Source organism: Microvirga ossetica, from assembly GCF_002741015.1.
GTDB classification, from domain to species: domain Bacteria; phylum Pseudomonadota; class Alphaproteobacteria; order Rhizobiales; family Beijerinckiaceae; genus Microvirga; species Microvirga ossetica.
Genome location: NZ_CP016616.1, coordinates 2072827 through 2185731, shown reverse-complemented (window position 1 = coordinate 2185731; position 112905 = coordinate 2072827). Strand labels below are relative to the sequence as shown.

At 63.1% G+C, this 112905-nt stretch carries 113 protein-coding genes, 1 tRNA gene, 1 other RNA gene and 4 pseudogenes (2 of these 119 cut by a window edge); 77 read left to right on the top strand and 42 right to left on the bottom strand.

All coding sequences use genetic code 11. The features are described 5' to 3' along the window. The 9 genes from BB934_RS10330 to BB934_RS10290 all read left to right on the top strand — a co-directional run. Positions 1-24: the 3' end of an ABC transporter substrate-binding protein gene (locus tag BB934_RS10330; protein ID WP_099509549.1), read on the top strand. The gene continues 1371 nt to the left of window position 1, outside the view; 24 of the gene's 1395 nt are visible here — the last part of the coding sequence; the start codon falls outside the window, past its left edge; its stop codon occupies positions 22-24. Beyond that, complete coding sequence (locus tag BB934_RS10325) at positions 21-971, top strand: carbohydrate ABC transporter permease (RefSeq protein WP_157934116.1); 951 nt, start codon at positions 21-23, stop codon at positions 969-971. Before BB934_RS10330 ends, BB934_RS10325 begins: the two co-directional genes overlap by 4 nt. Beyond that, entirely contained in the window at positions 968-1807 is an 840-nt protein-coding gene (locus tag BB934_RS10320; RefSeq protein WP_099509547.1) for a carbohydrate ABC transporter permease, read from the top strand. Before BB934_RS10325 ends, BB934_RS10320 begins: the two co-directional genes overlap by 4 nt. Next, a complete protein-coding gene (locus BB934_RS10315) occupies positions 1804-2856 on the top strand; it encodes an ABC transporter ATP-binding protein (RefSeq protein ID WP_237050242.1) in 1053 nt (350 codons plus the stop codon). The genes BB934_RS10320 and BB934_RS10315 overlap by 4 nt, the downstream gene beginning before the upstream one ends. Positions 2857-2890: 34 nt before the next feature. Further along, the gene (locus tag BB934_RS10310) at positions 2891-3640 is read left to right on the top strand and encodes a GntR family transcriptional regulator (protein ID WP_099509546.1); all 750 of its coding nucleotides are present in this window, start codon (positions 2891-2893) and stop codon (positions 3638-3640) included. A gap of 45 nt (positions 3641-3685) precedes the next feature. Then, entirely contained in the window at positions 3686-5320 is a 1635-nt protein-coding gene (locus BB934_RS10305; RefSeq protein ID WP_237050241.1) for an arylsulfatase, read from the top strand. A gap of 116 nt (positions 5321-5436) precedes the next feature. After that, positions 5437-6393 carry a formylglycine-generating enzyme family protein gene (locus BB934_RS10300; RefSeq protein WP_173909439.1) on the top strand — a complete coding sequence of 319 codons (957 nt, stop codon included), beginning with the start codon at positions 5437-5439 and terminating at the stop codon, positions 6391-6393. Between the two features lie 16 nt (positions 6394-6409). Then, positions 6410-7339, top strand: coding sequence for a sulfite exporter TauE/SafE family protein (locus BB934_RS10295; RefSeq protein ID WP_099509544.1), 930 nt, complete (start codon positions 6410-6412; stop codon positions 7337-7339). Next, positions 7336-8100, top strand: coding sequence for a TIGR02186 family protein (locus BB934_RS10290; RefSeq protein ID WP_099509116.1), 765 nt, complete (start codon positions 7336-7338; stop codon positions 8098-8100). Before BB934_RS10295 ends, BB934_RS10290 begins: the two co-directional genes overlap by 4 nt. A 182-nt stretch (positions 8101-8282) precedes the next feature. On the opposite strand, the gene BB934_RS10285 is transcribed toward BB934_RS10290, so the two are convergent. The 5 genes from BB934_RS10285 to BB934_RS10265 are packed head-to-tail and all read right to left on the bottom strand — an operon-like array spanning position 8283 to position 15969. Beyond that, the gene (locus BB934_RS10285; protein WP_237050240.1) at positions 8283-11126 is read right to left on the bottom strand and encodes a glycoside hydrolase family 2 protein; all 2844 of its coding nucleotides are present in this window, start codon (positions 11124-11126) and stop codon (positions 8283-8285) included. Between the two features lie 45 nt (positions 11127-11171). Further along, on the bottom strand, positions 11172-12656 hold the full coding sequence (locus tag BB934_RS10280; RefSeq protein ID WP_210422143.1) for a sulfatase family protein: 1485 nt from the start codon (positions 12654-12656) through the stop codon (positions 11172-11174). Between the two features lie 14 nt (positions 12657-12670). Further along, complete coding sequence (locus tag BB934_RS10275; RefSeq protein ID WP_099509542.1) at positions 12671-13522, bottom strand: carbohydrate ABC transporter permease; 852 nt, start codon at positions 13520-13522, stop codon at positions 12671-12673. Next, complete coding sequence (locus tag BB934_RS10270; protein WP_099509541.1) at positions 13519-14493, bottom strand: carbohydrate ABC transporter permease; 975 nt, start codon at positions 14491-14493, stop codon at positions 13519-13521. The genes BB934_RS10275 and BB934_RS10270 overlap by 4 nt, the downstream gene beginning before the upstream one ends. Before the next feature lie 9 nt (positions 14494-14502). Beyond that, positions 14503-15969 (bottom strand): ABC transporter substrate-binding protein, encoded by a 1467-nt coding sequence (locus tag BB934_RS10265; RefSeq protein WP_099509540.1) that lies wholly within the window; start codon positions 15967-15969, stop codon positions 14503-14505. A gap of 126 nt (positions 15970-16095) precedes the next feature. Between BB934_RS10265 and BB934_RS10260 the strand changes: the two genes are divergently transcribed. Then, positions 16096-17148, top strand: coding sequence for a LacI family DNA-binding transcriptional regulator (locus tag BB934_RS10260; protein ID WP_210422142.1), 1053 nt, complete (start codon positions 16096-16098; stop codon positions 17146-17148). A 57-nt stretch (positions 17149-17205) separates the two neighbouring features. On the opposite strand, the gene BB934_RS10255 is transcribed toward BB934_RS10260, so the two are convergent. Beyond that, complete coding sequence (locus tag BB934_RS10255) at positions 17206-19074, bottom strand: TRAP transporter large permease (RefSeq protein WP_099509539.1); 1869 nt, start codon at positions 19072-19074, stop codon at positions 17206-17208. Positions 19075-19134: 60 nt separating this feature from the next. Further along, a complete protein-coding gene (locus BB934_RS10250) occupies positions 19135-20187 on the bottom strand; it encodes a LacI family DNA-binding transcriptional regulator (protein WP_099509538.1) in 1053 nt (350 codons plus the stop codon). Positions 20188-20293: 106 nt separating this feature from the next. Here BB934_RS10250 and BB934_RS10245 point away from each other — a divergent pair, with 106 nt between their 5' ends. The 4 genes from BB934_RS10245 (at position 20294) to BB934_RS10230 (ending at position 24517) form a co-directional block, all read left to right on the top strand. Next, positions 20294-21310, top strand: a complete 1017-nt coding sequence (locus BB934_RS10245; protein ID WP_099509537.1) for a TRAP transporter substrate-binding protein — start codon at positions 20294-20296, stop codon at positions 21308-21310. 94 nt (positions 21311-21404) lie between these two features. Then, complete coding sequence (locus BB934_RS10240) at positions 21405-21944, top strand: VOC family protein (protein ID WP_099509536.1); 540 nt, start codon at positions 21405-21407, stop codon at positions 21942-21944. An 8-nt stretch (positions 21945-21952) separates the two neighbouring features. Beyond that, complete coding sequence (locus tag BB934_RS10235) at positions 21953-23218, top strand: ribulose-bisphosphate carboxylase large subunit family protein (RefSeq protein ID WP_099509535.1); 1266 nt, start codon at positions 21953-21955, stop codon at positions 23216-23218. 15 nt (positions 23219-23233) lie between these two features. Continuing rightward, entirely contained in the window at positions 23234-24517 is a 1284-nt protein-coding gene (locus BB934_RS10230) for a four-carbon acid sugar kinase family protein (RefSeq protein ID WP_237050239.1), read from the top strand. 7 nt (positions 24518-24524) lie between these two features. On the opposite strand, the gene BB934_RS10225 is transcribed toward BB934_RS10230, so the two are convergent. Continuing rightward, positions 24525-25580, bottom strand: coding sequence for a LacI family DNA-binding transcriptional regulator (locus BB934_RS10225; protein WP_237050238.1), 1056 nt, complete (start codon positions 25578-25580; stop codon positions 24525-24527). A gap of 278 nt (positions 25581-25858) precedes the next feature. On the opposite strand from BB934_RS10225, the gene BB934_RS10220 reads away from it, so the two are divergent. The 11 genes from BB934_RS10220 to BB934_RS10170 all read left to right on the top strand — a co-directional run bounded on the left by BB934_RS10220 (position 25859) and on the right by BB934_RS10170 (position 38624). Then, on the top strand, positions 25859-26932 hold the full coding sequence (locus tag BB934_RS10220) for an ABC transporter ATP-binding protein (protein WP_099509533.1): 1074 nt from the start codon (positions 25859-25861) through the stop codon (positions 26930-26932). A 65-nt stretch (positions 26933-26997) separates the two neighbouring features. Then, positions 26998-28254, top strand: a complete 1257-nt coding sequence (locus BB934_RS10215; protein ID WP_099509532.1) for an ABC transporter substrate-binding protein — start codon at positions 26998-27000, stop codon at positions 28252-28254. A gap of 75 nt (positions 28255-28329) precedes the next feature. Further along, the gene (locus tag BB934_RS10210) at positions 28330-29268 is read left to right on the top strand and encodes a carbohydrate ABC transporter permease (protein ID WP_099512725.1); all 939 of its coding nucleotides are present in this window, start codon (positions 28330-28332) and stop codon (positions 29266-29268) included. 5 nt (positions 29269-29273) lie between these two features. Continuing rightward, positions 29274-30125: a carbohydrate ABC transporter permease gene (locus BB934_RS10205; RefSeq protein ID WP_099509531.1), complete on the top strand. Its 852-nt coding sequence runs from the start codon at positions 29274-29276 to the stop codon at positions 30123-30125. A gap of 11 nt (positions 30126-30136) precedes the next feature. Further along, positions 30137-31870 carry an L-arabinonate dehydratase gene (araD, locus tag BB934_RS10200; RefSeq protein WP_099509530.1) on the top strand — a complete coding sequence of 578 codons (1734 nt, stop codon included), beginning with the start codon at positions 30137-30139 and terminating at the stop codon, positions 31868-31870. Between the two features lie 9 nt (positions 31871-31879). Beyond that, positions 31880-32686, top strand: coding sequence for an HpcH/HpaI aldolase family protein (locus BB934_RS10195; protein WP_099509529.1), 807 nt, complete (start codon positions 31880-31882; stop codon positions 32684-32686). Between the two features lie 11 nt (positions 32687-32697). Next, positions 32698-33579, top strand: coding sequence for an SMP-30/gluconolactonase/LRE family protein (locus BB934_RS10190; RefSeq protein WP_099509528.1), 882 nt, complete (start codon positions 32698-32700; stop codon positions 33577-33579). 12 nt (positions 33580-33591) lie between these two features. Beyond that, entirely contained in the window at positions 33592-34353 is a 762-nt protein-coding gene (locus BB934_RS10185) for an SDR family NAD(P)-dependent oxidoreductase (RefSeq protein WP_099509527.1), read from the top strand. Between the two features lie 9 nt (positions 34354-34362). Beyond that, positions 34363-36366, top strand: coding sequence for an alpha-glucosidase (locus BB934_RS10180; RefSeq protein ID WP_099509526.1), 2004 nt, complete (start codon positions 34363-34365; stop codon positions 36364-36366). A gap of 3 nt (positions 36367-36369) precedes the next feature. Next, complete coding sequence (locus BB934_RS10175; RefSeq protein WP_099509525.1) at positions 36370-37140, top strand: sulfite exporter TauE/SafE family protein; 771 nt, start codon at positions 36370-36372, stop codon at positions 37138-37140. Next, positions 37137-38624, top strand: a complete 1488-nt coding sequence (locus tag BB934_RS10170; RefSeq protein WP_099509524.1) for an NAD-dependent succinate-semialdehyde dehydrogenase — start codon at positions 37137-37139, stop codon at positions 38622-38624. Before BB934_RS10175 ends, BB934_RS10170 begins: the two co-directional genes overlap by 4 nt. Before the next feature lie 18 nt (positions 38625-38642). Here BB934_RS10170 and BB934_RS10165 read toward each other — a convergent pair whose 3' ends face one another. Continuing rightward, a complete protein-coding gene (locus BB934_RS10165) occupies positions 38643-39137 on the bottom strand; it encodes a nuclear transport factor 2 family protein (RefSeq protein ID WP_099509523.1) in 495 nt (164 codons plus the stop codon). A 118-nt stretch (positions 39138-39255) separates the two neighbouring features. On the opposite strand from BB934_RS10165, the gene BB934_RS10160 reads away from it, so the two are divergent. Next, positions 39256-40032 carry an SDR family oxidoreductase gene (locus BB934_RS10160; protein WP_099509522.1) on the top strand — a complete coding sequence of 259 codons (777 nt, stop codon included), beginning with the start codon at positions 39256-39258 and terminating at the stop codon, positions 40030-40032. Between the two features lie 30 nt (positions 40033-40062). Here the strand turns inward: BB934_RS10160 and BB934_RS10155 are convergent, their stop codons facing one another. The 3 genes from BB934_RS10155 to BB934_RS10145 form a co-directional block, all read right to left on the bottom strand. After that, positions 40063-41055 (bottom strand): PP2C family serine/threonine-protein phosphatase, encoded by a 993-nt coding sequence (locus tag BB934_RS10155; RefSeq protein ID WP_099509521.1) that lies wholly within the window; start codon positions 41053-41055, stop codon positions 40063-40065. Positions 41056-41087: 32 nt separating this feature from the next. Continuing rightward, on the bottom strand, positions 41088-41882 hold the full coding sequence (locus BB934_RS10150) for a DeoR/GlpR family DNA-binding transcription regulator (RefSeq protein WP_099509520.1): 795 nt from the start codon (positions 41880-41882) through the stop codon (positions 41088-41090). A gap of 63 nt (positions 41883-41945) precedes the next feature. After that, positions 41946-42920, bottom strand: a complete 975-nt coding sequence (locus tag BB934_RS10145; RefSeq protein ID WP_099509519.1) for an extracellular solute-binding protein — start codon at positions 42918-42920, stop codon at positions 41946-41948. A 127-nt stretch (positions 42921-43047) separates the two neighbouring features. Between BB934_RS10145 and BB934_RS10140 the strand changes: the two genes are divergently transcribed. From BB934_RS10140 to BB934_RS10100, 9 genes are all read left to right on the top strand, one after another. Then, complete coding sequence (locus BB934_RS10140) at positions 43048-44103, top strand: ABC transporter ATP-binding protein (RefSeq protein ID WP_099509518.1); 1056 nt, start codon at positions 43048-43050, stop codon at positions 44101-44103. Then, positions 44103-45740 (top strand): ABC transporter permease, encoded by a 1638-nt coding sequence (locus tag BB934_RS10135; RefSeq protein WP_099509517.1) that lies wholly within the window; start codon positions 44103-44105, stop codon positions 45738-45740. The genes BB934_RS10140 and BB934_RS10135 overlap by 1 nt, the downstream gene beginning before the upstream one ends. Positions 45741-45748: 8 nt before the next feature. Further along, a complete protein-coding gene (locus tag BB934_RS10130; protein ID WP_099509516.1) occupies positions 45749-46498 on the top strand; it encodes a glucosamine-6-phosphate deaminase in 750 nt (249 codons plus the stop codon). A 7-nt stretch (positions 46499-46505) separates the two neighbouring features. Continuing rightward, on the top strand, positions 46506-47540 hold the full coding sequence (locus BB934_RS10125; protein WP_099509515.1) for an N-acetylglucosamine-6-phosphate deacetylase: 1035 nt from the start codon (positions 46506-46508) through the stop codon (positions 47538-47540). Positions 47541-47544: 4 nt separating this feature from the next. After that, the gene (locus BB934_RS10120) at positions 47545-48678 is read left to right on the top strand and encodes an amidohydrolase/deacetylase family metallohydrolase (protein WP_099509514.1); all 1134 of its coding nucleotides are present in this window, start codon (positions 47545-47547) and stop codon (positions 48676-48678) included. A 242-nt stretch (positions 48679-48920) separates the two neighbouring features. Continuing rightward, positions 48921-49709, top strand: coding sequence for a class I SAM-dependent methyltransferase (locus BB934_RS10115; RefSeq protein ID WP_099509513.1), 789 nt, complete (start codon positions 48921-48923; stop codon positions 49707-49709). Between the two features lie 68 nt (positions 49710-49777). Next, positions 49778-50938, top strand: coding sequence for an ABC transporter substrate-binding protein (locus BB934_RS10110; protein ID WP_157934115.1), 1161 nt, complete (start codon positions 49778-49780; stop codon positions 50936-50938). Between the two features lie 52 nt (positions 50939-50990). Further along, positions 50991-52052 (top strand): FecCD family ABC transporter permease, encoded by a 1062-nt coding sequence (locus BB934_RS10105; RefSeq protein WP_099509511.1) that lies wholly within the window; start codon positions 50991-50993, stop codon positions 52050-52052. After that, the gene (locus tag BB934_RS10100) at positions 52049-52825 is read left to right on the top strand and encodes an ABC transporter ATP-binding protein (RefSeq protein ID WP_099509510.1); all 777 of its coding nucleotides are present in this window, start codon (positions 52049-52051) and stop codon (positions 52823-52825) included. The genes BB934_RS10105 and BB934_RS10100 overlap by 4 nt, the downstream gene beginning before the upstream one ends. Positions 52826-52957: 132 nt before the next feature. Here BB934_RS10100 and BB934_RS10095 read toward each other — a convergent pair whose 3' ends face one another. Continuing rightward, the gene (locus tag BB934_RS10095) at positions 52958-53818 is read right to left on the bottom strand and encodes an HTD2 family dehydratase (protein WP_099509509.1); all 861 of its coding nucleotides are present in this window, start codon (positions 53816-53818) and stop codon (positions 52958-52960) included. Positions 53819-54012: 194 nt separating this feature from the next. Next, positions 54013-54219, bottom strand: coding sequence for a CoA transferase (locus BB934_RS10090; RefSeq protein ID WP_157934114.1), 207 nt, complete (start codon positions 54217-54219; stop codon positions 54013-54015). Here BB934_RS10090 and BB934_RS10085 point away from each other — a divergent pair. After that, a complete protein-coding gene (locus tag BB934_RS10085) occupies positions 54209-54826 on the top strand; it encodes a CGNR zinc finger domain-containing protein (protein ID WP_099509507.1) in 618 nt (205 codons plus the stop codon). The genes BB934_RS10090 and BB934_RS10085 overlap by 11 nt on opposite strands. A gap of 265 nt (positions 54827-55091) precedes the next feature. Here BB934_RS10085 and BB934_RS10080 read toward each other — a convergent pair whose 3' ends face one another. Beyond that, positions 55092-55793, bottom strand: a complete 702-nt coding sequence (locus BB934_RS10080) for a FadR/GntR family transcriptional regulator (protein ID WP_099509506.1) — start codon at positions 55791-55793, stop codon at positions 55092-55094. 175 nt (positions 55794-55968) lie between these two features. Between BB934_RS10080 and BB934_RS10075 the strand changes: the two genes are divergently transcribed. The 7 genes from BB934_RS10075 to BB934_RS10045 all read left to right on the top strand — a co-directional run bounded on the left by BB934_RS10075 (position 55969) and on the right by BB934_RS10045 (position 61524). Then, on the top strand, positions 55969-56964 hold the full coding sequence (locus tag BB934_RS10075; RefSeq protein ID WP_099509505.1) for an ABC transporter substrate-binding protein: 996 nt from the start codon (positions 55969-55971) through the stop codon (positions 56962-56964). A 9-nt stretch (positions 56965-56973) separates the two neighbouring features. Next, on the top strand, positions 56974-57807 hold the full coding sequence (locus BB934_RS10070; RefSeq protein WP_099509504.1) for an ABC transporter permease: 834 nt from the start codon (positions 56974-56976) through the stop codon (positions 57805-57807). A 1-nt stretch (position 57808) separates the two neighbouring features. Next, a complete protein-coding gene (locus BB934_RS10065; protein WP_099509503.1) occupies positions 57809-58609 on the top strand; it encodes an ABC transporter ATP-binding protein in 801 nt (266 codons plus the stop codon). A gap of 11 nt (positions 58610-58620) precedes the next feature. After that, complete coding sequence (locus tag BB934_RS10060; RefSeq protein WP_099509502.1) at positions 58621-59373, top strand: ABC transporter permease; 753 nt, start codon at positions 58621-58623, stop codon at positions 59371-59373. After that, complete coding sequence (locus tag BB934_RS10055; RefSeq protein ID WP_099512724.1) at positions 59373-60077, top strand: fumarylacetoacetate hydrolase family protein; 705 nt, start codon at positions 59373-59375, stop codon at positions 60075-60077. Before BB934_RS10060 ends, BB934_RS10055 begins: the two co-directional genes overlap by 1 nt. Before the next feature lie 242 nt (positions 60078-60319). After that, positions 60320-60703, top strand: a transfer-messenger RNA (tmRNA) gene (gene ssrA, locus BB934_RS10050). Positions 60704-60783: 80 nt separating this feature from the next. Beyond that, on the top strand, positions 60784-61524 hold the full coding sequence (locus tag BB934_RS10045; protein WP_099509501.1) for a hypothetical protein: 741 nt from the start codon (positions 60784-60786) through the stop codon (positions 61522-61524). Positions 61525-61597: 73 nt separating this feature from the next. On the opposite strand, the gene BB934_RS10040 is transcribed toward BB934_RS10045, so the two are convergent. The 7 genes from BB934_RS10040 to BB934_RS47000 all read right to left on the bottom strand — a co-directional run bounded on the left by BB934_RS10040 (position 61598) and on the right by BB934_RS47000 (position 64638). Next, entirely contained in the window at positions 61598-62317 is a 720-nt protein-coding gene (locus BB934_RS10040) for a lysophospholipid acyltransferase family protein (RefSeq protein WP_237050237.1), read from the bottom strand. Between the two features lie 175 nt (positions 62318-62492). After that, positions 62493-62795 carry a 30S ribosomal protein S21 gene (gene rpsU / locus BB934_RS10035; RefSeq protein ID WP_099509499.1) on the bottom strand — a complete coding sequence of 101 codons (303 nt, stop codon included), beginning with the start codon at positions 62793-62795 and terminating at the stop codon, positions 62493-62495. A gap of 83 nt (positions 62796-62878) precedes the next feature. Next, positions 62879-63073, bottom strand: a complete 195-nt coding sequence (locus tag BB934_RS10030; RefSeq protein ID WP_099509498.1) for a hypothetical protein — start codon at positions 63071-63073, stop codon at positions 62879-62881. 42 nt (positions 63074-63115) lie between these two features. Continuing rightward, a complete protein-coding gene (locus BB934_RS10025; RefSeq protein WP_099509497.1) occupies positions 63116-63463 on the bottom strand; it encodes a DUF6481 family protein in 348 nt (115 codons plus the stop codon). 46 nt (positions 63464-63509) lie between these two features. Then, positions 63510-63707: a hypothetical protein gene (locus BB934_RS10020; RefSeq protein WP_099509496.1), complete on the bottom strand. Its 198-nt coding sequence runs from the start codon at positions 63705-63707 to the stop codon at positions 63510-63512. A 113-nt stretch (positions 63708-63820) separates the two neighbouring features. Further along, the gene (locus BB934_RS10015; protein ID WP_099509495.1) at positions 63821-64030 is read right to left on the bottom strand and encodes a cold-shock protein; all 210 of its coding nucleotides are present in this window, start codon (positions 64028-64030) and stop codon (positions 63821-63823) included. Positions 64031-64494: 464 nt separating this feature from the next. Then, positions 64495-64638, bottom strand: coding sequence for a hypothetical protein (locus BB934_RS47000; protein WP_157934113.1), 144 nt, complete (start codon positions 64636-64638; stop codon positions 64495-64497). Positions 64639-64828: 190 nt separating this feature from the next. Here BB934_RS47000 and BB934_RS10005 point away from each other — a divergent pair, with 190 nt between their 5' ends. The 7 genes from BB934_RS10005 to BB934_RS09975 all read left to right on the top strand — a co-directional run bounded on the left by BB934_RS10005 (position 64829) and on the right by BB934_RS09975 (position 72495). Continuing rightward, positions 64829-66496, top strand: coding sequence for a TIGR04028 family ABC transporter substrate-binding protein (locus tag BB934_RS10005; RefSeq protein ID WP_099509493.1), 1668 nt, complete (start codon positions 64829-64831; stop codon positions 66494-66496). Between the two features lie 87 nt (positions 66497-66583). Continuing rightward, positions 66584-67528 carry an ABC transporter permease gene (locus tag BB934_RS10000; protein WP_099512723.1) on the top strand — a complete coding sequence of 315 codons (945 nt, stop codon included), beginning with the start codon at positions 66584-66586 and terminating at the stop codon, positions 67526-67528. After that, positions 67525-68436, top strand: coding sequence for an ABC transporter permease (locus tag BB934_RS09995; RefSeq protein WP_099509492.1), 912 nt, complete (start codon positions 67525-67527; stop codon positions 68434-68436). Before BB934_RS10000 ends, BB934_RS09995 begins: the two co-directional genes overlap by 4 nt. After that, on the top strand, positions 68433-70097 hold the full coding sequence (locus BB934_RS09990; protein WP_099509491.1) for a dipeptide ABC transporter ATP-binding protein: 1665 nt from the start codon (positions 68433-68435) through the stop codon (positions 70095-70097). The genes BB934_RS09995 and BB934_RS09990 overlap by 4 nt, the downstream gene beginning before the upstream one ends. Before the next feature lie 27 nt (positions 70098-70124). Next, on the top strand, positions 70125-71171 hold the full coding sequence (locus tag BB934_RS09985) for a putative FMN-dependent luciferase-like monooxygenase (protein WP_099509490.1): 1047 nt from the start codon (positions 70125-70127) through the stop codon (positions 71169-71171). A 35-nt stretch (positions 71172-71206) separates the two neighbouring features. Then, positions 71207-71872, top strand: a complete 666-nt coding sequence (locus BB934_RS09980) for a CMD domain protein (protein WP_099509489.1) — start codon at positions 71207-71209, stop codon at positions 71870-71872. A 14-nt stretch (positions 71873-71886) separates the two neighbouring features. Beyond that, positions 71887-72495, top strand: a complete 609-nt coding sequence (locus BB934_RS09975) for an alkylhydroperoxidase domain protein (RefSeq protein WP_099509488.1) — start codon at positions 71887-71889, stop codon at positions 72493-72495. A gap of 464 nt (positions 72496-72959) precedes the next feature. On the opposite strand, the gene BB934_RS09970 is transcribed toward BB934_RS09975, so the two are convergent. The 12 genes from BB934_RS09970 to BB934_RS09915 all read right to left on the bottom strand — a co-directional run bounded on the left by BB934_RS09970 (position 72960) and on the right by BB934_RS09915 (position 84434). Further along, positions 72960-74174 carry an IS91 family transposase gene (locus tag BB934_RS09970; protein WP_099509487.1) on the bottom strand — a complete coding sequence of 405 codons (1215 nt, stop codon included), beginning with the start codon at positions 74172-74174 and terminating at the stop codon, positions 72960-72962. A 12-nt stretch (positions 74175-74186) separates the two neighbouring features. Continuing rightward, on the bottom strand, positions 74187-75062 hold the full coding sequence (locus BB934_RS09965) for a tyrosine-type recombinase/integrase (protein WP_099509486.1): 876 nt from the start codon (positions 75060-75062) through the stop codon (positions 74187-74189). A 291-nt stretch (positions 75063-75353) separates the two neighbouring features. Next, positions 75354-76745, bottom strand: coding sequence for an adenylate/guanylate cyclase domain-containing protein (locus tag BB934_RS09960; protein WP_099509485.1), 1392 nt, complete (start codon positions 76743-76745; stop codon positions 75354-75356). A gap of 163 nt (positions 76746-76908) precedes the next feature. Continuing rightward, positions 76909-77304 carry a (R)-mandelonitrile lyase gene (locus BB934_RS09955; RefSeq protein ID WP_099509484.1) on the bottom strand — a complete coding sequence of 132 codons (396 nt, stop codon included), beginning with the start codon at positions 77302-77304 and terminating at the stop codon, positions 76909-76911. A 126-nt stretch (positions 77305-77430) separates the two neighbouring features. Continuing rightward, positions 77431-78258 (bottom strand): SDR family oxidoreductase, encoded by an 828-nt coding sequence (locus BB934_RS09950; protein WP_099509483.1) that lies wholly within the window; start codon positions 78256-78258, stop codon positions 77431-77433. A gap of 94 nt (positions 78259-78352) precedes the next feature. Then, positions 78353-79297 carry an alpha/beta hydrolase gene (locus tag BB934_RS09945; RefSeq protein WP_099512722.1) on the bottom strand — a complete coding sequence of 315 codons (945 nt, stop codon included), beginning with the start codon at positions 79295-79297 and terminating at the stop codon, positions 78353-78355. A gap of 97 nt (positions 79298-79394) precedes the next feature. Beyond that, positions 79395-80159, bottom strand: coding sequence for a DUF4405 domain-containing protein (locus BB934_RS09940; protein ID WP_237050307.1), 765 nt, complete (start codon positions 80157-80159; stop codon positions 79395-79397). Between the two features lie 25 nt (positions 80160-80184). Continuing rightward, positions 80185-80613 carry a cytochrome P460 family protein gene (locus BB934_RS09935; RefSeq protein WP_237050306.1) on the bottom strand — a complete coding sequence of 143 codons (429 nt, stop codon included), beginning with the start codon at positions 80611-80613 and terminating at the stop codon, positions 80185-80187. A gap of 149 nt (positions 80614-80762) precedes the next feature. After that, complete coding sequence (locus BB934_RS09930) at positions 80763-81944, bottom strand: aldo/keto reductase (RefSeq protein ID WP_099509480.1); 1182 nt, start codon at positions 81942-81944, stop codon at positions 80763-80765. 145 nt (positions 81945-82089) lie between these two features. Then, positions 82090-82524: an FMN-binding protein gene (locus tag BB934_RS09925; protein WP_237050236.1), complete on the bottom strand. Its 435-nt coding sequence runs from the start codon at positions 82522-82524 to the stop codon at positions 82090-82092. Positions 82525-82540: 16 nt separating this feature from the next. Beyond that, positions 82541-83419: an FAD:protein FMN transferase gene (locus BB934_RS09920; protein WP_173909437.1), complete on the bottom strand. Its 879-nt coding sequence runs from the start codon at positions 83417-83419 to the stop codon at positions 82541-82543. Positions 83420-83438: 19 nt separating this feature from the next. Beyond that, on the bottom strand, positions 83439-84434 hold the full coding sequence (locus tag BB934_RS09915; protein WP_099509479.1) for an aldo/keto reductase: 996 nt from the start codon (positions 84432-84434) through the stop codon (positions 83439-83441). A 128-nt stretch (positions 84435-84562) separates the two neighbouring features. On the opposite strand from BB934_RS09915, the gene BB934_RS09910 reads away from it, so the two are divergent. The 3 genes and pseudogenes from BB934_RS09910 to BB934_RS09900 all read left to right on the top strand — a co-directional run bounded on the left by BB934_RS09910 (position 84563) and on the right by BB934_RS09900 (position 87046). Beyond that, the gene (locus BB934_RS09910; protein ID WP_099509478.1) at positions 84563-85453 is read left to right on the top strand and encodes a LysR family transcriptional regulator; all 891 of its coding nucleotides are present in this window, start codon (positions 84563-84565) and stop codon (positions 85451-85453) included. A 125-nt stretch (positions 85454-85578) separates the two neighbouring features. Beyond that, positions 85579-85922, top strand: a pseudogene (locus BB934_RS09905) (VOC family protein). Positions 85923-86102: 180 nt separating this feature from the next. Further along, positions 86103-87046 (top strand): IS630 family transposase gene (locus BB934_RS09900; protein WP_099509477.1). Its coding sequence is split into 2 segments (ribosomal slippage): positions 86103-86439 and positions 86439-87046, totalling 945 coding nucleotides; the frame shifts between segments, so codons are not numbered across the junction. A 121-nt stretch (positions 87047-87167) separates the two neighbouring features. Here BB934_RS09900 and BB934_RS09895 read toward each other — a convergent pair. Continuing rightward, positions 87168-87989 (bottom strand): annotated as a pseudogene (locus tag BB934_RS09895) (IS701 family transposase); the annotation flags it as partial. Between the two features lie 104 nt (positions 87990-88093). Between BB934_RS09895 and BB934_RS09890 the strand changes: the two are divergent. Then, the gene (locus BB934_RS09890) at positions 88094-89161 is read left to right on the top strand and encodes an IS110 family RNA-guided transposase (protein ID WP_099509475.1); all 1068 of its coding nucleotides are present in this window, start codon (positions 88094-88096) and stop codon (positions 89159-89161) included. A gap of 317 nt (positions 89162-89478) precedes the next feature. On the opposite strand, the pseudogene BB934_RS09885 reads toward BB934_RS09890, so the two are convergent. The 4 genes and pseudogenes from BB934_RS09885 to BB934_RS09870 form a co-directional block, all read right to left on the bottom strand. Continuing rightward, positions 89479-89871 (bottom strand): annotated as a pseudogene (locus BB934_RS09885) (IS701 family transposase); the annotation flags it as partial. 663 nt (positions 89872-90534) lie between these two features. Continuing rightward, positions 90535-91492 (bottom strand): annotated as a pseudogene (locus BB934_RS09880) (IS630 family transposase). Positions 91493-91552: 60 nt separating this feature from the next. After that, complete coding sequence (locus BB934_RS50885) at positions 91553-91765, bottom strand: DUF6538 domain-containing protein (RefSeq protein ID WP_418294749.1); 213 nt, start codon at positions 91763-91765, stop codon at positions 91553-91555. A 174-nt stretch (positions 91766-91939) separates the two neighbouring features. Further along, a tRNA-Ser gene (locus tag BB934_RS09870) sits at positions 91940-92029 on the bottom strand. Positions 92030-92290: 261 nt separating this feature from the next. Here BB934_RS09870 and rplU point away from each other — a divergent pair. The 12 genes from rplU to BB934_RS09810 all read left to right on the top strand — a co-directional run bounded on the left by rplU (position 92291) and on the right by BB934_RS09810 (position 102697). Further along, positions 92291-92683: a 50S ribosomal protein L21 gene (gene rplU / locus BB934_RS09865; protein ID WP_099509473.1), complete on the top strand. Its 393-nt coding sequence runs from the start codon at positions 92291-92293 to the stop codon at positions 92681-92683. 35 nt (positions 92684-92718) lie between these two features. Further along, positions 92719-92985, top strand: coding sequence for a 50S ribosomal protein L27 (gene rpmA / locus BB934_RS09860; RefSeq protein WP_036355650.1), 267 nt, complete (start codon positions 92719-92721; stop codon positions 92983-92985). A 179-nt stretch (positions 92986-93164) separates the two neighbouring features. Continuing rightward, a complete protein-coding gene (locus BB934_RS09855; RefSeq protein ID WP_099509472.1) occupies positions 93165-93815 on the top strand; it encodes a GNAT family N-acetyltransferase in 651 nt (216 codons plus the stop codon). A 152-nt stretch (positions 93816-93967) separates the two neighbouring features. Then, positions 93968-95002, top strand: coding sequence for a GTPase ObgE (obgE, locus tag BB934_RS09850; RefSeq protein ID WP_099509471.1), 1035 nt, complete (start codon positions 93968-93970; stop codon positions 95000-95002). Continuing rightward, complete coding sequence (gene proB, locus BB934_RS09845) at positions 94999-96117, top strand: glutamate 5-kinase (RefSeq protein WP_099509470.1); 1119 nt, start codon at positions 94999-95001, stop codon at positions 96115-96117. Before obgE ends, proB begins: the two co-directional genes overlap by 4 nt. A gap of 150 nt (positions 96118-96267) precedes the next feature. Then, positions 96268-97554, top strand: a complete 1287-nt coding sequence (locus tag BB934_RS09840; protein ID WP_099509469.1) for a glutamate-5-semialdehyde dehydrogenase — start codon at positions 96268-96270, stop codon at positions 97552-97554. Next, positions 97551-98207, top strand: coding sequence for a nicotinate-nucleotide adenylyltransferase (locus tag BB934_RS09835; RefSeq protein ID WP_099509468.1), 657 nt, complete (start codon positions 97551-97553; stop codon positions 98205-98207). Before BB934_RS09840 ends, BB934_RS09835 begins: the two co-directional genes overlap by 4 nt. A gap of 182 nt (positions 98208-98389) precedes the next feature. Further along, entirely contained in the window at positions 98390-98686 is a 297-nt protein-coding gene (gene rsfS / locus BB934_RS09830) for a ribosome silencing factor (RefSeq protein WP_036355921.1), read from the top strand. Between the two features lie 73 nt (positions 98687-98759). Continuing rightward, complete coding sequence (gene rlmH, locus BB934_RS09825) at positions 98760-99254, top strand: 23S rRNA (pseudouridine(1915)-N(3))-methyltransferase RlmH (protein ID WP_099509466.1); 495 nt, start codon at positions 98760-98762, stop codon at positions 99252-99254. A gap of 3 nt (positions 99255-99257) precedes the next feature. Continuing rightward, positions 99258-100610, top strand: coding sequence for a murein hydrolase activator EnvC family protein (locus BB934_RS09820; RefSeq protein ID WP_099509465.1), 1353 nt, complete (start codon positions 99258-99260; stop codon positions 100608-100610). Continuing rightward, a complete protein-coding gene (locus BB934_RS09815; protein ID WP_099509464.1) occupies positions 100610-101926 on the top strand; it encodes a S41 family peptidase in 1317 nt (438 codons plus the stop codon). Before BB934_RS09820 ends, BB934_RS09815 begins: the two co-directional genes overlap by 1 nt. 222 nt (positions 101927-102148) lie before the next feature. After that, positions 102149-102697 carry an RNA pyrophosphohydrolase gene (locus BB934_RS09810; protein WP_099509463.1) on the top strand — a complete coding sequence of 183 codons (549 nt, stop codon included), beginning with the start codon at positions 102149-102151 and terminating at the stop codon, positions 102695-102697. A 164-nt stretch (positions 102698-102861) separates the two neighbouring features. Here the strand turns inward: BB934_RS09810 and BB934_RS09805 are convergent, their stop codons facing one another. Further along, a complete protein-coding gene (locus BB934_RS09805) occupies positions 102862-103056 on the bottom strand; it encodes a hypothetical protein (RefSeq protein WP_099509462.1) in 195 nt (64 codons plus the stop codon). Positions 103057-103604: 548 nt separating this feature from the next. Here BB934_RS09805 and BB934_RS09800 point away from each other — a divergent pair. Then, complete coding sequence (locus tag BB934_RS09800) at positions 103605-104822, top strand: tyrosine-type recombinase/integrase (protein WP_099509461.1); 1218 nt, start codon at positions 103605-103607, stop codon at positions 104820-104822. A gap of 95 nt (positions 104823-104917) precedes the next feature. Here the strand turns inward: BB934_RS09800 and BB934_RS09795 are convergent, their stop codons facing one another. Then, positions 104918-105400: a TraY domain-containing protein gene (locus BB934_RS09795; protein ID WP_157934111.1), complete on the bottom strand. Its 483-nt coding sequence runs from the start codon at positions 105398-105400 to the stop codon at positions 104918-104920. A 53-nt stretch (positions 105401-105453) separates the two neighbouring features. Between BB934_RS09795 and BB934_RS09790 the strand changes: the two genes are divergently transcribed. The 8 genes from BB934_RS09790 (at position 105454) to BB934_RS09755 (ending at position 110755) form a co-directional block, all read left to right on the top strand. Then, positions 105454-105657: a helix-turn-helix domain-containing protein gene (locus BB934_RS09790; RefSeq protein WP_237050235.1), complete on the top strand. Its 204-nt coding sequence runs from the start codon at positions 105454-105456 to the stop codon at positions 105655-105657. A 2-nt stretch (positions 105658-105659) separates the two neighbouring features. After that, the gene (locus tag BB934_RS09785; RefSeq protein ID WP_099509458.1) at positions 105660-105887 is read left to right on the top strand and encodes a helix-turn-helix transcriptional regulator; all 228 of its coding nucleotides are present in this window, start codon (positions 105660-105662) and stop codon (positions 105885-105887) included. A gap of 268 nt (positions 105888-106155) precedes the next feature. Further along, positions 106156-106722: a hypothetical protein gene (locus BB934_RS09780; RefSeq protein ID WP_099509457.1), complete on the top strand. Its 567-nt coding sequence runs from the start codon at positions 106156-106158 to the stop codon at positions 106720-106722. Beyond that, positions 106723-108510, top strand: coding sequence for a DUF927 domain-containing protein (locus BB934_RS09775; protein ID WP_099509456.1), 1788 nt, complete (start codon positions 106723-106725; stop codon positions 108508-108510). It begins immediately after the preceding gene. A 251-nt stretch (positions 108511-108761) separates the two neighbouring features. Further along, the gene (locus BB934_RS09770) at positions 108762-109025 is read left to right on the top strand and encodes a hypothetical protein (protein WP_099509455.1); all 264 of its coding nucleotides are present in this window, start codon (positions 108762-108764) and stop codon (positions 109023-109025) included. An 81-nt stretch (positions 109026-109106) separates the two neighbouring features. Further along, on the top strand, positions 109107-109943 hold the full coding sequence (locus tag BB934_RS46995) for a hypothetical protein (RefSeq protein ID WP_157934110.1): 837 nt from the start codon (positions 109107-109109) through the stop codon (positions 109941-109943). After that, a complete protein-coding gene (locus BB934_RS50450; RefSeq protein WP_099512719.1) occupies positions 109834-110100 on the top strand; it encodes an HGGxSTG domain-containing protein in 267 nt (88 codons plus the stop codon). The genes BB934_RS46995 and BB934_RS50450 overlap by 110 nt, the downstream gene beginning before the upstream one ends. Before the next feature lie 433 nt (positions 110101-110533). Beyond that, a complete protein-coding gene (locus BB934_RS09755; RefSeq protein ID WP_099509453.1) occupies positions 110534-110755 on the top strand; it encodes a hypothetical protein in 222 nt (73 codons plus the stop codon). 91 nt (positions 110756-110846) lie between these two features. Here the strand turns inward: BB934_RS09755 and BB934_RS09750 are convergent, their stop codons facing one another. Beyond that, positions 110847-110990: a hypothetical protein gene (locus BB934_RS09750; RefSeq protein ID WP_237050234.1), complete on the bottom strand. Its 144-nt coding sequence runs from the start codon at positions 110988-110990 to the stop codon at positions 110847-110849. Between the two features lie 326 nt (positions 110991-111316). On the opposite strand from BB934_RS09750, the gene istA reads away from it, so the two are divergent. Further along, entirely contained in the window at positions 111317-112855 is a 1539-nt protein-coding gene (gene istA / locus BB934_RS09740; protein ID WP_099509451.1) for an IS21 family transposase, read from the top strand. An 18-nt stretch (positions 112856-112873) separates the two neighbouring features. After that, positions 112874-112905, top strand: the beginning of a protein-coding gene (istB, locus tag BB934_RS09735) for an IS21-like element helper ATPase IstB (protein WP_099509450.1). 730 nt of this gene lie beyond the right edge of the window; only the first 32 of its 762 coding nucleotides appear in the window; it begins with the start codon at positions 112874-112876; the stop codon falls past the right edge of the window.

The following is a 112905-nucleotide window of genomic DNA, read 5'->3' as shown; positions in this document are numbered from 1 at the left end:
GTCGAGCCGATGATGCGTGGATGACGATGACGAAGTCGCTTGCTGCAGAACCGGCCGCTCTCGGCCGCGTGATGTCGCCATCCGGCACGAATTACAGCAAGGCTCTGGCCGTTCGGGAGCGCCGTTTTGCGACGGCGCTCCTGGCGCCGGCCTTCCTGGCGCTCATGGCGACCACGACCTTTCCGCTGCTCTACCTGATCTGGACCAGCGTCCACCGCATGGATCTCGCCATGCCGTTCGCCGACGGGTTCATCGGCTTCGCCAATTACCGCGAGCTTCTGCAGGATAGCCGCTTCTGGGCTTCGCTCGCTGTCAGCCTGATCTATACGGGAACGACGGTCGTTCTGCAGGTCGTCATCGGCTTGGCCCTGGCGCTGCTCGTGATGGGAATGAAGCGAGGGCAGGGGCTCTTTCGCATCATCGCCATCCTGCCGGTGGTGCTGTCCCCGGCGGTGGTCGGCATGGTCTGGCGGACCTTCATGCTGGCGCCCGAATTCGGCATCGTCGATTACTTCGCCATCATGGCAGGCCTCGGAAGCCAGAACTGGCTCGGCGATCCGACGTTGGCGCTCGTCTCGGTCGTCGTGATCCACACGTGGCAGTGGACGCCCTTCGCCTTCATGGTGCTGCTTGCCAGCCTCGCCGCGCTGCCGGACGACCTCTATGAGGCGGCACGCATCGACCGCGCCAGCGCGTGGCAGCGGTTCAAGCGCATCACCCTTCCGCTGCTTCGTCCCGCCATCGTGATGGTGATCATCATGCGCACCATGGTGGCGCTCACGGCCTTCGCCGCCATCTTCACCGTGACCGGGGGAGGGCCCGGAACGGCGACCGAGATCCTCAATCTCTACGCCTACCGCAAATCCTTCACGGAGCTGTCCATCGGCTACGGCTCGGCTCTCGCCGTCGCTCTTCTGATCGTGACGGTGCTGATCTCCGCGGTGCTCTTTGCCGTCAGGAGGGCCCGATGATCGGCAGGAAGTTCCGCATCGCCGCGATCATCGGCATCTCCCTGGTCTTTCTCCTGGCCTGGGTCTTCCCGATCGTCTGGAGCGTCATGAACTCCCTGAAGACCGAGCAGGACGTTCTGGCCTATCCGCCGAAATTCCTGTTCGCGCCGACGCTCGACGCCTATCGCGACGTGCTGTTCGGCTCAGGCTCCATCCTTCCGAACCTGTTGAGCAGCTTCATCATCTCCATCGGCACGACCATCGTGACGATGATCATGGCCGTGCCTGCCGCCTATGCGCTCGCGAGGCTGCGCGTGCGGGGCAAGAGATTCGCCGGGTTCTACGTGCTCGCAACGCAGATGCTGCCGCCCGTCGGCATCATCATCCCGTACTTCCTGATCCTGAGGAACATCGGCTGGATGGACACCTACCAGGGCATCATCCTGATCTACCTGTCCTTCTCGCTTCCCTTCGCGATCTGGCTCCTCGTCTCGTATTTCGAGGACATCCCCTTCGAGATGGAGGAGGCCGCCTATATCGACGGTGCAAGCCGCTGGAAGACCCTGTGGCGCATCATCATCCCGCAGGTGCGTGGCGGCATCGCGGTCACCGTCGTGTTCGTGTTCCTGAACGCCTGGAACGAGTTCCTGTTCGCGGTCGTCCTGAGCGGCAACACCGTCCGTCCGGTGACCATCGCGATGTTCAACTTCGTCTCCGTCGAGCAGACTCTCTGGACGAAGCTCGCGGCCGTCTCCGTCCTGGCGATGCTGCCTGTGATCGTCCTCGGCATCGTCGCACAAAAGCACATCGTCAAAGGTCTCACGGTCGGTGCCGTGAAGGGAGGAGGGCGCCGATGAGCATGCGCGGACAGGTTCATTTCGACCGCATCGTCAAGATGCACGGCAATTTCAGCGCTCTCAAAGGGATCGACTTCACGATCCAGCCGGGTGAGTTCTTCGCCCTGCTCGGACCATCGGGTTCCGGAAAGAGCACGACCTTGCGCATCCTCGCGGGGCTCGACATGCCGACCTCCGGCACCGTCGTGATCGACGGCAAGGACGTCACGGCGCTCGACGCCAAGGATCGCGACGTCGCCATGGTGTTTCAGAGCTACGCCCTCTATCCGCATATGACCGTGTTCCAGAACATCGCCTTCCCGCTGGAAATGGCGAAGGTCGGCAAGGCGGAGATCGAGCCCGCGGTGCGGGAGGCGGCGCGCAAGGTCAAGATCGATCACCTCCTCGACCGCAAGCCCGGGCAGCTCTCCGGTGGGCAGCAACAGCGCTGCGCCCTGGCGCGGGCCATCGTCCGCAAGGCGCGTCTCTTTCTCCTCGACGAGCCGCTGTCGAATCTCGATGCCAAGCTGAGACTGGAAACCCGGATTGAGCTCAAGAAGCTGCAGCGCTCGCTCGGCGTAACGGCGGTCTACGTCACCCACGACCAGGAAGAGGCCATGACGCTGGCGGATCGCATGGCTGTTTTCATGGAAGGGCAGATCCAGCAGATCGGCCGTCCCTCGGAGGTGTTCGCGAAGCCGAATTCGGTCGACGTTGCAGCCTTCATCGGTTCTCCACCGATGAACCTGATCGAAGGGCGCTATGCGGACGGCTCTGTGGAGATTAAGGGCCACCGCCTCAAAACATCCCACCAGATCGCCGGATCGCGCGACGTGATCGTCGGTATCCGCCCCGGAGCCGTACGGCTCGAGGCCGGAGGTCTTCCGGCCGTGGTCGATCTCATCGAAGATCTGGGCGATACGGCAGTGCTCGATCTCAGCCTGAGCGGAGCGACGGTTCGTGCCCGCATCAGCGACGGGGCCGTTCCGAGGGAAGGGGAGTCCGTGTTCGTGACCGCTCGCCCCGACGACATTCATCTTTTCGACGCCGCAACACGCAAGCGTCTGTGACACCGGAGAAGGTTCGCCCTGGCGGACGAGGATCATGAGAAAGCAAGTCGCACATCAGCCGCCGCAGGATGACAAGGATCCGCTTCACGTTCAGGTCCGTGAGGCGATCCGCCGTCGGGTCCGGGACGGCGACCTCGTCAACGAGAGCGGCCGCCTCATGACGGAGGCGGAGCTCGTCAAGCATTTCGGCGTGAGCCGCGTCACCATCAGAAACGCCATTAAGCCGCTCGTGGACGAGGGCATGTTCGAGCGCGGCAGAGGGCGCGGCACCTTCCTGCGCTCGAACCAGCCCGAGAACTGGATGGGTCGCCTGATGGGGTTCTCGGAAACCATCAAGGATGCCGGCTATGAGCCCGGCGCCCGCATTTTGCATCAGGGGATGACGAACCGGCACGACGAAACGGTCCGGGAGCTTCTTCGGGAGCGGGCCGTCTGGGAGCTGAAGCGCATACGGCTGGCGGACGATACGCCCATCGCGATCGAGCATGCCTTCTACCCTCCCGATATCGGTCTGGAGCTGGAGAAGCGCGATCTGACCTCCATCGTCATGTACCGCGTATTCGAAGGCGACCTCGGCATCGAGATCAAGAATGCGATGCAGACGGTCAGCGCCACGTCGGCCGATCGCCTCACCGCGGAACTGCTCGGCGTGGCGAAGGGAAGTCCACTTCTCTCCATGGAACGTCTCACCATGGCTTCTGACGATCGGCCGCTAGAGCTCCTGCGCTCCGTCTATCTTCCCGATTATTTCCGGTTTTCCATCAATCTGTCACGACGCTTCTGATCGACTATCGGGCAGCGCTGCAGCAACGACCATGAAAGGTGTCCAATGAGCAAACCCGGCACGATGCAGGCAAGCCCCAACATCCTGTTGATCCTCAACGACGACATGGGCTTCTCGGATATCGGCTGCTATGGCGGCGAGATCGATACACCCAATCTCGACCGGCTGGCCCGGAACGGCCTGCGCTATTCGCAGTTCTACAATACTGCGCGCTGCTCGCCCTCGCGCGCGTCGCTTCTGACCGGCCTTCACCCGCATCAGACCGGAATCGGCATTCTCACCTACAGCACCGGGCCCGAGGGCTATGCCGGCAATCTGAACCGCAACTGCGTGACCATCGCCGAAGTGCTCAAGCGCAAGAACTACAAGAGCTATCTGAGCGGCAAGTGGCACGTCGCCAGCAATCTCACGGAACCGACGGATGCCTGGCCTCTGCAGCGCGGCTTCGACGAGTTCTTCGGCACCATCATCGGGGCGGGAAGCTTCTATCATCCCAACACGCTGACGCGCGGGAACGAGAACGTGGAGCACGAGGCCGAGCAGGATCCGGAATTCTTCTACACCGATGCGATCAGCGACCAGGCGGCGGATTTCATTCGCGCGCACAAGAAGAACCACCCCGGGGCGCCGTTCTTCCAATATGTCGCGTACACGGCGCCGCACTGGCCGCTGCATGCCCATGAGGAGGATATCGCCAAGTACAAGGGCCGCTTCGATGCCGGCTGGGACAAGCTGCGCGAGGAGCGCCTGGAGCGCCTTGTAAAGAGCGGCATCATTCATCCGTCCTGGAAGCTCACCGACCGCGATCCCTCGCAGCCGGCCTGGACCGAGGCCGAGCATCGCCAATGGCTGCTGCGCTGCATGGAGGTCTATGCCGCGCAGATCGACCGGATGGACCAGGGCATCGGACGTATTCTTGCCGCTCTGGAAGAGACGGGACAGCTCGACAACACGCTCGTCATCTTCCTCTCCGACAACGGCGCCTGCGCCGAGGACATCCCGGGGGGCGTCACGGCGAAGGAGCTGGTCGATCAGCTGATGATCGCGAAAGCCACGACCCGCAAGGGCGAGCCGGTCCGCTTCGGCAATTATCCGGACATCATGCCCGGAGCCGAGGATACCTATCAGAGCTATGGGACCGCCTGGGCCAATTTGTCCAACACGCCGTTCCGGCTCTACAAGCACTGGATCCACGAGGGTGGCATCGCGACACCGCTGATCATGCATTGGCCGGAGGGCATCGAGGAGGCCGGCGCCCTGCGCCATCATCCGGGACAGCTCACCGACATCATGGCGACCATCCTCGACGTGACCCAGGCCGAGTATCCGCAAACCTATCAGGGCAATGCGATTCTTCCCTGCGAGGGCGAAAGCCTCGTGCCGTCCTTCCAGTCCGATGAAACCTCGCGCGGTCCCCTGTTCTGGGAGCATGAAGGCAACGCGGCCGTGCGCGTCGGCCAGTGGAAGCTCGTGCGAAAGTTTCCCGGCCCCTGGGAGCTTTACGACATGGAAGCCGACCGCACCGAGATGAACGACCTCGCGGCGCAGCATCCCGACAAGGTTCGCGAGATGAAGGACCTCTATGCCGCGTGGACCGAACGCTGCGGCGTCATCCCGCGCGAGACGATCCTCGAATACATGGCGCTGCAGGAGGGAACGGCCTTCTGGGAGGATAAATAGGCGGCGCGCGCGCGTGCAGTTCGCCAATGACTCACAGGGCAGGGACGGGACAGGGCAACCTGTCCCTGCACCGTTTTCCGAAGCGGCCTATCATGGCCGAGATGTTGGACGGTTCGATGACGAAGAGGAGTGGCGGCTGCTGCGGCGTCTCCCGTGAGGATGCGCAGGCATCGGATGGCGGCGTTCAAGCTCAGATGCTGCGCGGCAAGACAGCACCGAAGATCCGCTGGAGCCATCTCGACGGTGGTGAGTTCACGATGGGCACCTCAGGGGACGAGGGGTTCGCGGCCGATGGCGAGGGACCCGCGCGTCGCGTTCGGCTCAGCCCCTTTTCCATTTCGATCTATGCCGTGACCAACAGGCAGTTCGGCGCGTTCGGGCGCGACACGGACTATGCCACGGAGGCCGAGCGCTTCAACTGGTCCTACGTGTTCCATGCCCTCGTGCCCGAAGAGCTGAAAAGCCGCGTCGTGAAAGTGCCGGCGCAGACGCCGTGGTGGCTGCCGATCACCCATGCCTACTGGGCGCAGCCGGAAGGTCCCGGCAGCACGATCCTCGACCGCCTCGATCATCCGGTCGTCCATGTCTCCTGGCACGATGCGAAGGCCTACTGCGCCTGGTCGCGCACCCGGCTGCCCACGGAGGCGGAATGGGAGTTTGCCGCAAGAGGAGGGTTGGAGAACGCGCTTTATCCCTGGGGCGACGAGCTCACGCCGGGCGGGACGCATCGCTGCAATATCTGGCAGGGCCAGTTCCCCGTAGCGAACACCCTGGAGGATGGATATCTCGGAACCGCGCCGGTCGATGCCTATGAACCGAACGGCTATGGCCTCCACAACATGGCCGGCAATGTCTGGGAATGGTGCGAGGACGGCTTCTCGCCGAACTATCACCAGGAAACGTCCGAGATGAACCCGATCTATCGCGGTGAGACCGACAGCAGGTCCATGCGCGGTGGATCGTTCCTCTGCCATGAATCCTATTGCAACCGGTATCGCGTCGCCGCGCGGAATTCCAACGCGGCCGACAGCTCAGCGAGCAATATCGGCTTTCGCGTCGTTCAATCCTCATGATGATCCGTATCGTCCCGTGACCTATTACCTCCCCATTGCCGAGATGCCGGTGAGTGTCTTGCTGATCCTAGGGATGGGTGCGGCGGTTGGGTTCATCTCGGGGCTGTTCGGCATCGGCGGCGGGTTTTTGATGACGCCGCTCTTGATCTTCCTCGGCATCCCGCCGGCGGTCGCGGTCGCCACCCAGTCGGCCCAGATCGTCGCCTCCTCCACCACCAGCGTGCTTGGCGCCATCCGCCGCGACGCCCTCGACCACAAGCTCGGCGCCATCCTGGTCGCCGGCGGCCTCGTCGGCTCGGCGCTCGGCGTCTGGTTCTTCGCCGCCGCCCGCCGCGCCGGCCAGCTCGACCTCGTCATCGTCGTCTCCTACGTCACCCTGTTCACCGTCGTCGGCAGCCTGATGCTGAAAGAGAGCATCCGCGAGTTCTGGCACCGGCGCAAAGGCGGCGCCTTGCGCCTGCGCCGGCGCGCCGGCGAGCATGCGCCCTATCTCGGCTGGCCTCTGCGCATGCGCTTCTACCGCTCCAAGCTCTATGTCAGCGTCATCCCGATCCTCGCGCTCTCGCTCTTCATCGGCTTTGCCGGCGCGCTGCTCGGCATCGGCGGCGGCTTCATCGTCGTGCCGGCCCTGCTCTACGTCTTCCGCGTGCCCACCAACGTGGTCGTCGGCACCTCGCAGTTCCAGATCGTCTGCACCACCCTCGTCGCCCTGATCCTGCATGCGGTCACCAACCAGGCCGTCGACATGGTGCTCGCCATCCTGCTCATCGTCGGCGGCGTCTTCGGGGCCCAGTTCGGCGCCCGCATGGGCCGCCATCTCAGGGCCGAGCTGTTCCGCTTCCTGCTCGCCATCCTGCTGCTCGCGGTCGGCCTGCGCTTCGGCCTCGAGCTGGTGCTCAAGCCGGCCGAGCCGTTCTCGATCTCCGTGCAGGAGGCGCGCCAGTGAGGGCGATCGGCCTCCTGCTGCTGCTGCTGTGCGGCCTGAGCCCGGCCCGGGCCGAGAGCCTGATCACCTCGCTGTCGAACCACCGGGTGCTGATCAACTCGAACTACACCGGCACCCAGATCGCGGTGTTCGGCGCCATCGAGCGCGATGCCCAGACGGTGGCGCGCGCCACGGCTTATGACGTGGTGGTCACCGTGCGCGGCCCGCGCCAGTTCCTGACCGTGCGCGAGAAGGAGCGCCTCGGGCCGATCTGGATCAACCAGGACCAGCAGAAGTTCCCGACCGCGCCGGCCTATCTCAACGTGCTCTCCTCGCGCCCGATCGAGGAGATCACCTCAGAGCAGCTGCAGGCGCGCCAGAAGGTGGGGTTGAGCGCCATCGTCAACGCGCCCGACTTCACCCTCGATCGCGGCGGCGGCGCCGACCGGCCCTTCCGCGAGGCGCTCGCCCGGCTGAAAGCCCAGGAGGGGCTCTATCTCCAGGACGAGCGCGGCGTGACCTTCCTGACGCCCGACATCTTCCGCGCCAGCATCAGCCTGCCGGCGACCGCGCCGCCGGGCAACTACGAGGTCGACGTGACGCTGTTTGCCGACACCGTGATCCTGGCGCGCACGCAGACGCATTTCGAACTGGTCAAGACCGGCTTCGAGGAGCAGGTCGGCGTCATCGCCCGCGACTGGTCGCTCGCATACGGCCTCGCCACCGCCGCCATCGCCCTCTTCTGCGGATGGCTCGCAAGCGCTATCTTCAGACGGGATTAAGGCACTAAGTCCGTTTCCCGTGTCATTCCCGGCCGGAGCGCAGCGGAGGGGAAGGGAATCCATAGCGGAGAGCGTGGGAGCGGATCCCCGTCCCGGTCCTGCGGACCGCCGGGGATGACAACGGGGAGCGTTTCCAACCGAGATCACCGGCACAAGGCCGGTGATGACGAAAGTGTTGGTCCTCATCGTTCCATCGCGAGTGTGAAGAGAGCATGCGTGAGGTGAGACGCCACCGGATCGAAGCCGGGCTCGTCGGCGGTCAGGCGGAACGTGCTCATCACCATCTTGCCTTTGCCGAAGGGGCGCTCCCCGATCAGAGCGGCGGGCTTGTGGCCCCAGCCGACGAAGACGCCGGCATGAACCCGCGATTCGTACTCCCAGGGGCGAAACCCCGTCAGCACATGATGCGGAACCACCCGTTCGAACGAGAGGTCGAGCAGCGGCCCGCCCGGGAACGCGGCAAAGGCCCGGTGGCGGCGCAGCCAGTTGAAGCTCGTGATCCAGTCTCCGCGCCACATGGTGCCGTTGCGCTGCTGGATGCCGATGGTCGGGAAGCGCCGGTCGATATCGGACAGGCCCGTGCCCGATGCGCGCCGGCGCGATCGGTTCACGCTGCCGCCGTCGGCGACCGGATCGGCTTCATCGTGAAAATAGGGCGGATGCGCCGGCGGTTCGTCGCGGCGAAGGTATTTCTGATCGGGATCGTCGCCCGCCAGCATCAGATAGCGGGCGCCCTGGCGGATCGCCTCGACATCCTCCGCATCGACGGACCGGACGACCACGACCTCCGCATTCTCGCGTCCGGAGGCGCGGGCATAGCCGAGCGCTTCGAAGCGGTGCAGAAGATCCTCGTGCGGAGACCAGACCCGCAGGGAGCAATCCACGCTCAACCGCGGATAAACCGAGACATCGAGATCGTTGCGCGCCAGCTCCGCGCCCGAGGCGTCGCGAATGCGAAAGACGAAGCGGAGTTGCGTTGACGCTGAGACTGCCGGAAGCGGGATGCTGATGGAATCCAGCGTCTGCACCGCCATCGCATCGGCTGTGGAGACGGCAATGCGCCCCCGCTCGGGACGGCCTTCGACGGACCATTCGAGTGTCGCGCCTGAGGTGAGACTTGCCATGCCCACGGCCACCGACGGGAAAACCGTGATCGTCTCGCCGCCCCAATACGCCCACCTGTCTACCTTGGGAAGGATGACGATGTCGGTGTTGATCTCGGCAAAGCGCTCGTGGAAGCCGCGCAGGTTGCGGCGCATGTCCATGAGACCGTTCGCTTCCCAATGCACGTCCGTGAATTCGGTCAGCACGTAGCCGCTGATCGAGCCGTGCGAGCGCATGGATTCGATCTGGTATTTCAGATTGGCGAACTGGTGCCATTGCGTGGCGTCGATAAAGCGCTCGAAGGTGCCGAAGACGCGGTCGAAGCGCAGCACGGCGAAGCGCTGCCTCAATCCATGCGGGTAGGCCGAGCCGTCGCCCCAGATCTGGCCCGTTTCCATCCACCACGGCTCCGAGCCGTCCTCGTTCGTCAACCTGTCGGGATGGGGCAGGCCCCAGACGCCGAACTCGGAGACGACGAGCGGCTCCTCGCCGGTCTGCTCGCTGTCGCCATGCGGGCTGTACGTCCAGGCGGCAGCGCCGGCGAACTCCTTCGTCAATTCGTCCCATTCCGCCCGGCGTTCGGGCAGGCAGCGGTAATAGTGATAGTCGTTGATGTCGCTCTTGACGTGGAAGTTCGGCTGGCATGGCGAATTGTCGACAACGAGGCGCGTCGGGTCGAGAGATTTCATCCAGGCATACATCCTGGAGAGCCAGCGCCGGTGATCCTGGTCCTCCGGCAGCTCGGTGCCCCAATCCTCGTTGATGATCGTCCAGGCGATGATCGAGGGATGATTGAAGTCGCGGGCGAGGATGCCTTCGAGGGTCTCCCTGGCGCGACGCTCGGCGGAGGGCGTGAAATAGGCGAAGTTCGGCAATTCGGTCCAGATGAGCATGCCGAGGCGATCGGCGACCTCGTAATAGCTCGGATCGGGCACCTTGATGTGGATGCGAAGGCAGTTGAGTCCGAGCTGCTTTGCCTTCAGGAGCTGATCCTCGAGAAATTCCAGCGAGGGCGGCGTGCAGATGCCGTCGGGGTAATAATCCTGATCCAGGGCGCCGCGAAGATAGAGCGGCTTGCCATTGAGCAGCAGGCGGCCGTGCTTCGCCTCGATGGTGCGGAAGCCGAACGTGTCGCTCCAACGATCCACCGTGACGCCGTCGCGCACGAGGCGCAGGGTCAGCCGGTAGAGATGGGGCTCATCGGGTGACCACAGGTCCGGATTCTCGACCCGCAACGCGATCTCCGTCGAATCCGGCGTGCTCGGAGCGGCAGCCTGCTCGGCGACGATGGTGCCGGACGGGCCTTCGATCTCGGCGACGATCCGATCCGCAGTCTCGGCGGCGATCCGCACGAGCCCATGCACATTGCCGGTTTTCGGATCGGCTGTGATGCGGCAAGTCTGGATGTGCTGCACGGCGCGGGCTTCCAGGCGGACCGATTGCCAGATGCCGCCGATGGGGCCGTACCAGCTCTGCTTGCCGTGCGGGACTTCGTGAAAGGGAGCGTCCGGATAGACGTCGGCCTCGCTCGACGGCAGGACGACCCGGACCGTGAGCTCATGCTCGCCGGCGAGGCCGGAGCCGAGATCGAACTCGAACGGCAGGTAGCCACCTTCATGCGTGCCGACGAGACGGCCGTCGCAATGCACCTCGGCGAGATGGTTGACCGCTCCGAAACAGAGGAAAACGCGCTTGGAAGCCCATTCCGCCGGAACCGAGAAACGTTTGCGGTAAAGCGCCGTGCCGCTCGCATGCCGCAGATCGTCGAAGAGCGCCTGCCAGGGCGCCGGCACGCGGGCGATGCGCCAGTCGCCTTCGCCCTCGACCTGGAAGTCCCAGGCGCCGTCGAGCGACAGGAGCGGACGCTGTCCGGCGATGGCGTCGGCCATCGGGGCCAGAGAATGGTCTTTGGCGAGTGTCATGAAGAATTTCCGTTCCGAGTGCGTGAGATGAAGATCGGCGGGCGCCTACCAGGGTGAGCGGCGCAGGGGCAGGGGGTCGACCGTCCAGGCCATCCGGTCGCAAAGCTTCTGCAGCATGTCGAGCTTCACCGGCGCATGAGTTTCGTCGTTCCAGAGATTGATCGTCTCCGTGGGATCCGCTTCCAGATCGTAAAGCTCCCCGAGCGGCTCGCCGTGGAACGCGACGAGCTTGTACCGCTCCGTCCTGACCATCGTCGCCTGCGGCGCGGGTCCTTTGTGCCAGGGCATGGCGTTGTAGTACTCGCAATAGACGTCGTTTCGTGTCCCGCGCGGATCCGGCGAGACATCGTGGCTCGAGATCAGTGGCCAGAGGGAGCGGCCCTGCATGCCGGGATGGCGTTCGATGCCTGCCGCATCCAGGAGCGTGGGCGCGATGTCGGTCAGTTCGGTGAGCGAATCGATGCACTCGCCTTGCCGAAGGAGGTTCTTCGGCCCGGCGATGATGAGCGGGACGTGGACCGCGGGTTCGTAGAAATAGGGACCCTTCAGGTAGATGCCGTGATCTCCCAGCATCTCGCCGTGATCGGACATGAAGATCACGATCGTATTGTCGATCTGGCCCGTGCGCTCGAGCGAGTCGATCATTCGTCCGACTTGGTCGTCGATCAGGTCGCACATGGCCCAATAGGCGGCGGTGACGAGCCTGTGATCCTTATCCTTCATCTTGTCGAACGGGTAGCCGGCGTTGCCGCCATAAGCCTTCTCGTGATCGATAGTCTGATAGGCCGGCTTCCCGTCAAGCTCGCCCGGCACATAGGCGGGCACCGGAATTTCGTCGAGCCGATCGAGATAAGGCTGCAGATATTCGAGCGGCGGGTCGAAGGGGTGATGCGGGTCGTAGAAATTGACGGAAAAGAGCCAGGGGCGCTTTCCGCCGGCATTGGCCTCGATGAAGGTCACGGCCTTGCGCGCGCACCAAGTGGTGTGGTGATGCTCCGCCGACGGCCCGATCTCCACATGTCCAGAACCGCCGAAGGGCTTGGGATCGTAGGCGGCGCCCTGTTCCAGCAGCCAGAGATTGTACTCGTTGGTCGGCCAGTTGTGGTTCGTCTTCTGCTTCGAATAGGCGATGGCCGGATGGTGCGACCAGTGGAACTCCGCATAGCCGTCATCGATGCGCCGTTCCATGCCGGGTGTCACGGTGGGATGGCAGGCGGACAGATGCAGCTTTCCCGACAGGCCGCAGATATAGCCGGCATCTGCGAGAAGCTTCGTGACGAGCACTTCGTCCTCGGGAATGTCCTGCCCGTTCTGGCGCGTGCGCGTCGTGCGGGGATAGCGGCCTGTCAGGATGCTGGCGCGACTCGGGGTGCAGACGGGACTCTGGCAGAAGGCCTGCTCGAACAGGATGCCGCGGGCCGCAAGACGGTCCAGATTCGGCGTGCGCACGAAGGAATTGCCGTAGCAGCCCAGCGTGTCCCAGCGCTGCTGGTCGGTGCAGATCCACAGGATGTTGGGTTGTGTCATCATCTTTTCCAGCTTTGTCAGGTCTTCACCGCGCCGGCGAAGCCCTCGACGAGATAGCGTTGAGCGAAGAAGAAAAGCGTCACCACCGGCAGAAGGGACAGCGTAGCTGCCGCAGCCATGCCGGGCCAGTCGGTCTCGTTCGTGCCGACGAAGGCCAGCATTCCCACTGCCAGGGTCCGCAGTTCCGGCGAGCCGAAGGTGAACACGAGCGGGATGAGGAAGCTGTTCCAGGCGAACAGGAATGTGAGCACCGATACCGTTGCCGTGACGGGACCTGCGAGCGGCAGCATGATCTTGAAGAACACCGTGAAGAAGCTTGCTCCATCGATCAGGGCAGCTTCTTCCAGTTCCTTCGGGACGCGCTGGAAATAGCCGGCATAGAGCAGGATGCCGGCCGCCTGGCCACTGCCCGCAAGGGCCAGGATGATGCCCCAGCGGCTGCCGAGCAGACCGAGATCCTGCGTCAGATCGACGATGGGGATGATCGTCATTCCGGCCGGAATGACGAAGGTCGCGCCGAGAATGCCGATGATAAGACGCCGGCCGTAGAAATCGTAGCGGCCAAGGACGTAGCCGGACAGGGCGCAATGAAGCACGACGAGCACGACCGTGCCGACCGTCACCAGGATGGTGTTGAGCATGTAATGCGCGAACCCTGCCGTGGACCAGGCGCGCACATAGTTTTCCCACTGCGCCTTGTCCGGGATCAGGTTCAGCCCCTTGCTGAAGATCTCGAGCGGTTCCTTGAGCGAGGCCGAGAGCAGCCAGAGGAATGGATAGACCCAGAGCAGGCAGAGCAGGGCCAAAAGCGCGGCGGTCAGGATGGCGCCCCAGCGCAAGCGCACAGACCTCCGTTCCGAAGCGATCATCGCGCTTCTCCCGCCCGGCGGCGCAGGTGCCATCTGACGATCATCTGCAAAGCGGCCAGGAGAACGATGCAGGCGCCGAAGAACAGAGCCGCAGCGGAGGCGTATCCCAGGCGCGGGATATTCGCTGCAAAGGCCTGCCGATAGACGAAGATGTCGATCACCTCGGTGGCGTAGAACGGGCCGCCGCCGGTAAGGGTGAGCAGGAGATCGAACACGTTTGTGGCCTCGACCGCGGTGAGCAGCGTGATGATGATCAGGAACGGCACGAGCAGTGGTATCGTCACATAGCGAAACTGCTCGACACGCCCGGCGCCGTCGATGCTGGCCGCTTCATAGAGATCCTTCGGAATGGTCTGCAGGGCGGCGAGCCAGTAGATGAGGGTGACGCCGAGCCACTTCCACACCCAAATCGCAACCGCGCTGTAGAGCGCGAGGCTTGCCTGCCCGAGAAAATTCACCGGACGGTCGAGAAGTCCCGAGTCGAGAAGCGCCACGTTGATCGGCCCGCCGGTCGGATCGAGCACGAACCGCATCACGACGCCGACGATGGCGCCCGTGGTCACGACGGGGAGAAACAGCGCCGTGCGCATGATCCTGACGAAGGGCAGGCGCGGATCGTTCAACGCGACGGCCAGCACCAGTGCCAGCCCGACGCGCAGGGGCACCGCGAGAACGAGAAACATCAGCGTGTTGGCAAAAGCATTCCAGAACTGCGGATCGCTTGCGAGTTCGCTGTAATTGGCAAAGCCGATGAAGACGCCGTCGCTGTCGAAGCCGTTCCAGTCGAGAAGCGAATAGCGGATGCTCGCGAGGATCGGCCAGATCGTATAGGCGGAATAGAGAATGACGGTCGGCAGGAGAAAGAGATAGAGCCAGCGGCTCTGCCAAAGGGTTCTGGCAATATCCCTGGCGGATCCGTCGCCTTTCCGAGCCCCGGCCGAAGCCGGGGCTGCTGCGTGTCCAAAGGCCATCGGATGGCCTCAGGCTTTGTAGTGGCTGGCCGTATAGTCTTCCCCCTGCTTCCAATTGGGGAAAACCCAGTCGTCGAGGCTGACCTGCACACCCTTGTCCTTGACCACCTTGATGGCGCGGTCCCGTTCCGCCGTGAGCTTGTCGGCATATTGCTGCAAGGTCGCTTTCACGTTCGAAACGGCACCGCCCATGGCACCCTGGACAATCTCGCCGACGCCCGGCGTCACCGGCTTCATCTCGGCATAGACCTGGGCCACGTTCGGGTTCTTGATCAGCGGCTCCGGCGCGAGGCGAACGACCTTCTTGAAGCCTTCGACCACCGTCTTGTAGGTCGGGTGCACATTGGCGCGATCGACCGCGCTCAGGTCGAGCGGCGGCTGATCCATGCGCTCGGCAAGGCCGACGTAATAGGCGTCGGTCGTGAACAGCTGCAGGATCTTGGTGGCGATTGCCGGATCCTCGCACTGGCTCGAGATCCAGAACTCGCCGCTCGGCGGCGTATGATAGGTGAAAGCCGGCTGGCCTGTCGAAGGCAGCGGGATCGAGGCGGCGCCCAGCGTATCGAGCACCTGGGCGAAGCTGCCTTTGACCACGCCGCTGTTCCACGGGCCGTCGAGGAACATGCCGGCTTCTCCAGCAGCCCACCGGGCGCGGCCCTGCCGGGCGTCAAGGGAAGACGAGGCCGGATGAAGGCTGCCGTCGCGCTGGAAGGAGAGAAGAAACTCGACCGCCTGGACGAACGGCTCCGAGCCGAAGGGATAGGCACCGGTCCGCCAATCGAAGCGCCCGGGTGCGCCGGCGACCTGTGCCAGGTCGAGCACGTGGTTCGCCATGCGGTTGGTGAATTGCAGCGGCAGGATGAGGCCGTATGTCCGTCCCTTGGTCATGGCCTGAGCGACCTTGCGCATCTCGTCCCAGGTCTTCGGGCCGGCTGCGGGATCGATGCCGGCCTGCTCCATGAAGGGCTTCGTCCACCACAGGCTGGTCTCGTGCTGGCGGAAGCTGAAGATGGGGAAGCTGTAGGCCTTGCCGTTGAAGACGGTCATGCCTTCCAGCAGGGCCTCCTTTAGAAACGGCGTATCCGCGTTGAAGCCGGCGTCGAGCGGGGAGAACCATCCGGCCTTCGCAAGCTGGTTGGTGACGCTCAGATCGGAGGTGAGGATGGAGTGGATGTCGGGCGCGCGCTTGCTGCGGAAGGCAAGCTGCAGGGCCTGCATCATGTCCGCCGGGTTCATCTGGGTGTAGGCGATTTTCACGCCCGGGTTCTTGGCGGAGAACTCCTCCCAGATCTTTTGATGCAGAGGCACGAGCGGAGCGAACTGGTCCCACCACTCGATGGTCTTGGCGGCCTGCGCGAAGGCGGGACCCCCTGAGGCGCCGATGGCTCCGGCAGCAATAGCTGCGCCGACGAACCCGCGGCGGGTGAGGTCCGGCCTGAGAGCGGCCGGTGAAATTGGCTTCAGGTCTTCGGTCATCGGCGTTCCTCCAGATTGCGGTTCCCGAACGGAGCCGCTAATGTGTTTTAGTTATTTTTTTAGCAGAATATGTGTGGCGCTCGAACCTGGCAAGGGCGAAAGTGAATATTGTTAAGGTGGGGACGAATGGCGCGCCGGACGGATAAAACGCTGCAGCGGGTGGACAGGCGCCCGACCATGGCGGATGTGGCGAAATCGGCAGGCGTCTCGCAGGCAACCGTCTCCCTTGTCATGAACGGCGTCGGGGATGTCCGCATATCCGCGTCCACACGGCTTCGCGTGCTCGCCGCGGCGGACGAGCTCGGTTACCGCATCGGCAGGCGTGTCGTCTCGGGCAGCTCGCTGCGCTCGATCATCATGCTGCTCGACGAAGTGTCGACGAATCCTCTCGCTGCGGCCGACATCCTCGGAGCGCGCGAGGTTGCCTGGCAGAACGAGTGCATCCTCACAGTCATCACCACGCGAGGAGACCCGGCGATCGAGGAGGCTGCGCTCGACCTTTTGCTCGCTCAGCCCACGGCCGGGGTCATCTATGCGGCGACTGCGACGCGGCAGGTCAATCCGCCCGAGCGCCTGCGCGCCATTCCGACGGTTCTGCTGAACTGCCGCACGGCGGACGGCCGAATGCCTGCCGTGCTGCCGGGCCATGCCGACGGGGCACGTACGGCGACCGAGGCGCTGCTGGAGGCAGGGCACCGTCGCATCGCCTTCATCAACGGCGAGGCGTATATGCTGGCGTCACGCGAGCGCTTACGCGGCTATCGCGAGGCCCTTGCGGCATGGAGCGTGCCCTTCGACGCGACGCTGGTCAGGCCGGGCAACTGGCTGCTCAGCGATGCCTTCGATCAGACGCGGTCGCTCATGGCGCTCGATGTGCCGCCGACGGCGATCTTCTGTGCGAGCGACCGCATGGCGCTCGGCGCCTATGAGGCTCTCAGGGAACTCGGCATGCGCATCCCCGAGGATGTCTCGGTCGTTGGGTATGACGACGATTCCTTCGCGCGCTATCTGCCGCCGCCCCTCACCACGGTTCTCGTGCCGCACGAGGAAATGGGCCGCTGGGCGGTCGAGCATCTGCTGTCGCTCACCGAGGCAAGCGCTCCCGGGAAGAAGCATAGGCCCGTCATGCTGGAATGCCCGCTCGTGGAGCGCAACTCCATTGGGACGATCCGGGGCTGATGAACGGGCTCTATGCCGCTGCCCTGCGGCAGCGGCACGTGGTTCCTTCGACAAGGCTCAGAGATAGGCGATCGACAGCGCCGGGATCATCGCGATGACGAGAAGGCCGACGAAGAGCGCGCCGATATAGGGCCAGATCGCGCCCATGGCTTCGTCCGGCGAGACGTTGCCGATCTTGCAGGCGATATAGAACCCGATGCCGATGGGCGGGGCCATCAGGCCCACATTCATGGCGGTCACGACGACCATGGAATAATGGATGTCGTTGATGCCGACGCTCTTGGCGATCGGGAACATGATCGGCGCCATCAGCACGATGGCCGGCAACCCCTCGAGGACGCAGCCGAGCACCATGAAGACGGCGATCGTCACCAGCATGTAGGTGACCCAGCCGCCGGGCAGGTCGGTGACCAGCGCGGCCATCTTGAAGGCGAAGCCGGTCTGCGTCAGCGCCCAGGCCATGGCCGAGGCCGTGCCGAGGATGATCAGGATCGCGCCCGAGAGAGCCGCCGTCTCGACGAGCATGTCGTAGATCTTGCCGGGGCGGATGCCGCCATAGAGCACCATGCCGATGATCATCGCGTAGAGCACGGCGATGGTCGACACCTCCGTTGCCGTCGCGACACCGCCGCCGACCGCGCTCCGGATCAGGAAGGGCAGCACGAGCGCCGGGGCCGCGACTGCCAGCGCCTTGCCGACGGCTCGCAGGGGAGCCCGCCGGATGCCGTCCATCACCTCGCCGCGCGCCTTCCAGCGCGCAAGAAGGGCGAGGCCGACGAGCAGCACCATGGCGATGACGAAGCCGCTCGTGAACAGTCCAGCGATGGAGACGCCCGCGACCGAGCCGAGAACGATCAGCACGATGGAGGGCGGCACCGTATCGGCCATGGCGGCACCGGTGGCGAGGAGCGCGATCATCTCCTTCGGCTTGTGGCCGCGCCGCTTCATCTCCGGAAACAGCGCCGGTGCGACGGTGGCCATGTCCGACACCTTGGAGCCGGAAATGCCGGAGACGAGAAAGAGCGAGCCGAGCAGCACATAGGACATGCCGGCCCTCACGTGCCCGATCAGTGATGCGAGGAACTCGACGATGGCTCTTCCCATGCCGGTGGCATCGAGAATGCAGCCCAGGAGCACGAAGATCGGAACCGACAGGAGGATGAGGCTCGACATGCCCTCGTCGATGCGCCCGATCATCACCATGGTCGGCACGGAGCTGGTAAAGGTCAGGAAGGTGAGCGCGCCGAGGCCGAAGCAGAAGGCAATCGGAACGCCGATGGCGAGGAAGAACGCGACCAAGCCGACGAGGAAGATGAGGATGTTGATGTGGCCGAGCGCGGGCAGAGACGGGGAGACGAGCCACAGCAGCGCGCCGGCGCCTGCGATCACGACCGCCGCTGCGCCGATTTCGGAAGGCTTGGCGGCGCGCAGCGTTTCCCTGAGTGCCAGCAGCGCCATCAGGCCGATGCCGACCGGGAGGGCGGCCACGCGCCAGCTCATGGGAATGTTGAGCGCCGCCGAGGTGATGTAGGATTCCTCGATCACGTACTCGCTGGCGGGCCACAGCATGCCGATGAGAAAGACCGCAACGAGCAGCGGCCCCAACGCACCGAAGAAGCCGCGCAGCCTCTCCGGAAACATGTTCAGGAACAGGGTCAGCCGAAGGTGCTCGTTGCGGTCGATGGCGATGACCGCGCCGAGCATGGCGAGCCAGAGGAAGCAAAAGGCCGCCGCCTCATCGATCCAGACGATGGGGAGCGACAGCACATAGCGCGAGGTCACGCCCATCAGGAGCAGGCCGATGATCACCACAAGAATCACGGAGGCGATCATCTCGATGGGCTTGAGGAAAGCCGACCCGCTCTTGAGGCCGGTCGGCATGTCCTCGATTTCGCCGACGGCGATGCTCTCAGTTGCCATGGTCATTGTCTCCTCCGTCTTTGACCGTCTCTGGTGCTTTTGTTCTTCGTTGATGAATCCTCGCCGTCAGGGCAGGTTTTCCCTGAAGACGACCTCGACCCGCATGGGATCGGGCGGGCTGAGCTTGTGGCCCTCACGCAGGTCGCGAAACAGGGCGGCACATTTGGCGATGGTGTCTTCGGCGCTCTGGGTGATGACGGCGTCCATCGTGCCGTCGAGAAGAAATTCGCGGGTGTCGCTGGTCAACCCATGGCCGACGAAGACCACATTCTTCTCGCGCCGTGCGTCCTTGAGCGCGCGGCCGATGCCGGAGGCGCCACCGCCGATGTTGTAGATCCCGTCCAGATCCGGATGATGGGACAGGAGCGCCCGCATCTGCCGGTAATTGAGCGCCTCGTCGTCATGGCCTTCGCGCAGGCCCACCACTTCGATATCGGGGTAAAGCTCCTGCAGGATGTCGAGAAATCCCATCTCGCGCTCGCCATGGGCGCGGTAGCTGAGGCTGCCCGCGATCATGGCGACCTTCGCAGGGCGCTTGCCGATGAAGCGCGCGAGAAGATAGCCCGCCATGCGCCCGGCGGCTCGGTTGTCGAGGCCGAAATAGGCGGTGCGCGTCGGGCTTGCCACGTCGGAGATCAGGGTCGCCACCGGCGTTCCGGCCGCGGTGATGCGGTTGACGGCCTCGCGCACCACGGGATGCTCGATGGCCATGAAGGCGATGCCGTCCGCATGCTTGGCATGACGGTGCAAGGTCTTCGCGAGCAGATCGGGATTGAAGCTGTCGATATACTCGACAATGGGTTTGATCGAGAAGCGCTCCAGCTGCGGCGCCATCTCGTTGATCATGCGGCCGAGCATGGTGATGTAGCGGTTCGTGCCCTGGGGAAGGATGAACGAGATCTGCGCGAGCGGGCGCACGTCCCGGATCCGCTCGTCGCTCTCATCGACATAGCCGAGCTCAGCCGCGGCCTTCATGACACGCTTGACCATTGCCGCCTTCACGCCCTGCCGGCCGTTGAGAACACGGTCGACGGTGGCGGTCGAGACGTCGGCAAGCCGCGCGATGTCCACGATGGTGGCGCGCCGGCTGAGGGGAGAGTGATCGACCAGGATGCTCATAGAATTACATCAAAAACCATCAAAATTTTGATTTGACCCCATCATTGATATGACTGATTTTTTCATTCGGAAAGAGCAAAACCATCTTTTCGGGAGAAATTACGCCATGACCATCAGCCGCAGGACGCTTCTCAAGGGCATCGGAGCTGCTCCGGCCGCCGTCAGCCTCTTCTCGATCCCGCGCTACGCCCACGCCGCCGAGATCACCCTGCGCTACGGCAACAACCTGCCCCTCAGCCATCCGCTCAACATCCGCGCCAAGGAAGCCGCCGACCGGATCGCGAAGGAGACCAACGGTCGCGTCGAGATGCTGATCTTCCCCGCCAACCAGCTCGGCGGCGACACGGACATGCTCTCCCAGGTGCGCAACGGTGCGCTGACCTTCTTCACGCCCTCCGCCCTGGTGATCGCGACCCTCGTGCCGGTGGCGGCGATCAACGCCGTGGGCTTCGCGTTCAAGGATTACAATCAGGTCTGGGCTGCGATGGACGGGCCCGTCGGCGCGTTCGTGCGCAAGGCGATCGCCGATTCCCGGCTGCATGCGCTCGAGACCATGTGGGACAACGGCTTCCGCCAGATGACGACGAGCGGCGCGCCGATCCAGAGTGCCGATTCGATGAAGGGCCTGAAGATCCGCGTTCCGGTGAGCCCGATCAGCATCTCAATGTTCTCCGGCCTCGGCGCCGCGCCCGCGAGCCTGCAGTTCAGCGAGGTCTATACCGCGCTCCAGACCAAGGTAGTCGATGCGCAGGAGAACCCGCTGCCGATCATCCAGGTCGCCAAGCTCTACGAGGTGCAGTCGTCCTGCGCGCTCACGAACCACATCTGGGACGGCTACTGGTTCATCACCAACGGCCGCCAGTGGTCGAGCATGCCGGCGGACGTGCAGGAGATCGTCTCGCGGGCCATCAACGAGGCAGGCCTGAAGCAGCGCGAAGACATCAAGACGCTCAACGAATCGGTGCAGACCGATCTTCAGAGCAAGGGACTGGCGTTCAACCAGTGCGATACGGACAGCTTCCGCGCGAAACTGCGCGAAGCCGGCTTCTACAAGGATTGGAAGCAGAAGTTCGGTCCCGAGGCCTGGGGCCATCTCGAGAGCGTCGTCGGAACGCTCGCCTGACGAATGTCGCAGGATCCGAAGGCGTTCATCGGATCTCCCTCTTCCTCGGGCGCGGTTCGAGAAGCCGCGCCCTCATCAAAGCTGCAGGTAGGATATGAGCCGGTTTCTCGGAGAGATCAGGCAGGTGGGCTATGTTGTCGACGACATCGAGGCCGCCATGGATCATTGGTCGCGCGTTCTCGGCGTCGGCCCGTTCTTCTACAAGGAGCAGGTGCCGATCGAGAACTACATGTACCGGGGCGAGAGCTATCGGCCGCACAATTCCGTGGCTTTGGCCAATTCCGGTCCGCTCCAGGTCGAGCTCATCCAGACCCGCAACGATACGCCCTCCATGTACCGCGACTTCAAGCAGGCCGGCCATCGCGGCCTGCAGCATGTCGCCTACTGGACCGAGACTTACGATGCCGACCTGGAACGGCTGATGAAGCAGGGCTTCGTTCCGGTGATGAGTGGCGAGGTCGGCGAGCGTGGTCGCTTCGTCTATTTCGACACCGAATATCACCCGGGCGCCGTGATCGAGCTGTCGGAGGTCGCCGGGCCGAAAGGCAAGATGTTCCAGCTGATCAGGGAGGCCTCGGAAGGCTGGGACGGGCGCGACCCCGTCCGCCCCTTCCCCGATCTCACCCAACTCTGAGGCCCGTCATGTCGGACGTGCATTACGAGGCGACATATCTGGTCGAAACGCCTCTGCCGCTGGAAAAGGTGGCCGAGGTCATGGCCGGCGAGCAATCCTGCGGAACCTTCACCCGCGTCGAAGGCGAGACCGACGAGTTGCGCGAGCGGGCCCGCGCGACTGTCGTCGCAATCCGAGACCTGGGCGAGGTTGCGCAGCCTTCCGTCCGCAGCGCTTGGCTCGACCGCAAGAGCCTGTCGGCCCCCTCGCGCCGCGGCGAGGTAACGTTGCGCTTTCCGGTGGCGAATGTCGGTGTCAATCTGTCGACGCTTGCCGCGACCGTGGCCGGCAATCTCTTCGATCTCGGCGAGGTGACAGGCCTTCGGCTCGAATCCCTGAAGCTGCCCGGCGCCTATAGGAAGGCCTATGCGCTGCCGAGGCAGGGCATCGCAGGAACGCGCCGCCTGACCGGCGTTGCGCAGGGCGCGCTTGTCGGCTCGATCATCAAGCCGAATGTCGGTCTCCGTGTGGAGGAGATCGCATCGCTGGTCGAGCGCCTGTGCGACGCCGGGCTCGATTTCATCAAGGACGACGAAATCGCCGCCAATCCGGTCCACGCGCCCCTGTCCGCCCGCATTCCCGCCGTCATGGCCGCCGTGCGCCGGCACCGGGATCGGACCGGCAAGCATGTCATGGTGGCCTTCAACATCACCGATGAGACGGATGCCATGCGCCGGCATGCGGATCTGGTGGCGAGGGAAGGCGGTCGCTGTGTCATGACCAGCCTGAACTGGTGCGGGTTCTCCGCCATCGAGACCCTGCGGCGCAGCACCGATCTGGTGATTCACGGTCACCGCAACGGCTACGGCGCGTTCTCGCGTCATCCCGCTCTCGGCATCGGATTTCAGGCCTATCAGACGCTCTGGCGCCTCGCCGGTGCCGATCACATGCACGTACATGGCCTCGGAGGAAAATTCGCGCAGGCCGACAAAGAGGTGGTGGAGAGCGCAAAGGATTGCCTGACGGCGCTCTGCGATGCGGATGACCGGATCATGCCAGCCTTCTCGTCCGGTCAATGGGCCGGAACGGTGGAGCAGACCTATCGCGCCGTGAACACGTCAGACCTTCTCTTCATGGCGGGCGGCGGGATCATGGCTCATCCCGGCGGGCCGGCGGAAGGCGTTGCCAGCATTCGCGAGGCCTGGCGCGCCGTGGAGGCGGGCGAAAGCGTGGACAGCGCCCGCACGAAACATCGTGCGCTCGCGGACGCGTACAGCTTCTTCGCGAAGCGCTAGAGGATGGAGGCTGCCGTGACGCCGTCCTATGGATGGTACGGAGACGACTTCACCGGAGCGACGGACACGCTCGCGACGCTGGCGCGGCGCGGCCGCCGTGCCTTTCTCTTCATGCGCGTGCCGGAACCGCAGCAACTGGCGCAGGCCGGTGACTTGGAAGCCGTGGGGATCGCGGGCGCGGCGCGCGCGATGTCTCCGGACGAGATGAAGATCGAACTCGCGCCGGTCGGTGCGTTCTTTCGCGATCTCGGCATCCGCATCCTGCACTACAAATGCTGCTCGACCTTCGACAGCGCGCCGGAGCGCGGAAACATCGCGGTGGCGGCCGAAGCCTTGCATGAATACGTGGCGCACGAAACCGTTGCCATCGTCGGCGGCCAGCCTTCGCTCGGTCGCTACTGCGCCTTTTCCAATCTGTTCGCGTCCTTCGGCGCCGGCGGCGATGTCTTCCGGCTCGACCGTCACCCGACCATGAGCCGGCATCCGGCAACGCCGATGAACGAGGCCGATCTCCGACGCCATCTCGCCGCTCTCGGCATGCAGGATATCGGGGCGATTCACTGGCCGCTGCTAGCCGGCGATTCGGAAGCCGTTGCCGCGCAATGGCAGCGCCTGTCGAAGACGGCGCCCGCAGTGCTGCTCGATGCGCTCGATCCGCAGCACGTGGATGCCATCGGCCGCCTGCTCCGGTGCGAGAGCCGGCGCTCCCTTCTGGCGGTCGGGCCAAGCAGCGTCGCGCAGGCGTTCTTCGAAGAGAGGGAGCCGGTAATCAACCCGCCCCTTGCTCTCGTGGACGGGCCTGTGCTGGCATTCGCGGGAAGCCTCTCGCCGACGACGAGGGTGCAGCTAGCAGCGGCGCGATCCTACAAACGCCTCGCCGTCGATCCTGTGAGCCTTCTGTCGAGCGCCGATGCGCGCGAACGAATCGTTGCAAAGACTGTCGCCATGCTGGCCCATGGCGAGCACGTCATGCTTTCCACGGTGCCCGAGGCGGGCGATGCGCCTCACGCTGAGGCCCCCGATCTCGCGGAGGTCAGTGCTGTACTCGTCGACACTATCCTGCGGCGTCATCCGGTGCGGCGATTGGCTATTGCCGGCGGTGACACGTCGAGCCGGATCGTCGGCCGTCTCGGCTATTGGGGGCTCGGCTATCACAGTCAGATCAGCAACGGCGTCGCCATCAGCCTGGCGCGCAGCGACGATGCATCGAGAGATGGAATGCTCGTGATGCTCAAGGGCGGCCAGATGGGCCATGAGCAGCTGTTCGAGAGCTTTCTGAAGACCGGCGCGTCGCGATGAGCAAGCTCTAGGTGCTCCGCCGCTCGATCAGGACGTGTCCCGTGTCAATGATGCGCGCGTTACCTTCAGGCCGCTCGCCCTGAATGCTGCTGAGGATGAGCCGGGCGACCTCCCTCCCGATCAGGTCGCCGGAGGGGCGTATGGTTGTCAGGGATGGAATGCACGAGGCGCTGAAGTCGAGATCGCCGAAGCCCACCACCGCGATGTCGTGCGGGACGGCGATGCCTCGACGCTGGCATTCGAAGAGGGCGCCCAAAGCGATCAGATCGTTCGAGCAGGCGATGCCGTCGAGTTTCGGAATCTGCTGAAGGGCCCGGTTCAGCAGCAGCGACCCGGCCTCGACCGTCGCGGCACCTGGATGATTGATGATCTCGCACGACAAAATCTCTCCCCTGCGAGCCGTCTCGGCAAAGCCGCTCGCGCGCTTCGCGGCGCGGTGATCTTCCTGCATGCGCGCGCCGATGAAGGCGAGCGCGCGGCGATCCTTCGACAGGAGATGCCGGGCGGCCGACGCGCCCACCTGCGGGTGCGAGAACCCGACCGCCATGTCGATCGGCCGTGCGCCGAGTTCCCACATCTCGACGACGGGCACGCCGCTTGCCTGCAGGAGCTTCCGGGTCTCGGCACTGTGCGACAGGCCGGTCAGCACGACGGCAGCGGGGGCCCAGGACAGGGCCGTGCGAACCAGGGCCTCTTCCTGATCCTCGCCATATTCGCTGTGGCCGAGTAGGACCTGAAGCCCTTCCGCAGCCAGCTCCGACTGGAGGGTCGAGACGGTCTCGGCGAAGAAGGCGTTGCGGATCGAGGGCACGATGATGCTGACGACCTTGGAGGATGCTGCCGCCAATCCTCCGGCAACGAGGTTCGGAACGTAGCCCAGCGTCGAGATGGCGCGGGCGATCTCCTGCCCCGCCGCAGGGGAGACGGCGGCGGGCTTGCGCAGGTAGAGCGAGACCGTGGACGGGGATACCCGGGCGAGCTTGGCCACGTCCATCATCGTGATGCTCTGCATCTTGCGCCGCTTCCGGGTGCCGCGACGCTGCAGGCTGCTATCGGCGTCCATCGGATCCTCATTTCGTAGCGCTGCGATAAAATACTCTTATCAGTATAGGACAGCTGGTATCGTCATTAAAGTGAAAAGAGGCGTTATCTGGCTCTTATGCCCTATTATGGGCATATTTCCGGCGAATGCGGCAGGCGGCAGACATGGCTACGAGACCTCTTGCATTCAGATCATCGTAGCGCTATGATAGGTTGATTACGCCAAACTTGCCCGGTTCGCCGGAAGCCATGATCGGGTGCGCGAAGGTCGAGCGTGCCGCAAAGCAACAGGGAGGGAGCATGTCGTCAGTCAGCTTCCGTAAGCTTGAGAAGAATTACGGTGCGCTTCGGATCGTGAAGGGCATCGACCTCGAAATCGCCGACCGGGAATTCGTCGTGCTGGTCGGGCCGTCCGGCTGCGGCAAGTCGACGACCCTGCGCATGCTGGCCGGGCTGGAAAGCATCAGCGACGGAGAGATCCGCATCGGCGAGCGGGTGGTGAACAGGCTGCCGCCGCGCGAGCGCGACATCGCCATGGTGTTCCAGGATTACGCGCTTTATCCGCACAAGACCGTCTACGACAACATGGCCTTCAGCCTGAAGGTCCGAGGTGTCCCGACGCCTGAGATCAAGACCCGCATCGCCCAGGCGGCCGACATGCTGGGGATCGGGCAGCTGCTGGAGCGCAAGCCGAGCCAGCTCTCCGGCGGTCAGCGTCAGCGCGTCGCCATGGGCCGCGCCATCGTGCGCCGTCCCCAGGTCTTCCTCTTCGACGAGCCGCTCTCGAACCTCGACGCCAAGCTGCGCGGTCAGGTGCGGACCGAGATCAAGCGTCTCCACCAGGCCATCGGCACCACGATCATCTACGTGACCCACGACCAGGTGGAAGCGATGACGCTCGCCGACCGCATCGTGATCCTCAAGGGCGGCGAGATCGAGCAGGTCGGCACCCCGGACGAGGTCTACAACAATCCGGCGAGCGTCTTCGTCGGCGGCTTCATCGGTTCGCCGGCCATGAACTTCGCGCGGGGCACGATCCGCGGCGGGGCGGTGGTGTTCGATGGCGGGAGCAGCGTACCGCTTCAGAGCCACGCCATCGGACGCGCCGGTAGCCAGGACGGCCGCGATGTCATCGTCGGCATCCGCCCCGAGCATTTCGTGCCGGCAGGCGAAGGGCATGCCCTCTCCGGCCGGGTGCAGGTCGTCGAGCCGCTGGGCTCCGACACGCTCATCCATTTCGCTCTCGGCCCGTCCACGCTGACGGCGCGCGTTGCGCCCGACATGCGGCCGAGCCCCGGCGAAACCTTGTACATCGGTGTCGACCCCTCCCGGGTCCACCTCTTCGATGCGGCAACGGAACGGGCTCTCGTCTGAGAGTTCGAGATCAAACAAGGGGTGTCGGCAAGGTACCGGCATCGCCAATTCTCACGGAGGAAACGATGACCTTGAACAAGACCATGACGCTGCTTCTGGCCGGTGCGGCCATCACCCTGTCGTCATCCGCCTCCATGGCGCAGACGAATCTTCGCGTGTTCGTCTCCAGCCAGCATCGCCCGGATGTCTGGCGCAAGGCCTTCGACATGTACGAGGCCAAGAACCCCAACGTGAAGGTGACCATCGAAACGGGCGGCAACACCTCCGAGGCGCAGGCGCAATATCTCAACACCGTCATGACGGCGAAGGATTCCTCGCTCGATGTGATGATTCTCGACGTGATCCGTCCCGCACAATATGCGGCGGCCGGCTGGACGGTGCCGTTCAACGACGTGCTCGGAGACGCCAGCGCCGCTATGAAGCGCTACCTTCCGGCCTATGCCGAAGCGAACACCGTCGACGGCAAAGTCGTTGCTCTGCCCGCCTTCGCCGATGCCATGTTCCTCTATTACCGCAAGGATCTGCTTGAGAAGCACGGCGTTCAGCCGCCGCAGACCTGGGACGAGCTTGCCGCCGCCGCCAAGAAGGTCACCGCGGCCGAGAAGGATGCGAACCTTCAGGGCCTCTCCTTCCAAGGCAAGGCGATCGAGGGCGCGGTCTGCACCTTCCTCCTGCCCTACTGGAGCATGGGCAAGCAGCTCGTCTCCGACGGCAAGCTGTCCTTCGACAAGGATGCGGCCGTGAAGTCGCTGAAATTGTGGAAGGACTTCGTCGACCAGGGCGTGTCCAAGAAGAACATCGCGGAAGTCGCCACCGATGATACCCGCAAGGAGTTCCAGGCCGGCAACGTGCTGTTCGCCGTCAATTGGTCCTATGCCTGGGGTCAGTTCCAGGGAGCCGAATCCGCTGTGAAGGATAAGGTCGGCGTCGTGAAGCTTCCGGCCGTACAGGGCGGCCAGCCGGCATCCTGCCTCGGCGGCTGGGAATGGGGCGTGTCCGCCTATTCCAACAACAAGACCGAGGCGCAGAAGCTCGTGCAGTACCTGTCGAGCCCCGAGACCTCGGAGTTCATGGCGATCAACGCTTCCCTGCTTCCGCAATTCCCGGATGTCTATACGGATCAGGATGTAACCAAGGCCGTTCCGTGGTTTGCCAGCGCCCGTCCGGTGGTGGAGACCGCAAAGGCCCGGCCAGTGACGCCGCGCTACAACGAGGTGAGCGACATCATCCGCACCACGGTCAACGCAGTCCTGGCCGGTCAGTCGACGCCCGAGGAAGGCGCGACGCAGATGGAAGGTCGCCTGCGCCGCGTTCTGCGCTGATCGCACCAGTAAAACCACCGGATGGATGCCTTGGGCGTCCATCCCCCCAACGTTGCAACGGGCAGGACCATGACGATGGCAACGGCCAGCGAAACGACCTTAGTGACGGCGCATAACGAGAGCGGCACGAAGTGGTGGACGCGGTTCCTCGATCCGAGCGAGCGAACCCTGGCCGTGCTGCTTCTCCTGCCCACAGCCCTGCTGCTGTCGCTCATCATCGTCTACCCGGTCTGCCGTCTGGTCTGGACCAGCTTTCAGAACCTGTCGCTGACCTCCGGCGCGCCGGCAACCTTCGCCGGGCTTGAGAACTACGTCCTCATGCTGGAGGATCCGGTGTTCTGGGAGACGACCTGGAACACGGTGCTCATTACCGTCATCACCGTTCCCGGCGCGCTGCTTGTCGGCATGGCGCTCGCCTTGATGGCCAACCTGCCGTTCAAGACGAAGTGGCCGGTCCGTCTCTCGCTTCTGATTCCATGGGCCTTGCCTCTCGCATTTGCGGGTCTGATCTTCGCGTGGTTCTTCCATTCCGAATACGGCGTCGTGAACGACGTGCTGCGCCGTCTCGGCTTCGAGGGCGTGATCTGGTTCAACTCCGCCAATTGGGCCTTTGCCGCGATCTGCCTGACGATCGTCTGGAAGACGTCGTCCTTCATGGCGCTGATCATCCTGGCCGGCCTCCAGACCATCCCGCGCTCGCTCTACGAGGCGGCTGAGGTGGATGGGGCAGGGCGCTTCAGACAGTTCTTCGAGATCACCCTGCCACTTCTCAAGCCCTCCATCGTCGTGGCTTTGATCTTCCGCACCATCACGGCGCTGCAGACCTTCGATATTCCCTTCACCATGACGCGCGGCGGTCCGGGCACCTCCACCGCGACGCTCGCCATGTATATCCATCAGAACACCGTCGACTTCCTCGATCTGGGCTACGGCTCGGCGCTCGCCGTGGTCATGTTCGCCCTCTCCATGGGCGTGACGGCGGTCTATCTTCGCATGATACGGGCCAAGGGGTGACAGTCATGAGCCATGATATGACCGCCAATCGCTCTTTGCTCTCGGGCAAGCCGCTGCGCATCCTCATCGGCTGCATCCTGGTGGTGAACGGGATGTTCCCGGCGCTGTGGATCCTGTTCACGTCGCTCAAGACCGAAGCCGAGCTGACCGCCAAGCCGATCACCTGGCTTCCGCATGCGCCGACACTCGCGAACTATCTGCGCGCCTTCACAGACCAGCCCCTGCTGCTGTTCCTGTTCAACAGCTTCATGGTCGCAATCCTTTCGACCGCATTGACGCTTTTCATCGCCGTCCTTGCGGCCTACGCATTGGCCCGGCTCCAGATCCGTGGGCGCGACCTGATCCTGTCGGCCATCATTGCAGTCTCGACCTTCCCGCTGGTCACGCTGCTCGTGCCGCTCTTCGAGATCATGCGAGCGCTCGGTCTGCTCAACACGTGGATCGCATTGATCCTTCCCTATACGGTCCTGAGCCTCCCCGTCTGCACGCTGATCCTGGTCTCGTTCTTCGAGGGCATTCCGCGCGATCTCGAGAACTCGGCGATGATCGACGGCTGCACCCGCCTCGGTGCGCTGTTCAAGGTCGTGGTGCCGTTGTCGGCGCCGGGCGTCTTCACAGCGGGCATCCTTGCCTTCGTCAACGCCTGGGACGAGTTCCTGCTCGCGCTTTCGTTCAACTCCAACCCGATGCTGCGCACGCTTCCCGTCGGTATCACGCTCTATCAGGGCGAGTTCGCGTTCCCCTGGCCGGTGATCTCGGCGGCGCTCGTCGTCGGCATCGTGCCCGTCGCGGTCCTGATCGTGATCTTCCAGGAGCGTGTCGTATCCGGTCTGACCTCCGGCGGCATCAAGGGATAAGGATTTTCGAGATGACACGCCGACCGATCGGGGAACTGCGGAGCCAGCGCTGGTATGCCTCCGACGACATGCGCGGCTTTGCGCATCGCCAGCGCACTCAGCAGATGGGCCTGCGCCGGGAGGAGTTTCTCGGAAAGCCGGTCGTTGCGATCGTCAACACCTGGAGCGACCTGAGCCCCTGCCACTCGCATCTGCGCGACCGTGCGGAGGCTGTGAAGCGCGGCGTCTGGCAGGCAGGCGGCTATCCGGTGGAGCTGCCGGCCCTGTCGGTCGGAGAGGTGATGGTGAAGCCCACCACCATGCTCTATCGCAACTTTCTCGCGATGGAGGTGGAAGAGCTCCTGCGCTCGCACCCCATCGACGGGGCCGTGCTGCTGGGTGGCTGCGACAAGTCCACGCCAGGCCTCCTCATGGGGGCGATCAGCATGGACATTCCGGTGATCTACTGTCCGGCGGGGCCGATGTCGAACGGGCAATGGCGCGGCCAGAAGACCGGAGCCGGAACCCATACCAAGAAATACTGGGACGAGCTTCGCGCCGGCAATATCACGCAAGCCGATTGGGTCGACCTGGAAAGCCGGATGACCCGCTCCATCGGCACCTGCAACACCATGGGCACGGCATCCACGATGACGTCGATCGTCGATGCCATGGGCCTGACGCTCCCTGGCGCGTCGTCGATCCCGGCGGCCGATAGCGGCCATCCGCGAATGGCCTCGGCCTGTGGCGAGCGCATCGTGGAGATGATCTGGCAGGATTGGAAGCCGTCCCGCTTTCTCGATGCCCGCAGCTTCCGCAACGGTCTTGTTGCCTACATGGCGCTCGGGGGCTCGACCAATGCTGCCGTGCATCTGATCGCCATGGCACGCCGGGCCGGCATCGATCTGACGCTCGACGACATGTCCGACATGGCAGGCAAGGTGCCGGTCTGCGCCAATCTCTTCCCGTCCGGCGAATACCTGATGGAGGATTTCTACTTCGCAGGCGGATTGCCGGCACTGCTCAGGAAGCTGGAGCGGCATCTCGATCCGGATGCCATGACCGTGAACGGCAGGACGCTGGGCGAGAGCATCGCCGGAGCCGAGTGTTGGAACGACGATGTCATCCGGGGCGAAGACAATCCGGTCGTGCCGCTTTCGCGCGGCAAGACGCTCGCCGTTCTGCGCGGCAACCTCGCCCCGAACGGCGCGGTCATGAAATCCTCGGCAGCGAGCCCGAAATTCCTCAAGCATGTCGGGCCGGCGCTCGTCTTTGACAACCCGGCGGAGATGAACCGGACCATCGACGATCCCGATCTCGACATCACGGAGGACACGGTCATCGTGCTCCGCAATGCCGGTCCAGTCGGCGCGCCGGGCATGCCGGAATGGGGCAACCTCCCGATCCCGAAGAAGCTTCTCAAGCAGGGCGTTCGCGACATGGTGCGCATCTGCGACGGGCGCATGAGCGGAACCCATTACGGCACCTGCATCCTGCATGTCGCACCCGAGGCCGCCGTGGGCGGTCCCCTCGGTCTCCTCAAGACCGGAGACCTCGTGGAGCTCGACGTGGCGGCCGGGCGACTCGACATGAGGGTCGACGAGGCCGAGCTGGAACGCCGCCGGGCGGAATGGAAGCCGACGGCACATCTCTACAGCCGCTCTTTCGCCGCACTCTATCAGCGCCATGTCTCGCAGGCCGATGAAGGCTGCGACTTCGATTTCCTGAGCACGCCCGACCCGGTGGTCGAGCCGTCAATCTTCTAAGGGCACGCCATGATCGACATCGAGAACCGCTTCAAGACTTGGCTGAAGGGGGAGGGCCCGCGCCCGCCTCTCGGTACCTGGCTCATGGCGGCAGCGCCCGCGACGGCCGAGGCGATGGGCTACAGCGGCTTCGACTTCCTCGTGGTGGATATGGAGCATGTGCCGATCGAGGTGTCGGACCTCGCTCACATCCTGCGCGCCATCGGCTGCACGCCGGCCGATGCGGTCGTCCGTCTCGCCTGGAACGATCAGGTGCTCGTGAAGCGGGTGCTCGATGCCGGCGCCCAGACGATCATGGTCCCGTTCGTCCAGACGGCCGAGGAAGCCCGCCAAGCGGTCTCATTCGCGAAATACCCGCCTGAGGGCGTGCGAGGCGTCGCTGCCGTTCATCGCGGCTCGCGGTTCGGTCGCGCGACCGATTATTTGAAGCGCGCCAACGATCAGGTGGCGGTGATCGTCCAGCTCGAGACGCCGGAGGCGATCGAGCGGCTGCCGGAAATCGCGGCGGTTCCCGGCATCGATGCCCTGTTCGTAGGACCGGGCGATTTGGCCGCCGCCATGGGGCATATCGGCAACATCGCGCATCCCGACGTCCAGGCGCTGATCGAGAAGGCTGCTGCGCTGGCACGCGATGCCGGCAAGCCGGTCGGCATCGTCGGCCCGAATCCGGACATGGTGCGCCGCTTCATCGGTTACGGCTACAGTTACGTAGCGGTTGCGTCCGACATCGCCATGATGACGAGCCGCGCATCGGAATGGCTCGGCGCCTTGCGCGACCAGCCCGTTCCCGTGAATGCGCCGGCTGCGGCTTATTGAGGGTTCGCAAGATGCCGCTGACCGTCGCCCTCGATGTGCGCGCGCAGCTCGGCGAGTGTCCGATCTGGGATGCCGACGAGCAGGCGCTCTATTTCGTCGACATCAAGGGCATGGCGCTCCATCGCTTCCACCCTGCGACGGGCAGGCATGCCGTCATCCCTATGCCCGAAGAAATCGGATGCATCGGCTTCAGGAAAGGTGGCGGCTTCATCGCAGGTTTCCGCTCGGGTCTGTGGCTGCTCGATTCCAAAGGTGGTCGCGAGGCGAAGCTCGCGGAAAATCCCGAGGACCAGCGCACCAGCCGCTTCAACGACGGACGCGTCGATCCGGCAGGCCGCTTCCTGGCGGGCACCATCGACGAGCCGAAGGATGGCGGCAAGGCGCATCTCTACCGCTACGACCGGCGAGGTCTCGTAACGCTCGCGGGTGGTCTGCTCACCTCGAATGGCGTCGCCTTCTCGCCGGACGGGCGCACGCTCTATCATTCCGATACGCCGACCTTCACGGTGTGGCGCTATGCCTACGATCCTGAAAGCGGGGAGGCGACGGACAAGACGCTTTTCGTGCGTCTCGAGCCCACCGAAGATGACCGCGGCCGCCCCGACGGTGCCGCGGTGGATGCTGAAGGCTGCTACTGGACGGCCCTGTTCGAGGGTGGCCGTATCCAGCGCTACGCGCCGGATGGGCAGATGCTGGCGGAACATGCCGTTCCGGCCCGATGCCCCACCATGGTCTGCTTCGGCGGCTCCGACCGGAAGACGCTGTACGTGACCTCCGCCCGAACCGGTCGTTCCGAGAGCGAGCTCGCAGGCCTGCCCCATTCGGGCAGCCTCTTCGCAATGCCCGTCGATGTGCCGGGCCTGCCCGAAACCTGTTTCGATCCATCCGTTTAAGGCCATATTGCGATGTCCGACTATACAAGCGTTCGATACCGGTCTCTCGAGAACCGATCCGTCGTGATCACGGGCGGCGCGTCCGGAATCGGCGAGGAGATGGTGAAGGCTTTCGTGGCGCAGGGCGCGCGGGTGTCCTTCATCGACATCGCGACGGAAGCAGGACTTGCACTGGCGGGTGAAACCGGCGCCGCTTTTCACGCCTGCGATGTCACGGACATTCCCGCGCTCCGTGCGGTGCTGGCGACGATCGAAACCGATCGGGGCGGCGTGGACGTTCTCGTCAACAACGCCGGCAAGGACGACCGGCACGACATGACCGAGGTGGAGCCGGATTACTGGCGTCATGCTCTGGCCCTCAATCTCGACCACCAGTTCTTCGCGACGCAGGCCGTGGTCAAGGGCATGGCTGCACGAGGTGCCGGATCCGTCATCATGCTCGGCTCGATTTCCTGGATGCGCGGCCGTCCCGGCATGGTCGGATACACGACTGCGAAGGCTGCCATCAACGGCATGACCCGCACGCTGGCCCGCGAGCTCGGACCCTCCGGTATCCGGGTGAACTGCATCGTGCCGGGTGCGATCCTGACGGAGCGCCAGCAGAAGCTTTGGTTGACCCCCGAATTGAACCAGCAGTTTCTCGATCTCCAGGCGCTGAAATTCCGGCTCGACGCTAGCCATGTTGTCCGAATGGCCCTCTTCGTCGGATCCGATGAAAGCGGCGGCTGCACGGGCGCGAACTTCATGGTCGATGCCGGCCTGACCCAGAACTGAGAGTGACCCATGCCGATCCAGACGACATCCAACGGCTTTGATCTTGTTCTCGACGGGAAGCTCCTCCTGCGTCATCGCAGCGATGCGCCATGCCTCTTCGTCGGCCAGGGCGACGCGCGGATGGATATGTATCGCGGCAATTTCGACATCGAGGATTATGTCATCGAGCGCACGCCGCTTGCCCATGCGGTCGTGTCCGGCTCCGACATTGCCTTCTCCGCCGCTCCGGGGCAGCCGGTCCGGCTGGGCCTTCGGGTGTCGGGAGGCGACAGCGACCTTGCCATTGCCTTTCGGACCGAGGATGCGTCCCTCAACCGGATCTGGCTCCGCGTTCCCGCCGAGCAGGGCGAGCACGTCTGGGGCGGCGGCGAACAGATGTCGTATTTCGACATGCGAGGCCGTCGGTTCCCGCTCTGGACCTCAGAGCCTGGTGTCGGGCGCGACAAGACGACGGAGATCACCTTCAAGTCGGATGTGACCGGCAAGTCGGGCGGCGATTACTGGAACACCAACTATCCGCAGCCGACCTATCTCTCCTCTCGGCGCTATGCGCTGCATGTGGAGACCACGGCCTATTCGGCTTTCGATTTCCGGAAAGACGATTTCCACGAAGTGGAGATCTGGGCCGTCCCGGAACGGATCGAGTTCACGTCACGCCCGACCTTCGTCGCTCTCGTCGAGGCCATGTCTGAGCGCTTCGGACGCCAGCCGCCGCTGCCGGACTGGGTCTATGGCGGCGCGATCATCGGCCTGAAGGACGGGGCGAACTCGCTCGACCGTCTTGAGGCCATCATTGCGGCCGGCACGAAGGTGTCGGGCCTCTGGTGCGAGGATTGGGTCGGCCTGCGCCACACCTCCTTCGGGGCACGCCTGTTCTGGGACTGGAAGGCGAACGACGATCGCTATCCGGGGCTGCGCCAGCGCATCGCCGAGCTGGAGGATCGCGGCATCCGCTTCCTCGGCTACGTCAATCCCTACCTCGCCGTTGACGGCTCTCTGTTCCCGGAGGCGGAAGCCGCCGGCTATTTCGCGACGGACGAGAACGGCAACACCGCCCTGGTGGATTTCGGCGAGTTCGATTGCGGCGTCGTCGACTTCACCAATCCGGATGCTGCCGCATGGTTCGCCGAGCGGGTGATCGGCCAGAACATGCTCGATTTTGGCCTCTCCGGCTGGATGGCCGATTTCGGAGAATACCTGCCGATCGACGTCAAGCTAGCCAATGGAGTCGATGCGAAGCTGATGCACAATGCATGGCCGACGCTCTGGGCCGAGGTGAATGCCCGCGCGGTGGAAAGCCGGGGCAAGACGGGCGAGGCCATGTTCTTCATGCGCGCCGGCTTCACGGGCGTTCAGAAACACTGTCCCCTCCTGTGGGGCGGCGACCAGTCGGTCGATTTTACCCGCCACGACGGGCTCGTGACGGTGATCTCGGGCGCGCTCTCGTCGGGGCTCCTCGGAAACGCCTATCACCATTCGGACATCGGCGGTTATACGAGTCTCTTCGGCAATGTCCGCACGGCGGAGCTGATCATGCGCTGGGCCGAGATGGGTGCCTTCACGCCCGTCATGCGCACTCATGAGGGCAACCGTCCGCGCGATAACCTGCAGATCGATCATGACCCGCAGGTGCTTGCGCATTTCGCGCGGATGACGAGAGTTTATGTGCACCTTGTTCCCTATCTGAAATCTCTCGTGGCGGAGGCTTCCGCTCAAGGGCTCCCGGTCCAGCGGCCCCTGTTCCTCCATTTCGAGCACGATGCCCGGACCTATGCCATCCAGGACGCCTATCTCTACGGCCCCGACCTGCTTGTCGCCCCCGTCTGGCATGCCGGGAAGTCCGAATGGACGACCTATCTTCCGGAGGGTGCGGACTGGATCCATGCGTGGTCGTCTGAGACCTTTGTGGGCGGGCGCGAGGTAACGGTTCCTGCGCCGTTCGGTCAGCCGCCGGTCTTCTATCGCGCCGGCTCGGAGTTCTCGGAGCTGTTTGCCGGCCTGAGGCACCTTTAGGCGATGTCATCCGCTGAACTCATCGGCTTTCTCGTACTGGCAGGCGCTGCCGCTTATGCGCAGACGCTGACGGGCTTCGCCTTCGGCCTGATCACCATGGGCGGCGTCGGCCTGACCGGTCTGCTGCCGCTTCCGGATGCGGCGATGATCGTGAGCGTCCTGACGCTGACGAATGCGGCGCAGATGCTCCTGAAGGGCTGGCGCGATGTGGCCTGGCGCGAGTTCGGCTTTGTGATGGCCGCCAGCATCCCGATGGTCTTCGTCGGCTACTGGCTGCTGGAATGGCTTGCCGGAACGCAGGCCGATCTCCTGCGGCTGCTCCTCGGGCTCGTGATCATCGTCTCGAGCCTGCAACTGCTTCGAAGGCCCGAGCCGCTGGCGAAGCAGTCGGGCGACGGATCGTTCGTCGCCGTCGGTGCCATCGCAGGGTTGATGGGAGGCATGTTCTCGACCGCCGGTCCGCCGCTCGTCTACCATTTCTACCGCCAGCCTATGCCCATGGTGACGGTGCGCGAAACCCTCGTCACCGTCTTCGCACTCAATGCGGTCTTCCGCATCGGGCTTGTGGTTCTGTCCGGAAATCTGCCGTCGGGATCGACGCTGACCGGCCTTTTCGCCATTCCGGTTGTCATAGGCATGACCTATGCCGCGCGCCGCTGGCCGCCTTCGGTTGCAGCAACCACCATGAGGCGCATCGTCTTCGTCCTTCTCTTCCTGTCAGGCGTGTCCCTCGGAGCGCCCGCCGTCGCACATCTATTTGGAGGTCTATCATGACAGCGCAGCTGAAGTCTGTTGAGCGTCGTGTTGTTGAGTTGAAGGATCGGTCTTTGCTGGTGGACCGGGCCTATGTGGCGGGCGAGTGGATCGCGGCGGCGGACGGCCGGAGCTTTGCCGTCACCGATCCGTTCGACGGTGCGCCGATCGTCGACGTGCCGGCGCTCGATGCTTCGGCCGCCCGCCGCGCCGTCGATGCGGCGGCCGAGGTGCAGAAGGACTGGGCCAAGCGCCCGGCCAAGGAGCGCAGCCGCATCCTGAAGGCCTGGTACGACCTGATCGTCGCCAACGCCGACGATCTCGCCCTGATCCTCACCACCGAGCAGGGCAAGCCGCTGTCCGAGGCCAAGGCTGAGGTGCTCTCGAACGCGGCCTATATCGAGTGGTTTGCGGAGGAGGCCAAGCGCATCGACGGCGACGTCATCCCGGGCGCTGCCCCGAACCAGCGCATCCTCGTGCTCAAGCAGCCGGTCGGGGTCTGCGCCGCGATCACGCCCTGGAACTTTCCCAACGGCATGATCACCCGCAAGGTCGGCCCGGCGCTCGCCGCCGGCTGCACCATGGTGCTGAAACCGGCGGCGCAAACCCCGCTCTCGGCCCTGGCGCTGGCCGTGCTGGCCGAGCGCGCCGGTGTGCCGAAGGGCGCCTTCTCGGTGATCACCACCGACGATGCCAAGGCGATCGGGGCGGAGTTCTGCCACAACCCGAAGGTCGCCAAGATCACCTTCACCGGCTCGACCGGGGTCGGGCGCTGGCTGATGAAGGAGGCGGCGGACGGGATCAAGCGGCTGTCGCTCGAGCTTGGCGGCAACGCGCCGTTCATCGTGTTCGACGATGCCGATCTCGATGCGGCGGTCGACGGCGCGATGGCCTCGAAGTTCCGCAATGCCGGCCAGACCTGCGTCTGCGCCAACCGGATCTACGTCCAGGAGAGCGTGGCCGAAGCCTTTGCCGAAAAGCTTGCCGCCAAGGCCAAGGCGCTCAAGCTCGGCCGGGGCACCGAGGAAGGCGTGAGCATGGGCCCGCTGATCGACGACCGCGCCGTGGCCAAGATGGAGGAGCATGTGGCCGATGCGCTGGAAAAGGGCGGGCAGGTGCTGGTGGGCGGCCGGCGCTCGAGCCTCGGCGGCACGTTCTTCGAGCCCACCGTGATGACCGGGATCACGCAGGCCATGAAGGTGACGAAGGAGGAGACGTTTGCGCCGCTGGCGCCGATCGTGGCGTTTACGGACGAGGCCGCGGTGATCGCGATGGCGAACGACTCGGAGTTCGGGCTGGCGGCGTACTTTTATGCCCGCGACATGGCCCGGGTCTGGCGCGTGGCGGAGGCGCTCGAGAGCGGTATGGTCGGGGTGAACACGCCGGCGCTCGCCAACGAGATGGCGCCGTTCGGCGGCGTGAAGCAGTCAGGGTTGGGCCGCGAGGGCTCGAAATACGGCATCGAGGGCTTCCTCGAAATCAAATACATCAATCTCGCCATGTGAGTGATAAAGGCACACAGCTTATTTTGGGACGGCATGCCCCATGGGATTCGGCAGATAGCCTAGAAAGCCTGCGATGCGCCAGCGGTCCGCGATGCGTCGGCAGAAGTACAGCGTCTGCCAGCGCAACACGGTTGGCTCGGCCCCGACGAGCTGGATCGTGCCGTCAAATTTCTTGCGCGCCATTGCGAAGTCGTCGACGATTTCGATCTCGCGCAAGGTCGTCAGCGCGAACAGGGCCTGTTCCAGATCCTTGGGGTCGATGCGTCCGGCGAGTTCTGCGCTGCCCGCAAGCCAGGCCTCGCGATAGCGCGCGATATCGGCAAAGGTCGCGCGCCAGGAATCGGGATCGTCCGAGAACCGGCCGTCGATGCCGAAGAAGCCATCCGGCGCGAAATCTGCAAAATGTGCGTCCCAATCACCCGCGACGAAGGCACGGATGTCGCGTTGCACAAGCATGTCCCAGATCGCGCGACGGTCGGGATCGCCGGGCGGAAAAGGATTGGTGTCGGGCATCGTACAAAAGCTCCTTTAGCATCGGATCGTAGAGGTGAAATCGGCGGCATGGAACCGATCCAAAAGGCTTGTACACGGCTCCGGAGTCGCTAAACCTTGAGATCCGGGGAGGCGAGGAATGAGCGAGACAATACTTGTGACCGGTGGCGCCGGCGATATCGGCCGGGCGCTGGCCCGGCGTTTTCTGGCCGGCGGGCACAGGGTCGTGCTGCTCGACCGGGACGCAGCCGCTCTCGAAGGGGCGGCCCGAGACATCGCGGATGGAGATCGTCTCGCATGCATCACAGCCGACGTGACTGACGGTGCCTCGATCGGCGAAGCCGTCAAACAAGCGCAAGCAATCTTTGGCGCGATCGGCGTCCTCGTCAATAATGCGGGTGGTGTGACCGCGCCGACGCTCGCCTCGACCGATGAATCCGCGTGGCTGGCCGATCTCGACCTTAACCTGAATGGCGCTTGGCGCTGTGTGCGCGCCGTGCAGGAAGGCATGATGACTCGAGGCAGGGGCATCATCATCAATATCTCCTCGGCCAATGCCACTGGGATCTACGGCTACCCGGCCTACAGTGCCGCAAAGGCGGGCCTCGAGCATTTCACCCGGTTCCTGGCCGTGGAGCTCGGGCGATACGGCGTTCGGGCGAACGCCATCGCCCCCGGCAGCGTGAAGACGCAGGCTTGGAACGAGCGCGTGGCGCACGATCCCGAGATCCTCGAGCGGGTGAAACGCTGGTATCCTTTGGGCGACGTGTGCGTACCGGAGGACGTGGCGGGTCTGGCGGCCTTCCTGATCGGCCCGGACGCGCGGATGATCACCGGCGCGGTCATCGCTCTCGACGGCGGCCTCACCGCAGGCTCGACGACCATGGCCCGTGAATTCTGCGGCGCCGAATTCTGAAGCGACCTGCGTCCCCTCAGGTCGTCATGCTCAGAACCTTACGCCGAGATAGGTCCGGTCGTCGGTCCAATGGGTGGCCGTCGAGCCCTTGGGCGAGAGATAGAGCGTGACCTTCGCGGGGTCGTCCCGCTCCACCTCGCGAAACGCTTCTTCCCACGATGCGACGCCGAAATCCGCACCGGGCTTGAAGTATCCGTCCGAGAACAGCTCGATCGTTCGGACTTCTGATCGTGGAAGTCGCTCGAAATGCACGAGGGATAAGGGAACCTCGAAGCCGTCGAGTGCTGAGTAGCCGAGTATCGTGCTGGCATTGTTCTGATAGGCGCCCTGCGCATGGACGATGCCTCCGCGCACGAGCGTTTCGATGTCGCCGCGAGGCACGTGTGGAAGCGCCTCTGTGCATGCGGTGACGGTCCGCTCCTCGATCGATGCGAGGTCCTGAGGATCGAGCAACTCGGCCAGGGCCTCCAGCGGCTGGCGGGTGCCGAACCAGGTGACCCGCCGCGATGCTTTCTCCTGCACTGCCGGGTCGCTCGTACGGGCGCCGATGATCGGCCAGGCCTGCTTTCGCAAGGTCGAGGTGATCAGGTCCAGGTCCTTGTCGACCTGCAGGATCCGGCTGCCGTTGATGCGGATCCCGCTGTCGCCCACAAGGGCGATATCGATGGTTTCTTCACCAATGAGAGCGACGGTGAGGGTAGAAGAGAACCGATAGTTGACGTCGGACCGTGCGGCGTCCAGCGTGCCGTGAGCCCTATAGGCATCGGCGATAGCCTGGGTCAGGACGGGGATCAGGAGCTTCGTGTCGGTGGGTCGGTCGGGGCGGGTGAGCGCGTGTTCCAGCGCTTCCTTGACGATCATTGCCGCGTATTGGCCGGACAGCATGCCGTTGTAGCGCGTGCCGAGGCGGTCGGTGACGCCGTCGATCACCGCAAAGGCGCGTCCTGGCAGGATGACGAAGCGGTCCTCGTTCGTGTCGGGCGCAGAGGGATCCTTGGCCTCTGAGAAGGCTTCAATAAGCATGGAGCAAACTCGCTTTCGGAAATGGGGAGAGCCTACTTGACTTGAACGACGCGCGTCGCGTCGAGGATCGTCGGGTCTTTCAGCTTCGATCTGGGATCGCAGTTGGTGATGAGCACGGAGGCGTGGCACAGATGGCTGATCGCATGAGGCGCGCGGCCGCCGAACTTGTCCGCCTGCACGACGAAGATCACCTGCCGGGAGGCGGCAATCACCTCCTGGACGAAGGCGACCTCGAGGGGATCATGGGCGAGCACGGCGCCGTCCTCGTCGACGGCATTGGCGCCGAGGATCGCAAGGTCGAACTTGAAGGTGTTGCCGAGGCCACCGCCCGTCGCAGCCAGAATGGCCGTATCGTTGCGTCGAACATAGCCGCCGAAGAGGTAGAGCGTGACCATGGTGTTGAACGTGCACGCATAGGCAACGCCGAGATTGCTCGTTGCGACGATCAGGCGGGATCGGTCGCGCAGGATCTCATGAATCGAGTTGAATGTCGTGCCGAGCCCCACATAGATGGTCGAGCCCGGATGAATGAATTCGGCCAGTGGCGCCATGAGGCGGCGCTTCAGCTCCGTCTGATGGGCGTTCCTGTCCTTGTATGCGATGGCCGTAGAGCCCGGACCGGGAAGGGCGACACCGTGACTCTTTTGAATGAGGCCGCGTGATTCCAGTTCCTGCAGATCGCGCCTGATGGTCTGCGAGGTGACCCCGTGCTCCTGGGCGAGATTCATGACCGGGGTGCCACCGAGCCGTTCGATCGACTCGATGATATGCCGCCGTCGTTCCTCCGCCGGCAGTTTCGTGGCCTTCGTCGATAGGCGAGCGGACATGGTTCCGGATGGTTCTCGAGGGAGGTGCGGCCGTGCCCCTGAGGAACGCGGCCGCAACGATACTTACTGGCCGACCGCCTTGCGCCACTTGTCGAGCACCGCCTGGGTTCCGCCGAGTTCATCGATGGACTTCAGTTCGACGAGCTTGAGGCTGCTGAGCGGGGGTAGATCGCCCGGACCGGAGACGTCCGTACGGACCGACCGGCGTCCGGCTTCCTTGACGAGCAGCTCCTGCGTCTTCTTGGAGAGTGCCCAGTCGATGAACTTCTTGCCGTTCTCGGCATTGGGCGCGCCCTTCACGAGGGCAACGCCGTCCGGAGAGGCCGTCGTTCCATCGGCGAGATAGGCGATCTTCACCGGCGCGCCGCCGACCTTGTACTCGAGAGCATTGTCCTCAAGGGTCAGGCCGAGCGGAGCCTCGCCATCGGCCACATAACGCGGCACCGATCCGGAGCTGTCGGTCAGCACGAAGTTCTTTGCGATCTCACCGTACTTGTTCCAACCCTGGTCTCCGAAGACGGTCAGGACCGTCATCATCTGCTGGAACGCGGAACCGGAATTGTCCGCCCTGGCTGACGCGATTTTTGCCTTCCACTTGGGATCGGCCAGATCGGTCAGGGTTTTCGGCGTATCGGTCTCCGGCATCATGCGCGTGTTCTGCATGAGCACGTAGATCACGGCCGTGTATGGCGTCCAGGCCGGGCTCTTCACGAAGCGCGGGTCGATGCCGCCGGCTTCCTTCGATTTGTACGGCTCAAGCAGATCGGCATTCTCGGTGAGCAGGCTGCCGGTCGTGCTCCAGATCACGTCGGCTTTCGGGGCCTTGGCCTCGGCGCGGACACGCCGGGTCACCTCGCTGGAGCCGAGCTGGATCACTTCGGTCTTGATTCCGGTCTCCTTTTCGAAAACCGGGGCGAGAGCCTGCACAAGGGACGTCTTATGGGCCGTGTAGAGAACGACCTTCTCCTGGGCCGAGGCGGCGCCAGCGAACGCCGCTATCGATACGGCGGTAACCAATAGGCCTGTCAACGCTTTCATCCGTTCCTCCCGAACCACGATGACGTTAAAAACGGCTTTTGTTGTATATGCAAAGACCGTATGTTGCAAAGTAAACACTCCTGCTTATGCTGTAAAGCAGGCAAGCAAAGGGCGGCGCGGGGGGACAATGAGTTATCTAACGGTGAAGGATGCCTCGAAGCAGTTCGGCGGCTCGGTGCGCGCCCTCGACGGGGTGTCGTTCGCAGTCGAGAGGAACGAGTTCTTCACGCTTCTGGGACCGAGCGGCTGCGGGAAGACCACGCTGCTGCGGTCCATCGCCGGCTTTGCCGACCTGACGACCGGCAGCATCAGCCTTGCCGGAGCCGGGCTCGATGCTGTTCCTTCGCACAAGCGCGATATCGGCATGGTTTTTCAGGACTATGCAGTCTTCCCGCATCTGACCGTGGCCGAGAATGTCGCCTTCGGCCTCAAGGCGCGGAAGGTGCCGGCCGCTGAAACCGCTGCCCGGGTTGCCGAGGCGCTCGCCACCGTTCGGCTCGGCGCCATGGCTGCCCGCCTTCCCGCAGCCCTCTCGGGTGGGCAGCAGCAGCGCATCGGTCTTGCCCGCGCCATGGTGATCCGCCCGAAACTGCTCTTGATGGACGAGCCTCTCTCCAACCTCGATGCGAAGCTGCGTATCGACCTGCGCGACGAGATCCGAGACATCCAGAAGAGCATCGGCATTGCGGCGATCTATGTCACGCACGATCAGGAGGAGGCACTCGCGATCTCCGATCGCATCTGCGTCATGAATGCGGGCCGCATCGAGCAGATCGGGACCCCGCAGGAGATCTACGCCGATCCGAGGACGATCTTTGTCGCCTCCTTCGTCGGTACCATGAATGTGCTGCCGCGGGAGGCGGCTCCTCATCTGGGCATGTCCGACCAGGAGGCAAGTCGCGCCCACCAATGGGCGATCCGGCCCGAGCATATCCGGCTCGATCAGGGTGACACCGCTCCTGACAATGTCCGCCTTTCTGGAACGGTCGAGAAATACACCTACCTCGGACGTGAGGCGCACGTGCTTGTTCAAACGCCGGCCGGCAAAATCGTCGTGCAGCTTGCCGATCCATCGCCGGCCCTGCGCATGGCGCCTGGGAGTTCCATTTCGCTCGCCTTTCGGCGCCAGGACATTCTGAGCTTCAATGTCGATGGCTTGCGGCTCGATGGCGGGGGCAACTGATGCGGCTCAGCTTCTGGACGCTTGTCTCGGTCTTCGCCTGGGTGATCCTGATCGCTCTCCTGGTCGTGCCACTTGGATCGGTGCTCCTCTCGAGCCTCCAGGATCAGGCCGGGGATTTCACCCTGGCCAATTATGCGCGCTTCGTCGAAACGCCTCGATTCCGTACCGCTTTCGTCAACACGCTCATCGTCGGGTTCGGCGGGCTCGTCGGCTCGCTCCTGCTCGGCAGCGCCATGGCATTCTGCATGGCACGCATCGAGATTCGCGGCAGCCGTATCGTGTCGCTGCTGGCGATCCTCGCGCTCGTCTCGCCGCCCTTCATCGGGGCCTATTCCTGGATCGTGCTGTTCGGATCGGGCGGTCTCGTCCGCCAGACGCTGATGTCATGGGGAATCTTCATTCCGCCGATCTTCGGCCTATGGGGCATCCTCATCGTTTTCTCGTTCAAGTTCTACCCTTACGTCTACCTCCTTGCCTCCGGCGCGCTCGCCAACATCAACCGTTCCCTGGAGGAGGCCGCGGAAAGCCTCGGCCTCACGCCGTTCCGGCGCGTGATGAAGATCTCGTTCCCGCTGGTTCTCCCTGCAATCTCGGCCGGCGGCCTGCTGGCGCTTATCCACTCGATCGCCGATTTCGGAACGCCACGGCTCATCGGGCGCGGCTTCAATGTGCTGGCAACGGAAGCCTATACGCTTTATTCCGCCGAGGTCGGAAGCAATCTCAGCATGGCGACCACGATCAGCATCGTGCTGATCATGCTGTCGATGCTCTTCGTGTTTGCGCAGCGCTACATGTCGCGCCGGAATGTTTATCATGGCAACCTGATCAACAAGCCGGTGAAGAAGAAGCTCACCGGGTTTCGGAACGTCGCCGCCCACGTGGTCGTCTACACCATCGCGTTGATCGGGGCGATGCCCGCAATCATCGCGGCGATCTACTCGGTCCGGCGCACGAGCGGTCCGGTCTTCCACCCAGGCTTCAGCCTCGAGAGCTACCGCCGCATCCTCTACAATCTCGCGGACGTGGTGCAGAACTCGCTGATGTTCTCGTTCGCTACCGTCGCGCTCATCGTGACGATCGGAACGCTCATCGGCTGCCTCGTGGCGCGGAAGATGAGCATCAACAATTCTCTCCTCGATGCGACCCTCATGGTGCCTTACGTGATGCCCGGCATCGTGGTGGGCATCGCCTTCGTGGCAGCCTTCAATTCGCCGCCGCTCGCGCTGACGGGCACCGCGGCCGTGATCATTCTGTCGATCTTCATCCGGCGGCTTCCCTATTCCGTCCGTTCCTCGGCCTCTGCCCTGCGACAAGTGAGCCCGAGCATGGAGGAGGCGGCGATCTCGCTGGGCTATAGTCCCGCAAGGGCCTTCATGAAGGTGACCGTGCCTCTCATCCTGCCGGGCATCATCGCAGGCGGCATGTTGAGCTTCGTCACGGCCATCAACGAGTTGTCGTCGTCGCTCGTTCTCTATGTAGGCAGCACAGCCACCATGCCCGTGCGTATCTACATCGCGATCAATGACGGCGATTATGGCACCGCTGCCGCACTTTCCACCGTGCTTCTCGTGTTGAGCAGCACAGCCATCTACATCGCCTTCCGTCTCATGGGACGCGACGAGCGAGCCCTGCTTTAAGAGCCCTCATGGACATTCGAATCGAACCCGACAAGAAGACGCTTGGTGCTCGTGCCGCCGCGGAGGGCAGCGAAGCCATCCGGGCTGCGATCGCCCGGGACGGCGCTTGCACGATCATCCTCGCCACCGGCGCCAGCCAGTTCGAGATGCTCGATGCGCTCGTGGTCGAAGAGGGGATCGACTGGTCGAAGGTCACGGTCTTTCACCTTGACGAGTATGTTGGTCTGCCGATCACCCATGGGGCGAGCTTCCGCCGGTATCTTAGGGAGCGTTTCGTCGCACGCGTTCCGGCACTCGGAGATTTCGTGGCCATCGAGGGCGATGCCGCCGATCTCGGAAGCGAGGTCTCGCGGCTGAACAAGCTCATCGCAGGGCAGCGCATAGCGGTGTGCTTTGCCGGGATTGGCGAGAACTGCCATCTCGCCTTCAACGATCCGCCAGCCGATTTCGATGCCGAGGACCCCTACATCGTTGTCACGCTCGACGAAGCCTGCCGGCGGCAGCAGCTCGGCGAAGGGTGGTTCCCGACCCTTGCGGCCGTTCCGGACCATGCCATCTCCATGAGCATCCGCCAGATCCTGAAGAGCGAGCGCATAGTCCTGTGCGTGCCGGATGCCCGCAAGGCGATTGCGGTGAGAGATGCCGTCGAGGGTGCGGTCGACCCCGATCATCCGGCATCCGTGCTGCAACGGCATCCGCGCTGCACTCTCTATCTCGATCCGCCCGCGGCTACCCTCCTGTCACGCAAGACAACCTGAGGACAGGATGCGGACGAGCGGGCTCTTCGACCTTCAAGTCAACGGCTTCGCAGGCATCGACTTCAACAGCGAGGCCATCGACGCCGATGCTCTCGATCATGCTCTTGAGGCGATGCTCGCCGCCGGCGTCACGGCCTGCCTGCCGACTTTGATCACCGCTTCGGACGATGTGCTCGAAGCTCGATTCTCCGCTCTGGACCGGGCTGTCGCGCAAAGCCGGCTCGGGCCGCTGATGGTCCCGGGCTATCACCTCGAAGGGCCTTTCCTCAATTCGGGTGACGGTTATGCGGGATGCCATCCGCCCGCAGCCATGAGGCCCCCTGACGCATCCCTCATCGAGCGGCTGACCCGGCCGCTGGCACGCCCCATTCTGCTCGTGACGATCGCCCCCGAACTTGCAGGCAGCGAGGCCTTCATCCGAGTCATGGCGGCTGAGGGACGCGTCGTCGCCATCGGCCATTCGGCTGCGGGATTTGCAGCGGTGGCAGCCGCCGCCGCAGCTGGAGCATGTCTGTCGACCCATCTCGGCAATGGATTGCCCCAGTTGTTGCCGAAGCTCGACAATCCTCTTTTCGCCCAGCTGGCGGAAGACCGGTTGTCGGCGAGTTTCATCGCCGACGGCATTCATCTGCCGCCGCATGCGCTTAAAACCCTGCTCAAGGCGAAAGGGCCTGAGCGGTCGATCCTCGTCAGCGATGCGGTATCGGCCGCCGCCGCGGCTCCTGGGCTATATCCTTTCGCCGGGACGACGGTCGAGCACGCGCCGGATGGGTCGGTGCGACTGCCCGGCAGCCCGTATCTCGCCGGCTCGGCGCTTGTCCTCGATCAGGCTGTCCGCAACCTCGTTGACTGGGGACTCGCGACGGCCGACGAAGCCTTGCGTATGGCATCCGACAATCCGCGCCGCCTGATGACCGCAGCGATTGCGGCTCTGGCTGACGATCAGCCGGGCAGCGAGGTTCTATGGTCGAACGAACTGCATCCGCTCGCTGTCAAGGTCGGTGGCATTGAGCGGCACTATGAGCGCAAGAGGAGGTCCTAAGACCATGGCATTTGATCTCGTTCTCCGTGGCGGCCGCGTCATCGATCCGTCGCAATCCATCGACCGGGTGACCGACGTTGCCTTCGCGGGCGGACGCGTGGCGGCTATCGGCGACGGTCTCGCGGCGGATGCCCGTTCCGTCGAGGATGCCGCAGGGCTCATCGTTACGCCGGGCCTCATCGACTTGCATACGCATGTCTATTGGGGCGGGACATCGCTCGGAGTGGATCCGCTCATCCTTGCCCGGGGCGGGTGCACCACGCTCGCTGACACCGGCAGCGCAGGGCCGGGAAACTATCGAGGCTTCCTGGAGCATGTGATCCGTCCCTCGCCGGTGCGGATTCTCGCCTATCTCAACGTTTCCTTCGCCGGCATCTATGGCTTCTCGAAGCGGATCATGGTGGGCGAAAGCGGCGACCTGAGACTCATGGCTCCCCTCGATGCCGTGGAGGTCGCCCTCGCCAATCGGGATACGCTCGTCGGCATCAAGGTGCGGGTCGGCTTCAACGCGTCCGGGAATTCCGGGCTCGTGCCGCTCGACATCGCCCGCCAGGTCGCCGATCGGGTCGGCCTGCCGATGATGGTGCATATCGACGTGCCGCCTCCGACCCTGCCGGAGGTGCTCGCCCGCATGCGGCCGGGCGACATCCTCACGCATTGCTTCCGGCCATTTCCGAATACGCCCGCGACATCCGACGGAAAGGTGCATCCGGCGGTCACGGAGGCGCGCGAGCGCGGCATCATCTTCGATATCGGCCATGGCATGGGGTCGTTCTCGTTCGACACGGCGCGCGTCATGCTCGCCAACGGATTTCCCCCCGACTGCATCTCGAGCGATGTGCACGCTCTGTGCATCGATGGTCCGGCCTTCGATCTCGTCACCACCATGTCGAAGTTCATCTGCCTCGGCATGCCGCTCGCCGAGGTGATCCACGCGGCCACCGAGCGTCCGGCTCACGCCATGCGTCGTCCCGATCTTGGCACGTTCAAGCCCGGCAGTGCAGGCGATGCCACCTTGCTGGCGCTGGAGGAGGGACAATTCGCTTATAGGGATTCCACGAATGCCGAATTGACTGTGCGCCTGCGCCTTTCTCCGCGAGGCGTGGTGATCGGTGGCGCGATGTGGCACCGGGCCTGACACATGCGGCGTCCAGATGTGACCTTATTCCGAGCTTGATGGTTCTCCCTTTTTGTAGTCGCTCAGGAAGAGAACGCGTACTGACTCTAAATAATCAGCTGTTCTAAAGTGGAATTTTTCTAAGGTAATTGTGAATTAGAAGAGTTTTAAACTTCGATTATAGTGCAGTCGGCTTGGTTTTTCATCGTGACAACTTCGAGAGGCTCTGTTACGCAGCGGCGGTCACGACATAGAACGATTTGATGGACGACGCTGCCCTCAATTGGTCCCTCAAGGACGACATCCGCGAGTATTGGAGCAAACGCTCGGAAACGTTTGATCTCTCGCCCGGCCATGAGATCTTCAACGATGAGGAGCGAGAGGGCTGGCATGCGCTGTTCCGGCGACATCTCGGCGAGGGGGCGGGCAGGCCCGTCCTGGACCTTGCCAGTGGCACCGGCGTCATATCGCATCTGCTCTACGACCTCGGCTTCCAGGTCACCGGACTCGACTTCTCGGATTCCATGCTGGCCCGCGCTCGCGCCAAGGCAGATCAGCGCCAGGCAAAGATCCGTTTCATCGCCGGCGATGCCGAACAGACCCTGGAAGCGGATGCAGCCTATGACGCAGTGGTCACCCGGCACCTTGTCTGGACCCTCGTCAATCCGCCGGAGGCCTTCGCCGAATGGTTTCGCGTCCTCAAGCCGGGTGGAACCCTCCTCATCGTCGATGCCGATACCGGTGTGCCGAGGACATTGAAGGCGCGTGCGCTGCGTTCCGTCGCCAGACTTCTGGCCAGGATAACGCCCGCCTCGCCTCGGCTTGGCATGGATATGGAAACACACAATCGCATCCTGAAGCAGGTGTACTTTTCGGACGGTGCCCGCGCTGAGCGGATCGTCGAACTTTTGCAGGCGAGAGGCTTCCAGGACGTGATCGTCGACCGGGATCTGTCGGCCATTCATCGCGGGCAGTGGCGTAACATGCCTCTCCGCCAGCAGCTCGAACGGGCAAGCCAGGATCGCTACGCGATCCGGGCCCGCAAACCCTGAAGCCCCGCCGGCTTCGGGACTTCGTTCAACCAGGGGCCTTGAACCCTTCGATTGAGGATATGACGCAGATGCCACACATATTCCTGTCCAGACTGGTGCAGCGCATGGCTTTCGCCGTGACGCTCGTGTTGCTGACATTGGGATTGATCGCTCCCGGCCACGCTGCCGATACGATGATCAAGGTGACCGATCTCGCAGGTCGTACGGTGACGGTGAAGAAGGGTGTCCAGCGCGCCATCCTCGGCGAGGGCCGCCTGTTCTATGCCACGGTCGTGCTCAACAAGGAAAAGCCCTTCGCGCAGCTGGCAGCCATCGGCGACGATCTGCCGAAGTTCGATCCCGACACCTGGAACCAGTATCTCGCGAATGTGCCGGATGCGAAGAACGCCACGCTTGTGAGTGCGCTCGCTTCGAGCGATTTCAGCGTCGAGAAAGCGGTTGCGCTCGATGCCGATCTCATCGTCCTGTCGCTCGGCTTCTACGACAAGGCGAAGGAGACAGGCATCCTCGACAATCTCGAGAAGGCCGGCATTCCGACGATCTTCATCGACTTCCGCGAGCGGCCCACGCAGAACGCCGTTCCGAGCATGATGCTCCTGGGCCGTGTCTTCGACCGCCAGGATCAGGCGCAGGAATTCGTCGATTTCTACACGCAGCAGATGCGGCGCATCTATAACGTGACGAACCGGCTGAAGCAGAACGAGCGGCCCCTCGTCTTTGCCGAGCAGGCCGCCGGACTCGAGCCGGATACCTGCTGCCGGTCTTTCGGCAACTTCAATTTCGGCGAGTTCGTCTCGGAGGCGGGCGGCCTGAACTGGGGCTCGAAGTTCTTCTCAGGCGCCAGCGGCATGGTCAATCCGGAGAAGATCATCGTCGAGGATCCGGCCTATCTGCTGATGACCGGTGCGAACTGGTCGAAGTCCAACCCCGGCAACAAGGCGGTCTGGCTCGGTTACCAGACCCAGCCCGAAATGGCGCAGGAGCAGATCCGCGGCCTCGTGCAGCGTCCTGGCTTTGCCGAACTCTCCGCCGTGAAGAACAAGAAGGTGATGGCGATCTATCATCAGTTCTACCAGAGCCCGTATCACTTCGTCGCCATCCAGGCCCTGGCGAAGTGGATCCATCCGGACAAGTTCAAGGATCTCGACCCCCAGGCGACCTATCAGGATCTGCACCAGAAGTTCCTGCCGATTCCGCTGACGGGTCTCTTCTGGACCGAACTCAAGTGACGCCGTCGGCGCGGGCTTTGTCGGCCCGCGCCACTTTCACGAAGGAATCCCCATGTCCGACTTGAGTTTGAGCACGGGCGCAGGAGCGCGATATCACCGCCGGACTCTGCAACGACTGGGTTACGTGGCGGCTGCAATCCTTGTCCTGACGATGGCCCTGGTGATCGACGTATCCGTCGGCCCGGGCAATTTCTCGCTGGCGGAGGTGACCGGCACCATCCTCAATCCCGGCTCCTATGGCAGCAAGCTCGATGTCGTCGTGTGGAACGTGCGCCTTCCGGTGGCGATCATGGCTGTGCTCGTCGGTGCCATGCTGGGCATCGCCGGAGCGCAGATGCAGACCATCCTGAACAATCCCCTGGCCGACCCGTTCACCCTCGGCATCTCGTCGGCGGCGAGCTTCGGCGCGGCCCTCGCCATCGCCATCGGCGTCAGCGTCGTACCCTTCGCAGGTGCTTTCCTCATCACCGCGAACGCCTTCCTGTTCGCGCTCGCAACGTCCGTGATCCTGTTCCTCTTCACCCGCATGCGCGGCGTGACGATCGAGACATTCGTGCTGGTGGGGATCGCGATGTTTTTCACATTCAACGCGCTTCTCGCCTTCATTCAGTACCAATCGTCCGAGACGCAGCTCCAGCAGATCATTTTCTGGATGATGGGCAGCCTCGCCCGCGCCACCTGGACCAAGATTGCCGTCTGCGTCGCTCTCCTGGTGCTTGTCGTTCCGGTCTGCATGAAACGCAGCTGGATGCTGACCGCTCTGACCATGGGAGACGAGCGTGCCTCGAGCTTAGGCGTTCCGGTGGCGCGCCTGCGCCTCGAGATGCTGGCCTGCATTTCCATCCTCGCCTCGACGGCCGTCGCCTTCGTGGGAACGATCGGGTTCATCGGACTCGTCGGCCCGCACATCGCCCGCATGCTCGTGGGCGAAGACCAGCGTTATTTTCTGCCCGTTGCCGCCGCATCCGGGGCCATCATCCTCTCGATCGCGTCGACCCTGTCCAAGGGCATCACGCCCGGGGTGATCTATCCCATCGGGATCATTACGGCCCTCGTGGGGGTTCCGTTCTTCCTAAGTTTGATCCTGTCCGTACGCCGGGAGAGCTGGCGATGAGCCTGACGATCAAGGCATTGAGCTTCGGCTATCGGCATTTTCCGCTGTTCGAGGCGATTGAGGCGACGGATATCCGGAGGGGAGAGATTACTGCCGTCGTCGGGCCGAATGGGGTCGGCAAGTCGTCCCTGTTCCGTCTGATCGCGGGTTTGCTCAAGCCGCAGGCTGGCTCGGTCGCTCTCGATGACATCGATCTGTCCCGGCTCGGCAATGCCCGCCGCCATGAGACCGTGTTCTTCCTGTCCCAACATGTCGGGATGCGTGCGGCGCTCAGCGTCTTCGACGTGGTGCTGCTGGCCCGCAAGAGCGGTCGGGGAGGGCGTGCTTCGGCCGCCGACATCCTGCGGGTCGAGGAAGTCCTCGATCAGCTCGGAATCGGCATGCTCTCCGACCGGCCGGTCACGGACTTGTCAGGCGGGCAACAGCAACTCGTCGGCATGGCCCAGGCCCTCGTACGCGATCCGCAGATCCTTCTGCTCGACGAGCCCACGAGCGCGCTCGATCTCAGGCGCCAGCTCGAGGTGATGGAACTGATACAGCGGGTCACGGAAAGCCGGGGCATCGTGACCCTGGTCGCCTTGCATGATCTTGGCCTCGCCAGCCGCTTCGCCAAGCGCTTCATGCTGCTGGGCGACGGCCGGATCGCGGCCGACGGGCCACCGCATGAGGTTCTGTCCGGAGATGCCATCGAGGCGGCCTACGGCGTCGGCATTCACGTGGAACGCGTATCGACCGGCACGCTCATGGTGGATGCGTACCTGCGCCGGCCTTAGATGAATGAGCATCAACTTCATGCATCATGCTGACCATGGATAACGGCACCTAGCAGGACGCGTATCCAGATGCCGGCTACACCCCGTTCCACGGCACGAAAAGCGGCACGACGGGCGGATGAACGTCAGCAATTACCATCCCGCTTCCGCCTTCATGCCGATAGTGCCCCGATTCGTCGCACTCCAGCATTCCACAATGTCGTCGCCTTTGCGCCGGGCCGCTAGGCGAAGCGGGTTTCCGGCAAAGACGGGGCCGACGTTGCGATAGCCAAAGCGCCTGGGCGTCCTGCCATGAAGTGTCGCGGCGAGGTTGAGCAGCAGCGTTGCCTGCAACGGGCCATGCACGACGAGCCCCGGATATCCTTCGACCTCGGTTGCGTATAGCATATCGTAGTGAATGCGATGGCTGTTAAAGGTAAGGGCGGAGTAGCGGAACAGCAGCGTCGGCGACGTGTCCACCGTCCAGGCCAGGTCCGGAGAGGAATCCTCCCTCGGTTCCCCAGAGGGATCGGCGGCGGGCTTTTGGGAACTCGTCTTTGCGGCCTCGCGGTAAACGATATCCTGCCGCTCGCGAATGGCGACGCCACGTTCCGTCGAGATGTCATGCTGCACGGTCACGAAGCATAACGGTCCCGATCGCCCTTCGGTCGTGCGAAATCCGGCGATGGTCGAGCGCCGCATGACGGCGTCGCCGATCCGAAGCCCCTCGACGATCTCGATCTCACCGCCGGCCCACATGCGGCGGGGCAGGGAGACGGGCGGCAGGAAACCTCCTTTCATGGGGTGGCCGTCCTGATCGAGGTCATGGGTCGGTGTGGACGGAGGGGCGAGGCACCAGTGGATTCCGAGAGAAGTTTCTGCTGGCGATGCAGGTGCAACGTACGGCGCGAGCGTCGCGTTGAAGAGAGTAACGAGCTTCGGCGTAATCGTGTCGCTGACGGATTCGCTTCGCCCGACGCATTCTGTCATCCAGTCGAGATCAAGAGCGGTCATCGAGCCGTCTCGCGGCGCGAGAATTCATTTCGGATATGGGCGGTCTGGGCACCAAGAGCCGGAACGGCGCCGGCATTCAAACCTGACCTGCCGGCTGGACGTGGGAGCGCAACGCTCTCGCCATTGGGCAACGAGACCTCGATGCGCCCTAGGGCCGGATGGACGCCGAGGTCACGGATTGTCGACACACGGGACTAGGCGATTTGGTGGGCCTCGAGCCGCATGATCGCCGCATCGCGTGTCAGGCTTGCGAAAATCGGACCGATTTCCGCATCGAGCTGTTGGCGATTCTCGACACGGGACGGATTATCGGCGAACCGCGGGTCATTGCAGAGATCCGCTCGCTGCAGAACGCCCTCGCAGAAGCGCCGCCATTCGATAGGATTTTGAATGGCGATCACGACCTCACCGTCGCGGAGGCTTTGCCTCGACTTCACGAACACGAAGAGCGGTCGCGGCTCGTCACATGAACTTGACCACCTCAGGACGTTCGGTGACCTTATTGCTTGGGCGGAGCATGCGTTGGCTTTCCCGCGACCGCGTGGCGACGTCCTTCGGGCGATAGCTTCCGAGCAGGCGGCTGAAGCGCATTTCGTTCTGCAAGAGGCCGTTGCGTTGCGGGGGACGCTCTACCGTCTGTTTACGGCGATTGCCGAGCGGATACCGGCGCCTGAACAGGACGTCATCGCTCTCAATCGCTGGATCGGACAATCATACACCAATATCAAACTGATGCAGTCGTCGGATCGCTTTGCTTTCGGCTGGCCCGAAGGCAGTGCCGATCTTTCCTCTGTCCTGTGGCCGATCGTTCAATCTGCGGCGGACGTTCTCACGCAGGCGAGACTCGATCGGATCAAGTGCTGCCCGGGCGTGAACTGCGGCTGGCTTTTTCTCGATATCACGAAAAATGGCAAGCGCCGTTGGTGCGACATGGCCACCTGCGGCAACCGTGAAAAATCCCGGCTTCATTATCGCCGGGGCCGCGAGATCGATATCCGCTGCGATTGACCTGTTTCTAATAATTCTCCGCCATGCGGCGTTAGAGTGCGGTCTTCTCCAAGGGCGGACCAAGGAGCAGTCACGGGCGCGTCCATTACCTTAGCGTTAGTTGCAGGTGGTGGCGCGAGGCATTCATCTTGGTGCAAGAAATTTCGCCGACGGTGGCAGCAGGGCCGTTCACAGACAATCGATGTTTCAGAATTGATAGAAGGATCGCACGCTGGCTTCGACGTGGGTCATGCGATCTGGGCGATGCCCGGTCTGCAGACCGGGATCAATCCCCTGGGTTTGACTGCCGCGCCAAGAGGTTGCGCTCTACACTCTGCAAATGAATACGCATTGCCGCTGCAGCGCCGTTCATGTCGCGGTTTTCGATGGCGGCAATGATCGCCTCGTGTTCGGTGAAGCTGTGATGGTCGGGCTCCGGCTTGAGGGGATTCGATCTGAGCCGGCCCCAGGTGACCGCCCGGCGCAGGGCGTTCAGCATGTCGAACAATCCAAGCAACGGTGTGTTCTGCGTCGCCTCGGCAATGGTGCGGTGGAGACGAGTGTCCCAGCTCTCATATTGCCGCCATGTGGCAGCTTCCTGTGTTCTGCTCTGGCACAGCCTCAACTCGGCGAGATGCATCGGGGTTGCCGTTAGGGCAGCCGCCCGGGCGATCTCGGGTTCGATAATCAGGCGCGCGCGCATCAGCTCTGCCGGATTGGTCCGCTTCGCCAACGCCGCAATATCCGAAAGGCTGTCGGTGGGGCGGTTTCCCAGGAAGGTGCCTTTTCCAACGTGGCGCCAAATCTGACCTTCGGCCTCGAGCGCCCCGAGAGCTTTCCTCAACTCGGTCCGGGTGACACCCAGGGCGACGGCCAGATCCCGTTCGGGAGGCAAGCGGCGGTCCTCAGGCAACTCGGCCTGGGCTAAGTATGCTCTCAGCTGAGTGACAATGCCCCGATTGGATCCCGCCTCACTGTACATTTGCATCTGGCTGTCTCAACCAATTTTGGATTGGTTGGATCTTCTATCGGAATATTGCACCGCGTCAACTGAAATAATCCTTGACACTATGCCAGCCAATTGCGACCAATACGGCATTGGTCGCGAAAGGTGCGACTGAAAGCAAGAGCGGGTGAACCGCCTAAAACAACGGGAGAGAAACATGTTCAAGAGCTTGATGTGCTTAAAGACCGGCGCCGCAGTTCTCGTGATTGGTGCGGCGCTCGCGGCATCGAACGCGGCGGAAGCGGCCAAGGTTCGTGTGGTATATGGTGACATCGCCAGCGTCGAATCCCTGCACCTCCTCGCGGCCTTCGAGCGGGCCAAGGAAAATGGGGTCGATATCGAGATGACCTACCTGAAATCCGAGGACATCGCCGCCCAGGCGGTGGTCGGCGGTCAAGCCGATATCGGCGTCGGCGGTCCCTACGCGCTCGTGCAGAAGGTCAAGGCGCCAATCCGTATGTTCATGCAGCTTTCAACGCTGCGCTTCTACCCGGCCGTCAACGGCGAGTTCTACAAGACCTGGAAGGATCTCAACGGGCAGGAGGTGGCCGTTCACTCTCGTGGTTCCGGAACTGAGGCCATCATGAAACTGATGGAACAGCGGCAGGGGATCAAGTTCTCCAAGATCAGCTACATCCCAGGCGCCGAGGTGCGCACGGGTGCACTGCTCCAAGGCAACGTCAAGGCCAGCATTGTCGATTCCTCGGGTCGCCGTCTGCTCGAAACACAGGCCCCCGGCAAGTTCGTCATCTTGCCGCTCGAAGGCGTGAACGCGACGGACGAAGCTCTGTTCGCCAACACGAACTTCCTTGAGAAGAATGCAGCGGATGTCGACAAGATCGTCGAGGCCATTCTCACCACCTGGCGCGAAGTGACGGCCAATCCGGCTGTGGTTTCCGAGTGGCGCGCCAAATACAAGCTGCTGCCCGACTTGCCCGCCGCACAAGCGGGGGACATCGGACCTTATTTCGATGAGCTCGCGAAGGGCAAGGCCTTCCCGCTCAATGGCGGCGGCGCTGCAGCCGCGAAGGACGACTTCGCCTTCTACACCCTCTCGGGCCAGCTCACGGGTGAGCCCGCTAGCCTGAAGGTCGAGGACTTCTGGGACACCCGCCCGCTGGATCGCGTCCTGGCCAAAGTCGGCTCCAAGTAAGGTGCCGGAATGATGGCTTCCTCTCAAGTGAACGGCCCCGTTCGGGCCGTCCATCCGCCGGTCGGCTGGGGCTTGAGCCTCGGTCGCCTGTTTACGAGCCACCCGATTGCGACGAGGATGGTGTCGCTCGGGCTCTTCTTCCTCATCTGGGAAATCGCCGGGCGGGTGCCGATCAGCTACGCCTTCCCGACCTTTCTCGATACACTTTATGCCTTTGCCACAATGCTGCTCGATGGCAGCCTAGTCCTGGCCTACGGCTCGACTCTGCAGCCGCTAATTATTGGCATCGTCATTTCGGGAGTGATCGGGGTAGCGCTCGGTATCGTGATGGGGCTGTCCCGGAAGGCCGAGTGGCTCGTAGCGCCGCTGTTCATTGTCCTGCAATCGGCGCCAATGGCGGCTCTTATTCCGCTGATCACTTTCGTGTATGGGATCGGCCTGACCGCCAAGATTCTCGCAGTCGTCATGCTGGCGCTGCCGGTGATCGTTCTGAACGGCTACAAGGCGGTCCGGAACGCTAACCCCTCCCTGGTAGCGATGTGCCGTTCGTTCCAGGGCACGCGGGTTCAGCAGATCACCAAGATCATCATTCCCGATGCCAGCCCGGTGATCTTTGCCGGACTGCGCCTCGGCCTTGCTGCTGGGTTCATCGGTGTCATCCTGGCCGAGCTCCTGATCACGCCGACTGGCATCGGCGACCTCATCACCTATCATCGCTCAGTCGCCAATTATGCGGAAATGTATGCCGCCGTTGTCTCCATCATCCTGGTCTCGACCCTGACGCTGACGGCATTGGAGGCATTCGAGGTCCGTGTGCTGCGCCCTGAAAAGAAGAGAGGCTGATATGACCGTTTCCAATGCTTCCGCCCAGGCTACGCTTCGGGTCGAAAATGATGCCGCAGTCGAGGTGCGCAGCATCTGCAAAAACTATGCTGAGATCGAAGCTCTGCGCCTGATCGACCTCGACTTTCCTCGCGGCAAGCTCACGACGCTTCTTGGCCCGTCCGGCTGCGGCAAGACCACCCTGCTCAAGATCATCGCCGGTTTGGTCGAGCCGACATCGGGCGAAGTGCGTGTGAACGGCAAGATCGTCACGGGTCCGGGTCCGGAACGTGCCTTCGTGTTCCAGGACTTTGCCCTGATGCCGTGGGCGACAGTGATGCGCAATGTCGCGTTTGGGCTTGAGCTGAAGGGCATGGGCAAGGCTGAGCGCCAGTCCATCGCCCGCCACTACATCGCCGAGGTCGGCCTCACGGGCTTCGAGGACAAATATCCGCACGAGCTCTCCGGCGGCATGCGACAGCGCGTCGGTCTTGCACGCGCCTTCGCAGTCAATGCGGAGGTATTGTTGCTCGATGAGCCGTTCTCTGCAGTGGATGAGCAGAACCGCCGCAAGTTCCAGGAAGATCTGCTGCAGCTGGTGGAGAAGGAGCGCAAAACCTTCATCTTCGTGACGCACAGCATCGAAGAGGCTGTCTACGTATCGGATCGCATCGTACTGCTCTCGCGCCGGCCGAGCCGCGTCGCGCAGATCATCGAGCCCAGGATTGACCGGACGGCCTCCCCTGATGCGATTCGCCGTGATCAGGGCTATCTCGATACCGTCGAGGAGATCTGGCAGGGCCTCAAACACTACGTGGACTGAGGAGGGCGGCTATGACTCTTTATGGATACCGGGTGCCGATGATGGCATCACTTCTGGTCTGGTGTCTTGTTTGGGAACTGGTCGGACAATCCGGCCTGATGTTCCTGGTGCCGCCGCTTTCGAACGTGCTGTTGGCCGGCATCACGATGGTGCAGACCGGCACATGGCAAGCGGCCGCGCTGATCACGCTGCACAGTTTCGCTATCGGTATGGCGTTCGCCATAATTGTCGGCGTCACGCTGGGCGTGCTGATGGGGCGGTTCAAGGCCGCAGACGAGCTGTTCGGCATCTGGGTCAACATCTTCGTCAGCGCGCCGCTTTCCGCGCTTGTTCCGGTGTTGATGATCCTGTTCGGCATGGGCGAGACCACGGTCATCGTCACGGTCTTTCTCTTCGCGGTGTGGATCATCGTGTTGGACACGCGAGCGGGCATTCAGCATGTGCCGAACTCGCTCATCGAGATGGGGCGCTGCTATGGTGCCTCTCCCTTCGCTCTTTACGGAAAAATTGTTCTCCTTGCCGCACTGCCGGAGATCCTTGCAGGGATCCGCCTTGGCCTCGTGCGCGGCGTAAAGGGCGTGGTGATCGGCCAGCTTCTGGTGGCGATCATCGGTTATGGCGAACTGTTTGAGCTCTACTCACGCAGCTTCGACATGGAGAACTTCTGGGCATTGACGATCATCCTCTTCGCTGCGGCGATGCTGATGTCGGCAGCCATTGAACACATTGAGAAAAAAGTCGACTATTACGCAGGAGTAAGATGATGAATGCGCCTCTCGCCGTGACCGGCTATGTCGTTCAACCGGCACCGGTTGCCACCTTGCCCGTAAAGGGCAGTGACAAGCTTTTCCCGATCCATCGTATCTATTGTGTCGGTCGCAACTACGCCGAGCACGCCATCGAGATGGGTCACGACCCCTCGAAGGAGCCGCCGTTCTTCTTCCAGAAGAATCCGGACAACATCGTCACTGACGGCAAGTTCCCGTATCCCAGCGCAACCTCGGATGTGCATCACGAGATCGAGATGGTGGTGGCGCTGGGCAAGGGTGGTTCTAACATCCCGGTGGAAGCAGCGCTCGATCACGTCTTCGGCTACGGGGTCGGACTCGACATGACCCGTCGCGACCTCCAGGGCGAGGCTAAGAAGCTGGGACGTCCCTGGGAAGTCGGCAAAGCCTTCGAAGCCTCCGCTCCCTGCGGCCCGCTGGTCCCTGCGAGCGAGATCGGCTATCCGACGTCAGGCGCGGTCACGCTGAAGGTCAACGCAGAAATCCGTCAGCAGGGTGATCTCAACCAGTTGATCTGGAAGGTGCCGGAGATGATTTCGTACCTTTCCGGCCTGTTCACACTGCAGCCGGGCGACATCATCATGACAGGCACCCCGGCCGGGGTCAGCGCGGTTAATCGAGGCGATGTCCTAGAAGGCTTCGTTGAGGGCGTCGGGACGATCGAGGTCGTTGTGGTCTAGCCTGATTAGTCCGCAGCGAGATGCGGGCGAACGGTACCTAACAACACCGCAGCGCATTTGCTTGTGCTGCGGTGCAATTTTGCGGCGGAGCGACCGCCGGCGTCTCAATCATTCAGGAGCCACGGGTGGCGAAGATCGAGGTTGCCAATCCGGTCGTGGAGCTCGACGGCGACGAGATGACCCGCATTATCTGGCACTTCATCTCGGCCGGAACTGCTGTCATAGTTCTATCGCATGCCCGAGGACTGGACTTTGGGTTGCCGGAGCCCTATATCCAGGGGGTCAGGCTCGCCTGACTATGATCGTAGAGGCAGAGTGGAATAGGCGTTTAGGACGCGGGTTCGATTCCCGCCGCCTCCACCATAAGCACATCGGCCGTTCAGGTACCGCAGTACGGGGTTTGGGCGACGGGCCTTTCGTTGAGGCCATGGAGCCGTCCGGTGTGTTTTCGATGGGGGCGATATGGGTTCGACTGGGCGTGATAAAGACTAGGCTGCGATTAGGCTGAGCTACGGCCTTGATAGTGCAAACTCACAAATGCCAACGACAACGTTGACATGGGTGCGGTGCGCCTCGCGGCGTAACCATCCGGGGCTTGGGGAAGCCTAGCAACAGAAACGGCACCTTCGGGTGCCGTTCCCATTTTCAAGCGATCTGCAGATTCTCGCAGAGGCGCTGCGTCACAGGAAAGAGAGACCAAATCCAGATGTCGGAGATTGAAGTGAACGGCTATGTCCGCGTTCCCAAAGGAACGATGGTTTACCCGACGGGCGATGGCGTGGAAGCTCCGTCCACCCGCGATCGGGTGGTGAAGGTTGCCAAAATCTTCGATGTGGACGTCAAGAGCGACAGTTTTTACCTGCTTCTCCCAGACGAGATGCGGCTGCGATATTTCGAGGCCAGCGGCAGCAAGAGTCCTATTGATCCCGATATCTTGGAATTTACGGATCGTCTGACGAAAGGCGATTATCGCGCTGCCGCATGGTCGACCAAATGGGCATTGATTGCCGATCTTCAGCCAGCGGATGCTCCGGCTAGCGCCCGAGCTGGAAAGAAGGCGGATGCTTCTGAGAAGCGGCCCCTGACCAAGGATCAAAAGATGGTTACGGGATCTCTGTGGCGGTTCACCGAGGATGCAGAGCTTCGCTACAAGGTCCGCAATCCAGCTTATGCTGCCTTGCGCGATGATATCGAGAGTGGTCTTCGGCAGTTGCCTTCATATATTCGGACGCAAACGGTTGAAGCCAAGCTGAGCGAACTTGGCGTGATCGACCATCTTGATGAGCCCTGGGGACCTGTGAAGGCCGGAGAAACCTTCACGGTTCGTAGCAAGCTGACATCTGGCCTCGCCGGTGGGCAGGATGTGCCGATGCTTTTCCGGGGAGAGAAATTTACGTTGCCCTATGCCAGCCTCGAGCCATTCGTCGAACTGGTCGCCGAGCACTAGATCCGGATCGACGCCGCCGATCGCTGACAGGTCCGACAACCATGCGTGTTGTCGGACTGAACGACTGTCAGCCTCAGGCTGCCCGCAGCCAGGATCGTCTTCTCTCGGTTTCGAGAAGCTGCTCCGCCTTGCGGGTGAATTCGCTTCCTGCAAGCCCTGGCTCGATCGGATCGAGATAGGAAACCGAAATGGTTCCGGCCCGCTTGTAGGCACGATCGGGACCCCAGAACAGACCCGAGTTCAAAGCCACCGGGAGAACCACCCGGTTGAGCCTCGTATAGAGCAGTTCCACCCCGCGCTTGAACTCGACAGGCTCCGAAGCTGACTTTCGCGTACCTTCCGGAAAGATCAGCACCGACCGGCCCTGGGCCAGCACCGCCTGACTTTCATCGATCATCTTTCTGACCGCTTTCGAGCCGCTTTCCCGATCGATCAGGATCATCGGCGACTTGCGGAGGAACCAAGAGAAGACAGGAATCGTCAGCAATTCCTGCTTCGCGACGATGGCCACATCCGGAAAAAGGACCAGGAACGCGAGCGTCTCCCATGTCGATTGGTGATTGGCGATGATCAGGCATGGCTCGTCGGGAATATTATTTCGTCCCCGCTCGGCATAGGTCAAACCGACAAGCCATTTCAGGCTGACGAGAACACCGCGAGCCCATAGCCGGGATGTCAGCCGGACTCCGCGTTCCGGGGAGCCAATCAGCCACAAAAATGCCAGGACGGGTGCAAAGAGCCCGGTCCAGACTGTCAGCAGAATGTCGAAGAGGGTTGAGCGAAAGCGCTGCACGGCGAAATGACTTCTTAAGGTGGATTGTCGTTGAAATGCGAATGAGAATTCGAGGGCTCGGTGACCGAGCGGTGGTGCCGGATCCATTCGGGCAAAGAGCATGCAGTGGCGCCGGATCAATACTGCGCCGCCTGCCGGCCTGAGAAAGGTTCTCGGCTCTTCTGCTCCGGTCCCGCTAGACCTTCGCCTCTGTCGTTTCAGTGCGTGGAGCTGAACTGGGAACCGCCGCAAGCTTGCGCGGCCCGGCGAAACGTGGCTTCGGCTTGGGAGCGGCAATCAGACCGTCACGAATAGCCTTCTTACGGGCCAATTTGCGATTACGGCGAACAGCTTCCGCTTTTTCGCGCGTCTTTCGCTCGGAAGGCTTCTCGTAGGACTTCCGTGCTTTCATCTCGCGAAAGATTCCTTCGCGCTGCATCTTCTTCTTAAGTACTCTGAGAGCCTGATCGACATTGTTGTCGCGTACGAGGACCTGCACGGGATGTCCTTTCTGGTGGTTTTGGGCGTCACTTCCACCACGGTAAAATTCGATGGATCTGCAACCGTTGCGCTTTCAAGGACCTACATGCTTCGGATTTCACTCTCGCGCACGGCCCTCTCGATCGCTCCGGATTTGATCCGGTACGAAACCTCTCCGCTCGGATCGGCCGGCATGAGCCTCACGACCTCGTAAATGCTGGCAGCGCTTACTCGGGTGTCAGAGAATCCGGGATGCGCGAGGCGGACCATCTGTCTAACTTTGAACTTATGGGGCATCAGTCAACCTCCTTGCGGCTGGATAAGCCGGATCGGGCACAGCTATTTCCGTGCCTTGCGGGCAGCATAACGAGCATCCCGGGCAGCCTTGCGCTCCGCTTCGAGTCTGGCATCGTTTGCCTCCTTTTCGTCCACCGCGCGCCGTTCCTGCGCGGCTTGATCCGCTGCATGGGCTTCCCGTACGGTGGCAAGCTCGGCTTCTTCCGCAAGGCGCTTCGTCTCGCGGTCGGCCAGGCGGCCCTCGCGTGCTGCACTTACTGCGGCTCGAGCCGATCGCCGTTCGGAAACGGCCGGGTCGTCGGGTCCGGGCCGCTGGCGGAACTTCGCCATCATGGCTTGCCTCGCGCTCTGGGAAGCCTGGAGGCGCTCGCCGAAATCTTTCTGCTTCATGTCACCTGTCAATCTTATGGACGCCATATGGCCTGTCCAATTTCAGTTATCGGACACGCTTGATGCTGGTGATGGTGCCTTCAGGAAGCGTACCCTGCTCCTGTTGAGCTCGCGCCATTGTTTCGACAGCGCGCGTGTTCGACGCCTTTTCCGGATTGTCGATCCAGAGATAGGCTCGGCGTGCATCGTCATAATCCACCACGAACATCACGGATTTGGCAGAGGTCTTCCGGAACGTGTACATCGCGCTATCACCCACTTTGGCCATTCCATCATGGCGCCTCAAAATTGAAAAAGCCGCTCCACGCAGGAGCGGCTCCGCAGGCAGCACCGATGGAGTGTGGTGCCGCATTGTTCTTAGGCCGTTTGGATGTTGTTGACGGCGACCTTGCCGCTGCGGCGATCCTCGGCCGTGTCGAAGGAGACCTTCTCACCTTCACGCAGGCCGCGGATGCCGGCGCGCTCGAGAGCGGTGGCGTGGACGAACACGTCCTTGCTGCCATCGTCAGGCTGGATGAAGCCGAAGCCTTTTTGATCGTTGTAGAACTTAACGGTGCCCGTGATCATGGGAGTATCCTTAGTTTGTAGGCGCAAGCGCACGTGAGCGGAGGGCATGCGGAAGCATGACCTCACGCTTGGGTTCGTCGATGTTTGGAAGAGTGTCTGAACGTGCGCCCGGATAGCCAAGGCGAAACGGCCCGATTGTCCGGCCAAATGTCGATAAGGTTTATCTAATGCGCCCTTGCGGCAAATACAAGGCACGATTCCTCAGTTATTTCCAGATCATCGGCAACAATAGCCCGTGACTGAACGCTTGCCCCCTTATCATTGTGGAAGTGAAGCGTCGGCTAGCGGTCCTCAATAGCCGTCATTTCGTCCTTTTTATCATTATTTCCCATTCTCTCGGGTAATATTCCACAAGATGGACCATATACCATCAATCCTACCGACATGTTCGGACTGCTCTCAGTAACTCATGATTGAGCGCCGAGCCTGCTATCCGCAATTTTGAATTTGGTCGCTGCGTGATGCTAAGCAGTGGAGCCGTCGCTCTGCTCGACGCCGAGGCCGCTCAGGGACATCAGTTGGGCAGGTCCATCCCGGCGCGGCAGCCGCAGCAAAGCAGCCTCACCCGTGAAGAAATCCGAGCGATCATCCTCGAGCAGATCGGGCAATATCTGACCTGCTACGGACGTAACATCCGGCATCTAGGAGGATAAACTTCTCCTAGGTGATGGCCCGGAAGAAGATTTTACTGGTCCGGCCAGTTCTAAAGAAAGAACATTTCGGTTGCTTTAGCGGACGTTCCGGCGCGATAATTCCTCTGTCATTTGGCTCGAACGCTAGCCGCACAGGGGATATATCGTGACACTCAAATCTCGCTTCGGAAGCAAAGTTGGCCTTGCCGTCTTCGTTGGAGCCACATTCCTAGCGGGCTCCTCGATATGGCGCGGCAGCGCGATCGCTGCAGGCGCCGAGGGTGCCCCTGTGAAAGGGGGCACGCTGGTCTATCTCGAGCAGCAGCCTCATACCAATCTCTATCCGCCGGCAGGCGGATTCTATCCCAACGGTGGAATCCTCAACCAGATCACCGACAAGCTGACCTATCAGAATCCCAAGACGCTCGAGATCGAACCCTGGATCGCTGAGTCGTGGTCGGTGAATGCGGATGCGACGGAGTACACCTTCAAGATCCGGAAAGGCGTGACGTTTTCCGACGGCACCCCTCTCGATGCCGCTGCCGTGGCCGGGAACTACGACACGTTCGGGCGCGGCAACAAGGAACTGAAGCTGCCGATCTCGGAGGTCATCAACAATTACGACCGGAGCGAGGTCGTCGATCCGCAGACGGTGAAGTTTTATTTTAGGAAGCCGTCGCCCGGCTTTCTGCAAGGCACATCGGTGATCGGGTCCGGTCTCGTGTCGCTGAAGACCCTAGCACTGCCCTACGAGGCGCTGGGCGACGCCACGAAGATCATCGGCTCGGGTCCCTTCGTCGTCGCAGGCGAAACGCTCGGGCGCGAGCTCACGCTGAAAGCGCGCGCCGACTATACGTGGGGCCCAGCGAAGCTCGAGCATCAGGGGCGCGCCTATCTCGACGAGATCAAATACATCGTCACGCCGGAAGACAGCGTACGCATCGGCGGCCTGGTAGCCGGGCAGGCCGACATCATTCGCCAGATCCAGGCATATGACGAGAAGCAGGTCGAGGACGAAGGATATCTGATCTACGCGCCCTCGACGCGCGGCGTGAACAACAGCGTCGTCTTCCGCCCCGACAATCCGCTCGTCGCCGATGTTCGGGTTCGTCGTGGGCTGCTCCATGCCACCAACACGGATGAGATCGTCTCGACCCTGTTCTCGGACAATTACCCAAAGGCGACCTCGATCATCGCCAAGACGGCATCCGGCTATGTCGATCTCTCGCCGAAGCTCTCCTACGACGTCGAGAAGGCCAAGCAGTTGCTCGATGAGGCAGGCTGGAAGCTCGGCGCCAATGGCCGGCGCCAGAAGGACGGTCAGACGCTCGAGCTCTCGGCCTATGAATCCCTGCCGCAGCCGCAGAACAAGGAAACGCTGCAGCTGGTCGCACAGCAATGGGAGAAGATCGGCGTGAAGCTGAACGTGCTGACCGCCGACTCGGGCAGCGCAGTCGTGAACAATCTCGATCCCGCCAAGGCACCTGTCTCGCCGGCCATGGTCGGCCGCGCCGATCCCGACGTGATCAAGAGCCAGTACTACCCGACCAACCGCAATGTTCTGCTGCAGAAGGGCGGGAATAGCGACAAGGTGCAGTCCTTCGTCGACGAAAGGCTGAACGCGCTTCTGGATCAGCTCGCCTCCGAGCCCGACCGCACCAAGCGCCTCGGGGTTGCAGGCGAGATCCAAAACTACGTGGTCGATCAGGCCTACGCCATCCCGATCTTCGAAGAGCCGCAGGCCTTTGCTGCCGCTCCTTACGTGAAGGGCGTGTCCTTTGAAGCCGTCGGTCGTCCCAGCTTCTACAACACCTGGCTGGCGCCGCGGCGCTGAGGATATCTCAAGGCCGGCCGGATGTCGCAGACGGGCGACATCCGGCCGGCTCCCGTCGATCGTCTCGATGTTCGGACAGGATCTCACATGTCGCGATACGTGATCGGAAGGATCGGACAGGCGGCCCTCGTGCTCTGGGCTGCCTTTACCGTCTCGTTCATCCTGCTGCAGGCATTACCAGGGGATGCCATCCTCATCAAGTTCCTCAATCCCGAACTCGGCTTGGGTCCTGAGCAGATCGCGGAGATCCGTGCGTCCTATGCAGCCGACAGCCCGCTCTGGATGCAGTATATCCATACCGTCTCGAATTTCCTCACCGGTCACTTCGGCTATTCCATTCATGCAGGCGTTCCCGTCGGCGATCTGATTTTTGCCAACCTGCCGCCGACCCTGTGGCTTGCGACATTCGGTTTTCTGCTGGCGGTCATCCTCGCGGTGACGCTTGCCGCTCTTTCGGCGTTGTCTCCCCTCGCTTGGCTGCGCTCCTTCATCCAGTCGATTCCGGCGCTCTTCATCTCCACGCCCGTGTTCTGGCTGGGGATCCTGCTGATCCAGGTCTTCTCGTTTCAGCTCAAGCTCATTCCGGTCATCAACCCAGGCCCCTGGCAGGCGCTGATCCTTCCGGTTCTCACATTGGCCGTCCCGATCTCGGCGCCGCTCGCCCAGATCCTGATGCGCAATATCGACCACGTGCTGACGGAGCCCTTCGTCGCGGTCGCCCGCGCCAAAGGCGCCTCGCACCGGTGGGTGTTGTGGCAGCATGTGGCGAAGAACGCAGTCCTGCCGGCCCTGACCATCAGCGGGATCCTGTTCGGGGAGTTGCTGGCCGGTGCGGTCGTTACGGAAGCAGTATTCGGCCTCAACGGCCTCGGCGGGCTGACACAGCGCTCCGTCGGTGATCAGGACATCGCGGTCCTTCAGGCGATCGTCGTGTTCTCTGCGGCGGCCTTCGTGCTCATCAATCTGACGGTGGACCTGCTCTACCCCGTCTTCGACCCTCGCCTGAGAGTGAGACAAGGAGCTCTCGCATGACTGGCCTGAACATGATCGGGCGCAGCTTGCTGCGCGACGACGCGGACATCCTCAAAAGCTCCTCTCCAGGATCGACGCGGGTTTCGTCGGGTGCCCGTTGGCTGAAGAGTATCAAAAGCATCCAGCCGGGTCTGGTTCTGGCCTGGTTCGTCATGGCCGTCGTCGTGCTCTGGGCCCTGTTCCCGCAATGGTTCACCAGCTACAGCGCCACGGTCGGGGTCGCGCGCCAGCAACTCCGTGCACCGAGCGCTGAGCATTGGCTAGGCACCGATGCGCTGGGACGTGATCTTCTGGCCCGCATCATCTATGGCGCAGGCAATTCGCTTTCTGGGGCCTTCGTGGCCGTCGGCGTCGGCCTTGTGGTGGGCACCACGCTCGGCATTCTCGCGGGGTCGGCGAGAGGCAGGATCGACGAGGCCATCATGCGCGGCGTCGACGTGTTGCTGTCGATCCCGCAGCTTCTTCTTTCGCTCAGCATCGTCATTCTTCTCGGCTTCGGCATCGTGAATGCCGCCATCGCCGTCGGCGTGACGTCGATCGCCAGCTTCGCGCGGCTTGCCCGTTCCGAGGTGGTGAGGGTCCGCACCAGCGATTATGTCGAGGCGGCCTTCGGGAGCGGCGGATCGTTCAGCCGGGTTCTGCTGCGTCACATCCTCCCCAACTCCCTGACCTCGGTGATCGCGTTCGCAGCCCTGCAGCTCGGCTGGGCCATTCTGACGATCTCCACGCTGGGCTTTCTCGGCTACGGCGCGCCACCGCCGACGCCGGAATGGGGCCTGCTGATCGCCGAAGGGCGGAACTACATCGCGCGGGCCTGGTGGCTGACGACCGTCCCCGGCATCGTGGTGATCCTGGTCGTCCTGTCGGCGAACCGCATCAGCCAGTCCTTCGGAAAGGACAGAGCATGACGATGGCAATCAATATCAGGCCCACGTCGACGGACATCTCGAACGCGCCCGTTCTCGAGATCGGCAATCTTGCGGTAGGCTATCGCGGCAGCGATGGATTTCAGCGGGTCGTCCACGAGGTTTCGCTGCTTGTGCGTCCGGGTGAGGTCGTAGCGCTCGTGGGCGAGTCGGGCTCCGGAAAGACCACCACGGCACAAGCCGTGATCGGGCTTCTGGCAGAGAATGGCCGATTGGAATCCGGTGCGGTCCGGCTCAACGGCACCGATATCGCGGGCTGGTCGCAGAAGCAGCTCGACACCATTCGCGGCAGCAAGATCAGCCTGATCCCACAGGATCCGACGACATCGCTCAACCCGGTCAAGACCATCGGTGCTCAAGTCGCCGAAGTGCTTCAGATTCACCGGCAGGGCAGCCGGGCGGAAATCGATGCGCGTGTCATCGAGCTTCTGGCCCGCGTGGGCCTCTCCCAGCCTGATCTGCGCGCTAAACAATACCCGCACGAGCTGTCCGGCGGCATGCGCCAGCGCGTCCTGATCGCCATTGCGATTGCCCTGCGCCCGGCGCTGATCATCGCCGACGAACCCACCAGCGCTCTCGATGTGACGGTGCAGAAGCGCATCCTCGATCTGATCGACGAGTTGCGCCGCGAATACGGCACGGCCGTTCTGCTGGTGACCCACGACCTGGGAGTCGCGGCGGACCGAGCGAACCACATTGTCGTGCTCAAGGGCGGACGCATTCAGGAGCAGGGCCCGACTGCGGAGGTTTTGGCTTCTCCGCGCAGCGAGTACACGCGCAAGCTTCTGGCCGATGCGCCGTCTCTCGGGAAGATCCGCACCGTTCCCCGGGCCCGATCCCCGCGCCTCAGCGGCAGCGATGACGCCGTCGTCGTCGAGAACCTCGTGCAGGATTTCTCCGTCGGCGGCAGGCGAGAGGCTTTTCGGGCAGTGGACGACATATCCTTCATCGTGCAAAGGGGAACGACCCACGCGATCGTGGGTGAGTCCGGCTCGGGCAAGACGACAACCGCGCGTAGCATCGTCGGCTTCCAGAGGCCCACCTCGGGGCGCATTCTCGTCGACGGCGTCGATGTGACGACCCTGCGCGGGGAAAACCTGCGCAAGTTCCGCAAGACGATCCAGCTCGTCTACCAGAACCCGTTCGCCTCCCTCGATCCGCGGCAGACAATCTTTCAGATCGTCGAGGAGCCGCTTCTCAACTTCGATCCCCTGCCGCGGGAAGAACGGACGAGGAAGGTTCATGCCATTCTGGAGCGTGTCGGCCTTCCGCAATCGGTTCTGACCCGCAAGCCCCGCGCCCTCTCCGGAGGACAGCGGCAGCGCGTCGCTATCGCCCGAGCCCTCGTGCTTGATCCGCAGGTGCTGGTGCTGGACGAGGCCGTGTCGGCTCTCGACGTCACGGTGCAGGCGCAGATCCTGGAACTGCTTGAGGAACTTCAGCAGGCCCTTGAGCTGACATACCTCTTCATCTCCCACGATCTCGCCGTGGTCCGTCAGATCTCGGACACGGTCTCGGTCCTGCACAACGGGCGCCAAGTCGACAGCGGCCGCGTCGAGGACGTGTTCCTGCGTCCGGGCAGCGCCTACACGCGCGAACTCATCAACGCGATTCCCGGACAACGCAGTGCCGACCGGCACTGATTCCAGAAGGTCAAGCGGAGCAAACCGATGACAATATCCTCGCAGCCCAAACGGCTCGGCTTTTTTTCCCGCCTGTTGGATGAGGCGAGTGCAGGCGAGCGTTATCGCCTCGCCTCCGAGCAGATCGTCCACGCGGAGCGACATGGATTTGACTCCGCCTGGGTGGCGCAGCATCACTTCCATGAAGCGGAAGGCGGTCTTCCGTCGCCTCTTGTCTTCCTGTCCCATGTGGCCGCGCGCACGTCGACCATTCGCCTCGGCACGGGCATCATCACCTTGCCGCTCGAGAATCCCGTTCGGGTGGCGGAGGACACGGTCGTGCTGGATCTTCTGTCCGGCGGGCGCCTCGAAGTCGGCGTCGGAACCGGCGGCACGCCGTCATCCTTCACGGCGTTCGGCCTGGATAGCGCACACCGCTCAGAGATCTACGATCGGCATCTCGCCATCGTACGGGACGCCTGGGACGGCCGACCGCTTGAAGGGGGCGATACACTCTATCCGGCTGCTCCGGGACTGAACGATCGCGTCTGGCAGGCGACGTTCTCCGTCGGCGGAGGCATTCGCGCCGGAAAGGCCGGCGACGGTCTCATGCTCTCGCGCACGCAACCCCGGCCCAAGGACGCGGCGCGCGCATCTCTGCCCGACATTCAGCATCCCATCATCGATGCCTATCTCGAGGCGCTGCCCGAAGGGCAGGCGCCGCGGATCGTCGCCTCGCGTTCGCTGTTCGTCGCGGACAGCAGGAATGAGGCGCTTCGTCTCGCGGAGAAGGGGTTGCGCCGCGTCGTGGCCGATTTCGCCGCCAAGGGGCACGTGATCCCGGGCGACACCCTGGCGGACATCATCGCAGCTCTCGACACGCATGTGGGCACGCCCGAGGACGTGCTCGAGAGCCTGAGCCGGGATACCACCCTGCCACGGGTGACGGACCTTGTGTTCCAGGTCCATTCGATCGATCCCCCGCACGAATACATCCTGCGGTCGATCGAGCTGATCGCGAGCGAAGTCGCCCCAGCCCTCGGCTGGCAGAGTCCAGCAGGCAAGCTCGAAAAACGCGTTGCACTCGTGCGTTGAACCAGCCACGCCAACAACCGGAATGTGAGAAGACCATGAGCACAATCATATCGGATGTCATCGATCATCTTGCCGGGGTCCAGCCGGGATCCAGCCTCGACAGGTTGCGCGATCAGCGGCCGCAGGCGCGGGAGTATGCGCAGAAGAGCTATCTGGCGCTGTTCGAGCCGGAGCTTCCCGGCCATGTCACGGCCATCGAGCGCTATGCGGTCGCCACCTTCGTGGCAGGACTCCATCGCCAGCCCAACGTGACCGAGTTCTATGCAGCGTCCCTGGAAAGGCTCGGGCACCCCAAGCTGACCGATGCGATCAGGGAAGAGATTGCCCGGGGCTCCGTCGAAGGACCCTACGGCCGTTACCCGCAGGGCCCTCTCACCATCGAGGACAGTGAGGGACCCGTTTACCAGGTCTCTACGGACAACAGGGAGCGTCTCGGGTCCCGGCTCGTCGCCGCCCTCGAGCATGCGCATCTGCTGGTCTTCCATCCGCGCGACGCGAGCCCGGCCGCGCTGCAGAGGCTGCTCGATGCCGGCTGGTCGACCACGGATATCGTGACCCTGTCGCAGCTCGTGGCCTTCCTGTCCTTCCAGATCCGTGTCGTCGCGGGCCTACGAGTCCTCGTAGGTGCATCGTCACGCGCGAGTGTCGATGCCGACCAGACACAGATTTTTACGGGCGTGCTGGCATCCGGCGCCGTTTGAGAAGGAACCATTCCATGACCGAGACACCGCTGTCGCATCCCGAGAACCGGGAGCCTATCGCATTCACGCAGGAAGAACTCGGCTGGCTGCCCTGGCTTGAGCCGTTTCCCACCGAACAACTGACCGAGAGGCACTGGGCCGGCCTCGTCGATGCATCGCGCGCCAAGTCGCCATATTTCCTTCTGCTCGCCCGCGATCCGGATATTCTGCAGGCCAGGACGAAAACGGATAAGGATATCTTCTACAACACGAGCAACGGCCTTCCCCGTGCCGAGCGGGAACTCGCAGCGACGGCCGCCTCACGCTCCAACGGCTGCATCTTCTGCGCGTCCGTCCATTCCCGGTTCGCCACGCAATATTCCAAGCGGGGCGCCGACGTTCAGCGTCTGCTCGATGAGGGAGTCGAGGCGGACATCGACAGCCGCTGGAACGCCATCATCGAAGCTTCCGTGGCATTGACCGACACGCCGATCGCGTTTGGCGATGAGCAGGTCGGGGCACTGCGTGCGGCGGGACTCGGCGACCCGGAGATCGTCGACGTCATCAATGGCGCAGCCTTTTTCAACTGGGCCAACAGGCTGATGCTGTCCCTCGGCGAACCGACGCCACCGGCCAAGCCTTAGGTGAAGTCGAGCCATAAACCGATCTGCTTAGCTGGCGAAGGCAGCCTAAGGTCCTCTCATGGCACGGAAGCGGAAGTTCATCGGAGTTGCTGTACTTCCGAAAATGTGAAGGGTTTCGGATGCCGGCCATCGCGACGTAGGCACATGCACTGGGGCCGGCGTCCGGAAGCCTCCAGGGAAGGAACCTGCGGAACAGTTGGGCGCCGCGCGTGGTGCGCTCATCTATGGGGATTTGGGCGCTTTGGATCGGGGACTGGATCGGCGTCGACGCGTCCACGCCAGCGGAGTGGCGACATCGGTGGGCTGGAGCGGGGCATCATCGCCATGGCCGAGTTGGCGCGACGGTGACCATTGATGCTCCATTCGCGGGGTATACGCCTCATTCGGCCGAGTGCCCGGGTGGCTGGCGCAGGACCAACGGCGGTGACGAACAGCAGGGCGGCAGCGTCGTGGGGCCATCGGTTTCATGAGGTGTCGACCCGGATCACAGCACTCGGGGACGATGGCCGGTGTATTGGCGAAGACCCGCGCGCGAACCGCTCGATGATGATCATGCGCCCGCCGCAGCAGGGACAGGGCTGCGTCAGGCATGGTGGAGCTGTGGCGCCAGTCGGGTCTGCGGTCACCGTTGCACAGGGCTCACGCGCACCAAGCAGCGCGCGGGCTCGCGTCAGGTTGGCGGCGCGTGAGCCGTGAGCGAAGAGGCCATAATGCCGGATGCGATGGAAGCCGCGCGGGAGCACGTGAAGCAGGAAGCGGCGGATGAACTCGTCGACAGCCAGCGTCATCGTCTTGCAGCGGGCGCGACCCTCAACCCGATAGTCCTTCCAGGTGAACGTCACGCCGCTGTCGTCGGCGCGGATCAGCCGGCTGTTCGAGATCGCAACCCGGTGCGTGTAGCGGGCGAGGTAGGCCAGAACGGCCTCCGGTCCGGCAAACGGCCGCTTGGCATAGACGAACCACCTGATCTTGCGCAGACGAGCCAGGAAAGCTGCGAACGCTTTGGGACCGGTCAGATCCGCGTGGTCGCCGAAGAACCGCAGATACCCGGCCGCATAGGCCGTGGCGAGCTTCTCCAGGATCAGCCGCCGGAACAGCTTTGAAAGGATCCGCACGGGCAGGAAGAAGTTCGGCCGGCATGCGATCCATCGCGTGCCGTCAGGGGACAGCCCACCGCCCGGCACGATCATGTGCACGTGCGGGTGATGCGTCATCGCCGAGCCCCAGGTGTGCAGCACGGCGGTGAGGCCGATCCGCGCCCCGAGATGCTTGGGATCGGCCGCGATGGTAAGGGTCGTCTCGGCCGCGGCCTTGAACAGGAGATCGTAGATCACGGCCTTGTTGGGAAAGGCGAGAGCGGCGAGAGCGGCTGGCAGTGTGAACACCACGGGGAAGTAGGGCACGGGCAGCAGTTCGGCTTCGCGCTGTGCGAGCCAGTCCCGGGCCGCCGCGCCCTGACACTTGGGGCAATGACGATTGCGGCAGGAGTTATAGGCGATGGTCGTGTACGTGCAGTCTGCGCAGCGCGCGACGTGCCCGCCGAGAGCCGCCGTGCGGCAGTTCTCGATTGCGCTCATCACCTTGAGCTGGCCAAGGCTCACATGCCCGGCATTGGCGCGGCGCCACGCCGGTCCATGGTCGCGGAAGATGTCCGCGACCTCCAGCCCTGGACGGGCCAAGACGACCTCGCCTTACGCGGGCGGCTGATGCTCCGGTCTCAGCAGGGTAAGCCGATCGAGTGGGCTCATGACGGCGCGGATCGTGGAGGTGGCGACACGGGTGTAGAGCGCAGTGGTCTCGAGTTTGGCATGCCCGAGCAGGACCTGGATCACGCGAATGTCGATGTTCTGTTCCAGCAGATGCGTGGCGAAGCTATGCCTGAGCGTGTGCGGGCTCACGCGCTTGGTGATCCCGGCCTGCTGCGCGGCCGCATGGAAGGCGCGGTTGAGCTGGCGCGTGGTGAGCGGGTTGACCGGGTTCTGGCCGGGAAAGAGCCAGACCAGGGGCCGCGCGATCCGCCACCAGTCGCGCAAGAGTTCGAGCAATTGCGGGGAGAGCATCGCATAGCGATCCTTGCGGCCCTTGCCCTGCTCGATGCGGATGAGCATGCGCTGAGAGTCGATATCGCAGACCTTGAGCGACACGACTTCCGACACCCGCAGCCCAGCGCCATAGGCCGCGCTCAGAGCTGCCTTGTACTTGGGGCCCGGGGCCGCCTCGAGAAGGCGAGCCACTTCCGCCGGGCTCAGGACGAGGGGTACTTTGCGCGGCTCGTGGACCAAGGTGAGACGCCGAGCCAGATCGATCCGATCGAGGGTGACGGTGAAGAAGAAGCGCAGGGCCGCGACCGCCGCGGTGCGGCTGGGTGGGGTCACGCCGCTTTCGGTCAGGTGCAACTGGAACTGCCGCACATCCTCAGGCGAGGCGGTCTCCGGCGAGCGGCCGAGGAAGGCCGCGAAGCGTCTGACCTGGCGGATGTAATCAGTGCAGGTCTTCTCGACGAAATGGCGCACCGTCATGTCATCGATCATGCGCTGGCGCAGCGGGCTGATGGCTGTCTCGGACATCGAAGGCTCCTGTCGTGAGGTGGAGGCACCAAACCCCTCGATCCTCAAGACAGGACCCAGCCCTGTCATCGTGTGCCGTTCAGCGGGTTACCGCCCCCAAGCCATGGCACCGCCCCAGCCGCAGTGCCCTCCCGCGCGAGCGGGTTCGTTCTCTGGCCCAGAGGAGAAGTTAGCGTGTTCCATGCTAGTTGGTTTGGGGTCGCACAACGCTGGCTTGAAGAGCTGGATTAAGGAAGCCGGGAGTGGCGGGCCACAGAAGTTGGCCAGCCGTAACCTAGTACGCATTACCTATCACGTGGCGATGTGGACGAGGATGCCCTGCTGCCTGCCGCGGAGCTGGATCTCGCGGGATGCCTGGAACCTCGTGAGCCACTCCGAGCCACCCGCGGCCTGGATGCAATCCTCTGAAGCGATGATCGAGCCGCCTACCGCCCGGGTGATCTCCTCAAGCCTGCTCGCCACGTTCACGACGTCGCCGACGACAGTGAATTCGACGCGCTCCCTGCCGCCGAGATTGCCGACCGTCACAGGACCGCAGTGGATCCCAATCGACACGCGCAGCGGAATGGCGCCGCGAGTGGATCTTTTCCGGTTCCAGCGCTCGATCTCCTGCTGGAGCTCGAAGGCACAGGCGAGCGCGCGGACCGGCGCATCCGGTTGCAGGCCGATGGAGCCGAAGGTTGCCATGAAGCCGTCGCCCAGGTACTTGTCGAGCGTGCCGCCATGCTTGAACACGACGGCGCTACTGCGCTCCTGAAAGCTGCGCAGCAAGGCGAACGTTCGCTCGGGCGAGAGGGTCTCAGTGAGCTTGGTGAAGCCGACGATGTCCGCAAACAGGACCGCCACCGTCCTTGTCGCCGGCTCTCCGAATGCCGTCCCGCCGCGCCTGGCGAGGGCCTCGGCCACGTCCGGAGAGACATAGCGCGAGAGATCCGCGCGCACGACCTCGGCCTCGACCTGATTCAACAGAGTCCGCCGGCTGCGCCAGACGGCAAGCGTGATGAGCAGGGTGAACAGGGAGGTCGAGACAAGCTGGGTATACCATGCCGTCAGGCCGACAAAGGCAGGCTTGAAGGAGAGATCCAGGACTGCGGCCGACGTCAGCGCTCCCTCCGCGGCCGCATCGTTGAACCGCAGCGTGTCCGGTTGCGAGTAAATCGAGAAGACCCCGATCGACCAGATGACGAGGATCGACACGCCCGTCCAGAGCACCCTCCTTGGGGAGTAGGTGAGAGCGGCCTCTGCGAGGAGAAGGAGAACATAGAGAAATTCCTGGCCGCGAAGTCGGGTCTGGATGGGCCATTCATTGCCGAGACTGGCCGGAGGAGGAAGCAGGATCGCCACTGAGACCAGCGCGACATCAAGTACAATAAAGCCTAGCTTAATCGCCTCGCCGTGAGGATGATGCCGCAGACGGTACGGGAGGTAACCGAGGACGAAGAACCCGAAGGCGTAGGCCCCGTAATAGAGATCGCGTGGCCATGGTACGAGCCAGATGAGCCAGACGGACACGACGATGATCGCAGTCAGCCGGGCATAGAACGCGAACTGGAGGCCTTCAAGTTCCGCCTGTCGAATGCTCGCCTGAAGATGATCCTGTGAGTTTCCATGAGACCAAAGCGATCGAAGCGCCTGCAAGGCACTGGACACAAAGCCGATGATCCGGTTCGCCACGTCAGACATGTGCTCGCTCTGCTAATCACGAAGGCTCTGAGCTTGAACCTGATAGCATTCCGGCAAGAGCCTTGCACGGTGCGAGCAGAAACGGCGATGGGGGTCAGGCCGGAGCTTAGGTCCATACGGAAATGTTTCGGGTGCAAGCCTGCCGCCCTAACGCATGCGGGGATCACCCGCGGTACTGATCGTCCGTTACGTGTTCCATCCAATCGACAGGAGAGCCGTTCAGCTTTTCTTGGATGGCGATGTGGCTCATGCCCGTGGTGGCTGTCGCGCCGTGCCAGTGCTTCTCGCCAGGCTCGAACCAGACCACGTCACCCGGCCGGATCTCCTCGATAGGGCCGCCCTCGCGCTGCACCCAGCCAAGGCCGGACGTGACGATGAGGGTCTGGCCCAGCGGATGGGTGTGCCAAGCCGTGCGCGCGCCGGGCTCGAACGTGACATGAGCCCCCGCAACACGCGCCGGATCGGGCGGGCTGAACAGCGGATCGACCCGGACAACGCCGGTGAACCATTCCGCAGGTCCCTTGCCCGAGGCTTGTGAACCGCTTCTCTTGATTTCCATCGTCCTTCTCCTTTAACGATTGGAAAGCTCGGATCGTGTTCGCGATCTCCAATCAGGTATGCGCGGGGTCATCTAGTGTGCGTGGCTCCAGGCGATTAGATGGCGAAATGTGCATGATGCCGCCAGTTACTTCGGCGCGAGTTCGCCGTACCAATAGGCGGCCGTCACGCCACCATCCATGAGGAAATCGCTGCCCGTAATGAACGCGCCATCTGGACCCATGAGGAGGGCGCCGACGGTTCCAACTTCGTCCGGGGTGCCGGCTCTCCCCGCGGCTGACAACTCGAGCATGCGGCGGTAGCCGGGGCCGCGCGGCCCCTCGAGTTCATCCTTCGCGAGCGGCGTGATGATGATCCCGGGGCTTATGGTATTGATCCGTGCACCACGCTTGCCCCAGCGAACGGCTTCGGCCATCACCCGCAACGAATTCCCCCGCTTCGAGATCTGGTAGGCGTGAAGGGGTTCCTTCACCTGGTCGGGCTGAAGCATCGGCAGCTTGAGCAAGTCTTCAGTAGGCGTCGTTGCGAGTGCCGCGTTCTGCTCGACGGAGAGCGGCGGCAGGCGGTGCCCTGACTGGGACGCGAGCACGACGCCCGCGCCTCCGGACGCGATGACGCTGCCGAACTCCTCGAGCATAAGTGCGGTGCCGTAGAGATCGACCTTGAGGATCGTTTCCGGCGAGGCTTGGGTCGGCGAGACGCCAGCGGCATGGATGACGCCGGAGACTTCACCCAGCGCCGTGGCCATCTCGACCAGAGCGTGAACCGAGGCGCGCGATGACACGTCGACGGTGGCAGTGCTCACGGTGAACCCGGCCTCGCTCAGGGTTTTCGCTGCCGCATCGGCGTTTTCGGAGCGCAGATCAGCGAGCAGGACATGCTTACCAGCACTCACCCGCCGCGCGATGGCTTGGCCGATCGATCCGGCTCCAATGACGACAATCACATTTGTCATAAAACTTCTCTCTGCTGCCTTTGGGTTCAAGTCTTTCCGATCTGTTTGTTCCCGGAATTGGACACCAAAGGTCCGTCGAAACCGATTTCCGGTCTCAATTCCGAGTAAATTTTGTCCAAAATTGAATAGCGTCGGCGATCCACCCTTCGGCGCTCGTGCCGGTACCGAGCCCGAAGCCGTGACCGAGGTTCTTGTACTTCCGGTAGTCCACCTCCGTACCGGCCTGTCGCAGTGCCGCAATCCGCCGTTCCATCGCGGAAGGAGGCGCGATCCCGTCGTGCTCGCCCACAACCACAAAGGTCGGAGGGTCATCGGACGAATGGTCTGAATGGGCCGTGTAGGCCATCACGACAACAACCGGCTTCGGCAAGTCCTTCCCTCCGAAGCGGGCGACGCCGTGCGATCCGATAGACGCCGCTATCCTCGCCCCCGCGGAGCTGCCCCACAGGGAATAGCCTTGCGTTCCAACCCTGAGCGTGTCGGCATTCTCGAAGATGTACGAAATGGCCGCAGCCAGATCCTGGGTGGCGACCGTTCCGCCTTGTCCCACCCGATACTTCAGGACGAAGGCGTTGTATCCCTTTTTGCTGATCTCGACGGCATACGGAAAGCCTTCGTGGACGGAGCCAACATAGGAAAACCCGCCTCCGGGCGCGATGACCGCAAAGGGTGCCCCCAGCTTTCCGCGGAAGAAGAACAACCCAGTCTGCTTCTTCGTCGGATCCTCTCGCTTCTGCGCTTCGGTGTAGAAGTCGTAGAAGATGGTTCTGCCCTTGCCCACATCGTCGATCATGCGGTTCAACGATCCCACCACCGTCTCGGGACGGACCTGCGTGTGGTACGGCAGGAGCGAGCCTATATCGGCTAGCCGCATGCTCTCGTCATATGTGCGATCAACCCACGGTAATATCCGCCGACCGAACCCCGAGAACGCCGGATGGTTCAGGATGTCCCGGATGCTGCTGTTCGCGGACAGAGGAACCGCGTCGGCTCCGCCCGCCACCTGCACTTTGCTCTCACCGGACCTGTCATGCGCCATGGCGGCCTCGTTCGCTTTTGCTACCGCGCAGGTCGACAACAGCAACAGGGAGAGCGCCCTGGTGGCGGACGGCGATGCGAGGATGCCCAATTGCGATTTATCCGATAGCCTGTTGATCGTTGACCACGGTCGAACAGTCGGAATGCGTGGCCGTCTTCAGCCCTCGCGGGATCTCCGTCTTGCGCCCGATCGATGAGGTCACGTTCCTTCGGTGCTGGAGCCATTTCACGGCGTAGTAGGTCACGGACATGTAGAGCCCTGCGATCGCGATGCAGTGGATGAAGAAGCCCAAGACCGACTCCTCGAAATTCCACCAGTCGAGCGTGACCTGCATGGCGAGCTTGGTGCCGAGTCCCAGCTCGAAGGAACTCCAGACACCATGGATCGCGATGACCACGGCACTCGCCCGAAGTGCAAGGGTCCGCACGCTACTCGCCTTCGAGACGCCGAACAGGTTGCGTGTCAGGCCCATGATCATCGGCCAGCGCAGGCCGAGATGAATAGAGACGATGACGAGCACCCAATAGGCGGCGAGGATATGGATCTGTCGCACGGTGAAGCCGCCATAGGCTGACATGACGTCGGACAGCGTGTTGGAGATCAAGACGCTGGTGACGAGCAGGGCGAGCATCGCGATCAGCAGCAGGAGGGTGATCCCGATGTTGAACAACCCGCGCACCGGACGTTTCTCTTTGGAGACCCTGCCGTACCAGCGCCGATTGAAGACATTGTGCACGATGATGAGCAAAAACATGCCCGTGCCCACTAGCTCATGGACTGTGTTGCCCAGCCACCAGTAGGCAAGGCCGAGCAGCAGCAGGCCGGCGGCGATCAGGTCGAACGCCAGCCGCATCAGGAACATTGAACTCAAGATCGGCCTCCCGGGATCATTCGATCGGCGTGCCGTTGAACCGGGGAATGCGGTACCCAGTATAAAGGTATTCGCTTCCCGCCTGGCTCTGATGGCAGGATTGGCAGCGGGCGGTGTTCTCGCTCATGTTGACCGTCCTGTCGGGCTTGAACCACTGGAACTGCCAGTCGCCGGTGCGGCGGCGTTCGTCATATTCCCCGCCCCATCCGTCGCCCTTCTGCATGACGAAGTAGCGGAAGACTTCGCCCTCGCGGTAGTCGACGAGCACGAAGTGCGTGCCAGACGGGACCGGCTGTCCCTTTTTGACGGCCTCGATGGCCTCCGGCGTGGTCATGATGTGCTCGGTCACGTTGCCGCGCCGGACGGTCGTGTAATGCACCAACTGCTCGAGGGTGGGAAACGTCACGCGATTGCTCTCGGCAATAGCCTGCCAGCCGACAAGCATGACGGCGGCATAGGCCAGGGCAATCAACGGAAGACGTGTTCTCGGGGACTTCACTAGGACCTCATATCGGTTGGGCATCGGGGCAAGTCGGAGGGGCGCGTTGTCTTCGGCACGCCCCTCCGCGGGATGACTGCAATGGTGGGGGTGGATCAGGTCTTTGGAGGCGCTTCCACGCCCGAGAAGACCAGCACCGCGTCCGGAAGACGTGCACCCCGGACCTGTATCGCGGCCACGGCTTGGTTCAGCTCAGTGACCTCGGACGGCGTGAACTGTACTGAGGCCGCACCGATGTTCTCGAGCATGTGCGCCATCTGGGTCGTGCCCGGGATGGGAACGATCCAGGGCTTCTGCGCCATCAACCAAGCCAGAGCGATCTGCGCCGGGGTGGCTCGCTTGCGTTCGGCCCAGTTCCTCAGCAGCGCAATGAGCGCGAGGTTGTGGGGAAGGTTTTCCGGCGAGAAGCGGGACTCGATCCCGCGGATGTCACCCTGCGCAAACTGGGTCCTGGCATCGATGGCGCCGGTCAGGAAGCCCACCCCGAGCGGGCTCCATGGGACGAAGCCGATGCCGAGTTCCTGGCAGAGCGGAAGGACCGAATCCTCCGGCCCCCGCCAGAGCATGGAATACTCGCTCTGGACGGCATTGACAGGCAATGTTGCATGAGCCCGCCGCAGCGTGTTGAGCCCCATCTCGGACAGGCCCCAGTGCAGGACCTTGCCTTGCGCCATCAGATCCTTGACCGCGCCGGCGACATCCTCGATCGGCACCTGCGGGTCGACGCGGTGCTGGTAGAGGAGATCGATGCGATCGGTCCGCAGGCGCCTCAGCATGCCCTCGACGGCCGCTTTGATGCGCTCCGGGCGGCTCATGAGACCCGGGCGCCGCTCTCCCGTCTCCAGATCGACGTCCCAGCCAAACTTGGAGGTGATGACGACCTTGTCGCGGAATGACGCGATGGCTTCGCCCAGGATCCGCTCGCACTCGTGGGGGCCGTAAGCCTCGGCCGTATCGAAGAAGGTCACGCCACGGTCGAAGGCCGTCCGGATGATGTTGAGCATCTCGGGCCGGCTGGGGATCGTCGTCTGGTAGGTCCGGTGCATGTTCTGGACGCCGAGGCCCACGCTCGAGACTTCCAGCGAGCCGAGCTTGCGGCGATCCCTCATGGCTGCAGAGGCGGAGCCCTGACTGCCATTGCCTGCTCCTTGTGCACCCTGCTGGGCATTAGCCGGGAAAGAAGTGCCAACGACCATGGGCGCTGCGGCCACACCGACTGCTGCTGCCAGAAACTTGCGTCGGTTGGGATCGGCTCTCCGGGTTTCCGTCACTGACATGCTTTGCTCCGTTGGATATCGCTGTGCCTATGGGAGGGCGGCTTGGTTCGAACCTAATCACGGAGACTGCGATCGATTAGACTAGGAATGCCGCATGAGCCTATGAGCATTGCTCATGAATGGCTCCGGCGGCATCCGTGCTGGATCATCGCAAGGCCTGTTCTTTGATTTGCCGGATCGCGGCATTGAAGCCCTTCGGCGTTCCGCTGGACCCTGCGAGCTTGCCGACATTCACTTGGTCGATCGGCCTGCCCACCACGACCTTCGGCACGGCCGCCGCGAAACGACGCTGCAACTCGAGCGAGCGGGGAACCGTCGCGTGCGGGGTCACCTCCACTGCGGTGATGATGCCACTGGCCAGGGTCGCCTCGACCGTGATGAACGATGGCTCGTTTCCGTATTGTCCAGTCGCGGTATAGACGCCGTCCGCATAGCGGTTTCGCAGGGATGTGGCTGGAGGTGTGGCTGTCCAGGGAGCCGACGTAGGCTCTTGCGCGCGCGAACCGGAGCTCCAGCCTCCCACCAGCATCATAACCGCCGGGATCATCACCATCCGTTTCATGTTTCTTGCCATCGTCATGTCGCCGTCCCTGTCTTCATGTGAAGAGCTCGCCGTCGAAGTCAGTGGAGATCTCGGCACGACCATCGGCGAACATCCGGACCCATGAGAACGGGAACGCAGGTGCCAGGCGCTCCGCTGGGGTGAAGAAGAGAGCCGTCGCGAGTCCGTCTGCGGTGGCCGCATCGTCCGCGACAACCCAGGTTGCGACGACGTCGTGTGTCGGCATCCCGGTGCGTCCGTCGATCACGTGATGCAGTTGGTCACCCCAGGCGCGCCGGTTCACGGCCGAGGCGCAGAGGGCACGATCTTTCAGATCCACCACACCGATGGCGAGTCGGGCGTCGAAGGGATGCTCCAATCCGATCCGAAGAGGGCTTGGTCCTGAATGAAGCAGGTCGCCGCTGCCATCCACGACGAAGCTCGTGTGTCCTTCCTCGCGCAGCATGGCCGCGATGAGATCGATGAGATATCCTTTGCCGACCGCGCCAATGTCGATCACGAGTGGGCACCGGGTAACGAGCGATGCACCCTCACGTCGAACGTCATTCGACCAACGCGGCCATGCGAGGGAATGGCTGCGGAGTTGGGTAATGTCCGGCGTCAGCGAATAGGTTCGGTCATAGCCGAGCAGTTCCAGATCGCGCCCAACCAGCGGATCTACTGCACCGTCCGTGCAGGCGTTCAGCCGATCATAAAGATCGAAAAGCTTGATCGAGTCCTCTGGGAGGGTGAAACGCCCGCCCTCGGGTGAAGACGCGATCCGCGAGACCAGCGAGTCCGACCGAAACCGCGAATAGGTCACGTCGAACCGCTCGATCCGCTCAAGGATCCGCCGTCGTGCCGGAATCTCCAGCGGCGACGGCGTTTCGATCTCCCAAGCGGTTCCGATGGCCTCGAACGTGAAACGGATCATCGCCCTTGCCCGCGCGCGATCAAAGCCGGGTCATCTTTAGTGCACCTTCGGGCAGCCGTTCGCCTTTGAGATCGATCCTCGACGCCGCGGCGTCGATGTCACGGAGGTCGTCGGTCGCGAGTTGAATCTCCGTCGATCCGATATTTTCCTCCAGGCGATGCAGCTTGGTGGTGCCGGGGATCGGCACGATCCAGGGCTTTTGCGCGAGCAACCATGCCAGTGCGATCTGCGCGGGCGTGGCGCCTTTCCTGGCCGCTACGTCCTTGAGAAGATTAACCAGGGCGAGGTTCGCCTCCCTGGCTTCGGGCGAAAAACGAGGGACGCTGTTACGGAAGTCCATGCTGTCGAACGTCGTGGATGCGTCGATCTTGCCCGTGAGGAAGCCGGCGCCCAACGGGCTGAAGGGCGCGAAGCCGATCCCGAGTTCCTCCAGCGTCGGAAGGATCTCCGCCTCCGGGCCCCGGTACCAGAGGGAATACTCGCTCTGGACCGCCGCCACGGGCTGGACGGCGTGGGCGCGGCGGATCGTATTTGCCCCGGCTTCCGAGAGCCCGAAGGCCCTGACCTTGCCTGCTTGGATCAGGTCCTTGACCGCGCCGGCGACGTCCTCGATCGGAACATCCGGATCGACACGATGCTGATAGAACAGGTCGATCACGTCGGTCTTCAGGCGCTTGAGGGAGGCATCCGCGACGGCCTTGATGTGTTCGGGTCGGCTGTTGACCCCACCGCGGCGCTCCCGGGTAGCCGGGTCGAGATCGAAGCCGAACTTGGTGGCGATGAGCACTTGGCTTCTCAATGGCGTGAGCGCCTCGCCGACCAATTCCTCGTTTGTGAACGGGCCATACACTTCGGCCGTATCGAAGAAGGTGACACCACGCTCCACCGCCGTTTGGATCAGGGCGATCATCTCCTGCCTGTCCGCGGGCGGGCCGTAATTGGCGCTCATGCCCATGCAGCCGAGGCCGAGGGCCGAGACTTCCAGTCCATCCCTCCCGAGTGTCCGCTTTTGCATCTCTGTTCTCCGATGACTGAGCCTCAGAACCTCAAGCGGTCGATGAGGCGACAGCCAACGATCTAGTGATTGGGACTACCCCCAACTAGCTGCTAAAACCCGCATGAACATATGAAGGACTTTCATGAATGCCGCGAGACGCCATCAATGACCTCCAAGCCTTTCTGGCGGTCGCGAGGGAACAGAGCTTCACGAAGGCTGCAACGAAGCTGGGCGTCTCTCAGTCGGCACTGAGCCACACCGTGCGCGGACTCGAGGCGCAGCTCGGAGTTCGTCTCTTGACCCGTACCACCCGCAGCGTCGCGCCGACCCCGGCGGGGGACCGCCTCCTCACGACGATGGGGCCGCTCCTCGACGAGATCGAGGCCGGAATGGCCGCCCTGAGCGAATTCCGCGATAAGCCTGCGGGGACCATCCGCATCACGACGGGCGAGCATGCGGCCCACACGGTTCTCTGGCCTGCAGTGGAGCGGCTGCTGCCGGACTACCCGGACATCAAGGTGGAACTGGACCTCAACAACGGCCTGACCGATATCGTGGCGGGACGCTACGATGCCGGCGTGAGGCTCGGCGAGCAGGTGGCCAAGGACATGGTTGCGGTCCGGATCGGGCCTGATGCACGCATGGCGGTCGTCGGCGCACCGTCCTATTTCGCAAACCGGCCGCGCCCGCGGACACCGGAGGATCTGACCAGCCACGACTGCATCGGTCTGCGCATGCAATCCGGCGGCCTCCTGACATGGGAGTTCGAGAAGGGCGATCGGGAGGTGAAGGCGCGGGTCGAAGGACGGCTCGTGTTCAACAGCACGCTCATGGCTCTTGAGGCGGCAGTGGCCGGATACGGCCTGGCTTACCTGCTCGAGGATCGGGTTCAGGCTTGTCTCGCCGATGGACGGCTGGTTCGGGTGCTCGCCGACTGGTGCCCGCCGTTCTCAGGATATCACCTGTACTATCCAAGCCGCCGGCAGCCCACGCCGGCCTTTACCCTGCTCGTCGATGCGTTGCGGCATCGCGGTTGAATCAGAGATGCCGTCCTATGTCCAACAGGAGTATGTCCGTACTTTCCTGAATGGACCGATTCTGATTCACCAAAAGCCGAAGTATTGGCTTCGAAGTATTGGCTTCAAAGCGAAAGGAACACGCAATGGCAAAGAATACGATTTGTCTCTGGTGCGACGAGCACGCTGAGACTGCTGCCTGCTTCTACGCGGAGACCTTTCCTGATAGCGCGGTGGGTGCCGTGCCCCGTGCCCCGGTAACTACCCGGCCGGCAAAGAGGGTGACGTGCTGACGGTCGAATTCACCGTTGCGGGCGTTGCGCGTCTTGGCCTCAACGGAGGTCCCGCATTCAAAAATAACGAAGCTTTCTCGTTCCAGATCGCCACCGACGATCAGGACGAGACCGGCCGCTACTGGAATGCCATCGTGAGCAATGGCGGTCAGGAGAGCGCGTGCGGCAGGTGCAAAGACAAGTGGGGTCCGCTATAGGTGAGAAGTGGACTTCTTTCAAAGTGTTGCTCAAGGCTTTCTGTATGCCTCGCCCAGGCTCGACGGTGGTCCAAAAGAGTGACAAATACTTCCAGTAGGAAGCTTCTAGAGCAGTTTGATATTGCACGGATTCAGCTGGTTTGATTCCATAGCCGTGGGCTGGTGACGTGGGGTTTCAGCATGACGGCACCTCTGTCTCTTGACCTGCGCCGACGCCTAGTGGGTGCCGTTGCGGAGGGCAGTTCCATCCGCCAAGCGGCAGGGCGCTACTCCGTCAGCGTCTCAGCCGCCATCAAGCTGATGCGGCGTGTGCGCGAGACGGGCAGCTTCAAGCCTGCACAGATCGGCGGCTATCGCCGTCCCGTCCTGGAGCCGCACGAGGCTCTTCTGCGCGAGCTTGCTGACGGTAAGGATATCACCCTGGCCGAGATCCAGGCGGAACTCTCACGCCGCGTCGGCCTCACGCCTGATCTGTCGACCATCCATCACCATCTGCGCCGGCTTGGCCTGCGGCGTAAAAAAAGTCGCTAAGAGCCGCCGAGCAGGACCGGCCCGATGTCGCCCGCGAGCGCCAGCGCTGGCGCGTGTGGCAGCGCTTTATGGATGCGAGCCGCTTTGTCTTCCTGGACGAGACCGGCACGGCCACCAATATGACCCGCCGCTATGGCCGCTGCGCCAAAGGCCAGCGTCTGATCGCGAAAGCTCCTTGGGGACACTGGAAGACAACCACCTTTGTGGCCGGTCTGCGCCACACCGGTATCATCGCCCCGCTGGTGCTGGACGGACCCATGGATGGACCCACCTTCCGAGCCTACGTGGAGCAGGCATTGGCTCCTGCTCTCGCCCCTGGCGATGTGGTGGTCCTGGACAATCTTCCCGCACATAAGGTGTCGGGCGTCAAAGAGGCGATCGCCGCTCGCGGTGCGACCCTGATGTACCTGCCTCCGTATTCACCCGATTTCAACCCGATTGAGCAACTGTTCGCAAAGCTAAAGGCCCTGTTGCGCAAAGCCGCAGCTCGCACCCGCGACAGCCTTTGGAGCACAATCGGTGAAACGCTCGATGCATTCTCTCCAGACGAGTGCGGCAACTACATCAGGAACTCAGGTTATGAGCCCGTCTAAAGACAAAATGCTCTAATACTACAGCCGGGCATTGCGGCGATGTCGAGTTCGTTTGCGCCAGTGGCATTCACGGGCGCGTTGCTGATGGCGCCGGCGCCACGTTGACCAGTGCTCGACCGCTTCAACTGAAGGCGGTTGCTCCCACACCAGATGCCAGAGCAGCCGCCGCACCTCCGGCACGGTGAGCGGCAGCAACCCCGCGGCCTGCACGACGGGGGCTTCTCCCCCCGATGGCGTGCTGGCGCACGACGGTAAGATACGCATGCGCCAGCATGGCCAACGTGATGTGGCGATACCAGCCCGTCCACGCGCGCACCTCGTACTCGTCCAATCCGGTCTCGCCCTTGGCCTCCTCGAAGCAGCTCTCGATCCGCCAGCGCTGACCCGCAATCCGCACCAGCTCAGAGAGCGGCGTCTCCTCCGGCGAACGGGTGAGATAGAACGTGAACTGATGCGGGCGGCCCTTCTTACGCCGGATCAGCAGCCCGGTTTTCCAGCCCGGCACCGGCGGCGTGCGATACGGCAGATAGGCCCAATCGTACAGCCGTGGACCCTTGGCGCCATCGCCGGCGCTGAGCCGCCGCCAGCCTCTGGCCGGCACGTCCTCAAGCCAATCCTCGACGGGCTTGAACCCGAGCCGCTGGGCCGAGGTGACCGCCAGCACATAGCCGCGCCCGTGCGCCTCGATCAGGCGCCGGGTCTGATGGTCGGCGCCATACACGCAGTCGCCCACCACCCACCGGCACGGCACGCCGGCCGCGAACGCCCGCTTCAGCATCGCCTGTCCGAGCTTCGGCTTGGTGGTGAAGCCGACCTGCTCTGGCACGCCCGCTTCATCACGGCGTGCGGCGTCCGAGGCCCAGGTCTCGGGCAGGTACAGCGCCCGGTCGATCAGGGCATGACCATGCCGGCTGGCATAGGCGAGAAACACCCCGATCTGACAGACCGTATGTTCGTTGCCGGCGGAGGTGGCTCGTCCACACTATGCGATGAGCGAGGGTTGCGCCGGATGGGCCGGCGCCGAGCCTCCCGCACAGGGGACGAGCCATGCAGCAGAATAGCAAAGTGTTTGTCGGTCTGGATACGTCCAAACTGAAGATCGCGGTCGCCGTGGCTGAAGACGGCCGTCAGGGTGAAGTCCGTTTTCTGGGCGAGATCGACAACACGCCCGAGGCAGTGCGGCGCCTCGTCAGTAAGCTCAGTGGCAAGCATCGCGAGTTGCTGTTCTGCTACGAGGCCGGCCCGACCGGCTATGGCCTGCAGCGGCAGATCAGTGCTCTGGGACATGAGTGTGCGGTCATTGCGCCTTCGCTGATCCCCAAGCGCCCGGGCGAGCGCGTCAAGACCAACCGCCGCGATGCCCTGACCCTGGCCCGGCTGCATCGGGCCGGGGAGCTGACCGCCATCTGGGTGCCGGATCCAGGCCATGAGGCCGTGCGCGAGCTGGTGCGGGCGCGCGAAGCGGCCATGGCGGACCTGCGCGAGAAGCGCCAGCACCTGCAATCGTTTCTGTTGCGCCATGGACGGATCTTCTCCGGCCACAAGCCCTGGACCCGAGCGCATGCGCGCTGGCTATCCGAACTCATCTTCGAGCATCCGGCCCAGTATCTCGTCCTACGCGAGTACCGGCAGGCGATCGAGGATGCCGAGGCGCGATTGGAGCGCCTGAACCAGCAAGTCGCTGAGGTGGTCAAGACCTGGTCGATGGCGCCCGTGGTCGAGGCTTATCAGGCCCTGCGTGGGGTGGCGCTTCTGACCGCGGTGACCTTTGTAGCCGAGATCGGCGATGTACGCCGCTTCGAGAGCCCGCGCCAGCTGATGGCCTATCTCGGTCTGGTGCCGTGCGAGAGCTCGACCGGCGAGCGGGTGCGGCGCGGCAGCATCACCAAGGCGGGCAACCCACGGGTTCGTCGGGTGCTGATCGAGGGCGCTTGGACCTATCGCTTTCCGGCCCGGATGAGCCGCGTGCTGCAGGAGCGCCAGGAGGGCTTGCCAGCGATCGTGCGGGCCATTGCCTGGAAGGCGCAGGTGCGGCTGTGCGCGCGGTATCGCCGGCTGATGGCGGCCTTCCTGTGGGCGATCGGGCGCGAGATCGAGCCGCGCTCGGCCGCATAAAGCCGAACGAGCTCACGGTCATTGCGGAGGACCTCCTCAGTTTGGACTGACATCTGCGGTTGCCCAGCGCCGGCGGCAGGGCCTCGGAGGGGAACCCTCGCGAGAATTGTGTGGCCGATGATGTGTCATCGACGCCCGCTGACAGATCGAGGCAGCCCCGGACGAACACACGGAAATGCGGTGATCAACCCGCGCATCAGAGTTTGCTCAACCGTCGTCTTGACGGCTCTGCCGCCGGCCCTGCGCAATCGCTCCATCCTGCCGCGCCCGGCTTCTGCCCTGGGATCGCACACCCACGTCCAAGCTCATTGACAACGAACATCAGAATTCTCGATGCGCCCGGCGGTGCCGGAGTACTGGCGTTTGACGCCGGCCGACTTGTCACCCTTCTTGAGAAAGCCGGTCTCGTCGAGCACCAGCACGGCGTCAGGATCGCCCAGGTGCTCGACGACATAGGCGCGCAGATCATCGCGCACGGCATCGGCATCCCAGTGCATGCGGGACAGGAAATCCTGCACGCCATCGGGTGTCATGTCGCCGGCGGCTTCCGCCAGGTGCCAGCCGTTCTTGCGCTCGAGCGGCGAGAGCAGCCCTTGCAGATAGGCCCGGGCGCGGCGGCGTGGTTCGATGCGGCTGAACCGGGGAGCAATCCGGGCGACGAGATCATCCAACTGATCGGCCCAGCGGTGGGCCTCGCTTGCATGCGTCATGGCGCGACACCTCCGTGTCTAAGACAACGCACAAGGCCCGGCTGTAGTACTAAGTTGTTGTTTACTAGGATTTTGAGCGGATTGGTACAATCCTCTCCTGGGCACCTTTCCGTTAACTGCCGTTGACCCTTTGTGGCCGACGAATGTTGCGGGTTGATCGAGCGTGCGGCGCCAGGAGTAAAGTGTCTTCACGGTGGGCTGCCTCTCACCGGCCCAGCCCTCGATTAGAATATCGAACGAGACAGAGCCTCCATTGGATTGCGAGGGCTGAGGCAACTGGAAAACGATGGATAATGCGGTGCATCTGGATCAGATCCATAATGTCCACGAGCACAGCGCTGCAGCGTGCGTGAGGCGCTTTGCATGACGTGTCCCATCGCGCGCGCCAAGTGCAGGTGGCTCTCCTCATCCACGTTTAGGCTGTTTGCCTGAAGGCACTCGTCGGCAAGCTGAAGACAGTATTCCTGCATTTCCAGCCACTTATGCCACTCAGGTCCCCGGATCATGGCACCGACCGATCGACACTGGTTTTCAACATCTCCTCCTAGGAGGCTCCTTGAGCCACCTGCGGATGGGCATGCGAAGTCCCCAGCTTCTCACCAACACCGATGCTCCATTGGAAGGCACTCGGATTGCTCTCATAGCAGCTAGAGCATCGGACGGTTAAACGGACGCATATCCGGCAGCCTTAAGGTAGTTCCAGCACTCTTGTGGTTCGAACAGGTTGCAGATCTCACCGAGCGCTCGCCAGAGCGCGTCGAACGTTCGGGCCTCGGCCTTGCGCAAGTGCGCTTTGATCTTGGCAAAGGCCTGTTCAATTGGATTAAGATCAGGCGAATAAGCAGGTAAAAACAGGAACCAGGCTCCGCGTTGCTTCAGACACTGAGCGGCCTTCTCGCTCTTGTGGACAGCCAGGTTGTCGAGGATCACCACATCGCCTTTGCGCAGCGTCGGCGCGAGCTGCGTCTCAATGTAAGCCTCGAACGCCAACCGGGTGATCGGGCCATCGATGATCCACGGCGCGCACAACTCGTTGCACCGTAGCCCAGCCAGAAAGGTATGGGTTTTCCAGTGTCCAAAGGGAGCTTTCATGCGTAGGCGCTGGCCCCTGCGGCTCCGCCCGCGCAGGCGCGTCATCTTGGTGTTGACATACGTCTCGTCCAGGAACACCAGCCGGTGCGTCTCCTGGCGCATGCGCGGCTGGCGCTGGGCATGCCAGACCCGGCGCTCATCCCGCACATCGGCGCGTGCGCACTCCGCCGCCATCAGGCATTTTTTTATATGAGAAGCCGTGCCGGCACAGGAAGCGCGAGAGCATCGCGGGAGCCGCAACGATCCCATGCTCAGTCAGCAGCCTTGCGGCCAGCTCGGGCATGGTGATGGCCGGCTCGGCCTCGACCGTCTGGATCAAGAAGCTCTCATAGGGCACCAGCTTGCCGCGTCCGGGCGGACGGCCTTGCCGGGCCGGTGCCGGCGAGCCGAACCGCCGCTTCCGCTGCACCAGCTTGATGGCGAAACTCTCGCTGACGTCAAAGTGCTGGGCTGCCGCCCGGCAGGAATGACCTGCATCGACAAAGTCGGCGACGCGCACCCGCAGATCCAGGGAATAGCAATGACCCATAATCCACCTCCCAGTCCAGGCAGTGAATCACAGCTCGGCCTCGCACAGAAGCCAGGAGTCTCATTTCCGGTCCGAGGCTCTAACGATCTGGCCATAGAGCTGGCTGGCGAGGGTGTGGGCATCCTTCTCTGTGAGATCAACACGCTTGGCCGGTCGAGCATCCAGCGGCGTCCTTTCACGAAGCGCCTTCCAGTTCGCATCGAGCCCAGCGAGCGCAACAGCATGCAACCGCCTAGCCTCATGAGGATCAGTGGTTCGAAGGCTGAGCTTGATTTCACGCTTGCCGACGAGAGAGCGCGGATCTTCAGGGACGCGGCGGCGCAGTCAGTAGATGCCGCTGTTGAGAGTTTCCCAGGACGAGCCATAGCGGGGCATGTGTACCAATCGGGCGGTTTAAAACCCTTTCTAGGCAAGGGGCCTAGAGAAATGCTCAGCTTTTAGCAAGAATGGCGGAGAGGGGGAGATTCGAACTCCCGATACGGTTGCCCGTATGCCGCATTTCGAGTGCGGTGCATTCAACCACTCTGCCACCTCTCCGGGGTGCGAAGGCTTAAGGCCCGCTGGTTGAGGCGGGGTGGATATCATGGGCTTGGCGGCTCTTCAAGCGCCAAAAGCAAGCTTTTTGATTGACAAAGCCGGGGTGTTGCCCTTAGAGAGCCTCCTCTATGGGCGGACCATGTGTCCGCCCATATCCATGCGGCAGCCTCTCGCTGCCGTGAATCGAAGCCGGAAACTGCCAAAAAGCCAATCCGGTGGGGCTCGCCCCGCTGAGTTTTGGGTTTGAACACGAGGATCAAGATGTTCGCAGTGATCAAGACCGGCGGCAAGCAGTATCGCGTTGCCGCCAACGACGTCATCACCGTCGCCACGCTCGCAGGCGAGCCGGGCACCGCCGTCACGTTCGACCAGGTTCTCATGGTCACGAACGACGGTTCGACCCAGCTGGGCGCCCCCCTCGTCGAGGGCGTGACCGTGGCGGGCGAGGTGGTGGAGCACACCCGCGGCGAGAAGGTCATCGCCTTCAAGAAGCGCCGCCGCCAGAATTCGCGCCGCAAGCGCGGGCATCGCCAGGACTACACCGTGGTGCGGATCACCGAGATCCTCGCCGGTGGCGAAAAGCCCAAGAAGGCTGCGGCCAAGAAGACCACCAAGGCTGGGGCTGACGAAGCTGCGCCGGCCACCGCTGAATAAGCGTTCGGCAACTGACAGGAACACGGGAGTAACCCATGGCTCACAAAAAAGCAGGCGGTTCGTCTCGCAACGGTCGCGACTCCGCTGGCCGTCGTCTGGGCGTCAAGAGATTCGGTGATCAGCAGGTTGTCGCCGGCAACATCATTATTCGTCAGCGCGGCACCAAATGGCATGCCGGCGCGAATGTCGGCATGGGCAAAGACCACACCCTCTTTGCCACGGCCAATGGCCGAGTCCGATTTCTGACGCGTCAAGGCCGAGCCTTTGTATCGGTCGTACCGGCCCAAGAGGCCGCAGAGTAAACGGCGAGAGCGATACGAAGGAGCTCCCGCCGGCATCACACAGACCCGGCGGATGAAGAGCACCAGACAGGCCCCCTAAAGGCCAAGCTCCAATCCGAAATCGACAGGGGAGGTGGGATGTCCACCTCCCCTTCGTCATTTCTAGGGCCCAGGGAGGGCCCACGGATCGGAGCAAGACGATGTTTCCCGACCTCACCCGTGACGATGTTTTCCGCCTCGAGACTCGCCGCCTGTGGCTGCGCTGGGCCCGCCTCGCGGATACGCAAGCCATCGTACGCCTTGCCGGTGAGAAAGCGGTCGCGGAGATGACGGCGCGAATTCCGCATCCGTATCACCCGGACGATGCCGGCCGATTTATCTTCCAGTCCCGGCGGTCCAATGCGGACGGCCAGGGCCTGCAGCTCGCCATCACGCCGAAGGGGCGGCCGAACAGCCTGATCGGCATGGTCGGCATCGGCGCGGATCCCGATACTGGCAAGCCCAGCCTCGGCTACTGGCTCGGCACCCCGTACTGGGGCAAGGGCTATGCCACCGAGGCGGCCCGCGCGCTGATCGATGCCTTCTTCGCCTATGGCGAGGGGGACGAGCTCACCGCGAGCGCCCGGGTCATCAACCCAGCCTCCCGGCGGGTGCTGGAGAAGTGCGGCTTCGCCTATCAGGGCGCCGGCCTCGTCGAGCTGCCGGCCCGCGGAGGCCTCTATCCGGCCGACCATTTCCGCCTCGACCGGCGGGCCTGGGAGAGCCTGAAGAGCTGGGGCCATACCGGCCTCGTGCGCGAGCCGGTCTCCCTCGAGGTCGAGGTCGACCGCGAGATGTCCCTCGCCAGTTGAAAACGGCAAGCGCTCCCGAAAGACTTTTCGGGAGCGCTTCCTTCGTTTATCGCGTTGCTCCCGCACGACCATCGTCGACGGGAGCATTTTTTAACCGCAAGGCCGGATCCGCTTTTGCGAAAAATGCTCCAGTCCCGTAAAGGATGCGGGTTATGAAATTTCTCGACCAAGCCAAGATCTATATCCGTTCCGGCAATGGCGGCGGCGGCGCCATATCGTTCCGCCGGGAAAAGTTCATCGAGTTCGGCGGGCCTGACGGCGGCGACGGCGGCCGCGGCGGCGACGTGTGGGCGGAATGCGTCGAGGGGCTCAACACCCTCATCGACTACCGCTACCAGCAGCATTTCAAGGCCAAGACCGGCGGCCACGGCATGGGCAAGAACCGGCACGGCGCCAAGGGTGCCGACGCGGTGCTGAAAGTGCCCGCCGGCACCGAGATCCTGGATGAGGACGGCGAGACCGTCATCGCCGACATGACCCATGTGGGCCAGAAGGTGCTGCTGGCGAAAGGCGGCAATGGCGGCTTCGGCAATGCCTATTTCACCACCTCCACCAACCGCGCCCCGCGCCGGGCCAATCCCGGCCAGGAGGGCGAGGAGCACACGCTGATCCTGCGCCTCAAGCTGATTGCGGATGCGGGACTCGTCGGGTTGCCCAACGCGGGCAAGTCGACGTTTCTCGCCACCGTCACGGCGGCGAAGCCGAAGATCGCCGATTACCCCTTCACCACGCTCCATCCGGGCCTCGGCGTCGTGCGCGCCTATTCGCGCGAATTCGTGCTGGCGGATATTCCCGGCTTGATCGAGGGAGCCTCCGAGGGCGTCGGCCTCGGCGACCGTTTCTTGAGCCACGTGGAGCGCTGCCGGGTGCTGCTGCATCTGGTCGAGGGCACCAGCGAGGATGCGGGCGACGCGTACAGGACCGTGCGCCACGAGATCGAGGCCTATGGCCACGGGCTTGCGGACAAGACCGAGATCGTCGCCCTCTCGAAGGCCGATGCCCTCGATGAGGACACGTTGAAGGACCAGTTGAAGAAGCTGAAAAAGGCCTGCGGACGGAAGCCTTATGTGGTTTCCTCCGCCTCCGGACAGGGCGTGCAGGAGGTGCTGCAGGCCCTCCTTGCCGTGATCGATCAGGTCAAGGCCAAGGACGAGCCCGTCGACTCCCAGGAAGAGTGGCATCCGTGAGCCCGCATATCGGCCAGTTCCGCCGCGTCGTCCTGAAGGTCGGCTCCGCGCTTCTCGTCGACCGCGCCCGCGGGCGCCTGAACCATGCCTGGCTTGCGGCGCTTGCCGAGGACATCGCCGATCTGCATGCCAAGGGGGCCGACGTTCTCGTCGTGTCATCCGGCGCCATCGCCATGGGACGCACGGTGCTGGGGCTCCCCTCCGGATCTTTGCGGCTCGAGGAAAGTCAGGCAGCGGCTGCCGTGGGGCAGATCGCGCTCGCGCGCATTTGGTCCGAGGTGCTGGCGCATCACGGCATCACCGCCGGGCAGATCCTGGTGACGCTCGCGGATACCGAGCAGCGCCGGCGCTATCTCAATGCGCGGGCGACGACGTTGAAGCTCCTCGAGATGCGCGCCGTGCCTGTGGTCAACGAAAACGATACGGTCGCGACCTCCGAGATCCGCTACGGCGACAACGACCGGCTGGCGGCGCGCGTCGCCACCATGATCGGCGCCGATCTCTTAGTGTTGTTCTCCGATATCGACGGGCTCTATACGGCGCCGCCGGCCCTCGATCCGAAGGCCGAGCATATTCCGGTGGTCGAGCGCATCACGCCTTCCATCGAGGCCATGGCGGGTGGCGCTGCCTCCGAGCTGTCGCGGGGCGGCATGCGCACCAAGATCGAGGCCGGCAAGATCGCCACCTCCGGCGGCACGCATATGGTCATCGCCGACGGACGCGCGAAGAACCCGCTCAAGCGAGTGGCCGAGGGCGGGCGCTGCACCTGGTTCCTGACGCCGTCCAATCCCGCAACCGCGCGCAAGACCTGGATCGCAGGCGCACTGGAGCCCCGCGGCACGCTCTTCGTGGACGAGGGCGCGGCGCGCGCCCTTCAGGGCGGAGCAAGCCTGCTGCCTGTGGGCGTGCGGCGGATCGAAGGGGCGTTTCATCGCGGCGACGCGGTGACGATCCGCAGCGACAGCCGTGTGCTCGGTCGGGGCCTCGTGGCCTACGACGCGGATGAAGCCGCGCGCATCATCGGCCGTCCGAGCCGCGAGATCGAAGGCATTCTCGGCTATCCCGGACGCACCGAGATGATTCACCGGGACGACATGGCATTGGCCGGAGCCTAGCGCATCGTGCGGAAAACCTGGTCCACTTTTCGCTGACGCGGCCCTCTGGGTCCGCACGATGCGCCAGGCAAGAGAAGACGCATCGGATGAATCCCAAAAGTGGAATCCACTTTTGGGATTCATCCGATGCTTTAAGGGAGCAGGCGAAGGATGGATGCCCTGAAGGTGATCGAAGGCGGCGATGTCAACACGCTGATGGCCGATCTCGGCCGCCGCGCTCGCATTGCAGCGCAGCGCGTGGCGCTCGCGAGCGCCGAGGAGAAGAACGCCGCTCTGCGCGCCATGGCCATCTGCATCCGGGCGCATGAGCGGGCGATCCTGGCTGCCAACGCCGAGGACCTGGCGGATGCGCGGGACAAGGGGCAGAGCGGCGCGTTTATCGATCGCCTCGTTCTGAACCCTGAGCGCCTCGAAGCCATTGCCGAGGCCGTCGAGAGCGTTGCCGAGCTGCCCGATCCGGTCGGCCGCATGCTCGCCAAGTTCGAGCGGCCGAATGGCCTGAAGATCGAGCGTGTGGCGACGCCGCTCGGTGTCATCGGGGTGATCTTCGAGAGCCGCCCCAACGTGACGGCGGATGCGGGCGCGCTCTGTCTCAAAGCCGGCAATGCCGCCATCCTGCGCGCCGGCTCCGAGAGCTTCCGTACCTCGCTCGCTATCGCGGAGGCGATGAGGGAGGGTCTCGAGCAGACGGGCTTCCCAGCGGACGCGATCAGCCTCGTGCCGACCCGCGACCGGGCGGCGGTAGGGGCGATGCTCTCAGGTCTTCAGGGCAGCATCGACGTGATCGTGCCGCGAGGTGGAAAAAGCCTCGTGGCCCGCGTGCAGGAAGAGGCGAGGGTACCGGTCTTCGCGCATCTCGAAGGGCTCAATCATGTCTACGTGCATGGCAAGGCCGATCTCGAGATGGCGAAGGCCATCGTGCTGAACGCCAAGATGCGTCGTACGGGCGTCTGCGGCTCGGCCGAGACGCTGCTCGTGGACAACGCCTGTTCTGGTACGCATCTGAAACCTCTTGTCACCGCCCTGCTCGATGCCGCTTGCGCCGTGCGCGGCGACGAGGCGGTCCAGGCTGCCGATCCGCGCGTGACCGCGGCGACGGAGGAGGATTGGCGCACCGAATATCTCGACGCCATCATTTCGGTTCGTGTTGTCGAGGGCCTGGACGAGGCCATCGCGCATATCGAATCGTATGGCTCGCATCATACGGATTCCATCGTCACCGAGGATGAGGCGGCCGCCGAGCGCTTCCTGGCCCAGGTGGATTCGGCCATCGTGCTCCATAACGCCTCGACCCAGTTCGCCGATGGCGGCGAGTTCGGCTTCGGCGCCGAGATCGGCATCGCCACGGGGCGCATGCATGCAAGGGGGCCGGTCGGCGTGGAGCAGCTCACCTCCTTCAAGTACCGCATCCGCGGCTCGGGCCAGACGCGTCCGTGAAGCCTGTCTCGTCCCGCTTCCGCATCGGACCCTCCGGTCTGACCCGCCTGCCGCGGGTGGCGCCGGGCATGCGGATCGGCCTTTACGGAGGCTCCTTCAACCCGCCCCATGCCGGGCACCGCCATGTGAGCCTCATGGCTCTCAAGCGGCTCGGGCTCGACCGGGTCTGGTGGATCGTCACCCCGGGCAATCCCCTGAAGGATTCGGAGGAACTCGCCGCGATGGCGATGCGTGTGCGGGACGCGAGACAGGTTTCCGACGATCCCCGAATCGATGTGACCGCGTTCGAGCAGGATATCGGGGCCCGCTACACGGTCGATACGCTGGCCTACCTCAAGCGGCGCTTCCCGGATGTCCGCTTCGTCTGGATCATGGGGGCGGACAACTTGGCGGGCTTCCACCGCTGGCGGAGCTGGCAGCGCATCGCCGGGATGATGCCGATGGCCGTCTTCGACCGGCCCGGCTGGACCCTGAAGGCGGTCCGCTCGAAAAGCGCCATCGCCCTGTCCCGCAGCCGGATCCGGGAAGCCGATGCCCGTGCCCTGCCGAGCCTCGCGCCGCCCGCCTGGGTGTTCCTGCATGGGCCTCGCTCCCATCTCTCCTCCACGCAGCTGCGCCGGTTGCGACGAACTTCTGCTACAGGAAGACATTGAAAATCGGGGCCTTCCCGCATTATCTTAAGGATCGGCACCCTTAAGTGCCGTTGAGAAAGGGTCTGAACCTGAACCGACTATCCTCTGCCGAAGCGGGCATGAAGCCGCTTCCTCCTCTCTCCGGAGCGACTGCTCCGGCTGGTGAGGACATCCGGACCGTCGTCCTGGCCTCCATCGAGGACATGAAGGCCGAAAACACGGTTGAGATCGACCTGGCCGGAAAAACCTCCCTTGCAGACACCATGATCGTCACCTCAGGCCGCTCCGACCGTCACGTCGGCGCGATCGCCGAGCGCGTGATCAAGGATCTCAAGGACAAGGGATTCGGCAATGCGCGCGTCGAAGGCCTGCCGGCCTGCGACTGGGTGCTGATCGATGCCGGCGACGTGCTGATCCATGTCTTCCGTCCCGAGGTTCGCGGCTTCTACAACCTCGAGAAGATGTGGGGCGCCGACCGCCCTCAGGACCGCGCGAGCTGAATCGTGATCCGGGCAGGCGGGAACCGGTTGCCCGAATAAGATCATGCGGCGTTGAACTGAAGAGGCCAGGATCGTGCGACTGAGCTTGCTGGCCGTGGGCCGTCTCAAGAGCGGCCCCGAGCGGGAGCTGGTCGAGCGATACAGGCAGCGTGTCGAAGGCATGGGCCGGGCCTTAGGCCTGGCCGGGTTCGACATCGTCGAATTGCCGGAGAGCCGGGCGCGCCGGGAAGACGATCGACGGTCTGAAGAAGCCACGGCCCTGCTTGAGAGAGCGGGTTCGTCCGTTCTGATCGTGTTCGACGAGCGCGGAAAAAGTCCCTCGAGCGAAGCCTTCGCCGAAAAAATCAGGCAATGGCGCGATGGGGGCCGCACAGGGCTTGCCTGCGTGATCGGCGGGCCGGACGGCCTCGATCCCAAGCTGCGCCAGCGCGCCGATCTCGTCGTTTCCTTCGGAGCGCTCACTATGCCGCACCAGATCGTGCGCGCGCTCGTGGCCGAGCAGGTCTATAGGGCCCTGACAATCATAGCCGGACACCCTTATCATCGCGCCGGCCACGATGATTCCTGACGGATGATCCGCTTCAAACTCTCGTTTTCCCGCAAGGTCATTGGCCTTGCCGCATGGATGGTTGCCGCTTCCCTGGGTCCCGTTGGAGCCCAGCAGCAGACGCCTGCGCCCGTGGCGCCTTCCCCGCAGGGCGAAACGGCCGAGCAGAAGGCGCGGCGGGAGCAGGACCTGAAGGTCCTGGAAGAGGCGATCTCCGCCAATGCCGAGGCGCGCCGGCGCCTCGAAGCCGAGGTCGAATCCGTCAAGGCGGACCGGGCCAAGCTCAATGCGGCCCTGATCGAAACCGCCGAGCGGGTGCGCGGCACGGAGGATCGCATCCAGGGGCTGGAGCAACGCCTGCAGACCCTCGGCGCCAGCGAGACGGCCATTCGCCGCTCCCTGCAGAGCCGGCGCGGGGTCATCGTCGAGGTCTTTGCCGCACTCCAGCGCATGGGCCGCCGCCCGCCGCCTGCGGTGCTGGTCCGGCCGGAGGATATGCTGGAGGCGGTCCGCGCCTCGATCATGCTCGGCGCCGTTCTGCCGGAACTGCGCAGCGAGGCCGAGGTTCTGGCGACGGATCTGGGCGAGCTCGTGCGCCTGAAGGCGGCGATCGCGACGGACCGCACCACCCTCAACGCCGAGCTGGCCGGCCTCAACCGGGAGCAGGTGCGCCTTGCAGCCCTCATGGAGGCGCGGCAAAGCCGTATTGCCGAGGTCGAGCGCAATGTGGGCGCCGAGCGGCAGAAAGCCGAGGACCTCGCCCGGCAGGCCGGCACGCTCAAGGAGCTGATCGACCGCATGGAGGCGGAGATCACCGGCGCGCAGCGCGCGGCCGAGGAGGCCCGCAAGGCCGCCGAGGCACAGCAGCGCGAGACCCGCGAGAAATTCGCCCAGCTGGCCTTCCGGGATCCCGCCCGCCTGGCGCCAAAGATCCCCTTCGCGGAGGCGCGCGGGCTGCTGCCGCGTCCCGTCAGCGGCGATATGAGTCTGGAATTCGGCGCTCCAGACGGGTATGGCGGAACGACGCGTGGCATTTCGATCACGACGCGGCAGAAAGCGAGCGTGGTATCACCGGCGGATGGATGGGTCGCCTTTGCGGGCCCCTTCCGCTCTTATGGTCGACTCTTGATCATCAATGCCGGTGGGGGATACTATATTCTCCTGGCCGGTATGGACCAAATCAACGTCGATGTCGGGCAGTTCGTGCTCGCGGGCGAACCCGTTGCGACCATGGGAGAGGCTCCTCTCATGAGTTTGATCGGCGCCGCCATAGAAAAGAACAATCCCGTCCTCTATGTTGAGTTCAGGAAAGATGGCGGTTCAATCGATCCAGGTCCCTGGTGGGCAAAATCGCAAAGCGAAAAGGTTCGCGGATAATGCGCAAACTATCCCTTTTGATTCTCGGTGCGGCCATCGGCGCTGGCGGCGCGACCATGGTGTCGCAGACTAGCCTTCTGTCGGGCATGAGCGCAGTTGCCGCCTCGGCTGATACGTACCGGCAGCTGAGCCTTTTCGGCGACGTTTTTGAAAAGGTCCGAACGGATTACGTCGAGAAGCCCGAAGAGGCCAAGCTCGTCGAGTCGGCCATCAACGGCATGCTGACCTCCCTCGATCCGCATTCGAGCTACATGGATGCCAAGAGCTTCCGCGACATGCAGGTGCAGACCCGCGGCGAGTTCGGCGGCCTCGGCATCGAAGTGACGATGGAAGACGGCCTGGTCAAGGTCGTCACCCCGATCGACGAGACGCCCGCCTCCCGTGCCGGCATCCTCGCCAACGACGTCATCACCCATATCAACGACGAGGCCGTCCAGGGACTCAACCTGAACCAGGCCGTCGACAAGATGCGCGGCCCGGTCAATTCCTCGGTCACCCTCAAGATCCAGCGCAAGGAAGCCAAGGATCCCGTGGTGGTCAAGCTGACCCGCGAGACCATCAAGGTGCGTCCGGTGCGGGCCCGCGTCGAGGGCGACGTCGGCGTCCTCCGCGTGACCCAGTTCAACGAGCAGACTTTCGAGGGCCTGCGCGCCGGCATCGACAAGCTCACCACCGATATCGGCGCCGACAAGGTGTCGGGCTTCGTCATCGACCTGCGCAACAACCCGGGCGGCCTGCTCGATCAGGCGATCATGGTCTCCGATGCGTTCCTCGACCGCGGCGAGATCGTCTCGACCCGCAGCCGTAACGCGGAAGACACCCAGCGCTTCAGCGCCAAGGCCGGCGACCTCACCAAGGGCAAGCCGCTGGTGGTGCTCGTCAACGGCGGTTCGGCCTCGGCCTCCGAGATCGTGGCCGGTGCCCTCCAGGACCACAAGCGCGCGACGGTTCTCGGAACCCGCTCCTTCGGCAAGGGCTCCGTGCAGACCATCATTCCGCTCGGCGGCAACGGAGCCGTGCGTCTGACGACGGCGCGCTACTACACGCCGTCCGGCCGCTCGATCCAGGCCAAGGGCATCGATCCGGATATCGAGGTGCTGCAGGAAATCCCCGACGAGCTGAAGGGCAAGGACGAGACCAAGGGCGAGGCCGGTCTGCGCGGCCACCTGCAGAACGGCGGCGACAAGGAAGAGCGCGGCGGTTCTTCTGCCTACGTTCCGCCGGATCCGACCAAGGACAAGCAGCTCCTGGCCGCCTACGATCTGCTGCATGGCGTTCGCAAGGGCGCGGCCAACGCGACCACAGCGCCCAACTGATCGCGGCTCGGTCCGCATTCAGGAAACAAAGCTGCAAATGAGCCCGATGGGATGCCCCCGTCGGGCTCATTTCCTATTCAGGCGTCCACAACCGAACGGAAAGGCTTGTGCACGGGCGGGTGAACCGGCACTCTTCTCACCTGTTTCGGAACCTTGCGTCAGCGACGGCACTATCAAGAACCGACCGCACGCGGTTTCCATGATCGAGGGAGTGAGCATCGGATGAGGAGCGCAAGAGGATCACAGGCCAGAAAGGATCTGCCCTATCGCTCCTGTGTCGGTGTGATGCTGATCAACAAGAACGGTCTGGTCTTCATCGGAAGGCGGCATACCGAATCCGATGCGACCTCGGACGGCTATGCCTGGCAGATGCCGCAGGGCGGCATCGACCCGGGCGAAGAGCCTTATCAGGCAGCGTTGCGCGAACTTTACGAGGAAACCAGCGTGCGCTCCGTCAGTCTGCTGGCCGAAGCTCCCGAATGGTACGCCTACGACTTGCCGTCCATGGTGGCCGGACGGGCCTGGCGCGGACGCTATCGCGGTCAGAACCAGAAATGGTTCGCCTTCCGCTTCGAGGGCGATGACAGCGAGATCAACATCCATCGCCCCGGCGGAGGCGGTCATCGCCCGGAATTCGACGAGTGGCGATGGGAGGAGATGCACCAGCTGCCGGAGCTCATCATCCCCTTCAAGCGACCGGTCTATGAGAAGGTTGTCGTGGATTTCTCACCCTTCTCCTCCCGGAGCCTGCAGACGCAAGCCAATTCGTGATCGAGCCCGTCAAGCTGCAAGTCTTACGCTTGTGCTTGCGATGCGCATCGGCGCAGGTCGGCCTCCGGCATAGACGCGCGAACGCCCGCAGCCAATCTGCTGCGGGCGAGTCAGGAAGCGTTTGAATGTCGGTGGCAGGGCCCCGATGCGGCGCGGTTCACGCCTTACGCGGCATAGGGAAATGCGAAAAATTTCGTCTCGGAAGTGTTGTGCTGGCGATGCTCCTCGAGCAATTCGAGCGCCGCGTGCGCATACAGACGAAACTCTTCCCTGATGATGTCGGGTTCGCGATCCCAAAGCTGGGCATCATCCTCGGTGTCATAGAGAGCACGGGCAACGAATTCGAGTTCGGCTTCCATCACAAGCCCCTCCTTAGCGGCTTCGAAGGTAATCGATGAATTGTGCCGAAAGTCCCCCAAAGCGCGTTATTCGCGCTGCCCCAATCGTAAATCCGAAACCCGTCTTATTCGGCCGCGGCCATTTGTTAGGAACGGACCGGAGTGCGCAAGGCGGAAAACGGGTTACCCCTAAAGGGGCCAAGCGCCAGAACGAGAGGCAAGGATATCCGAGATTTTGAAGAAGGCGCTGGGGAAAGCGGTCGGGCTGCTAGGGAGGCCGAAGGACCGCCGAACAGCCGGTTCGCCGACAGGCGAGGGCGTCTCTCTCCGCACATTGGCGTTCGAACACGAAACGACAATGGTGCCCCTGGCCGGGATCGAACCAGCACTCCTTGCGGAACTCGATTTTGAGTTTTGTGCGAGAAGTTTCCGGGGATTTCCTATCGTTTCCTGTTGTATCCTTAACCCTCTGAAAGCATTGTATATCTATAGCGCCACGTTTCCGGGCGTTTCCTGATGTTTGCAATTCGGTGCCGACATGGTGCCGACATGAAGCGGGTAAGAGCTCTATGCCGAGGATCACGAAACGCCTTGTTGATGGGCTGGGCCCGGATGATGTCGGGCGCATCGTCCGTGACGACGAATTGACTGGGTTTGCGGTGCGCCTGAATGCCGATGGTTCAAAAACCTATCTGGTAGAGTATCGGGCGGGGCGGGGGAGGGGCTTCCCCACTCGCCGGCTGTCAATCGGCCGCCATGGCGCCCTCACTCCGGAGCAGGCCCGGCAACAGGCCAAGAAGACCCTTGCTCAGGTTGCCCATGGTGAGGATCCAGCTGGTTACCGGGTAGCGAGGGCGAAAGATCCGACAGTTAAGGACATTCTCCTCACGGCTCTCGAGCAGCACTGGAAGCCCAAGCGCAAGGCCAGCACGGCCAAGGCATTTGAGGAGATGATCAACCGAACCCTCATCCCTGAATTCGGATCGACCCGGCTTCCTGATCTGACCCGCGCGCAAATTCGCGCTTGGCACTCAAAGCAAACTCACCGCCCTCGCCAGGCAAACCTGGACCTCGCCATCCTGAGGAAGGCCCTCAACCTTGCCATTGGCGATGACCTGTTGACGGAAAATCCTGCGCGCGGGATCTCCTCGCATCCCGAGCGCAGCCGCGACCGGGTGCCAACAGACAAGGAACTCCGCGCTGTCTGGAAGGCTATCGACGAAGCCCCGATCCGGCTGAGTGCCCGCCTCCTCTTCAAGGTCCTGCCCTTGACCGGGTGCCGACGTGGAGAATGGCAATCGGCTCATTGGTCGGATGTTGATTTCGATGCGGGCGTTCTTCGCTTAAGAGCTGAGAATGCGAAGGCAGGCGCCAGGACAGTGCCGTTGCCCGGACCCGTTATTGCCCTTTTGCAGATGGCTCCGAAGCACAGCCTATGGGTGGCTCCAAACGATAGCGGTGATGGTCCTCTCACTAACTCCAATATTCGAGACGCCTGGGCGGCTGTACTGACTGCAGCGAAGGTGAAGGACCTTCATCTGCACGATCTCCGGCATGCCTTTGCCACCCGGGGCGCGGCACTTGGGGCCAACGCTCTCATTCTTCGTGATGCCCTTGGACATAAAACCCTCGCTATGACCGGGCGTTACGTTTCGCGGCAGGCCGACCCCGTTCGGGAGTTGTCAGAACGTATTGCTCGATCCCTTTTGACCTCCGCCGGTGCCACTGACGAGCGATTAGAAGAGCGGGTACTACCGCTGAGGAATGGTGGAGCATCCGAGCAATAGACCCGCTTCGGCTGGTTTTGAGGCGTGCTTAAGTAAGGCCTCAGTCTGACCCACATACGCAAGCCTCAGGACTGACGCTCCAATACTTACGGAAACTATGCCTTAGATTTCGCCGAGACGCGAGCCTTCGCGGATTTTGGCGCCGATTGGTACTGCTGCACCTCGTGCATGAAATCCTTAGCGGGTTGAACTGAGCAGGCCATCTGAAAGGCCTTTGCAACAGCCTGCTCGACAATGACCGCAAGATCCGAGGCGTCGGGGCCGGCGCTCTTGAGCTTTTCGAGCTCCGCCTGCAACTCCATGATCTGAACCTGAAGCTGCGAGTTCTCCTCTATCGTCTCCATAACCGAGGAGACCATCTGATCGTGATCAAAGGATCGCTCTAGCCTGAGCTCCAGTTCCTGTGTGAGCGACCGCCCAGATTCCGAGGCGGCCCTCTCCAGTTTCTCCCTTAGATCCGTCGTTGCTCGGAAACTCATGGGGTGACGCACCCCTTCTCTCTCAGCTGCTTTACGTACCGCCATCTTCTTAATCCCCAACTCTGTAGTTAAATATGCATACAGGGCATTGACGTGCAAGCCCGTCCGCCTGATATATTTCTGTAGTTAAATTCAACTACGGAGTACGATCGATGGACGAAGATCTAATGCGAGCCCTCCGAGAAGACCGCGGCGTCAAGGCTACGGCGCTTGCCAAAGCGCTCGGCCTGTCTCGTGTCGGGATTTATGAGGCTGTGAAACGGGGAGAGATCCAAGCAACGCGCATCGGTCGCCGTATCGTAATCCCGGCGCATGTTGCGCGCCGCCTGCTCGGCATCGAGATGGAGGCCGCGTAAAGATGTCCCAAACAAGCGAAACATATTTTCGTAAGAAGCTGTCTACACTTGAAGCGGCAGCTTATCTCGGTCTCGGCAAATCCACCCTCGATAAACTGCGACTGACTGGCGGAGGGCCCGCCTACAGCCAACTTGGGAAGCGGGTAGTTTATGACCCGTCCGACCTCGAAGCATGGTTTGCGCAGCACAAGCGCAGCAACACTTCCCAAAACACTGCGGCTGCCGCGTGAACCCTCCCCCCAAACGAAAAAGCCCCGAGCGCTGGGACCGGCAAGTCTGCGCAGGGGGCTCTCAGGAAGTCACTCGATATGACTATATCTAGCACAGAGCGCCGTGTGCGCAAATCAGTTCCGACCAACCCCGAACTCTTCATCTGGGCTGAAAGTAATTCCCCCTCAATCTGCCCAGTCATTCGCGCGATCATGCGCCGGGCTCGGGTATCTGCCGCAGTTGCTACCGTCATTGCGGAGCTCTCCGGCTTTGGCGGGGATGCTGCCCATGGCTGAAATCACTCCCGCTCGCATGTCTGGCACCTTCGACGCATCGAACAACCTTCTCCCGCGCGATGTGGAGGCCTTTGTTCGCAGTGGCGTTGCTCCTGATACCCTCGCAGGCCCTGTGCCGGTCCGCGCCGGCTATGTGGTCTTCGATGCGCTCGGCTTCGAGTTCGATCACCACACCAACACGGAGGCCGGCGTTCGCGCCTACCTCTTCCTCATTCTAGATCATCAGGGCGTTGCTCGCGATGTAGTGGCATGGGCTCCGAAGCGGAAACTGCTTGCCACCTGGCTGGGCCGTGCTTGGGCGCTTGGTGAGGAATGCGCCTTCTCCACACGCCTGACAGAGCATCGCGCTCTTCCGGTCTGGCGTTCTCCGATCAACTGGCTACGGGCTGGGCGTAAAGGCGTCTGCCTCGTTCGGCCTGAGGCGGCAGCTCATTACCTCTGCGATGCCGGCCCCTTCCTTGCAGAAGATGCAGCTCATGGCGCGGAGATCAAGCAGCTCCTCACGCGTCCGGCTCCCTGCATCGTCCTCCCCGCTACCCCGATCAAGAAGGCCGCGTAAATGGCTGATACTCTCGCCTCTGGTTACATCGAACTCACTGACGATCTGATTGATGCTCTGCCCGATGATGACTGCAAGGCCGATAGCGTCTTCTTGCCCGAGGGCTACATTCTCAACTCCAGGGGCTTGTTTCATGGCGGCGATGGGGACAAGCCGCCTCAGAGGCTTTCTGGCCCCTTCACAGTTCTCGGACTTGCACGCGATCAAAGCGGCGACGGTTGGTCGATCGCTCTCGAGTGGAAAGACCGTGATGGCGTCGTACATCGCCACTATGTCGCTCTCGCGGATCTGATCGGAGACGGCAACGAAGCGATTAAGCCGCTGGTTGCGGGAGGGCTGAAGCTCTCTCCCCATGCCGATCGCCTCAAGAAGTTCAAGGCCGCCCTCTCCCAGCTGGATTGCCGGGACCGGGTGCGCTTGGTTCGCCGCAGTGGCTGGCATGGTGACGTCTTCGTGCTCCCCCATGCGACCATGGGCAGAACCTCAGGTGAGAATGTGGTCTATGACGGTCGCGCTGATGCCGCCCGGTACGCCGAGAGCGGGAGTCTCGAGGACTGGATCGAGAATGTTGCTCGACCTGCTTCCGGCAACTCTCGCCTTATCCTCCCCATCTGCCTCGCCTTTGCTGGCCCAATTGCCGATCTGCTTTCTGATGAGGGTGGCGGCGTCCATCTCGTTGGCGCCTCGTCTCTCGGCAAGAGCACGGCCCTGATGGTGGCAGGCAGCGTGTGGGGAGGCGGCGGCCGGGGCGGCTTCACTCAGACGTGGAGAGCGACCGGCAATTTCCTGGAGTCGGTCGCACGTGCTCACTCCGGTACTGCGCTGATCCTAGATGAGCTGGGCGAGCTCGACGCCAAGGAAGCAGGTGCTACAGCCTACCTGCTGACGAATGGCCAGGGTAAGGGCCGGGCTACCCGAGACGCTGAGAGCCGAGCCCGCGCTGAATGGCGGATCATGCTGCTGTCGTCCGGTGAAGTTGGTCTTGGCGACAAGATTGCTGAAGGTGGCAAGCGAGCGAAGGCAGGACAACTCGTTCGCTTGGTCGATGTGCCGGCAGATGCAGGCAAAGGCAAGGGTCTCTTTGAGGATACCAAGCAGCACACGCCCGAGGCATTCTCCAAGGCGATGAAGGCTGCCGCCATGCAGTTCTTTGGCACGGCAGGCCCGATGTTCGCAGCCTACCTTGCGGACGATCCGGATACGGTGGCGCGCGTGGCCCGCGAGCGCATCAACACGATCCAGAAGAAGCTTTTGGAGGGATACGACGGGAACGGCGGTCAGGCTAACCGCGTGGCTCACCGCTTCGCCCTGATCGCATCTGCTGGAGAGTTGGCCGCCGCAGCCCTTGGCCTTCCGTGGAGGCAGGGCGAGGCAGAGCGCGCCGCGGCTGTGTGCTTCGAGGCTTGGCGCTCCACTCTAGGCGGCGATGGTCCTGGCGAACTGGTGGCGGCCATGGATGCGATCCGCGCGGCTGTAGAGAAGCATGGCGAGAGCCGGTTCCGCAATCTCAACGGGTTCACCCCGGAAGCCCCGACGAATGGGCAGGGCGTGCGGGATCTCATCGGCTATCGCTTCGATCATGACGGCGATCTGTACTGGGGCTTCACCACAACCGGGTGGAAGGAAACCCTTGCGGGGATCGCAGACCCCAAGAGTGTCGCGGTGATGCTGTTTGATCGCGGATCCCTGCTCACCACACCATCGGACAAAGCCTATCGCTTTATCCGCAAGATCGATGGGCGCACCGTCGGCACGTATGCCGTGCGCGCCTCGGCTCTCGGCTGTTGAGGGAGGGGAGGATGCAAGCCAACCGCACCCCCAATATCGAGGCCTTCAGGGCCTTCCTGAAATCCGGTCTACCTGAACCACAGCGTGTAACCGGTGTAACCTCTGTAACCTCAACAACATCAGACACTTCGCGGTTACAAACTCTTGTAACCCTTGTAACCGATGAGCCGACCAAGGAAGAGGAAAGGCGCGCACACCTCCTTGAGAGAGAAGCGTTCTCAGCCATAGAAGGAGGGGTTCATCCCACCTTCGTGGCCGGGTTCGCCAAGCTCCAGATGAGCCCGCCGGAGGTCAAGAGCGAGGCCGAATGGCATCAGGCGATCAACGATGCGGGCCTCTTCCTCGACGCCTTCGGGGCGAAGGCCGCAGCCTTCGGATGGTCGCCGGATGATGTGTTCTCGGGCCATGGATTGGCCTGGGCTCTGAAGGGCGCAACCGTCACGGCCATCACGACCACCGGTGCCAGCCTGTCGGATGGCCGCTCCTTCGATCTGTTCGGATCGGAGCAGCAATGACTGGCAATCCTCAAGGCCTCATCCCCTTCATCCAGGCCAGCCGGCTCATCGGGTCAGGCTCCAATCATCAGAGGTGATCATATGAGAGATCTGGAACAGGCAGCGGAAGCGCATGCCGAGAAAACAGCACAGGCCTCGAATCCGGTTACAGAGACCAAAGCACCGCGCAAGCCTGCCAGAGCCCTCACGACACGAGCGACGGCAAAGACCGAATTGCGCGAGCCCTCCGATCGGGAAAGGCACGAGGGACGGGAAGCAGGCAAGCGTCTCCTCACCCGGCGCAAGCGGCCGGAGGTTGGCCCCTTCAAACCGGAGAGCAAGAGCATTCAGCCCGCTCATAGCGAAGAGGGAATTTGGCGGGCTCACCTGCATGACGCCTTTGGGTCAACGTCTCATGATTTCGTAACGCGTGGATTGTCGAACCTCACCACAGCCATGCAGAGGAAAGGGCAGTCGGATCCGACACAGGGGCTCAATGCCGGCCTTGCTGTGTTGGGAGGCCTTCAGCCCGAGAATGAGATTGAGGCCATGCTGGCGATGCAGATGGCCGCAACCCATGAAGCAGCCATGGACATGCTGGCCACGGCCCGAGCCAGCACCATGCTCCCGACCTTGGGAACGTGCGGCAATCTCGCGGTGAAGCTGCTCCGGGCCTACACCCAGCAGGCGGAGGCCTTGGCGAAGCTCCGCAGAGGCGGCGAACAGACCGTCAGAGTCGAGCACGTTCATGTTCATCCCGGTGCCCAAGCCATCGTTGGCAATGTCCAGCATGGGGGTGGGGGATCACAGCAAAATGGAAATCAGCCCCATGCACCCATCGATCCGAAAGCTCTTGCCTTTGCTCCAGGCCCCCCGCTGTGGAGCGAGGACGAGGGCCGGGACCTTGTGCCAGTCGCCAGCCGTGAATGGGAAGACTAGGTGCAGGATGCATGGAGGAGCGATTGGCAGCGGGAATGCGCGAGGGACGAGAAACAGCAATTACAGGCACGGGGCCTTTACCTGCGAGGAGATCAAGAAGCGGAAGAGCGTGCGGGCAGTTCTGCAGAGCGCTCGTGAGGGTTTGACTCCTCGGTAGTCCTGGGTTTTCGGAGCAGTGCGCGCAAGGCAGCAAGCACCACGGAACACAGTTGCCGGTTACAGAGGTTACAAGCGCTTGTAACCGTTAAGTAATTGATATTATTAGCGTTACAACGGTTACAACAGTTACACGCCCAAAACAGTGTGCAGGAGTAAAACGTGGCGGGAGTTTTTGGCCGGATCGTCTCACAAGGTGTCTCCAGTATTCGCGTGGCTGCTGGGCGGTCTTGGATGGTTGGTTTTACTGCATAGTCGGTGCAGCGTCCCATAAGCCGCGCTGAGCACTCTCCGAACACTTCAAGACGCGTTCCATAAAGGCACCTTCCGCGAAATTCGCTATTTTGATTTTGAAGCTGGAGGACAGCGAGGATGACATGGCCCAGATCCTGGCCGATGCTTGGGCTGGCCATCCCTGAGAGGAGATAGCGCCCATGAGAACCCTGACAGCCTTCAAGCTCGTTCGCATGGTTCAGGGCGAGCACCGCACCGAAGCCGAGTTCGAGGGAACCGGAGCCGAAGGGGGACAGGAGATCACCCTGATCCTGAACAACATCGATGCCCAGGATGTCGATCTGCAGGTCGGCGAGCGCTACACGCTGGATGTCCAGCGGTTCTACCCTGAGGAGAGGATTAGCGCCGTGCCTGAGAATTAGCGTCATGAAGTCAGCCTGCGACTCCGCCATGGCAGGGCCTGGGGCAATCGGTCGTCCCCTTGAGTCTCAGACCCAGCCCCTCGGGGCCTTTTTATCGCCGGTGCCTAGCCAGGCGCACGATTCCGAACAGATCCCGCTCGATCATCAGTGAATAGAAGCGCCGGATGCCCTGCTCCGGGTCGATCCGGTGCAGCACCAGATGGTGCTTGATCGGGGATCGGAGGTCGTCAGGCACGATAAGCGGGCGGCAGCGGCCGCCAACCGACAATGTGCTGGTCGAAGTAGGCGTGGGTGCCGTAGGGTGCCCCGAAGACGCGCCAGTAGCTCCTGCCTGTCATGTCGTCAGTCTCCCACACCCCGACCGTTACTGGATACGTGGGAGGTGCCTCTGCATCCTCGATCCAGAGGATCATGCGTGTTTCGCGTGATCGTGAGCAGCGATTTCGCGGCACCGTGAGCAACGATTTCAGAGGATCGTGAGCACCTTTTCGGAGGTGCCGGGAGCTTCGGCCGACAACTCAACCGGCTACGGGTGCCTCGTTCAACCCACGAGGAGGCCCGATGCCAACCCAGAGATTGTCGATGCGCCGGATCCGAGAAGTACTTCGTTTAAGACATGTCCAAGGCCTGACCGAGCGCGTCATCGCGCGCACGCTGGGGATCAGCAATGGCGTCGTTCATGGCTACCTGCGCCGCGCCCGTCTGGCAGGGCTGAGCTGGCCGCTGCCGGACGGGCTCGATGACGACGCGCTCGAACTCCTGCTGTTTCCGGCACCATCCTCGGCTCAGACCGATCGGCGCCCGGTCCCCGACTGGGTTTATGTCGAGAAGGAGCTGCGCCGGCGTGGCGTGACGCGCGTGCTGCTCTGGGAGGAATATCGCGCCGCCCATCCCGATGGCTTCGGCTACACCTGGTTCTGCACCACCTACGAGGCCTGGAAGGGGCGCGTTCGCCCAACAATGCGCCAGACCCACAGGGGCGGCGAGAAGGTGTTTGTCGATTTTGCCGGCGACACCATCGACGTCTTCGATCCGCTGACCGGCCAAGCCCATCCCATGAAGCTGTTCGTCGCCGCCATGGGCGCCTCCAACTACACCTATGCCGAGGCCTGCGCGAGCGAGAGCCTGCCGGACTGGATTGCCGTGCACGCCAACCTGTTTGCCTTCCTGGGCGGGGTTCCGAAGTTCGTGATCTGCGACAACCTCAAGGCGGCGGTGACCAATCCCGACCGCTACGATCCCGGCCTCAACCGCACCTATGCCGAGATGGCCGGCCATTACGGCACCGCCATTCTCGCGGCGCGGCCGAGACGCCCGAAGGATAAGGCCAAAGTTGAGGTCGCGGTCCAAATCGCCCAGCGCTGGATCCTGGCCCGGCTGCGCAACCATCGCTTCTTCGCGCTCGCCGAGCTCAATCGCGCCATTCGCAGCCTGGTCGTCGAACTCAACGCCCGCCAGATGCGCGGCTTCGGCTCCAGCCGGGCCGAACTCTTTGCCGAGATCGACCGGCCCCGGCTGGGAGCGCTGCCAGACGAGCCCTACGTCTTCGCCCGCTGGAAGCGCTGCCGCGTCGCGCCGGACTACCATGTCGAGGTCGACGGCCACTGGTACTCCGTGCCCTACCGCCTGATCCGGGAACTCGTCGACGTGCGCCTTGCCGGTGCGACGGTCGAGATCTTCCACAAGGGCCAGCGGGTCGCCAGCCATGCCCGGGCGCCGAACCGGCGCGGCCACACCACCGTTGCCGAGCATATGCCGAGCGCCCATCGCCGCCACGGCCAGTGGACCCCACGAGGCCTGATCGCCGCCGGTGAACGGATTGGGCCCTCCGTCGCGGCTTTCTTCGAGGCGGTGATCGCCGACCGTCCACATCCCGAGCAGGGCTTCCGCACCTGCCTCGGCATCCTGTCGCTGGCCAGGAGCTATGGCGACACCCGCGTCGAGGCCGCCTGCCGGCGCGGCCTCCTCATCAAGGCACGCTCCGTCGCCTCGATCCGGTCGATTCTCAAGAATGGCCTCGACCGCGCCGTCGTTGACGAGACGCCCGACCACGAACCCCTGCGCCACGGCAACATCCGCGGCCAGGGTTACTTCCACTGAACCCAGGAGACCCAACCGATGCTGACCCATCCCACCCATGAGCGCCTGAT

Coding starts and splice junctions, on each gene's coding strand:
- BB934_RS10125 (WP_099509515.1), top strand. CDS start 46,506: ATGCGGACGAGCGGGCTCTTCGACCTTCAAGTCAACGGCTTCGCAGGC.
- BB934_RS10045 (WP_099509501.1), top strand. CDS start 60,784: ATGTCGGAGATTGAAGTGAACGGCTATGTCCGCGTTCCCAAAGGAACG.
- BB934_RS10190 (WP_099509528.1), top strand. CDS start 32,698: ATGCCGCTGACCGTCGCCCTCGATGTGCGCGCGCAGCTCGGCGAGTGT.
- BB934_RS09785 (WP_099509458.1), top strand. CDS start 105,660: ATGTCCCAAACAAGCGAAACATATTTTCGTAAGAAGCTGTCTACACTT.
- BB934_RS10270 (WP_099509541.1), bottom strand. CDS start 14,493: ATGGCCTTTGGACACGCAGCAGCCCCGGCTTCGGCCGGGGCTCGGAAA.
- BB934_RS10255 (WP_099509539.1), bottom strand. CDS start 19,074: ATGACCATGGCAACTGAGAGCATCGCCGTCGGCGAAATCGAGGACATG.
- BB934_RS09930 (WP_099509480.1), bottom strand. CDS start 81,944: ATGTCAGTGACGGAAACCCGGAGAGCCGATCCCAACCGACGCAAGTTT.
- BB934_RS10070 (WP_099509504.1), top strand. CDS start 56,974: ATGATGGCTTCCTCTCAAGTGAACGGCCCCGTTCGGGCCGTCCATCCG.
- obgE (WP_099509471.1), top strand. CDS start 93,968: ATGAAATTTCTCGACCAAGCCAAGATCTATATCCGTTCCGGCAATGGC.
- BB934_RS10320 (WP_099509547.1), top strand. CDS start 968: ATGATCGGCAGGAAGTTCCGCATCGCCGCGATCATCGGCATCTCCCTG.
- BB934_RS10220 (WP_099509533.1), top strand. CDS start 25,859: ATGTCGTCAGTCAGCTTCCGTAAGCTTGAGAAGAATTACGGTGCGCTT.
- BB934_RS10205 (WP_099509531.1), top strand. CDS start 29,274: ATGAGCCATGATATGACCGCCAATCGCTCTTTGCTCTCGGGCAAGCCG.
- BB934_RS10315 (WP_237050242.1), top strand. CDS start 1,804: ATGAGCATGCGCGGACAGGTTCATTTCGACCGCATCGTCAAGATGCAC.
- BB934_RS10100 (WP_099509510.1), top strand. CDS start 52,049: ATGAGCCTGACGATCAAGGCATTGAGCTTCGGCTATCGGCATTTTCCG.
- BB934_RS09920 (WP_173909437.1), bottom strand. CDS start 83,419: ATGATCCGTTTCACGTTCGAGGCCATCGGAACCGCTTGGGAGATCGAA.
- BB934_RS10280 (WP_210422143.1), bottom strand. CDS start 12,656: ATGATGACACAACCCAACATCCTGTGGATCTGCACCGACCAGCAGCGC.
- BB934_RS09815 (WP_099509464.1), top strand. CDS start 100,610: ATGCGCAAACTATCCCTTTTGATTCTCGGTGCGGCCATCGGCGCTGGC.
- BB934_RS10015 (WP_099509495.1), bottom strand. CDS start 64,030: ATGATCACGGGCACCGTTAAGTTCTACAACGATCAAAAAGGCTTCGGC.
- BB934_RS10080 (WP_099509506.1), bottom strand. CDS start 55,793: ATGCAAATGTACAGTGAGGCGGGATCCAATCGGGGCATTGTCACTCAG.
- BB934_RS10170 (WP_099509524.1), top strand. CDS start 37,137: ATGACAGCGCAGCTGAAGTCTGTTGAGCGTCGTGTTGTTGAGTTGAAG.
- BB934_RS10060 (WP_099509502.1), top strand. CDS start 58,621: ATGACTCTTTATGGATACCGGGTGCCGATGATGGCATCACTTCTGGTC.
- BB934_RS09915 (WP_099509479.1), bottom strand. CDS start 84,434: ATGCAAAAGCGGACACTCGGGAGGGATGGACTGGAAGTCTCGGCCCTC.
- BB934_RS09755 (WP_099509453.1), top strand. CDS start 110,534: ATGAGAACCCTGACAGCCTTCAAGCTCGTTCGCATGGTTCAGGGCGAG.
- BB934_RS10150 (WP_099509520.1), bottom strand. CDS start 41,882: ATGTCCGCTCGCCTATCGACGAAGGCCACGAAACTGCCGGCGGAGGAA.
- BB934_RS09805 (WP_099509462.1), bottom strand. CDS start 103,056: ATGGAAGCCGAACTCGAATTCGTTGCCCGTGCTCTCTATGACACCGAG.
- BB934_RS10210 (WP_099512725.1), top strand. CDS start 28,330: ATGGCAACGGCCAGCGAAACGACCTTAGTGACGGCGCATAACGAGAGC.
- BB934_RS10175 (WP_099509525.1), top strand. CDS start 36,370: ATGTCATCCGCTGAACTCATCGGCTTTCTCGTACTGGCAGGCGCTGCC.
- istA (WP_099509451.1), top strand. CDS start 111,317: ATGCCAACCCAGAGATTGTCGATGCGCCGGATCCGAGAAGTACTTCGT.
- BB934_RS46995 (WP_157934110.1), top strand. CDS start 109,107: ATGAGAGATCTGGAACAGGCAGCGGAAGCGCATGCCGAGAAAACAGCA.
- rpmA (WP_036355650.1), top strand. CDS start 92,719: ATGGCTCACAAAAAAGCAGGCGGTTCGTCTCGCAACGGTCGCGACTCC.
- BB934_RS09995 (WP_099509492.1), top strand. CDS start 67,525: ATGACTGGCCTGAACATGATCGGGCGCAGCTTGCTGCGCGACGACGCG.
- BB934_RS09945 (WP_099512722.1), bottom strand. CDS start 79,297: ATGGCGCATGACAGGTCCGGTGAGAGCAAAGTGCAGGTGGCGGGCGGA.
- BB934_RS09790 (WP_237050235.1), top strand. CDS start 105,454: ATGGACGAAGATCTAATGCGAGCCCTCCGAGAAGACCGCGGCGTCAAG.
- BB934_RS10055 (WP_099512724.1), top strand. CDS start 59,373: ATGAATGCGCCTCTCGCCGTGACCGGCTATGTCGTTCAACCGGCACCG.
- BB934_RS09950 (WP_099509483.1), bottom strand. CDS start 78,258: ATGACAAATGTGATTGTCGTCATTGGAGCCGGATCGATCGGCCAAGCC.
- rsfS (WP_036355921.1), top strand. CDS start 98,390: ATGAAGGCCGAAAACACGGTTGAGATCGACCTGGCCGGAAAAACCTCC.
- BB934_RS09940 (WP_237050307.1), bottom strand. CDS start 80,159: ATGTTCCTGATGCGGCTGGCGTTCGACCTGATCGCCGCCGGCCTGCTG.
- BB934_RS10105 (WP_099509511.1), top strand. CDS start 50,991: ATGTCCGACTTGAGTTTGAGCACGGGCGCAGGAGCGCGATATCACCGC.
- BB934_RS09810 (WP_099509463.1), top strand. CDS start 102,149: ATGAGGAGCGCAAGAGGATCACAGGCCAGAAAGGATCTGCCCTATCGC.
- BB934_RS10265 (WP_099509540.1), bottom strand. CDS start 15,969: ATGACCGAAGACCTGAAGCCAATTTCACCGGCCGCTCTCAGGCCGGAC.
- BB934_RS10020 (WP_099509496.1), bottom strand. CDS start 63,707: ATGTACACGTTCCGGAAGACCTCTGCCAAATCCGTGATGTTCGTGGTG.
- BB934_RS09855 (WP_099509472.1), top strand. CDS start 93,165: ATGTTTCCCGACCTCACCCGTGACGATGTTTTCCGCCTCGAGACTCGC.
- BB934_RS10180 (WP_099509526.1), top strand. CDS start 34,363: ATGCCGATCCAGACGACATCCAACGGCTTTGATCTTGTTCTCGACGGG.
- BB934_RS10235 (WP_099509535.1), top strand. CDS start 21,953: ATGTCGGACGTGCATTACGAGGCGACATATCTGGTCGAAACGCCTCTG.
- BB934_RS10030 (WP_099509498.1), bottom strand. CDS start 63,073: ATGCCCCATAAGTTCAAAGTTAGACAGATGGTCCGCCTCGCGCATCCC.
- BB934_RS09890 (WP_099509475.1), top strand. CDS start 88,094: ATGCAGCAGAATAGCAAAGTGTTTGTCGGTCTGGATACGTCCAAACTG.
- rplU (WP_099509473.1), top strand. CDS start 92,291: ATGTTCGCAGTGATCAAGACCGGCGGCAAGCAGTATCGCGTTGCCGCC.
- BB934_RS09800 (WP_099509461.1), top strand. CDS start 103,605: ATGCCGAGGATCACGAAACGCCTTGTTGATGGGCTGGGCCCGGATGAT.
- BB934_RS10155 (WP_099509521.1), bottom strand. CDS start 41,055: ATGCTTATTGAAGCCTTCTCAGAGGCCAAGGATCCCTCTGCGCCCGAC.
- BB934_RS10300 (WP_173909439.1), top strand. CDS start 5,437: ATGACGAAGAGGAGTGGCGGCTGCTGCGGCGTCTCCCGTGAGGATGCG.
- BB934_RS09955 (WP_099509484.1), bottom strand. CDS start 77,304: ATGGAAATCAAGAGAAGCGGTTCACAAGCCTCGGGCAAGGGACCTGCG.
- BB934_RS09840 (WP_099509469.1), top strand. CDS start 96,268: ATGGATGCCCTGAAGGTGATCGAAGGCGGCGATGTCAACACGCTGATG.
- BB934_RS10195 (WP_099509529.1), top strand. CDS start 31,880: ATGATCGACATCGAGAACCGCTTCAAGACTTGGCTGAAGGGGGAGGGC.
- BB934_RS10140 (WP_099509518.1), top strand. CDS start 43,048: ATGAGTTATCTAACGGTGAAGGATGCCTCGAAGCAGTTCGGCGGCTCG.
- BB934_RS10130 (WP_099509516.1), top strand. CDS start 45,749: ATGGACATTCGAATCGAACCCGACAAGAAGACGCTTGGTGCTCGTGCC.
- BB934_RS10245 (WP_099509537.1), top strand. CDS start 20,294: ATGACCATCAGCCGCAGGACGCTTCTCAAGGGCATCGGAGCTGCTCCG.
- BB934_RS10250 (WP_099509538.1), bottom strand. CDS start 20,187: ATGAGCATCCTGGTCGATCACTCTCCCCTCAGCCGGCGCGCCACCATC.
- BB934_RS10260 (WP_210422142.1), top strand. CDS start 16,096: ATGGCGCGCCGGACGGATAAAACGCTGCAGCGGGTGGACAGGCGCCCG.
- BB934_RS09985 (WP_099509490.1), top strand. CDS start 70,125: ATGACAATATCCTCGCAGCCCAAACGGCTCGGCTTTTTTTCCCGCCTG.
- BB934_RS09980 (WP_099509489.1), top strand. CDS start 71,207: ATGAGCACAATCATATCGGATGTCATCGATCATCTTGCCGGGGTCCAG.
- BB934_RS09935 (WP_237050306.1), bottom strand. CDS start 80,613: ATGCTTGTCGGCTGGCAGGCTATTGCCGAGAGCAATCGCGTGACGTTT.
- BB934_RS09975 (WP_099509488.1), top strand. CDS start 71,887: ATGACCGAGACACCGCTGTCGCATCCCGAGAACCGGGAGCCTATCGCA.
- BB934_RS09960 (WP_099509485.1), bottom strand. CDS start 76,745: ATGTCTGACGTGGCGAACCGGATCATCGGCTTTGTGTCCAGTGCCTTG.
- BB934_RS10095 (WP_099509509.1), bottom strand. CDS start 53,818: ATGACCGCTCTTGATCTCGACTGGATGACAGAATGCGTCGGGCGAAGC.
- BB934_RS10115 (WP_099509513.1), top strand. CDS start 48,921: ATGGACGACGCTGCCCTCAATTGGTCCCTCAAGGACGACATCCGCGAG.
- BB934_RS10225 (WP_237050238.1), bottom strand. CDS start 25,580: ATGGACGCCGATAGCAGCCTGCAGCGTCGCGGCACCCGGAAGCGGCGC.
- BB934_RS09925 (WP_237050236.1), bottom strand. CDS start 82,524: ATGACGATGGCAAGAAACATGAAACGGATGGTGATGATCCCGGCGGTT.
- BB934_RS09820 (WP_099509465.1), top strand. CDS start 99,258: ATGATCCGCTTCAAACTCTCGTTTTCCCGCAAGGTCATTGGCCTTGCC.
- araD (WP_099509530.1), top strand. CDS start 30,137: ATGACACGCCGACCGATCGGGGAACTGCGGAGCCAGCGCTGGTATGCC.
- BB934_RS10065 (WP_099509503.1), top strand. CDS start 57,809: ATGACCGTTTCCAATGCTTCCGCCCAGGCTACGCTTCGGGTCGAAAAT.
- BB934_RS10165 (WP_099509523.1), bottom strand. CDS start 39,137: ATGCCCGACACCAATCCTTTTCCGCCCGGCGATCCCGACCGTCGCGCG.
- BB934_RS10285 (WP_237050240.1), bottom strand. CDS start 11,126: ATGACACTCGCCAAAGACCATTCTCTGGCCCCGATGGCCGACGCCATC.
- BB934_RS10110 (WP_157934115.1), top strand. CDS start 49,778: ATGCCACACATATTCCTGTCCAGACTGGTGCAGCGCATGGCTTTCGCC.
- BB934_RS09965 (WP_099509486.1), bottom strand. CDS start 75,062: ATGTCCGAGACAGCCATCAGCCCGCTGCGCCAGCGCATGATCGATGAC.
- BB934_RS09775 (WP_099509456.1), top strand. CDS start 106,723: ATGGCTGATACTCTCGCCTCTGGTTACATCGAACTCACTGACGATCTG.
- BB934_RS10000 (WP_099512723.1), top strand. CDS start 66,584: ATGTCGCGATACGTGATCGGAAGGATCGGACAGGCGGCCCTCGTGCTC.
- BB934_RS50450 (WP_099512719.1), top strand. CDS start 109,834: ATGCACCCATCGATCCGAAAGCTCTTGCCTTTGCTCCAGGCCCCCCGC.
- BB934_RS10135 (WP_099509517.1), top strand. CDS start 44,103: ATGCGGCTCAGCTTCTGGACGCTTGTCTCGGTCTTCGCCTGGGTGATC.
- BB934_RS09990 (WP_099509491.1), top strand. CDS start 68,433: ATGACGATGGCAATCAATATCAGGCCCACGTCGACGGACATCTCGAAC.
- BB934_RS10075 (WP_099509505.1), top strand. CDS start 55,969: ATGTTCAAGAGCTTGATGTGCTTAAAGACCGGCGCCGCAGTTCTCGTG.
- BB934_RS10120 (WP_099509514.1), top strand. CDS start 47,545: ATGGCATTTGATCTCGTTCTCCGTGGCGGCCGCGTCATCGATCCGTCG.
- BB934_RS10240 (WP_099509536.1), top strand. CDS start 21,405: ATGAGCCGGTTTCTCGGAGAGATCAGGCAGGTGGGCTATGTTGTCGAC.
- BB934_RS10325 (WP_157934116.1), top strand. CDS start 21: ATGACGATGACGAAGTCGCTTGCTGCAGAACCGGCCGCTCTCGGCCGC.
- BB934_RS10025 (WP_099509497.1), bottom strand. CDS start 63,463: ATGAAGCAGAAAGATTTCGGCGAGCGCCTCCAGGCTTCCCAGAGCGCG.
- BB934_RS10160 (WP_099509522.1), top strand. CDS start 39,256: ATGAGCGAGACAATACTTGTGACCGGTGGCGCCGGCGATATCGGCCGG.
- BB934_RS10185 (WP_099509527.1), top strand. CDS start 33,592: ATGTCCGACTATACAAGCGTTCGATACCGGTCTCTCGAGAACCGATCC.
- BB934_RS10305 (WP_237050241.1), top strand. CDS start 3,686: ATGAGCAAACCCGGCACGATGCAGGCAAGCCCCAACATCCTGTTGATC.
- BB934_RS09780 (WP_099509457.1), top strand. CDS start 106,156: ATGGCTGAAATCACTCCCGCTCGCATGTCTGGCACCTTCGACGCATCG.
- BB934_RS10145 (WP_099509519.1), bottom strand. CDS start 42,920: ATGAAAGCGTTGACAGGCCTATTGGTTACCGCCGTATCGATAGCGGCG.
- BB934_RS10215 (WP_099509532.1), top strand. CDS start 26,998: ATGACCTTGAACAAGACCATGACGCTGCTTCTGGCCGGTGCGGCCATC.
- BB934_RS10085 (WP_099509507.1), top strand. CDS start 54,209: ATGGCGATCACGACCTCACCGTCGCGGAGGCTTTGCCTCGACTTCACG.
- BB934_RS09910 (WP_099509478.1), top strand. CDS start 84,563: ATGCCGCGAGACGCCATCAATGACCTCCAAGCCTTTCTGGCGGTCGCG.
- BB934_RS10310 (WP_099509546.1), top strand. CDS start 2,891: ATGAGAAAGCAAGTCGCACATCAGCCGCCGCAGGATGACAAGGATCCG.
- BB934_RS10275 (WP_099509542.1), bottom strand. CDS start 13,522: ATGATCGCTTCGGAACGGAGGTCTGTGCGCTTGCGCTGGGGCGCCATC.